Raw genomic sequence first — 115,343 nt, 5'->3', positions numbered from 1 at the left:
CGCCGAGCGCGGCCTGGCCGCTGTACACCAGCCGATCGACGCCGGCGGCGCACAGCCCTTCGATAGCCGCTGTGTCGCCCTGCATCAGATTGAGCACGCCGGCCGGCCACTCGGCGCGCCCGGACAGTTCGCACAGGGCATAGGCAGCCGACGGCGCCTTCGGGCTCGGCTTGACGACTACCGTCGCCCCGGCCATGAGGGCTGGCGCGATGGCTTCGGCCAAGCCAGCCAGCGGCCGCGAGGCATCGAGAACCAAGCCGAAAACCCCGGTTTCGCCAACCATCGCACCACTCAAAGCAGCGACAGCCTCGGCAACTTCGGCTGTGGCCCGCGCTTCATCGAAACCGCAATCCTGCATGAGCAGTTTGGCAAAGTGTCCGGCATAGCGATCAAGCGCATCGCCCAGGCCGGCCAGACAAAGACGCCGTGCCGGCATGCCCATCATCGCCCAGGCCGGCTGTGCTACCTGCGCCACAGCGACGGCCTCGGCCGCCTCGCTGGCCCCGCACAGCGGGACGCGACGAATCGCCTCGCCCGTCGCTGGATTGGTCACGTCAAAAAAAGCATCGGTCACGGTCAAAAAAGCGTGACCGTTGATCCACAGGGGGATGGCTTTCGGGCCTTCGGCGGCAAATTCCATGTTCAGGGTTTCTTTCTTGCTGAGTAAAGTTCGTGAAATGTCCGGCCGGAGGATACCGGCAGATCGCGTCCTGCGGTCCACTCCGGCGCCAGGCCAAAAATACGGATGCGGCCACTACCGTCGGCCAGCCAGTTGAGGTAGCGCGCGGCACGCCGGGCAAACCAGCGATAAAGCACCGGCTTGCCGGCCAGCCAGGCCCAGGCCGTGAGCGCGAGGCGCTCGGACCACGGGCGCAGGCCGCGCTCGTTCTGCTCTTCGCGCAGGCGATGCATGAGGGCAGGCAACGGAATGTCGACCGGGCAGACGGCGCCGCACTGGTTGCAGCCGGTCGAGGCGTGCGGCAGGTCAAGGGCATTCTCGATGCCGGTGTACAGCGGCGTCAGCACCGAGCCCATGGGGCCGGGATAGACCCAGCCGTAGGCGTGGCCGCCGAGCGAGAAATAAACCGGGCAATGGTTCATGCAGGCGCCGCAGCGAATGCAGCGCAGCATGTCCTGGTAGTCGGAGCCGAGCAGATTGGCCCGGCCGTTATCGACGAGGATGAAGACAGTTTTCTCCGGACCATCGTGGTCGCCGTCGCGCTTCGTGCCGGTGAGCAGCGAGACGTAATTGGAGATGGCCTGGCCGGTAGCCGAGCGCGGCAGCAGGCGCATGAGCGTGGCGAAATCTTCGAGCGTCGGGACGATTTTCTCGATGCCAGTGATGACGACATGGACCTTGGGTAGCGTCGTCACCATGCGGCCATTGCCTTCGTTGGTGACGAGCGCCGCGCTGCCGGTTTCGGCAATCAGGAAATTGGCGCCGGAAATGCCCATCTCGGCGCTCAGGAAATGCTGGCGCAGCACGGCGCGGGCCTCTTTGGCCATGGCGGGAATATCCGCCGAGGTGCGGGTTTCGAGCGGTCGTCCGTGCTCTTTGGCGAACAGCGCTTCGACCTCGCCTATCGTTTTGTGCACGGCCGGCGCGATGATGTGCGACGGCGTTTCGCCAGCCAGTTGCACGATGTACTCGCCAAGGTCAGTTTCGACCGGGCGGATGCCGGCGGCAGCCAGCGCCTCGTTGAGCTGCGCCTCCTCGGAGAGCATGGACTTCGACTTGACCACCTTGCTCACACCATGGCGGTGGGCGATGTCGACGACCAGCTGACTAACTTCCGCACCATCGCGCGCCCAGAAGACTTCGGCACCGGTCGCCGTAGCCCGCTCCTCGAAGATATCGAGCCAGACATCGAGGTCAGCGAGATTTTGATTTCGGATGTTTTTTCCGGTTGACCGTAGCGATGCGAAATCGAGGCCATCTTCGGCCAGGGAGGCGATGCCCTTGGCGCGCTTGCCGACAAATAGCGGCTTCGCCTTCTGCAAAGCGCGTTGCAGCATGGCATTCCGAATCTTTTCCCCGGCCCGGGCGTGGAAGTGCATGGCTTGTGAGCGCCCCCCCGCCGACATCAGCAATCGCCCCAGCCGGCCAGCAGTTCGGCGATGTGCAGAACGCGCGTCGTCTCGTCGCCGCGCCGGCGCAAACGGCCTTCGATGTTGATCAGGCAGCCGAGGTCGCCACCGACCACCGCATCGGCGCCGACGGCCGCAATCGAGTCGCACTTGCGGTCGACGATCTGCGTCGACACCTCGCCAAATTTGACCGAAAACGCGCCACCAAAACCGCAGCATTCCTCGCAATCGGGCATTTCCTTGAGGCTCAGCCCACGTACATTGAGCAGCAATTCGCGTGGCTGGCGCTTGATGCCCAGGCCGCGCAGCCCCTTGCAGGAGTCGTGGTAGGTGACGCTGCCATCAAAGTCGGGCGCAACGAGATCATGCTTCGCCACATCGGCCAGAAAAGTCGTCAATTCAAAAGTACGGGCGGCGAGCGCACGCGCCCTCGGCCCCCATTGCGAATCGTCGGCCAGCAATTGCGGATAGACATTGCGCACCTGATCCGCGCACGAACCCGATGGAATCACCACGGTCTCGTAAGCCTCCAGTTCAGCAATCGCCTTCTTCGCCAGATCGATGGCGAGCGGACGATTTCCGGCGCTCCAGGCCGGTTGACCGCAGCAAGTCTGACCTTCCGGCACGAATACCTCGGCACCGGTCGCTTCGAGCAGACGCAATGCAGCAAAGCCGACCGATGGACGCATCAGATCGACCAGGCAGGTGACGTAGAGGGCTAAGCGCATGCTAATATTGCGGCGCACAAGAAAATGAAGTGGCTAATGCTACTCAAAGCACACCAATAAAGGAATCCAGTTGTCCGAAGCTGCCAGCGGGCCGGCCAAAACGCCAGGCACCATCCAGGTCATCGAGCGCATGATGTCGCTGCTCGATGCCCTTGCCGCGTCCCCTGACGCAGCAAGTCTCAAACAACTGGCCCAGGCCACCGAACTCCATCCGTCGACAGCGCACCGCATTCTGGCCGCCATGAGCGCCGCGCGCTTTGTCGAACGTCAGGATGCCGGCACCTATCGTCTCGGCATCCGCCTGCTCGAACTCGGCGGCATCGTCAAATCGCGCATCAACATGCGTGAAGTCGCCCTGCCCTTCATGCAGGAACTGCACGAAAAAATCGGCGAGGCGATCAATCTGGGCGCCCGTCACGAAGACGAAATTGTCTATCTCGAGCGTACCTCGTCTGGTCGCGCCCTGGTCCGTGTGGTGTACCTGGTTGGTGGCCGCGCGCCGCTACACCTGACCTCGCTCGGCAAACTCTTTCTCGCCGCCGAAACCTCGCAAAAAGTGCGCGATTACGCCAAGCGTACCGGCCTGCCCGGCAAGACGCCGCATTCGCTGACCACCCTTGTCGCGCTGGAGAAGGAACTCGACAAGGTGCGCCGCCACGGCGTCGCCTACGATGATGAAGAAGCCGAACTCGGCCTCAAGTGCGTTGCCGCCCCCATCCATGACGATGAAGGCAACGTCGTAGCCGCGCTCTCAGTTTCCGCCCCGGCCGACCGCCACGATCCCGACTGGGCCCGCCTGGTCAAGCAGACAGCTGACGCCGTCTCGCACACACTCGGCTACGCCGGCCCAAAAAAATAAAGGCCGCACTCGGCGGCCTTTGACACACAAGTCAGGCGGTCAGACCCGAGGGCGCTCCACCGCCAGGCTGGCACTTTCCATCCAGCGCTTGATCCGGTTTGCATCGCCAACCCGCGTCATCTTGCCCTGCGAATCGAGCAGCACGATGACCACCGGCCGGTCTGCCACCCGCGCCTGCATGACCAGGCAGCGACCCGCCTCGGAAATGTAGCCTGTCTTCGAAACGCCGATTTCCCAATTGTCGTTGCGCACCAGGGCGTTGGTATTGTGGAAATCGCGGATCCGTCCGTTCAGCTCGACCTTGGCTTCCGCCGTCGTCGAGTAATTACGGATTTCCGGGTACCGCGCTGCCGCCGCCACCATGCGGGCCAGATCATGTGCGGTCGACACGTTATTGCTGGAAAGTCCGGTCGGCTCTTCAAAGCGACTGTTGTACATGCCGAGTGCGTGGGCCTTTCTGTTCATTGCTTGCACAAAGGCATGCATGCCGCCCGGATAGTGCCGACCCAGCGCGTGCGCTGCGCGGTTTTCCGAAGACATCAGGGCCAGCAGCATGGCAGCTTCCCGCGTCATGGTCGTGCCAACCGGCAAGCGGGAACGCGTGCCTTTCAGGCCATCCACATCTTCGTCGCCGATGGCGATAATTTCCTGCAGATCGAGCTTGGCATCGAGAACCACCATCGCCGTCATGAGTTTGGAGATCGAGGCAATCGGCACCACCATGTCCGGCTGCTTCTCCAGCATCACCTGGCCATTGCTTTGATCGATAACGAGAGCAGAAGCCGAGTAGAGTGCCAGACGTCCCGTATCCATGTCGGCCAGCGCGGCGTGGCGCACGTGCTTTCTCGGCGACTCGTGGGCCAGTTGCGACTTTCTGGCCACACCGGATGACGCGTTCTTGGTCGGCGCTGACTTCCCGGCCACCGCCCTTGACGACTTCGCCGCGGCGGATTTGCCAGCTGATTTTCCGCTTGCCGTTTTGGTGGCCTTGGCCGTTTTTGCGGTTTTTCCCTGCGCTTTCTGAGTCGCCGCCGGCTCGGCCTTCTTGGTCGTAGCAGCCGATAGTGGCGCCTGAGCCCCCATGGCCAGCAAGGCAGCAAGCAGCAAGGCAGCCTTCAATTTATGCTTCATTCATGATCTCCTGCCAACATCGGATGCATTTTATCCTAGTTTAGCAGGAGGCCGTGAAATATCAATAAAAATACATAGATACAACAACAACTTAAGAAAAACCCTTACCCAGCATCAACCACCGTCAGCGCCGTCATATTCACAATTCGGCGAACCGTAGCCGTCGGTGTCAAAATATTCACCGGCTTGGCTGCACCGAGCAGGATGGGACCGATGGTCAGATTGTCTCCGGCCGCCACTTTCAGCAGGTTGAACGAGATGTTGGCGGCGTCGAGCGTCGGCATGACCAGCAGGTTGGCCTGCCCCTTGAGGCGGGAGTTCGGGAAGGTGCTTTGGCGAATGCGTTCATCGAGCGCCGCGTCACCATGCATTTCACCCTCCACCTCGAGATCGGGCGCGCGCTGATTTAGGATGGCCAGCACCTCACGCATTTTGAGCGAGGTCGGGGTATTTTCCGTCCCGAAGGTTGAGTGCGAGAGCAGAGCCACCTTGGGCTGAATACCAAAATTACGGATTTCCTGAGCGGCGAGCAGGGTCATGTCAGCCAGTTGCTCGGCGGTCGGATCGTAATTGACGTAGGTATCGCCAATGAACACCGTACGCCCTGGCAGCATCAGCAGGTTCATGGCATAGCAACGATCCAGGCCCGGCTGCTTGCCGATGACGCTCTCGACATAGTCACGGTGCGTTTCATGGCGACCGAAGGTGCCGCAGATCAGGCCGTCGGCGTAACCGAGATGAACCATCAGTGCCCCATAAAGGGTGGCACGGCGACGCACTTCCCGGCGTGCGTAGTCGGGAGAGACGCCCTTGCGCTCCATCAACCCATGATAAGTCTTCGAGAACTCCTCGAAATGCTCGTCGAAAAAGGCGCAGTTGTCGGCATGAATAACCTCGAAATCTTCGCCCTCGCGAATGCGCAGACCCGCCGTTTCGATACGACGATTGATTTCACTGTTCCGCCCGATCAGCACCGGCTTGGCGATGCCTTCATCGCGAATCACCTGCACCGCACGCAGCACGCGCTCATCCTCGCCCTCGGCAAAGACGATGCGCTTGGGCGCCATCTTGGCCTGCGAGAAGACCGGCTTCATGATCATGCCGGAGTGGTAAACAAATTCGTTCAGGCCCTGGATGTAGGCGTCCCAATCCTTGATCGGCCGTGTCGCGACACCGGAATCCATACCGGCCCTCGCGACAGCCGGTGCGATCTTGACGATCAGGCGCGGGTCAAACGGATTCGGGATCAGGTACTCGGGACCAAAGCTGGCGACCTTTTCACCGTAGGCACGCGCCGCAACTTCGGACTGTTCGGCGCGAGCCAGCTCGGCGATGGCCTTGACGGCAGCCATCTTCATTTCTTCGGTAATCGTCGTCGCGCCGACATCGAGCGCGCCGCGGAAAATGAAGGGGAAGCACAGGACGTTGTTGACCTGGTTCGGGTAGTCCGACCGGCCGGTGCAAATAATGGCGTCGTTACGGACGCTCTTGACCAGTTCCGGTGTAATTTCCGGCGTCGGATTGGCCAGCGCCATGATCAGCGGGTTGGCCGCCATTTTGGCGACCATTTCCGGTTTCAGCACGCCACCGGCCGACAGGCCGAGGAAGACATCGGCATCGGCGATCACTTCGCCGAGGGTCCGTGCATCGGTGACCTTGGCGTAGCGGGCCTTGATTTCATCCATCTCTTCGATCCGGCCTTCATAAACCAGCCCCTTGATATCGGTCACCCAGATATTGCTCGGCGGTGCGCCAAGCATGACCAGCAGGTCGAGGCAGGCCAGCGCAGCAGCGCCCGCGCCGGAAGTGACGATCTTGACCTTGGTGAGATCCTTGCCGATCAGGTGCAGGCCATTGAGGATGGCGGCGCCGACAACAATTGCCGTGCCGTGCTGGTCGTCATGGAAGACGGGTATCTTCATGCGCTCGCGCAGCTTCTTCTCGATGTAAAAGCATTCGGGCGCCTTGATGTCTTCGAGATTGATGCCGCCGAAGGTCGGCTCGAGCGAGGCGATGGTGTCGATCAATTTGTCCGGGTCGCGCTCTTCGATTTCGATATCGAAGACGTCGATGTTGGCGAACTTCTTGAAGAGGACGCCCTTGCCTTCCATGACCGGCTTGGCGGCAAGCGGACCAATGGCGCCGAGACCGAGAACGGCCGTGCCGTTGGTGATGACACCAACCAGATTGGCCCGCGAAGTCAGCGTGCTGGCTTCGCGCGGATCGGCAACGATTTCCTCGCAGGCAAAGGCCACGCCCGGCGAGTAGGCCATCGACAGATCGTACTGATTGGTGAGTTGTTTGATCGGGGTGACCGCGATCTTGCCCGGCTTGGGCTCGCGGTGATAGTAGAGCGCTGCTTCACGTAGTTGGCGAGAATCCATTTTTGTCTCCATTTTGTATTGTGAAATGCAATTTCAAATCGCGGAACATAATACCATGCAAGATCAGCGCTTTCACCCGTGGAAATCACGTAGCTTGATTAAGTCAAGTGGATGTTTACCCTACTTTGATGCATAATTACGGGCTTCCCAGCCGACGGCCTCAGCGCCGCTCGAAGTCTTGGCAGCAGCTCCCGGCGACTGGCGTGAAACTTATCTAATATCAGTCACTTGGAGAGAGACACCGCCATGACCGCACCGCTGAATGCACCCGATTACGTCAAACACGAAGGACTGAAGAAATGGGTCGCCGAGATCGCCACCCTGACCCAGCCTGACCGTATCCACTGGGCCGACGGGTCGCAGGAAGAGTATGACCGCCTGTGCGCCGAAATGGTAGAGGCCGGGACCTTCATCAAGCTCAACGAAGCCAAGCGTCCGAATTCCTATCTCGCCTTCTCGGACCCCTCCGACGTCGCCCGTGTCGAAGACCGTACCTACATCTGCTCAGAGAAGAAGGAAGACGCCGGCCCGACCAACAACTGGGAAGAGCCCGCCGTCATGCGCGAAAAGCTCAACGGTATCTTCAAGGGCTGCATGAAGGGTCGCACGATGTATGTGATCCCGTTCAGCATGGGTCCGCTCGGTTCGCCGATCGCCCACATCGGTTTTGAAATCACCGACTCGGCCTACGTCGTCACCAACATGCGCACCATGACCCGCATGGGCAAGAAGGTATTCGACGTGCTTGGCAGCGATGGCGAATTCGTTCCCTGCATCCATACTGTCGGCGCCCCGCTCGAGCCGGGCCAGCAGGATGCCAAGTGGCCGTGCAACCCGACCGTCAAGTACATCGTGCACTACCCGGAAACCCGTGAAATCTGGTCCTACGGTTCCGGTTACGGCGGCAACGCCCTGCTCGGCAAGAAGTGTTTCGCCCTGCGTATCGCCTCCAACATGGCCCGCGATCAGGGCTGGCTGGCCGAACACATGCTCATCCTCGGCGTCGAATCGCCGGAAGGTGAGAAGTCCTACGTCGCAGCCGCTTTCCCGTCGGCCTGTGGCAAGACCAACTTCGCCATGCTGATCCCGCCGAAGACCCTCGATGGCTGGAAGATCACCACCATCGGCGACGATATCGCCTGGATCAAGCCGCGCGTCGATAAGGACGGCACCACCCGTTTCTACGCCATCAATCCGGAAGCCGGTTTCTTCGGCGTCGCTCCGGGCACCTCGGAAAAGACCAACTTCAACGCGCTGGCCACGTTGAAGGAAAACATCATTTTCACCAACGTCGCGCTGACCGACGACGGCGATGTGTGGTGGGAAGGCCTGACCAAGCAGGCACCGGATCACCTGATCGACTGGCAAGGCAACGACTGGACGCCGGAAGATGGCAAGGCCGGCAAGAAGGCTGCTCACGCCAATTCCCGCTTCACCGCCCCGGCCAGCCAGTGCCCGTCCGTTGATGCCGCTTGGGAAGACCCGGCCGGCGTACCGATTTCCGCTTTCATCTTCGGCGGTCGTCGTGCTACCACCGTGCCGCTGGTGTACGAAGCCTTCAACTGGAACTACGGCGTCTACATGGCCGCCACCCTCGGCTCGGAAACCACTGCTGCAGCCTTCGGCCAGCAAGGTGTTGTCCGCCGCGACCCGTTCGCCATGCTGCCGTTCTGCGGCTACCACATGGGCGACTACTTCAACCACTGGTTGAAGATGGGCAAGACCGTCGATGCCGCTCCGAAGATCTTCTGCGTGAACTGGTTCCGCATGAACGAGAAGGGCGAATTCATGTGGCCGGGCTTCGGCGACAACATGCGCGTCCTGAAGTGGATCGTTCAACGTTGCAAGGGTAAGGTTGCCGCCAAGGAAACCGCACTGGGCTGGATGCCGAAGTTCGAAGACATCGACTGGACCGGTCTGGACATCACCAAGGTTGAGTTCGAAGGCCTCACCAACATCGACGCCGATGCCTGGAAATCCGAACTGGCCGGCCACAAGGAGTGGTTCGACAAGATGGGCGAAAAGCTGCCGCGCGAATTCACCCTGAAGCGCGAACTGTTCGAAATGGCGCTGTTCAAGAGCGCAGCCTGATCTAAGCTTGAGCTTTGATGAACGGCCACCGGGGTTCAAAAACCCGGTGGCCGTTCTGTTTTGGAGAGCCGCATGTATCGCCCCGCCCAACGCCTTGCCGACATCGAACCATTCCATGTCGTTGAACTGCTGACCCGCGCTCGCCAGCTCGAAGCCGAGGGGCGCGACATCATTCACATGGAAGTTGGTGAGCCGGACTTCCCGACACCGGAGCCGATCGCGAATGCTGCGGTCAACGCGATAAATAGCGGAAAAACGAAATACACCCAGGCACTCGGCTTGCCAGAGTTGCGCCAAGCGATCAGCGCCTTTTACCGCCAGCGTTATGGCGTCAACGTACCAGCCAGCCGGATTGCCGTGACCAACGGCGCCTCCGGCGCCCTGAACCTGGCCTTTGCCTGCCTGGCCGATCCTGGCGACGAGTGGCTTCTGACCGATCCGGGCTACCCCTGCAATCGTCACATTTTGCGGGCTTTTGACGGTCGACCGCAGAACATCCCGGTCGGCCCCGGGACCAACTTTCAGCCGACGCCGGAATTGCTTCGTCTGCACTGGAAGCCGAGCACAGCCGGTCTGCTCGTCGCCTCCCCGGCCAACCCGACCGGCACGCTGCTGACGCTGGCCGAGATCGAAGCGCTAGCCTCGGTCTGTCGTGAGAACGACGGCCATTTTCTGGTCGATGAGATCTACCACGGGCTGACCTACGAGATTGAGGCGCCAACCGCCTGCACGGCCGGCGATGACATCTGGGTTTTGAACAGTTTTTCCAAGTATTTTCAGATGACGGGCTGGCGACTGGGCTGGATGGTTATTCCTGAGCCCTATGTCCGCGACGTCGAAAAGCTGGCGCAGAACCTGACACTCTGCCCCTCGACGCCCGCCCAGTACGGCGCGCTGGCAGCCTTCGAGCCGGAAACCATCGCCCTCCTCGAAACCCGACGTGCCGAGTTTCGTCGTCGCCGCGACTTTCTCGCCCCGGCGCTGGAGCAGATCGGCTTTCGGGTTACCGCCCGGCCCGAAGGCGCCTTCTATCTTTACTGCGACAGCTCGGCATTGGCTGAGGACAGTTTCGCGCTGGCCAAGGACTTGCTCGAAAAAACGGGGGTTGCCGCGACGCCCGGCCTTGATTTCGGCAGCAATGAGCCGGAAAAACATATCCGTTTCGCCTACACGACGGACGTAGCCCGGCTGGCCGAAGCCGTGGAACGCCTAAGCCGATACTTCGGCCGGTAAGTCCAGGCCCGGATAGCGCGCCTGCAGCGCCGCCCAGTCAAAATATGGCCCGGGGTCGGTCTTGCGCCCCGGCGCGATGTGGCAATGACCGGCGATGGCGGCAATCGGATAGCGCGCGCGCAAGGCATCAAGCACGCCCCACAGGGCAGCGTACTGCTCGTCCGTGAACGGTTGCGTATCCGAGCCTTCCAGCTCGATGCCGACCGAGTAGTCATTGCAGTTGTCACGCTCGCACCAGCACGACTGGCCGGCATGCCAGGCGCGCTGGTCACAGCCGACAAACTGGACGACCCGGCCATCGCGTCGAACGTAGAAATGGGCCGAGACCTGCAATTTGAAAATTGTCGAAAAATACCGGTTGACCGTGGGATCGAGCCGATTGAGGAAAAAATCCTCGACCCAGTCGCCACCGAACTCGTCAGGCGGCAGGCTGATGTTGTGGATGACCACCAGCGACACCGGCTCACCGGCCGGCCGCTCGCCAAAGTTCGGCGAGGGCAGCCAGCGCACGCCCTCCAGCCAGCCGTCAGCCTGCCACGACATCACTCGATGCCCAGGCGCTCGAGACGATAGCGCATGGAACGAAAGGTGACGCCGAGCAGACGGGCCGCCGCCGTCCGGTTGCCTTCGGACTTCTGTAGGGCTTCGAGAATGGCCTGACGCTCGAGGCGATTAAGATATTCATCGAGCGTTTCACTGCCCCGCCCTTGTTCCTCGCTACCGGCCATTTCTTCCGGACCGAGATGTAAATCCTCGACCTCGATCAGGTCACCGGAACACAGCGCGGTTGCCCGCTCGAGAATATTTTCCAATTCGCGGACATTGCCCGGGAAGGAGTAAAGCGACAGCGCCTTGACTGCACCACTCGACAGCTTGGGCGGCGAATCGCCAAAAACCCGGTGCAGGATGGCCTCGACCAGTGGCACAATGTCCTCCATCCGTTCGCGCAAAGGCGGCATACGCAACTCGATGACATTGAGCCGGTAATACAAGTCCTGACGGAAGGCCCCCCGGTCGACAAGATCCCGCAAATTCTTGTGCGTGGCGCAGATGATCCGGACATCGACCGGCTCCTCGGCCACGCTCCCCACCTTGCGTACGCGCTTTTCCTGAATGGCACGCAGGAGCTTGACCTGCATGGCCAGCGGCAGATCGGCCACTTCGTCGAGGAACAGGGTGCCCCCGTGAGCAGCCTGGAAAAATCCCTCACGTTCGCTATCGGCACCGGTAAAGGCGCCTTTCCGATAGCCGAAAAACTCGCTTTCCATGAGGTTTTCAGGAATCGCCCCGCAGTTCACCGGGACGAAGGTGCCAGCCGCCCGCGCACTTCGGCCATGGATCAGCCTCGCCGCCAACTCCTTGCCGCTACCCGACTCGCCGGAGATATAAATAGGTGCCTGGCTACGCGCCAGCTTTTCAATCATCGCCCGCACCTGCTGCATGCTCGGCGAATCGCCAAGCAAGGATTGCAGCGGATTCTCGCTATCCTGCCCGCCACCCGGCAGGCGCAGGGCCGACTTGACGAGGCTGCGCAATTGCTCAAGGCCCACCGGCTTGGCCAGGTAATCGAAGGCGCCGGCTTTGAGGGCAGCCACGGCATTTTCGGCGCTGCCGTAGGCGGTGATCACGGCAATCGGCGTCTGCGGATGGTGCTCGGCAATATATCGGACGATCTCCAGACCATCGCCATCCGGCAGGCGCATATCGGTCAGGCAAAGCTGAAACAAATCACTATCGAGCGCCGCCCTTGCCTCGGCCACCGAGCCGACGCACTCTGTCGCCAGCCCCATGCGGACGAGCGTCAAATCGATCAGTTCGCGGATATCGGCCTCGTCGTCAATGACGAGGACCCGGCTCATTTCGCCGCGCGGGCGCCGTTCGGTTCTGGCAACAGACACGTGTCGTTTCTCCCTGCAACAATGAAATGCGCCCCGGCGGCGGAAACCGCCAGCTCCAGGCTCGCCCCGTTGGTCGCACACAATTCACGTGCAATGAACAGGCCCAGTCCCGTCCCCTGCGTATGCGTCGTGAAGAATGGCTCGAAAATCTGCTCACGAACGGTTTCCGGAACCCCTGGACCGTCGTCGATCACATGCAATTCTACCCGGCCGTCGCCATGGGTGCTGCCCAGTTCGATGCGTACGGCCCCGGGGCCGCGACTCGAATGGCGCAGGGCATTGCTGACCAGGTTCCACAGCACCTGATGCAAATGGGAGCGATCAAAGCAGAGATTAAGTGGCGACACTCCCTCAAGCACGACGACGCCAGGTGACAGGCTTTCTGTCGCGTTGAAATGCTCGACAAAACTCGCACAAAACTCGTCGGCACGCAGTAACTCAGGTTCGGCGCGGCTCTGGCGGCCCAGCTCGAGAATATCGCCGACAATCCGATCGAGCCGGATCACGTTGTCGTGGAGAATGCGCAAAAGGCGCTCCTGCATCTCCCCGCGCCGCTCCTCACGCAACAATTCCCCAGCATGGCCAATGGCCGACAAGGGATTTCGAATTTCGTGGGCTATGCTTGCGGTCAAGCGGCCCAAAGAGGCCAATTTCAACTGCTGTGCGCGCTCCTTGATCCGCCCGATATCGTCAAGAAAAACCAGCACCTCGCCATCAGAACTTGCCGTCCGCTCGAACCGCGCCCGCAAATCACGTCCGTCCGCACCGCAAAAATGTAACCCGTCATCGCCACCATCCAGTTCCCAGGCCTGCAGCGCAGTTGCCAGGATTGGAGCCTGCGCGGCCAACTCAGCCTGCCCGTCCTCACCAGACAGCCCAAGCATTGCCCTCGCCACCGGATTGCAATGACTCACCATCCCACCCTTGGCAACGATCAACACACCGTCCTGCATGCGCTCAACGACGCGCTGGCTGATCAGAATCTGGTTATCAAGCGCCTCGCCCCGTCGGCGAGCCAGATCCTCGTTGACCATCGCCCGCTGCCCGAGCAGACGGGCAAGAATTGCGGTGGCAAAGAAACCTGCGGAGATAAAGCCGGCCTGAACGATCGACGATTCTTCGAAGCCATTCGCAACAATTCCATATATTTGGCTCAACAAGATTGCCAGCGTGGCCAGCGCCGCATAGAACAAGACCAGGCGCCCGCGCCCGACCAGGCTGGCTGCCGCCAGTGACACCAGCAACAGCACGCTCAATCCGCTGCCAACACCGCCCGCCATATACATCAGCGAACTGACGATGCCCACATCGACCACCATCTGGGTCGACAACTGCCGGTTGAATCCGTGCTGCCAATGTGTTGCCAACAGCAAGCCACCCACCGTGGCCGCCATGTAGCCCCCCGTCAGCCCGAACATCAACGGCGACGGCAACAGGTTCAAGCGTGCCGTCCATTCGTGTGGAGATACGATGGCCAGAAAGAACAGCGCAGCCAACACCAGCCGGTACAGGTTGAAATACTGGAAAGAACGCCAATTGGCCTCCCAGGTCGATGAAAGCCAATTCTGCATCAGCACTCCGCGTCGCTAGCCGCCAAACGATGCGCTTCGCTGCAATAAATCCGATCCCCCACTGCGATCCCCTCACTCTCGGGCAGGTGGACACCACAATGCGCGCAAGCCACCATTTTCTCGGGGGCTGGATCCTGCTGCTGCGAAGCATCAGCCCCTCCCGTCGCCTGGCGCTTGGACCACAACCACCAGACCACCGCCAGGAAGGCAAACAAAAGCAGGTATTTCATTGTTTATCCCGGAAACAAAAAAGCTTACAAAAATCCGTAATTTTTTACTTTTTACCACACTTCAATACCCTCCCCGCCGCATCCATTTGTGGACCAGCGCCAGAACTGCCAGTCTCGACCAAGCAGTGGGGTATGAAACTTGTCACCTTGCTGTCACCCGAACGCCCCCAGAGAACCAAACAGGAGGATTGAGGGCGTAAAAAACTGAATACACAAAGCAAAAAGCCACCCCGAAGGATGGCTAGGTGCTTTTTCTTTGCAGTGTTTTGGTCGGAGTGACAGGATTCGAACTTGCGACCCCTGCGTCCCGAACCCGTTTTGGCCGCCTTTAGCCATACGGTACAAAAATAAAAACGACGTAAATTCAGTGACCTATTGTGCAGCAACGTGCAACTACATGCAACAAAATGCACGATTTTTCTGGAGCATTGGCACACGATTGGAGCACAAAATCGCACAAAAATAGAACGTTGGCATTTTTGCCTTTTGGTTGGCTGTTATGTTCATGTACTCCCTATACTGAGTTTTGGATGCTCAGCATGGATACCCTCCAACCTCAAAAATTGGTCACAAAGGAAGCCGCCGCGGAACTGCTCTCCGTCTCAAAACGTACTATCGATAATTGGATTGCCGACGGGACACTGCCACCGCCCACGAGTATCGGGCGAAGGGTGTATTGGCACCCAGAAGCATTTCGCTCTTGGCAGGACAACCTGTTTGGCGTTCAGCAATGCCGCCAACCAGAAAACACGCTGCCACGCCGGGGCAGACCCCGAGCATTCCTGGCCAACTGAAGGCTCGGAAGTTTGCCACGGGCAACTAGCCCGTACAGCGATCAAGCTCAAACTCGCTTCCAACAATTGAAAACAAATATTCAGCCTTCGTTGATGTCAGCGATTTTCGTTCGCACGAAATCTAACAAAGTCGGCCCAACCCACATCATAGTCGGTTTTACCACGATGATTTGATAGTCGGCCTTGCTCACCAACCGCCAGACGGATTTCCGCCACCAGCTGAACAACCTTCGGGAGGTCATTACGCTTAAGCGCCGCTTTCAATTCGTATTTCCGGCTTATGAAGAAACACACCCGATCAACCCCGAGCCGCTTGGTTTCGGCATTGATAGCCTCGGGATCGGAATACGCCAATAAGGCTTCGGCCATTGCCCGAACGGTTGGTGGGTCGATGGTCTCGCCAAACGTCAGGCGAACGGCCTCCGCGATCTCGATTTCCCGTCTAACTTTCGATTCCACTTCAGCATGTGCGTTTGCCAGCTTGGCTTTACCTTGGGCAGTCCGGAGCAACCCATTCATCGATTCGAAGAATTCAACTATATCGCGCAGGAAACTCTGTTCGGTATTAGGAATATTGGCTTTGTGATCCAGCATACGGAGAATCTCACGCGCCGTACCGGCTGCCTTAGCGGCATTGGCACCTAATCGCTTGGCGGACTCCTCGCCGCCGTAGGCGCCAAAGTTATCCTGCAGTACCGCAAATAGCCTAGATGCTTGCGCCTTGGTCTTGCCCCCCCCTACCCGCTCGGGAACGGGCACCTCGATCACTTTCTCTACTACTTTCTCGATCACAACAGGCTCGGCTGGTTGCTGCGCCTGTGCAATCAACTCCTTTTGCCGTTGCCTCCAAGCGCTAGCGCGCTCAGCTGCACTGGCATAAGTTGCCGGTCGGCCACGACGCTTGGGCATTTCAAGATCAGCCATACTCCCTCAGCAATTTCGTTCGTACGAAATCATTGTAGCCTCAAAAAAACAAACTCAATATCGTTCGAACGAAATTGAATGGAGAAAATGGGCGAATGTGTGTAGGCAGCAGTTCGGCCAAAGCCGACCTTGACGCTCCGAACAGATACCGGCAGCAATGAGCGCTTACCTGCATATCGGGATATGTTCCACTTCACCAAATCCATGTCCACTTTCGGCCGGTTTGGCTGGGGAGTGCTGCTGGTTGGTGACCGACTCATAGCAACTTGCAGGCGATGATCGCTGTGATCTAAGACTGGCCTGTCTGACACCTCAATCATTCAGGGTTGAAGAATGGCTGCTTTTGCGGAGCCTAAGCACACGTCCAAGTGGCTTGCCCAATGCACTTGACGGGATGTTGCGGCGAGAGATTAATTCGACGGGAGGTGTCATGCAAAACCTCCAACACCGAGACCTAGTGGAGTTCGTATTCTCGCTGGGCGATATTGGCGCTGATGCTCTCATTGACCACTTGAATGCGACTGGACAGCTGCAAATCATCTGGAGGGATGGCCGGTACGACTGCGGCCGCCAGTCCAGGGAGCGCATACCAAGTTGCCGGCCCGCCAAATCGCTTCTGGATGCTACCCACCGCAACCATCCGGGACAGGTGATAATTGACCGTCGAGCGCCGTTGTAATGGCTTCTGGGGAGCTCTCCGCCTGGCCGGCGGCCAGCTGTTGGCCTAGGTACTCGAGGATTTCGGAGGGGAGTTTGCGGCGGGAGGAGGTCATCTTCTAACTACCTTCTAAACAACTTGAAAGATGGGCTATCTTACAGCCTCCCTCCAAGCCAAAGTGAGAGGTTGGGGAATACCTTCCAAGCCATCTCCTAACTTCTAAGAACCTTCCAAGCTCTTAGAAGAAAGACCGGGGAACGCATTGCATCCCCCCAACCGTCTAAAGCCACACCCGTCGCTCATCGTGCGAGTGCTGTACGGCAGCTCAGGCCGAGATGCTGCTTGTTGCTGCTGGCATGAGGCCGTATATCGGCCTTAGCGGTCAGTGGGCTTCTCAACACAAATGGCTGGTTCTTATGGCAGACAGGTCATTTCATGCGGCAACTGGCAAAATCAACGATGGCGTGTAGCTGCCACCATGGAATCCTTCGAAATCGAATTCATAAAGGGTAATCTTGCCAAGTCTGGGCTGATACTGCCCTAGGAAAAACGTAAAGGCATTCGGCCCAGCAATAAAAAGATGGATTGGCTGGCGAACCACCACCTGCTCAGCTGCAATTTGCTGGGCGAGTGTCTCGGCCAAAATCATCGCGTGCTGCCCACTGGCGATGGACCAACGGCCGACGCCAGTCGAAGGACGCGCGACCAGTATCCGCGCCGCATTGGGCAATGCCTGAGCTAGGTAGCGTTTCACGTCGGCTTCGATGTCATGTGTTAAGGCGACTACGACTACTTGCCCTACGCCCTCTGTACGAAGTTCCTCTCGTTCAAAAAACCAATTGGCCCACGACGGCTCAGGCGTACTGTCACCTGCTTTCCAGATACTTCGGCCGACAGTACGTTGTTCCAGTTCGATCTCGCAGCCCGATTTGACGTTAAGTACCGAACCGGCGGCAAAAGCCAAGGTTATATGCGCATCCAGGGCGAGTCGCAGGTTGTTGCTTTTCCTTGCTGCAGACAGCAGAAAGCTGCGCAAAGCCGGGTAGAGCGTTGCAGACCAGGCGGCGTCATCGTGTATCAAGCGCTCATTAAAATTGGGTACGAAATCGAGGACTTCGACACAGCGATCGCTGAGCTGATCGATCGGATGCTCAAAGGATTTAACACCGTACACGATCGGCCGACCTTGCCCTGATTGCAGCAGGCCCTCCTGCGCGCATGCGTCGCGGAACGAGGCACGGTCAAATTCCTGCCGGCCTTGCGCCATCCAATTGAAGACAATCTCATCGTAGGGAAACGCGACTTGATCGCCATACACGCAACGCAGGCCGACGCCCCGGAACAGATCATTCAAGCTCTCTTGCACCGCATCGAGAGAGTCGACCGACTCACTAAATGCCAGCGTACGCAAAAATATACGCAGCTCGCTTTCATCGATCCCCAGGTGGTCGCACCACGCCTTGCGTATCTTCCCCGTTTCACTGCGGTCGGTTTTGGTGGCAAAGAAGTCATCGAGTCGCAGCGTGCTGGAGCGCTGGATAACAAGTTTGCGTAGAGGGTCTGCGACGCGCCAGTTTGTCAGCAGCCGAAAGCGGGAGCCGATGCCGTCAGGTGCATGTACCAATTGCGCTTGGCGAGCCTTTTGCAGCAGCGAATGCTTTTCAGCATTGATGAACCCTGGATCGATCAGATGCATATGGCCGTAGGTATCCGGCCTCACATGCCATTTGCACTGGATGTGCTCACGCTGCAAGGGATGCCCGTGCTGATCCTGGCGGCAGCGCGCCGGATCATATTCGACCCAAAGATCGTCGAAGCTCTTCGGTCCACACTCGAATCCGACCTTAATGATGGGACAGTCCGGATCAAGCAGGCGTGCAGCCTTCTGCCAGAACATCCTAGCCTGAAAAACATCGCCTTCACGCCTTACCGAAACAGCCTGAGTCATCGTCTCACCTGCTTAGTTCACGCCGTCGCGAAAAGGCGGCGTGGGTTGCATATCGTGAGCAATCGCAATCGCCCGCGTGCCATCAACTGGATTCGAGGGGTAGGCGTCAAGTACGATCGTCGGAATCAGGCGTTGCGTCAGATCGGAAAAAGTGAAGCCGGTATCATGGCCGTTCTTTGCACCCGTCGCACGAACCAGTGCGTCGATATGCTGCGTACCGAGGCCTAACGGAGCAAGGCGATGGTGGAGAACATGGCGGCGCTGTTCTTCGTTCGGACGGGAAAAACTCAACACTTCCGCAGCACGGCGACGTACAGCCGGATCCAGGGCACTCAAGCGGTTAGTGCACATGATGACCGCCGCTGGCAGATGGGCGTTGGCAATCCGGTCTATCCCGCGGATAAAGGCGTTAACCCCGGCACGATCCTCATGGTGCATCTGCGCGTTCTCACGCGACTGGGCTAGTGCATCCGCTTCATCGACCAGCAGAATGACCGCACCACGCGAAGGACCACTTCCAGCACCCTTGAGTTTCTTCGCCTCATCCACTGTATGGTCGAAGGCAGCGGAAACGAGCTGCGTCATTTCACCAACACGCCCCTGGCCGCGCGTCGCCAGGCTCAAGGGAAACAGGGTGATGTTGATGCGCTGCGCGCGTGCGACGGCATCGCCGATCGTCTCGGCCAGTTCAGTCTTACCGGAGCCGACGTCGCCGGCGAGGACAACCAGCGGCGGACGGCGCAGCACTGTATCGAGCAACGCTTTCGCCGCCTGACCGGGATGATGCTCCTTGGCCCACGTATCCAGAGCCACCGGATTCACTAGTAGGCCTAGGATCTTGCCAAGCCGGGCCTTTTGGTCGTCCAAACCGACCAGCTTGGCCAGTCGCTCCTGTGGCTCGAAATCGGGATAGGTGATACGACGTTCAAACAGTTCGTCAATTGTGGGTTTGTTCATCATCAAAAGCTCCTTACGCTGGACCGGGAAAGGGAGCGGCCGCCGGCCGAATAAGTCTTATCGTTGAGCATGTAGCCCCTGATCGTCGGTTCGGAACCGGTACCCCGGCTAAACGGAAGCCGTCCCTTGAATGAATCTTTTTCGGCTTGGCTCGCATTGCTCCACTTGCTGCTATAGGTGAGATAGCTGGTGAAACGAGCGCCGATGACGTCTGCGCCAGGCCGCACCTTGCCGGGATCGTCGTCACTGACGTCGTAGCCATTCAGTTCGCGTGCCGTATAGCGCAGCGTGGGCTCGATCCACTGATCGTTGATCTGGAAGCCGTAAGTCACGGTGTCGACGTAGCCGGCTTTGATGTATTCGATCAACTCGGCTTCATATCCAGCGATCAACTCGTCGCTGATGCTGCCGTACAAGCGCTGAATGCGCTTCAAGTCTGCGGCGACTTTGGCGCCCATGTGGCGGGCATGGGTGATTGTAAAAGTAGCAGAATCGGTGATGGTAAAGGAGGACATAGGCACCTCAGACCTGGAATGACGAGCCGAAGACCTTCTGCCAGTAGTAGGTGGTCAGCTGCTTGGTGGGCGCGGCAAGCGCCGCATCGATCGCGTCGCCGGCGTCGAGAGCGGCATCGACGATGGCATCGAGATTGGTTCGGGTATACAGGCGCGCGACGTTGTTCGTGGCATTGACCGGATCGATGATCTGGATCAGGTCATTCGATGCAGGCACATCCGATGCCAGATAGTTGTCCTCGAACACAATGCGCTTTTGGAGACCGTTGTTCGCGATGAAGGTAAAGAACGACTGCAGCGCCTCAGGATAATCCGAGAAATCCACGCCCGTATCCGAAAGCTTCGCGAGGATCATCTCGATCATGAAAGACTTGAAACGGAAATTTTCCGGGTTTGCCGCCTTCTGCAGGGAAGCCCAATACTTCACCAGCCGAACAACCTGGGCGAAGTGCGGCGTCTGCGCCCGTTTCCGCTTGCGTGCGAACTCGAGGTGCAGCGGGATGCTGGTTTCCAGGAGGGAACCATCGTCCTGGCTAACCAGGTTGCCGCGCCACTGCGGCTTGCCCGAATACAATATTGGCACCACGTCGACATCAAGGCCGCTACCTTTGAACGAGACCGTGACCGAATAGGTCTGCGGCTTCACCTGATCCGGACTAAAGTTCGGGAAGGCTTTGCGCAACCGCTCGGTCAGGTAGCCCAGCAAGGCTCTCACGTCATGCGGTGCATCGGCACCCTGGATGTAAACTGCCACATCGATATCGTTCAGCGAACGCAGCGCAGTGCCTTTGGCCAGGCTGCCCGACAGAAGCATGCGCTTCAGCGTAAAGTCGGGGTGCTCGTCCAGATAGCGCTCCAGCTTGTCCTGAAGGCGCTGGGCTTGATCGCGATATTCGTCGGCCTTATCTTTGGGCAGATTGACCCTCTCTTCAGCGAAGCTGGCCAACTCCGCGTGCCCAACATGCTCCTTCGACATCCATATTCCTTTCGTTTTTTATTGCTTCAGACCGAGCGACTGGGTTTCCTTGAATACCAATATATACTAACTAAATGTTCGGAATAGCGAACTTTTGCCAGATGCTACACCTCTCGAATTGAAAAAGCCATAGAAAAAGTTCGGAATCGTGCTACTATTAAATAAGATGTTGTAAACACGGAGAAAAAAGTGGCAACTCGACTCGGCGAAAAGCTGAAATCACTTCGCAAAGACAAAGGACTGACTCTGGAAAAGCTCGCCGAACTCTCTGGACTCAGCAAAAGCTATATTTGGGAACTTGAAAACAGGGAGTCGCAGCGACCATCGGCCGAGAAGCTAAATGCACTAGGGAAAGTGCTCGGTGTTGACTCGGTTTTCTTCATTGAGGATGACATTCGCGCGCCAGAACAAAGACACCTCGATGCAGCGTTCTATCGCGACTACCAAGATCTGGAAGCCGAAGACAAGGAACGTCTGCGCAAGATAATGGAAACCTTCAAGAAGAGCTGATGAGCGACAATCAGACGCCCCAGAAGGCAGCCAACCGCCTCAGCAAAATTCTGGATGCCATTCCAGCAGAATTCCAAAAACGGTTCCCAGTAGATGTGCCATTGATGGCCATGGAAACGGCCAATATCTTCAAATGGTCGGACCCAATCACGGAAATTGAGGGGGTTGCTATCAAGAAGTTTGACGGCATGCTGTTCCCGAATGAGAGCAAGACGGCCTGGAAGCTGCTTTACAACTCAAAAGTCACCTCGGAAGGCCGTACACGCTTCACTCAAGCTCACGAGCTAGGTCACTACATTCTGCACCGAACAATGCAGAATGAATTCATGTGCACCGAGGAGGATATGCGCAATTGGTCTGCAGACTCAAACAATATCGAAGCCCAAGCCGATCTGTTTGCATCTCACTTACTCATGCCGCTGAACGACTACCGTAAGCAACTCAATGCCGAAGTCGATTTTGACCTGCTCGGGCACTGCGCCGATCGCTATGGTGTCTCTTTGACAGCCGCGACCTTGAGATGGCTTGAGCATACAGACGACAGTGCTGTGCTGGTCGTCTCGAAAGACGGGTATATGGACTGGGCCTGGTCCAGCAATAGAGCCTTCAATGCCGGCGCCTTTTTCAAGACCAGTCAAAGCGCCATCGAAATTCCAAGCGCCTCATTGGCGGCAAATGCGACAGTTACCCATGATCGCCACGGGGTCGAAATGGCCGCGCAAGTTTGGTTTCCTCATGCTGACAAGAACAGCATTCTCAAGGAAATGAAGATCGTCTCTGAGCAATACGACTGTGTCTTTACTATCCTTAAACTACCTCGTTCCGAAAAGGTATGGGGCCCGTGGAAATACTAGGACGAAAGCAAAGCCAAAGAAGCCGGCTAGCACACCCCGTTACTCCAAGACTCCAAAGGCAAAATGGCTGCTCCCTGACTAGATTTGGCCAGTTGGGAGTTTCCGACTACCAGTAGCCGGGCCTGTGCACATAGAATATTAAAATTTAGTATCTACCAACCAATCCCTTTAGCATTTCCTGGAGAAGCCGGTCAATGGCGAACGGTGACGATACAATCGAATGGAGATTCGATGGAGCATTGTGAGCACAACAAATTGGAGCTATCTCTCGACAGATGGCAGGAATGCCACTGGCACCTACACCAGATGGAAGCCAATTATCACGAGCCCGAGCCGTTCCGATATTCGCTGAATTCCTTCATCCGTGCCATCAAGGAGGTGCCGCTAAAGCTTCAAAACGATCTGCAGCTACATCCGGAGGCCAGGGCAAAGATCAAACCGCTGCAGGATACCGTTTTCAAAAACGACTTGTTCAAGATACTTGGGAAACAGCGTGATTTCATCGTTCACCATGGCGCGCTGAACCTAAAAAGTCAGGGCCAAGTCGGAACGACTGAGGGAAGGAAGATCAAACTGTCTTTCCCATTTGCCGTCCGTCCCTGGGAAACGTCAGACGAAGCTTATGAGAGGTACAAAGAAATATGCCGGACAGACAAGTTTCTGCGCGGTCTCGGACCGGATTGTGATTCTGCGCCTGCTCTATGGCGCACGTGGATGATCCCGCAATTTCCCGACAGAGATTTACTTGATGTCGCATTCGAGGCATGGAAGCTGCTCGGCGAACTTCTATCCGGTGCCATTGAGGCATTTGGCGGGGAAAAGCTCGACCTCAGCATGCCATGTAGGCACGATCCCGACCTTGTCCACATCAAACGCTTTAGCCAGAAAGAATATTTCATGAGCGTGGACGGCATCGACATCGAGGCGGAAGAACGGAAATGGCGGGAGCGAAAAGCTAGTGATTGAGAGCGATGCCATGAACCGCGACATTTTCCTTGAGCACCTGACTACGGCGCTCTGTGCTATCACTACCCCCCGTTTCTACGAGACCGAACGGGGATTTCAAGGCGAGCTGCTGGTCAGATTGCAGCGAATTATCCCGGAGGGCTTTTTGCCAGATCAAGCCATAATCGAACAGGAGTACCAGAAACGGCTCCGCGTACACGGGCTCACAATCAGGCCCGATATCATCATTCACGAACCCTTTGACCCGAACAGGCACCTCTCACGCCGGGACGGAAATGTTGCGGTCATTGAACTGAAGCGTGCAGCGACAGTTGAACGCGCCGCCGCTGATATCGAGAGCTTGGTCCAAATGATGGAGATTCTCGACTATCCGCTAGCGATCTTTCTTAATATCGCCTCCGACGTAACCCACGCGGATGTCGTACCGGTCGAGTGGCGGGAGCGGATTATCTGTTTTGCCGTGAGCCTGCGGAATGGTAAGGCTCACGTAGTCAGATCCGGCTGATCTAAATAGGTATCGCTTTTTTGAGGTACTCAAGGTAACAGGTCAGCTTCAGGTAGCAAAGCCGTCGCACTTCTGATCACCACTGAACGTCTTCTTTGGCCGAGCAGCGGAAATTGGGCACCCTCCCCCGCCCTAATTCGTTTGACATTACCCCCGTGTGTTAGGAATACGGTGCAGTCATTCATAGCTCGACTATTCGAAATTATTCAGAACCATTCTGTGGCTTCAAGAGCGCCTTGATCGCCTCTTCTCCGAGATCTGGACAGACCTTCTCAATGAACGCATGGACATAGCTGCGCAAGTACGTACCACGGCGAACGGCAATGCGTGTCGTATTGGCCGGAAACAGATCGGGAACGGGGATGAGCACCAGGTTGCGGTCTTGTTCGGCATCGTAGGCGACCGATGCGACGATACCGACCCCCAGACCCAGATTGACATAGGTCTTGATCACGTCGGCATCGATTGCCGAGAGAACAATATCCGGAACAATGCCCGCATCGGCAAATCCCTTGTCTACGTGTCCGCGCCCGGTAAAACCGTCGTGATAAGTGATGATGGGATAGTCGCCCAATGCTTCGAGCGTCACATTCTCGAGGGCAAGCAGCGGGTGGCCTTCCGGCACGATCACCGCGTGGTGCCATGAATAAAATGGAAACGAGGCCAGTTCGGGAACCTTGTCGAGCGACTCGGTGGCAATGCCCACGTCGGCCTGTCCCGTTTCAACCAGTTCGGCGATTTCACGCGGGCTGCCCTGCAACAAGGTCAGATGGACCTTGGGGTAATCGGCCTTGAACCACTGGATGATCTTCGGTAGCGCGTAGCGTGCCTGGGTATGGGTGGTCGCCACGACGAAATGGCCGGTTTCCCGGCTGGCAAACTGGTCGGCGATACGGCGCAGGTTCTGCGTATCGAGCAGGATGCGCTCGACTACGCTGACCAGTTCCTTGCCCGGCTCGGTCAAGCCGAGCAAACGCTTGCCGCGGCGGATGAAGACTTCGATGCCGAGTTCGTCTTCAAGATCCTTAATGTGCTTGCTGACCCCGGGTTGTGATGTGTAGAGGGCGTTGGCCACCTCGGTCAGGTTGAAATCCTGGCGCACTGTCTCGCGGACGATCCTGAGTTGCTGGAAATTCATTGTTTTCTCCCTGTCGCGGCCGTCAGGCGGCTATTTTTTCGTTGTTCTGGAAAACACGGATGTGGCGTGGCCGCACGGACACTTCGTCGCCTTCACGCAAGCCAAGCGCAGCAAGCGTATCGCGTAGCACTGAAACTTCCAGCAACTCGCCGTTCTGGCGCGTCAGCTCGACCTGGGCCAGCGGACCGATGGCGATGACGCGCAGGATCTTCGCCGGCAGGCCGGTTCCCGGCGCGTTGGCCGGCAGCAGGTCGAATTCGTGCGGCCGGACAAAACCGATGGCCGAATCGGTCGCATTGTGTTCGCTGCCGACGGCCAGCGCGTGCTCGCCAACATGCAGGTGGCCATCCTCAACTCGTCCGTGGAACAGATTGACCGACCCCAGGAAACTCGCGACAAAAGGCGTGGCGGGATGGTCGTAGACCACGTCCGGAGCCCCAATCTGCTCAACCTTGCCCTTGTTCATCAGCACGACGCGGTCGGAGACTTCCAAAGCCTCTTCCTGGTCGTGCGTGACAAAAACGCTGGTCACGTGGATTTCGTCGTGCAACTGGCGCAACCAGCGACGGAGTTCCTTGCGTACCTTTGCATCGAGCGCACCGAACGGCTCGTCCAGCAACAGCACCTTCGGCTCGACGGCCAGGGCTCGCGCCAGGGCGATACGCTGACGTTGGCCACCGGACAGTTGCGATGGAAAGCGATCGGCCAACCAGCCAAGTTGAACAAGATCAAGAAGGCGCGTCACACGCTTGCGGATTTCCGCTTCGTTTGGACGGAACTTGCGCGGCTTGACGCGCAGACCAAAAGCCACGTTATCGAACACCGTCATGTGCCGGAACAGCGCGTAATGCTGGAAGACGAAGCCGACCTCACGTTCGCGGACATGGCGATCCGAAGCGTCGTCCCCTTCGAGCAGGATTTGTCCCTGATCGGCGAACTCCAGGCCGGCGATGATGCGTAGCAACGTCGTTTTGCCGCAACCCGACGGGCCAAGCAAGGCAACCAGTTCGCCGGAAGGAATGTCGATGGATACGTCGTTCAGCGCATGAAAGGCACCGAAGTGCTTGCTGATGTTACGGACGGCGATACTCATTGCGATCTCCAATACATTTTGTCTGTGCCTGCTGCAACGCAGCATCGATGACTCAGTGTATTGAAGCGGCCTTATAAGAAGAAATACTTAATTCTAAAAAGCTAATGCAAATATTGAATAAGCAATTTTTTACGTAGCGCAGGGGCTGCCGAACCTGAGCCGAGCCTGAAGGCTCAAGCCGCGCCCTTGTTCTGAGGAAAATCGTCTGTCTCCTGCTGTACGACGTAGCCATGCGTTCGCAACAAGCGCATCGCCGATTCGATATTGCGGCGCATTCTTTTCGGCAGAGGCGGCTTCGGATGGCCTGAAAACTCAGGTGGCTTCAATTCGAAGCCGTGCAATCCCAACCAGTCGGTGATTGCCGCCAACCCCTTGTTGCCGATGCCTTCCGCCTGCTGCAGGCGACGGTAGCCGAGCGTGGCCACTTCCTCCGGCGTGAATTCATGCCGATCGAAAATCTTCCTGAGCGCGTTGCGCTGCAATGTCGGCAGTTCATTCGCCGCTGAAGGAGCGACGGATACAGATTGCCCGTCGCCCGACGCTTCGGACGCGTTGGTTGCCGGGCAATCACTCATGTCATCGGCCATGGGAGTCGTATGGAATATTCATTTACCGGCAAGCTTAGGGTGACAAACCTTTCAACAGAACGACAAAATTTACATATCGATATGCCCGAGAAAGCGGGCAACGAGAGCCTCCATATCGTTTTGACGTCTTAACTTATGCGAAAAAATTCGTTGGGTTCAGCACTCCGTTCAAGCACATTGCGAACCGTCAAAACTACGGTCTGAAGACCATTGCGGCCCAAACAACAGACTGGCTGCAAGAATCAGGAGCCTTCATGAAAACAGTCCTGCCGCTGGTCGGCTTATTGCTGTGCCCGCTTGCCGGTATCGCGGCCGACGCATCCTCCCCTGCCCGCCCCTATTTCGCCGCCAACTGCTTCAACTGCCATGGCTCCGAAGGCAAGGCAGTGTCGGCCATTCCGACCATCGCCGGGCGCGACAAGGGCTATCTGGAAGAAACCCTGAAAGCCTTCAAGGCCGGCACCAAGCAGGCGACGATCATGACCCAGTTGGCGAAGGGTTATACCGATGAGGAGTTAGCCATCCTCGCCGATTATTTCTCACGTCAACGTTAAGGAAACCAGGCCATGACCCGATTCAATGAAAATCGTCGCCGCCTGATGCAAGGCCTTGGCGTATCAGCAACACTGGCCGGTAGCGGCCTGCTGCCGACGGAAGTATTCGCCGCGCCGAAGAAAAGCAAAACTATCGGCCGCGTCGTCGTCATTGGCGGCGGCTTTGGCGGTGCCACCGCGGCGAAATACCTGCGCAAGTGGAGCAACGGCGCCATCGAAGTGGTGCTCATCGAGCGCAACAAGGAATTCATTTCCTGCCCGACCTCGAATGAAGTCCTGGCCGGCAATCGCGAGTTCTCGTCGATCGTCCATTCGTACGAAGGCCTGAAGAAGAACTGGGGCGTCAAGGTGGTTCATGCCACTGTTACCACGGTCAACTCGGAAAAACGCCGAATTTCAACAGACCATGCCGGCGAGTTTTCCTATGACCGCCTGATCGTTTCGCCGGGCGTCGATTTCCTGTTCGGCGCCGTCGCCGGTTACGACGAAGCGGCCCAGAAGAAAATCCTGCACGCCTGGAAAGCCGGCCCGCAGACCATCGCGCTGCGCCAGCAACTGGTCGACCTGCCAGATGGCGGCGTTTACGTGCAGACCATCCCGAAGGCGCCCTACCGCTGCCCGCCCGGACCGTACGAGCGCGTCAGTCAGATTGCCCATTACTTCAAGACAGAGAAGCCGAAGTCAAAAATCATTGTGCTCGATGCCAATGACCAGATCATTTCCAAGGGCAAGCTGTTCAAGGGCGTCTGGGACGACGATTACGCCGGCATCATTGAATACCGCCCGAACTGGAACGTCACCGAGATCGATGCGGCGACGAAGATTGTGACCAACGAAATCGGCGACAAGGAACGCGGCGACGTCATCAACCTGGTGCCGCCGCAGCACGCCGGCAAGATCGCCCACGACGCCGGCCTGGTCAATGCCAACAAGCGCTGGGTCAATATCGACTGGATCACGCTGGAATCGACGGCCGTCAAGAATATCCACGTCCTCGGCGATGCCACGCTGTCGGCGCCGCTCATGCCGAAATCCGGGCACATGGCCAACCAGCATGGCAAGGCTGCTGCTGCCGCGATTGTCGAAATCCTTTCCGGCCGCGAGCCGCAGCCGACCTTGATGGCCAACACCTGCTACTCGCTGATCGACAACCGACGCGCCATTCACGTCGATTCGGTGCATCGCTACGACCCGGAAAAGAAGACGCCGATCGTCGTTCCCGGCTCGGGCGGCGTATCGACCGCACCATCGGTAGAGGAAGGCCTGTTCACCCGGGCCTGGGCGAACAACATCTGGGCCGACATCCTGACCTGATTCTGACGGATTCGTCCCCTGTAGCCGTGGCACCGGGCCAACCGGAACCACGGCTTTTTTACTTCAAGGAACCCCATGTCCGGCAAAACCTTCGTCGACGCCAATTACCGTTTCATCGCCGCCTACCAGGAGGTCAATGCGCGCATCGTCCAGCGCCAGCAAGCTCTGGCGCTCTTCGTTACGCTGACCGCCACCCTGCTCGCCGGCCTGCTTGCTCTCCATCCGGGCGGCAACGGACGCCAATTGCCGGTCGAGTGGCTGGTCTTCGGTTTTCCGGTAACCAGCCTCTGCCTGGCTTTCCTCAACTACAAGGCGGAACGCGCCATTACCAACCTGCGCTCATTTCTTTCTGCACTGGAAAAACTCGACTCCGCGCACGAACGTCTGCCCAGCTACAACACCGACCCGCGCTGGGCACATGGCGTCAACAAGGTGCGCCGCTTCCACGACATCGCGGCGGCCATCCTGGCCACGGGTGCCAACGGAATTGGCATCGGCGTCGTCCTGCAACTGTACCCGGAGCGCCTGGCCGACAAGCCGTTCGTTCTCTATCTGCTGGTTCTCGGCGCCATCTTGTCCGTACTCGCCCTGCTAATCATCCCGCGCTGGAGTTATCGCCCGCTCGAAGACTGATGCCATCCGCAGGATGGTTCTGTATGTCATATCAGGAAACTCTATTCATCAAAGCTGTGAGCAACAAAAGATATAACAAGAAAGTCCTTCGCAGGCCCAGAGGCAGGAAATATTCTGGCTACTCGCTGCACCGCAGCAATATTCAAAATAGCCTTTCATAACCTTACTGCAAGGAGCTTTCCCATGAGCCTGACCCCTTACCTCGAACAGTTCTCCACATTCCAGGATGCCGCCATCGATGACCTGAATGCCGCCATTGAAGCCTCGCTGAGCGGCGTCGGCAAATTGTCCAGACATCATCTTGACCACCTGCGCAGTCTGCTCTCGGCCAAGGAGCTTTACGACATCAGCCGTATCCAGTCGAACATCGCCCAACCGGTCATTGACCGAAACATCGCTTACTTCCGCGGGCTATACGACATTTCGTCGGAAACCTTGGGTGCCTTCACGGCGCTGGGCGAACAGCAGCAGGATCGCGTCCATGGCTCGATCGGCGCCTTGCTTGATACCTATACCAAGAGCAACAGCCATCACGAAGTCGCCATTGCTGCGGTACGTTCTGCTGTTTCCGCCGCCAATACGGTATTTTCAAACGCCAACAAGGCGGCCCGTCAGGTTGTTGAAATTGCCGATGCCGGCATCAATGCAACGACCTCGGCAACCGTGCGCGCCGCTTCCGCTGCCGTCAATCAGCCACGGAAAAAAGCGGCTTGACCCAAAAGAGGCACGGGGTGTTCTCGCGGGAACACCCCGGTTAAAACGGATAAGCTCATAACAATCACTTCGTTCCCTCTGCAACCTCCCGGAACAAGAATGGCGTTGAAGACCGGGCATATGATTCGTCCGGTATAAACCCAACAACGAAATTCCGGAAGTAGAAATGGCCAAGACCCTTATCGTACCGGGGCTGCGCAACAGCGGCCCAGCCCACTGGCAAACCTGGTTCGAAACCCAGCTGCCCGATACTCATCGCGTCGAGCAGGAAAACTGGGAACGTACTTGTCTTTCGGACTGGGCGGCACGCGTTCGGGATGAAATTGATGCCATCGGCGAAAAAGTGTGGATCGTCGCCCACAGTTTCGGCTGCCTGGCCACCGTCACCGCCGCCTTTGAGCGCCAGGATCGCATACTGGGTGCCTTGCTCGTTGCCCCGGCCGACCCGCACCGCTTCGGCGAACCGACCGCCCTGCTCGAAGAAAAATTGCAGTTCCCCAGTCTGGTTGTCGCCAGCACCAACGATCCCTGGGTCAAGGCCAGCGCCGCTGAATACTGGGCAGGGCAATGGGGAAGCGCGCATCTCAACATCGGTGAAGCTGGCCATATCAACGTCGACTCGGGGCATGGCCCCTGGCCTGAAGGCCTGCGTCTGTTCGAGCGGTTGCGGGCCGACAAAATCGTATAGATGAAAATCTGATAAGCATCGAAGAATTCATTCTTTTTGATTGTTAATCAACTCCCTAAACTGGCCACATCGATCCCCTCTTCCGGAGTTTCCGCATGTTCAAATTTGGCCTTTTTTTCGGGTTGACCGTAGCAATCGGCCTGGGCAGCGCTTTTGGCCAGACGACGCTGCTTAACGTCTCCTATGACCCGACACGCGAGCTGTACAAGGACTTCAACGCCGCCTTCAACAAGCACTGGCAGGAAAAGACTGGTCAGGCCGTGCAAGTCCGCCAGTCGCATGGCGGTTCCGGCAAGCAGGCGCGCTCGGTGGCCGATGGTCTGGAAGCCGATGTCGTGACGCTGGCCCTGGGTTACGACATCGATGCGCTGGCTGAGCGCAAACTGATTCCGGCCGACTGGCAAAAACGCTTCCCGAACAATTCATCGCCCTATACCTCGACCATCGTTTTCCTCGTCCGCAAGGGTAATCCGAAGGCGATCAAGGATTGGGGTGATCTGGCCAAGCCGGGTATCGCTGTCATCACGCCGAATCCGAAGACGTCCGGCGGCGCCCGCTGGAACTATCTGGCGGCCTGGGCCTGGGCATTGAAGCAGCCGGGCGGCAACGAGCAGAAGGCCAAGGAGCTGGTCACCGGCATCTTCAGGAACGTGCCGGTGCTCGACTCCGGTGCCCGAGGTTCGACCACAACCTTTGTCGAACGCGGTATCGGCGACGTGCTGATCGCTTGGGAAAACGAAGCCATCCTGGCGGTCACTGAACTGGGCAAGGACAAGTTCGAGATCGTCGCCCCCAGCCTGTCGATCCTCGCCGAACCGCCGGTGGCCGTGGTCGACAAGGTGGTCGAGAAGCGTGGCACGCGACTGACGGCGCAGGCCTATCTGGATTACTTGTATTCGGAGGAGGGCCAGAACATTGCGGCCCGGCACTACTATCGGCCGAGCAATGCCAAGGTCGCCGCCAAATACGCGGCCAGCTTCCCGAAAATGAAGCTGGTGACCATCGACGACAGCTTTGGCGGCTGGCCGAAAGCGCAGAAAGCGCACTTCGCGGATGGCGGCACTTTCGACCAGATCTACCTGAAGAAATAAGATGGCCAACAACTGGAGCGAAAAGGAAATCGAGCTGACTGCCCACCGCTTCAAGGCGGTCGCTCACCCGATCCGTCTCGGCATCGTCTGCCTGCTCGGGCAAGGCGAGCGGACGGTCGGCGATATCTGCAACGAACTGGGCACCACACAGCCCAATATCTCGCAGCACCTCACCCAGCTCCATAACCAGAACCTGCTCAAATCGCGCAAGGACGCCAACCGCGTTTACTACGCCATCGCTGATCAGCGGCTCAGCGAGATCATTGGGATGTTGCAGGAAATCTACTGCAGCTGAGCGTACTGCCCGTTTATTGGGCAAACGATGTAAATCGTTTCTGCAACAGCGCGTTAGAGCATCAACCCCTCACCTGCCCCCAAGCTTATCCACAGGAAAAGGGGATAAGCCCAGGCTGGCGGGATGCCCGCTTAGTGAGAGATCGGCTTGAAATCCGGATCGGCAAAATAGTGGGCGTATTTTTCCAGTGCGCCGATCACTTTCACGGCACCGTCGATGCGCTTGGCCTTTCTGACCTTGCCGCTCATCTGTTCGGCCCCGTCAAGCAATTCGGCAACGATCAGGTGCAGTTGGGCATCCGCCTCGGGTGCCAGCTTGCAATTGCGGACGATGGTGGCGACCTCTTTCTCGACCAAGCGCGCCAACTTGCCATAGCCGGCAGTCGACAATTTGCCCTCATGGATATCGTGTAGTGAAGCATCGACGGACTGGCGAATATTCGCCATCGATTGCCGCAAGGGCGCATCGGTTTGCCACTTACTCCCGTTATTCAACTGCAGCGTCGCCGGGCTGCTGTGATGGTGCCCGTGGCTATCGTGGGCCGGGGTGGCCGGGGTGGCCGCGCTGAGCGAACCAGCGCTCAGGCCGAGGAGCAGAATCAGCGCACCTGCAGTCGTTACCCGTTTTTTCGTCATGAGCTCTCTCCGTTTTCTGCGTAGTACAACGCAATGGCGGGAGCTTAACGATGGCGCTATCTGCCAACCATGATCCAGAACAAAATTGGCTCCCTATCCTGCCGAAAAGGGACGAAAAAAAAGCCGACGTCTCCGTCGGCATTTTTTGGGGCTGGAAACAGCTTACGCTGCAACCTTGCCCTTGCCCCGCGCCAGACGGCGCACGACGGCCAGCATCCGGTCGATTTCTTCGCAGGTGTTGTAGAACGCCAGCGAAGGACGCACGGTGGCTTCGACGCCGAAGCGACGCAGAATCGGCTGGGCACAATGGTGGCCGGAGCGCACCGCGATGCCTTCCTCGTTCAACGCCTTGCCAACCTCTTCCGTCGTATAACCAGCCAGGACGAAAGAAGCCACGCTCGCCTTGTCCGCCGCCGTGCCGATCAGGCGCACTCCGGGGATCGAGGACAGGCCACGCGTGGCATAGACCAGCAGATCGTGCTCGTAGCGAGCGATGTTCTCGAGGCCGATACGGTCGACATAGTCCAAAGCCGCACCCAGCCCCACAGCGTCGGCGATGTTGCCGGTACCGGCTTCGAATTTGTTCGGCGCCGGCTGGAACAGCGTCTTCTCGAAGGTGACGTCGGCAATCATGTTGCCGCCGCCTTGCCAGGGCGGCATCTGCTCGAGCAGCGCTTTCTTGCCGTAGACCACGCCGATGCCGGTCGGACCGAAGATCTTGTGGCCCGAGAACACGAAGAAATCGGCATCGAGCGCCTGCACATTGACCCGCAGATGGGAAACCGATTGCGCGCCATCGACCAGCACTTTGGCGCCGGCCGCGTGAGCCATGTCGATCACCTGCTTGATCGGCGTCACCGTCCCCAGCGCGTTCGAGACTTGCGTCACCGAAACGAGCTTGGTTTTCGGGTTGAGCAGTTTCTGCAACTCATCGAGCTTGAGCTGGCCGCTGTCGTCGACGGGGATGACGCGAATCTTCGCCCCGGTTTGCTGGGCCAACTGCTGCCACGGCACGATGTTGGCGTGGTGTTCGAGCAGCGAGACAACGATTTCATCGCCTTCGCCGATGTTCTGGACACCCCAGGTCTTGGCGACCAGGTTGATGGCTTCCGTCGCACCACGCACGAAGATGATCTCGTCGGCCGAACCGGCGCCGAGGAAACGCTGCACCTTCTGCCGCGCTGCCTCGTAGGCATCAGTCGCCCGCGCCGCCAGCTCATGCGCCGCCCGGTGAATATTGGAATTCTCGTGGGCGTAGAAGTAAGCGAGGCGGTCAATCACCGACTGCGGCTTTTGTGTCGTCGCAGCGTTGTCGAACCAGACCAGCGGCTTGCCGTTCACCCGTTCGTTGAGGATCGGGAAATCGCGGCGCACGGCATTGACGTCGAAGGCCGGGCGAGCCGTCGGGCCGGTTTCCGGCACCTTGGCCGAATCGAGAAAATAGAAATTGGCCGTTTTTTCCGGTTGACCGTGGGATTTGGGTGCTTGGCGATCAGAGGAGATTTCAGCCAGCAAGGACTTCAACTCGCCTTCGCCGGGCAGGCCGAAAGGCTGCGCGACGACGCGGTTTTCCGGCTTGGCCGGGACACCGCCCGATTGGGTGTAGGGACTGGCCTCACCGAGGAAGTAGTACGGCGAAGTTGACGCAAATACCGGTGGGGAAACCGGCGCCTGATCGGCAAACTGGCTCGGCGGCTGCGGCGGGGTAATCGCTGGCAGCGAGGCAGCATAAGCCTCCGGAACGCCGAACTCGGCACCACCGCTGCCGGCCGGGTCAACCGGGTCCGGCGCGATGGGCACCGGCGCGACGCTCGGGCCGGACTGGATCAGGCTCGGCTCCGGGGCCGGCGCACTGCCTGCGCCTAGCGAAGTCGGCTGGTTGCTAAACCCATCCCCACCCCGGCCCTCCCCTTGAAGGGGAGGGAGAGATTGGCCTGGCAACCGCCGGAAGAATTCCGAGGCAAGCCGTCCAAGCGTGGCCTCGTCAGGGAGTCCTGGCGCCGATGAAGCGCCCAGCCCCTCGACGCCATTACTTGTAGGTGTCGGGATATTCATGGTACTTGCCGATCTCCACATCTTCGAGGACTGCAATCGCATCCGGCACCAGCACGGCCAGGGAGCAATACAGCGAAATAAGGTAGGACGCGATGGCGTTGCGGTTGATGCCCATGAAGCGCACCGACAGGCCCGGGCTTTGTTCGCCGGCCAGACCTGGCTGGAACAGGCCGACGACGCCCTGGCGCTTTTCGCCAACGCGCAACAGGATGATGCTGGTCTTGCCGCCATCAACCGGCAGCTTGTCCGACGGGATCAGGGGAATGCCGCGCCAGGTCAGGAACTGGGCGCCAAACAGGGAAACGGTCGGCGGCGGCACGCCACGCCGGGTGCATTCACGGCCGAAGGCGGCGATGGCCAGCGGGTGGGCCAGGAAGAAGGCCGGCTCTTTCCAGACCTTTGTCAGCAGGTCGTCGAGATCGTCCGGGGTCGGGGCGCCGGTCAGTGTCGAAATGCGCTGTTCGTCGGCCACATTGGCCAACAGGCCGTAATCCGGATTGTTGATCAGCTCTGATTCCTGACGCTCCTTGATGGTTTCGATGGTCAGGCGGAGCTGTTCCTTGATCTGGTCGTGCGGGCTGCTGTACAGATCGGAAATGCGGGTATGCACGTCAAGAATGGTGGTGACGGCGTTGAGGAAGAATTCGCGCGGCTGCTCGTCGTAATCGACGTAGGTCTGCGGCAATTCGGATTCGTCACGCTGCGAGCAAGCGACGCGGACGTCACGCGGATTTTTGACGGTATTCAGGCGGTAGATACCGGCCTCGACCGGCAGCCATTGCAACAGGTGCACCAGCCAACGCGGGCTGATGGTCGACAGTTGTGCCGTGGTCTTGGTCGCATTGGCTAGTTGCCGGGCGGCGACGTCGCTCAGGGCGGTCGCTTCGGGGTGTTGGGCCATGGTGAGCTCTCCTTAGATCAAAAATGAAAATGCTTATAAGAAAATCAGTCGGTCATTGTCGAAAGACGGAGCCCCCGCTTCAACATGCTATAGCCATCAAAAAGGACTTCAGGCCGCGCGTTGCTCGCAGTGGAAGAACAGGCGCGACATGCTGATGCCCAGCGCCCCGGCCAGTTTTCCCGCCGTTTCAAGGGAGGGAATGACCTGCCCTCGCTCAACTTCGCCCAGATAGGAGCGATTGAGGTCGGCTTTTTCCGCCAGCAACTCCTGCGACCAGCCGCGCAGTTCCCGGAAATGCCGAACAGCCCGGCCAAAGCTGTTGATCAGGTCGTTCACTGGACAACCTTCCCGGCACCACCCGTTTCGTGTTGCAAGCTGGCCTGCGAGACGTGGCTGCCGGCCGGCACGCTGCGCGTCAGCCAGACGTTGCCACCGATACTGGAGCCACGACCGATGGTAATGCGCCCAAGAATGGTGGCGCCGGCATAGACCACCACCTCGTCTTCGAGAATCGGATGGCGTGGCGCGCCCTTCTCCAGCGCCCCGCTTTCGTCCTGCGTAAAGCGCTTGGCACCGAGCGTGACGGCCTGATACACGCGAACGTTCCGGCCGATAACGGTCGTTTCGCCGATGACAACACCCGTTCCGTGGTCGATGAAGAAACCGGCACCGATCTGCGCCCCGGGATGAATGTCGATACCGGTGATCGAGTGGGCGATTTCCGAAATAATGCGGGCGACCAGCGGCACGCCCAGCGCGTACAAGGCATGGGCCAGCCGGTAATGGATAACGGCCAGGATACCCGGATAGCAAAGCAGCACTTCATCGACGCTGCGCGCGGCCGGATCACCCGAATAGGCAGCTTCAACATCGGCATCGAGCAAGCCGCGCAAGGCCGGTAGCTGCCGGGCAAAATCCTTGACGATCTCGGCCGCCAGAGCCTCGACATCGTTCTTTTCCTCGCAGGCCAGACGGCGGTTGTAACCCAGTTCAAGCTGAACCTGCTGGAACAGGGCGTTCAGCGCCTTGTCCAGCGTGTGGCCGACGTAGAAATCCTCGCCTTCCTGATGCAGATCGGCCGGCCCGAGGCGCATCGGGAACAGCACCCCGCACAGCGATTCAGCGATTTCCTTGAGTGCCTCGCGGGACGGGAATTCGCGCACGGCGAACTCCAGGCTCCGCTGCTGCGCCGCCCGCCACGCATCGCGAGCTGCATGCAATTCGCTGACGATTTCCTTGACGCCCCAGCCGCCAACCTGCTCGTAGGCCAGGGAGGAGTTGGCGACCGGGTGTCTCATGCGGCCAGCCCGGCTTCGTTGAACAGGCCTTCGAAGAGGATGGAGCTCAGGTAACGCTCGCCGGAATCGGGCAGGATGACGACGATGGTCTTGCCGGCGTTCTCCGGTTTCTCGGCCAGACGCGCTGCCACCGCGACGGCAGCACCGCTGGAAATTCCGGAGATGATGCCCTCTTCCTTGGCCAGGCGACGGGCGTAAAGCACGGCATCCTCATTGGACACCTGCTCGACGGCATCGACCAGCGACAGGTCGAGCACGCCCGGCACGAAACCGGCGCCGATACCCTGAATCTTGTGCGGGCCGGGCTTGATCGGCTCACCGGCGCGGGCCTGGGTCAGCACCGGGCTGGCGGTCGGTTCGACCGCCACCGACTGAATAGCCTTGCCCTTGGTGTTCTTGATGTAGCGCGAAACGCCGGTAATCGTTCCGCCAGTGCCGACACCGGACACCAGGATGTCGATGGCACCATCAGTGTCTTCCCAGATTTCCGGGCCGGTCGTCAGTTCATGGATGGCCGGATTGGCCGGGTTCTTGAACTGCTGCAACAGCACGTACTTGGGGTCGGAAGCTGCGATTTCCTCGGCCTTGGCAATGGCGCCGCCCATCCCCTTGGCGCCTTCGGTCAGCACCAGTTTCGCGCCAAACGCCGTGAGCAGTTTGCGCCGCTCGATACTCATCGTTTCCGGCATGGTCAGGGTCAGCGGAATGCCCTTGGCGGCGGCAACGAAGGCCAGCGCGATACCGGTGTTGCCGGAAGTCGGCTCGACCAGCTCCTTGCCCGGATGGAGCAAGCCACGTTGTTCGGCATCGTTGATCAGCGCCGCACCGATCCGGCACTTGACCGAATAAGCCGGGTTGCGGCCTTCGATCTTGGCAAGCACGGTGGCCTTGGCGCCGTCGATGACGCGATTGAGCTTGATCAGCGGCGTGCGGCCGATCGACTGCGAGTTATCTGCAAACCATTTGGACATGCTGTTTTCTCCCTGAAAATTTTTGAATCAGTCCTGAATCCACGGCAGGCCGGCGTTACGCCAGCCATTGAAGGCACCGCGTCGCTGCTGTTCGTCGAGATCGCCCTCGAACCCTTCGAGGATGTTGAAAACGTTCTTGAGTCCGCCTTTGGCCGCCGCTTCGGCCGCTGCTGCCGAACGCTTGCCGCTACGACAGAGCAGCAGCACAACATCGTCCTTGCCAGCCTTGCTTTCCAGTTCCTTGATGAAACGCGGGTTGCGCGACAGCGACAGCCCGGTCATCCAGGCGACGTGTTTCGTTTCCGGCACATGGCCGACGAATTTGCGCTCTTCGGCGGTTCGTACGTCGATCAACACCGCTTCGCCGGATTGGAACAGCGCCCAGGCATCCTGCGGCGTCACGCTGCCGGCATAGGGAAGATTGTCGGCAGCTGCCTGCTGGCGCGCCTGCTCAAGAATCGGCGAAGCGCCACCGGCGTTGCCACCTTCGGCAAACGAGGGCGACACCTGGGCAGACGATTGAGTGTCGGTAACTGCGTCGATAACTGCATCGGTCATGGCGATTCCTTTCGCTTTCGGCCAGCCGGAACAACCGGCCGCATGGGTATTTGGGGTCACTGAAAATGACTCAGTGATGTCTGTAGCCACCAATTTATTCCCCGCCGCTCATGCCCAGAACGAATAAAAATGCAGATCGATATAACGATCGCCGTAATAAGGATGTTGGCCAAAACCACCCGACGAGGGACTTGCCGGGAGTCACCGACGGCATATCGAAATAGCCAGAAATTCTTTGTCGACCGTGGGAATTCGCCGCAGAATTGCCCTGCACCGCCGGATTTAATCGATAACTTGCCAGGGCGGACGACAAATACTGGCTAAAGCGTCGCTCGCTCCAGCACTCTCCGGGAGCCGGCCTCGCCGGACACACCGGAGAGCAAGGAGCAACAAAATGGTTTTGACCCTCGAACTGCCGACCCGCCCGGCCACCAGCGATCTCTTCAACAACCTGTTCGCCAGCTACGAAAGCCGCTTCGGCGCCCTGCCGGCATGGCTCGACGAACTTTCCCGCAGCGATGCCAAATCCCTGTTGCGCCAGGCCTTGCGCCGCGGCGCCCCGCTCGCCCCGGCCGACTTGCCGTACTGAGCGAGGTGAAGGCGCTCCGGATTGCAACGGGGCGCCTTGTCCTTCCTTTTAGGCGAGGCCAGCCAACCCGCTGCTCAGTTGCCCGAGGCTGCGTTTGCTGAACACCACCGGCACCGCCATGTCGTCAGCCACCCGACGAATCTTGCGCACCAGCCCGTGGTTGATCTGATCGACCATCACCACGATGACCCGTGTATCGACCGGAATGGTGCGATGGCACTCCCCCGGCTTGCGCCCGCTCCAATGGCGAACCGGCTCATAGCCCTGCCCGGCCAGAAAGTCGCGGAACGAATCGACGCGATCACCCCCAACGATCAATGCAGCCATGACGCACCTCCTGTCTGTTCACAGCATCAATCTATCCAGAGCGGAACAGGTACGGAACGACGCAGTTGTTAACTGCTAATCCAGCGTCGACGTATAAGCATTAGCTCGAATCAGCACACTCGCGCCAGCCGAAAAAATGGCCCGCTACCGACAGGTAGCAGGCCTAAACGCAAGCGCGTGATGGAGAGAGAGATGAGTCGCACGAGACGAATGCAACTGCAGGACAGAAGATACGGCAGCCGAACTGCTACGAAAACGAATTAGATTGAATAAGCAAACAAGCGCGGCAGCGTGATCTTATTTACTGATCTCGGCGCCGGAGGGGTCACCTTTGCGCTGGTTACGGCCACAAGCTGAAGTTCGACTGCATAAGATAGCTGACGGTCAACCGACTGCTTGGCACGAAAACTTGCCGGATAGGCAACGGAAGCAACTGGCCGAGACGGCCGTTTGAGGGACTGGCTGATTTGGCCAGCAATGCGTCAACAAGCCGCCCTTCGACTATCAATCAGGTTGAATGGCTAATTCTCAGTCTTGCGAACTCAAACCTTGTGCCCATTGATATCATTCGCTATCCAACGGTAGCAACGACAGATTTCTGGGTGGACGCATCAACGCTTAAGGCGTCGCCGCGGTATCCTGTGGCGAATCCCAGCATTTGGAGTTCGCCGATCCAGACTCAAAGCCATCTCTGCTGCTGTCAACACATTGAACTCCAACAAGCGCTCAAATAACTCAACGCCGCGCAAGCTGATCTCACCTGGCATATCCTGCAAACGAAGGGCTACGGAAATAAGGGAGTCACAGTGGAATGCCCATCCGCTAGCTGTATCAGCAAGATGAGCCCCCACCGTATCAATTAATACGTGAGCCAAACTGGCTACTCGTATCGGCTGGTACTCAACAAGCTCTTCAAGAATTGCCGGGAAATGTTCGGCACGCCCATCCAGGAACAAGGCAGGATTTTCGGCAAGCGCATCCATTAACTCCCAGGTCAATCGATCTGGCGGCCATGCAGATCGGAGACGGAAAATTTCGCCCAATGCATCGCGAACCGGTTTTTCGTCGCTGGGCAGCAAACGTAACAAATAGCCATGCGCCAATGAACGAAAAGATGGCTCTTCCCACATGCGAATCACCGTGTGGGCTACTCCGGCTTTTTGCAAGGGTGCCTCCGGGGCAACGGAAACCAGCAGTTCCTCCAGTGTGTCGCTCAACCAAACTTCATTCTGGCGCCAAGCACGCCGCAGCATCAGCACCTCACCGCTCCCCTGAAGGCCTCTCTCCCCCTGTTTTGCCATCACAGCCAGCCAGCGCTTGGCGTAATCGGGAGAAATCCACCTTTGTAGTTCGGCCATTAAGCGAACGTCTCTTACCTCGCCAAAAATGGAGGGAAAAATCGCAAAAAGGCGATCAAGAAAAATCTGGGCACGCTCATGGTCAGCTTGATGCAAGTAGAAAAAATCATGGCTGGCAAAAGCTGACCACACCTGAGGTGCCTCACTGCGATTGAGGTGTTTCTCCAGAATATCCAGCCAACGATCTAATGCAGGCGGTGATGCAGAAAGGCAAACTTTCGACAGTGCCGCCAAAATCGGAAAATTCCCTCCCGGCAAAGCGGCAAGCCCTCCAAATCCCCATAGCACGCTGTTGTGAGGATCGTTTTTATCCTCTCGCTCAACAGTTTCAGATGCAGGATCGACGGATTCCAACCATCCCTCCAAGCTGTTCACTAGCGCCTGCGGAATCTTATTGGAGGAAGAAGCCAAAGACTTGATCGCGTAAGCAGCCGAATGTTTGAAGTGCTTACTGGAGAATCCTTTCTGGATCAGCTCCCCAATCAACGACAGGGTTTCATCGACAGAGAGCTTGGCCTTTGAAATATCACGAATTACATCGCTAACAGGGAGTTCGTTTCGGCCGGGTGTTAGCTGGCGAACTACTTCGATAACTTTTGCCGGATCGAATTCCAACATCCTTGCCAACGCCCCTCCCGCCTGGATCGCCCCTCCTTCCATGGAATAGCGAGGATGATCCCATCCTGTATCGTCAGTCAGTTCATCAAACAAGGCGAGAATGTCCGCGACCGGCGCTTTGGCCATTTGCTCCGCGCTGACCCGACTACCGATACAAGAAATTCCGGTGAATCGAATATCTTGATCTTCAGTATTCGGGAACGCACGCTCCTCCTCTCGAAGAAGCTGACGCCCTTTGGCGCTAAGTTTTTCTTCAGGGATGGAGCGCAACAAACGGTAGCGATGCTGCCGACAAGTTCTGAGGCGACGTAGTCGAATACTCGCATCGTCTTCGGGAAAATGGCCCTTGTAGTACTGCCATCCGATGATGGCCTCTTCCAATCGCGCCAGTTGTCCATCGTTCAGATGAGGAACCAGAGCACTGATCAGTGCTCTGCTCTCTTGATGGTGATCAGAATATGGTCCCAATACCAGTCGTCGGGAATCGGCACAAACATAGTCCAGCGCAAAATCAGCGTAGCTTTCCACGCACTCTGCCAATCCCATGACAAGAAGACGCTGGATGGGTAGCAAATCGACATCCTGATATTTCGCCATGAATTCGCAAAAGGCTGCTGGCTCTTTTTTTGCCCAACCGCGAACACCAACGGCAAAAGACTCCAGCAATGGCTGTTCATGACGCCAAGCTTCATCCGCCCAAGGATCGAGAAGCCCACCACATTGACGATAACCAATCAGAATCTGATGCTCTTGGGCTGCGGACTTCCCAAACAAGCTCAGCAGCATGGGCCAGACCCCACGGATGAAAGCTGTGGGCGCCGCTTCGGCAACAGCGGGAAGATCTCTCAAACTCTCTGACTCCAGGAGTTTCCTAACCGCTTCGGTACTATCACCTTCTTTCTGAACAGCCTGCCAGCGGCGCTGCAACCAAGCCACCAACAACCTTGGCGCCTCATCCGGGAAAAGCGCACTGACCATGCTGATAGCTTCATTGATGTGCCATTTCGCAACTTCGGTACGGCCAATGATCGTTTCCAACCTTGCCACCCAAGCCAAGTCCGCTGGAACGACATCGCTCTGTACCAGCAAAGTCCAACTTTGGGTGTCCAGCGCAGGATTAGGCAACCAGTAGCGGTCCACCAATGCCAAAACAGCTTCAGGCGCTAGTGCCAACGCCCGATCAAGAAGGTTCCTTACCTGATTACATTCATCCACAGGGCGTTGCATCAATAGCGGCAAGTACCCCGCCTCCATCTCTTTAAACCAGCCCAAACTTCCCGTCATGGCGCCTAGAAAGCGAGGCTGAAACCAGGGATCATCGAAATTGCCCCAGGCCAGTTGGACTTCACATGGCAGAGGAGCCTGTTGCATCCCCATGAATTCAACTAGCAGCATGCGCAAATGAGGGCGCAGCTCCGACTGCCATAACCGGCTCAACTCCTCCCCGTAGAGCCCCGGATCGGTGCGGCGCATATAGATCAAGGCATGCCAGAGTTGAGGACGTATACGCAAGCGGCTCTGCCCGGCCAACACCGCTTCTGTAAGCCGCCCACCCTGTTCCAAGAAACTGCGGGCACGCAAAAACTCATACCAAGTCTGATGCCGAAAACTAACTTTACCCTCGCTCTCCGGCTTGATTAGCAGTCCTTCCCTTTCCAGGTCCTGCAATTCCTGCTGGAGGTGTTCGAAACGCGCAGTCGGCAACCATAGGCTTTCCCGTTCCGCCATGCTCTCGGCCAGAGCAAGCATCAGTTCGCGCCGTCGTCCGCTGGGGTCGGCACGGATAACCCGCTCATCCCACAATTGCTGGAGCAAGCCTTGCAATCCTTGCGCCAAGTCAGGCTCATGGGTTCCCTGCAACAAGGACAAAAAAGCATTGAGAGCATGGGGTGAGCGAAGGGTCTCTCGCACTGCCTCTGCCCACGCTCCGGCATTCACACCGCGTTCACGCAACACCGCCTCGACTACACTCCATTCTGGCAAAGCCAGGGTAAGCGTATCCAGCTCAAAACGGCGTAGGGCTGGGTCATGGCGCTGCTCGAAAATCCGGCAGGAAGCAACCACATGGACCCGCTCAATACCGCGCAAATCGCGGATCAGATCGAGCAGCACCCGCAGACGCTCCGGCCGCTGGACAACCAACTCCGCCAAGGCATCGAGTTGATCGATCAAAACTACGACCGGCTGCTCCTGGGCAATACGCCGTACCATCGCTTCGACAGTTTGGGGAAGGCGCAACGCTTTTGCCAATTCACCAGCATTGGTAACTTCGCAGGGTAAGCAATCAGCCTTGATCCCGAGCACTGCCACCCCCTGAGCTAGCAGTTCATTGCCCCAGTGGGCCAACAGCGCCGATTTACCGCAGCCCGGCTCGCCCAGCAACAGCGTCACTGAATGTGTTTGGTTAGCAAAGATGCCCCGCAATTCATCTAGCTCGGGTGGCGCTAACCATTGGCCGCCCGGCAAAGTACTGGGCCATTGGAACAAATCAGCGGACGCCTGACACAAGCTAGCGACCAGACCGCACAATGGAAGAGCCAAGCCGAGCTTGGCGAGTTCTGCATCCACCGACTGCCCAAGTTTTTCGAGCAACTCTTCGGTATCCCCAAACAAACCAGGCCGGACAAGAGCATTGATTTCTTGATGAAATGCCACCACATCAGACATTTCTTCCTGATTGAACAAACTAGAATGCTCTGCGTCCGGCCGCGTAGTCCGCAAGGCAATTACCGGTATTTCATGTGCCCGTGCCTGTCGAAATTCCAGATGGGTGATTGAAAGCTGCTCTGGATTGTCATCTGTTGGAACAAAGCCTCGTCGATAGCCCTGTATCAATGTGACTAGCTGGCAGGCTGCTACATTGGCCAGACAACTCTTCAGCACGGGGTCGCTATCCGGCGCGTAACTATCAACCGGCTCATGCCCATTTCTAGCGAGCCAGTCCTTTACCGCCTGCCGTTCCCGGAAAAGGTCGTCCTTGGTGGAAGATATATAGATTCTGGCCATGCTGAATAAATACAACAAAAGAAGATCAGGGCGGCAATCTAACATGTACGAAGAACATCGCGGGCAGACGTGGCACGCGACGTGCCGAAGATCGGCATTGGGCACTTTGGTGTCGGCAACTCCAATCCCACGGCGAATCAAATCATCGCAAAATCAGCCTTGCGGGCACACCGGTCGAGACTTCCACGGTCAACCGGAAAAAAGCCCTAAAAATGAAATACTGAGCGGCCTGGGTTGCTTAGCCGGGATAGGCCACCACCTCGTTTTCGCCCAGCCGCAGCACCGTAGCCACCTCGTCGCCACCGTCCGGCCCTTCCGATTTGCCAGAGGCCAGCAGCCCGAAGCGCTTGAGTTGGGCGCGCAGGATGTTGCGTGAGATGCCGAGCAGGCGGGCGGTGCGTACCTGGTTGTTGTCGCAATGCTCGAAGGCGAGGCGGACCAGTGTTTCCTCGACCTGCTCGAACAGGTTGTCGCGGTTCTCGTCGAACATTTCTGTCAGTGCCTTGGACAATCGGCAACCGTCGTCCTCCTCGACCACGCTGGCCGGCCGCGAGCTGTTGAGCACCGGCACGCGCTCCTTGATGCGCAGGTCAGCCGAACGGATCACGCCATCGCGGCAGACGATCAGCGCGTAGTGGATGACATTTTCGAGTTCGCGGATATTGCCGGCCCAGCCGTAGCTGATCAGCGCCTGACGGGCGTTCGATGAAAACTCGATGGGTCCGAGGTGGAGCTTGGCCCGGTAGCTGTCCACGAAATGGCGGGCTAGCGGAATGATGTCGCCCGGCCGCTCGCGCAGTGGCGGCAGGTTGATCGTCGCAATATTGAGACGGTAATAAAGGTCGGCTCGGAAGTGCCCGGCCTCGACGGCGCTGACCAGATCGACGTTGGTCGCCGCGACCAGTCGGACATCGATATCGATCGGCTTGCGCGAACCAAGGCGGACGACCTGGCGTTCCTGCAGCACGCGCAGCAATTTGACCTGCATCGGCAGCGGCAGATCGCCGATTTCATCGAGGAACAAGGTGCCGTGCTGGGCCGCTTCGAACCAGCCCTGACGCTGGCCCTGGGCGCCGGTAAAAGCGCCGGCTTCATGGCCGAACAGTTCGGCTTCGATGAGGTTTTCGCTGAAGGCGCCACAATTCACTGCCACGAACGGGCCCGTGCGGCCGCTCTGGTTGTGCACATGGCGGGCGATCAGTTCCTTGCCGGTCCCGGTATCGCCGATGATCAGCACGGTCGCCTCGCTCGGCGCGATCAGCTCGGTGGTATTCAGGATATCGAGCGACACCGGATCGTTGAAAACCAGCGCCTTGGCGCGGATGGATAGCGGATGCGCCTGCGAATCCGGAAACGTCAGTACTTTGTTCATGATTGATACCCGATGGCGGCACGGTGAAAACCGCGCCTACCCCTTTCACTGAAAGGACACCTCCGACGGATTTCCGGCCTTGTGCCGAAAACCAGCCCCCTGTTCGCTCTACTGCGCCAACCTCGTGCTCCGGTCCGCCGCCTGACTGTCTGCGGTCTGGACTCGGCTCTTGCCTGATACCTAAACCAGCCGCCTTACAGCTTGGCGATGGAGACTTCGGTCGACTTGACCAGGGCCAGCACATCGGTACCGATCTGCAGATCGAGATCCTTGACCGAACGCGTGGTGATGACGGAGGTCACGATACCGAACGGCGTATCGACTTCGACTTCGGAAACCACCGGGCCCAGGATGATGTCCTTGACGGTGCCCTTGAACTGGTTGCGGGCGTTGATCAACTGGATGGTCATGCTCTTGTTCCTTTCGACTGTTGGGATACTTTCGGTTTCTGCCCTGCGTGCTGGCCAAAGCGCCCGTGAAACGTGCCATCAGGACTTTCCGGAGCCAGACCAGCAGTCATGGCGTAAATGGAGGTTAAGACCGATAACGCAGTGCAGCAAAGACAGTTTTCCTATAAGCATTTTCAGCGGCCGATTCGAAGTGATTGCCGCCAGCCAGCAACTGTTTCTGACGCAACACCCGCGCCGTTTCAACTGTTGCCAGCGCAGCAGCCCGGCTCGCCGGGCAAGGCCGGCAGCGCTCGGCCGCAGACCGCCCTTATCAGAAAACTTTCTGATATTTCCGTGCCTTAGCAACATTCCTTCTGAGCAATATCGATTCGGGCATGGCTCCTGCTGCACCACAGCACATCGAGGATGGCGCTCGCCCTGCACCTCAAGGGAAAGCAGCGGCGCCATCACCCACCCGCTTTCGAGAATCAGTATCCATGAACTACGCACCCAGCTACGCCGAACAGCAACGTGACCCGCGCAAGCACCTGGTCGGGATCTCCACGGTTGTCGTCTTCCATTTCGTTCTTGTTTACGCCTTGGCCAATGGCTTGGGCCGCAAGGTCGTCGAAGTTTTCAAGGCGCCGCTCGACGTCAGCATCATCGAGGAGATCAAGACCCCGCCGCCCCCACCACCGCCCAAGATCGTCAAGGTGCAGACCAAGGTCAGTGCCCCGCCACCACCAGCTTACGTGCCGAGAACTGAAACCCAGGTCCAGGCGCCGACGCCGCCGATCACGACGACCGCGGAAGTCCGCCCCGAGCCACCGCCGGCCCCGCCCGCCCCGGCCCCGGAGCCTGCCAAGCCGGCCCAGGTCAATATCGCCGTGGCTTGCCCGAACCATCAGTCGGTCCCGGTCAACGTGCCCAAGCAGGCCATCCGCATGGGCCTGTCGGGTCAGGTGCTGGCCGAGTTCACGGTTGCCGCCAGCGGCGAGGTCAAGGATATCGGCATCGTCCAGACCTCCAATTCGGTTTTCAACCAGGCCGCCATTGGCGCCATTTCCAAATACCGCTGCGTCGGCCAGGGACGGGATGTGCGCGTCCGCGTTCCCTTCGTCTTCCGCAACGAATAAGTCGTCAAAACAAATCACCCCATTCGAAATTCACAGGAGAAGTCACCATGTCCCGCCTCACCAGCATCCGCAAATTCACTGCCGCCCTGTTCATCACGGTCGCCTCCCTCGCGGCCGGCAGCGTTCTCGCCCAGGCCTCCCCGGCACCGGCCACCGTCGAAATCACCAAGGCTGCCCCCGAAGCCAGCACTAAGGAAACCGTAGACAACCCCTATGGCATCGACGCCCTGTGGAAAGGTGGCGACGCGGTCGCCAAGGGCACGCTGGCCATCCTGCTCATCATGTCCTTCGGCAGCTGGCTGATCATTTTCACCAAGCTCTACGAGCAGCAAAAGCTGGTCAAGCAAGGCAAGAAGGCCAATGAAACCTTCTGGGCAGCCGGCGGCGTCGATCAGGCCATCGAATCGCTCGACACGAGCAGCGCCTACCACTTCATCGCCAAGAGCGGCTCGGATGCCACCGCCAACCACCGCGGCCTGCTCGGCTACATCGACCTCAACGACTGGATCCAGCTATCGATTCACCGCTCGATCGACAACGTCCAGAGCCGCCTGCAGGATGGCCTCGCCTTCCTCGCCACCGTCGGTTCGACGGCGCCCTTCGTCGGCCTGTTCGGCACCGTCTGGGGGATCTACCACGCGCTGACCGCCATCGGCATTGCCGGCCAGGCCTCCATCGACAAGGTGGCCGGCCCGGTTGGCGAAGCGCTGATCATGACCGCCATCGGCCTCGCCGTCGCCGTGCCGGCCGTGCTCGGCTACAACTGGCTGGTCCGCCGCAACAAGTCGGCGCTGGAAAGCGTCCGCACCTTCGGCGCCGAACTCCACGCCGTGCTGCTCGGGGCTGCCGCCGAACGCCGCAGCGAACGTTCGCCCAAATCCGTGAGCGCCATCCGCGCCATTTCAATCTAAGGAAACGCCATGGGAATGCATGTCGGAACAGCGGACGACGAGGACGAAATCCTGTCCGCCATCAACACCACGCCGCTGGTCGATGTGATGCTGGTTTTGCTGATCATTTTCCTGATCACCATCCCGGTCGTCACCCACACGGTTCCCGTCGAACTGCCCAAGGAGCGCAGCCAGCCGCGCATCACCAAGCCGGAGAACATCAACCTGTCGGTGGCCGGCAACGGCAAGGTGTACTGGAACGAGAAGGAAATCGCCGGCCAGGAAGCCCTGGTCAGCGAACTCAAGAAGGTCGCCGTGCTTGACCCGCAACCGGAAGTCCAGATTCGCGGTGACGGTGCCGCACCCTACGAATACGTCGGCAAGGTCGTTCTGGCCGGGCAGCGTGCCGGCATCGTCAAGCTTGGCTTCATCACCGAACCCCCGCCGCGCCAGTAAGCGCCGGCAAGAGAAGGAGCAACAAAATGGCTATGGCCGTAGGTTCAGGCAGTAAATCCGGCGAGCCGGAAATCATGGCGGAGATCAATACGACGCCGCTGATCGACGTCATGCTGGTGCTGCTCATCATGCTGATCATCACCATCCCGACCCAGCTTCACTCGGTGAATCTGAACATGCCGGTCGGCAACCCGCCGCCACCGAGCACGCCACCGGAGATCGTCAAGATCAACATCGAGCCGAGCGGCAACGTGTTGTGGAACGGCGAAACGCTGGCTGACTTCGGCACGCTCGAAAGCCGTCTGGCCCTGGCCTCGACCCAGGCCGTGCAGCCTGAACTGCACATTCGCCCGGACAAGAAGGTGCCCTATCGCCATGTTGCAGCAGTGATGTCGTCGGTGCAGCGCAAGGGATTGACCAAGGTGGGGTTGGTCGGCGCCGAACAGTTCCTTTGATCGGCCGCCCGTAGCGGGCAGCCAGCCGAAATCTCCGGCAGAGCGTGGGCATCCCCGCTCTGCCTTGTTGTGAATAGCCGGGGGAATCGCCCGGTTCAAATAGAAACCTGAAAGCAGATTCATGGGTATCACGGACAAACTGAAATTCAAGCTGAACCGCCGGGCCGGGATCATTGCCCTGCTCGGCTCGGTGCTGCTCATCGGAGGCGGCAGTGCGGCGGTCTATTACACGCAGGGCGGTGATGGCCAGAGCGCAACACCGGGCAGCGGACAACGCGGGCCGGGCGGCCGGCGGGGCGACCGCGCGGGCAATCGTCCGCAGCCGGTCAAGGCCAGCGAAGCGAAGCTTGGCGACCTCGATATCGTGGTCAGCGCGCTGGGTACCGTTACCGCATCCAACACCGCGACGGTCAAGCCACGCGTCGATGGGCAACTCATCCGTATCAATTTCCGCGAAGGCCAGCAGGTCAAATCCGGCGACCTGCTCGCCGAAATCGATCCGCGCCAGTACCAGATCCAGCTTGATCAGGTCAGCGGCCAGCTGACCAAGGACGAAGCCCTGCTCGCCGCCGCCAGGGTTGACCTTGAACGCTACCGCAACCTTCTGAGCAAGGACTCCATCGCCAAGCAGCAGGTCGATACCCAGGAAGCGCTGGTCCGCCAATACCGCGGGGTGGTCGAGGCCGACAAGGCGCAAGTCGACAACGCCCGCCTGCAACTCGGTTTTACCCGCGTCACCGCCCCGGCCGCCGGCCGCCTTGGGCTGCGCCAGGTCGATGTCGGCAACAACGTGCGCGCCGCGGATGCCACCGGCCTCGTCGTCATCACCCAGACCCAGCCGATCAACACCGTCTTCGCCATCCCGGCCGAAAGCGTCGGCAATGTGGTGAACAAGATCGGGAAGGGCGAGACGCTCGCTGTCGAAGCTTGGGACCGCGATGGCCGCACCCTGCTGACCACCGGCAAGCTGCTCAGTGTCGACAACCAGATCGATGTCGCCACCGGCACCGTCAAGCTAAAGGCCGAGTTCGCCAACAAGGACAACAGCCTTTTCCCCAACCAGTTCGTCAATATCAAGCTCAAGGTCGAAACCCGTGCCGCCAGCCTGCTGGTGAATACGGCGGCGGTCCAGCGCAATGCCGAGGGGACTTTCGTCTATGTCATCAACCGGGAAGAGCAGACCGTCGATCCGCGTCCGGTTCGGCTTGGTCCGACCAACGGCGAAGTCGTCGCCGTCGATAGCGGCCTGAAAGTGGGCGATCTGGTCGTTGTCGACGGGGCCGACCGCCTGCGTCCCGGTGGCAAGGTCGATGTCCTGAGCACCGATGGCAAGTCGAATGCCGATGAGCGTAAAACCGACACGGGCGAAGGCAATCAGGGTGGCGAACGCCGCCGGCGCCGCGACGCAGGCGAAGAAAAGGCATCTACCGCCAGCCCGGCACCTCAGGCTGGAGCAGAGCCCAGCGCAGCAGAAAACCCCGACCGCCCGCGTCGTGCTCGCGACGAGAGCAACGGCAATACAGCCGGCGGAGCCCCGACGCAGACCGCGCAAGCCGCACCGGAGGGCGAACGCCGCGGTCAACGCCGCTGCGCGCCCGAAAACATCGCCAACGACCCGGAGGCTGCCGCCCGTTGCGAACGTTTCCGCAAGATGCGCGAAGGCGGACGCCGTGGCGAATAAGGCAGGCCGATGAACCCCTCGCGCCTCTACATCCTGCGCCCGGTCGCCACCTCGCTGCTCATGGTGGCGATCCTGCTCGCCGGGCTGGTCGGCTACCGCCTGTTGCCGATTTCGGCACTGCCCGAAGTCGAATACCCGACCATCCAGATTTCGACGCTCTACCCGGGTGCCAGCCCCGAGGTCGTCGCCTCGTCGATCACCGCCCCGCTCGAACGCCAGCTCGGCCAGATTGCCGGGCTGAACCAGATGTCCTCGTCGAGTTCCGGCGGCGCTTCGGTCATCACCCTGCAGTTTTCGCTCGGCCTTGGCCTCGACACGGCGCAGCAGGAAGTCCAGGCGGCGATCAACGCCGCCAGCGCCTTCCTGCCCAACGACCTGCCGATGCCGCCGGTGTTCAACAAGGTCAATCCGGCCGATGCGCCGGTCATCACGCTGGCTATTTCGTCCAGCTCACTGCCGCTGCCCAAGGTCGAGGATCTGGTCAATACCCGTCTCGCCCAGAAAATCTCGCGCATTGCCGGTGTCGGTCTGGTCAGCATCGGCGGCGGCCAGCGCCCTGCCGTCCGCATCCAGGCCAATCCGCAGGCTCTTGCCTCTCAGGGCATCAATCTCGAAGACCTGCGTACTGCCATCGGCAATGCCAACGTCAACATGGCCAAGGGCGGCTTCGACGGGCCGATCCGCGCCTCGACCATCGATTCCAACAGCCAGCTCAAGTCGGCCGCCGAGTACCGCGACCTGATCATCGCCTGGAAAAACGGTGCCCCGGTCCGCCTCGGCGACGTCGCCGAACTGGTTGAAGGCGCCGAAAACAACCGCCTCGCTGCCTGGGCCGACCGCAAGCCGGCCATCATCCTGAACATCCAGCGCCAGCCCGGCGCCAATGTCATCGAGACGGTCGACCGGATAAAACAGCTATTACCGCAATTGCAGGCCTCGCTGCCGGCGACCGTCGAGCTGCGCCTGCTCACCGACCGCACGACGACCATCCGCGCCTCGGTGCACGACGTGCAGACCGAACTCTTCCTCGCCGTGGCGCTGGTCGTCATGGTCATCTTCGTTTTCCTGCGCAACGTGCCGGCGACCATCATTCCGAGCGTCGCCGTGCCGCTGTCGCTGGTCGGCACTTTCGGCGTGATGTACCTGGCCGGCTTCTCGATCAACAACCTGACCCTGATGGCGCTGACCATCGCCACCGGCTTCGTCGTCGACGATGCCATCGTGATGATCGAGAACATCGCCCGCTACATCGAGGAAGGCGATTCGCCGATGGAAGCGGCGCTCAAAGGCTCGGCGCAGATTGGCTTCACGATCATCTCGCTGACCATCTCGCTGATCGCCGTGCTCATTCCCCTGCTCTTCATGGGCGACGTGGTCGGCCGCCTGTTCCGCGAATTTGCCATCACGCTGGCCGCGTCCATCCTGATTTCGGCCGTCGTTTCGCTGACCCTGACGCCGATGATGTGCGCCCGCCTGCTCCACCATGTGCCGGAAGAAAAGCATGGCCACTTCTTCCGCATCACCGGCGCCTGCATCGACAACACCATCGCCCGCTACGCCGTGGCCCTGCGCTGGGTGCTGCAGCACCAGACGCTGACGCTGGCCGTCGCCATCGGCACGCTGGTGCTCACCGTCGTGCTCTACATCGCCATTCCCAAGGGTTTCTTCCCGGTGCAGGATACCGGGCTGATCCAGGGCATTACCGAAGCGACGCAGAGCGTCTCGTTTTCGGCCATGGCCAACCGCCAGCAGGGCGTCGTCGATACCATCCTCGAAGACCCGGCGGTGGACAGCGTGTCGTCGATCATCGGCGTCGATGGCGTCAACACCACGCTGAACAGTGGCCGTCTGCTGATCAGCCTCAAACCTTGGCACGAACGCGATGCCGATGCCTCGACCGTGATCCGCCGGCTGCAATCCCATCTGGTCGGCGTGGGCGGCATCACGACCTACATGCAGCCGGTGCAGGATCTGACCATCGAAAGCCGGGTCAGCCGCACGCAATACCAGTTCAGCGTCGAAGGTACCGACCCGGCCGAACTGGGGGCATCGCTGCATCGCCTGGTCAAACGCCTTAAAGAGGTGCCGGAACTGGCCGATGTCGCCAGCGACTGGCAGGACGAAGGCCGCCAGGCCTATGTCGAGATCGACCGCGACAACGCCGGCCGGCTCGGCATCACCACCGCCGCCATCGACAACGCGCTGTACAACGCCTTCGGTCAACGCCTGATTTCAACCATTTTCACGCAGTCGAACCTGTACCGCGTCGTGCTCGAAGTGAAACCGGAATTCAAGCGCGGGCTGGAAGGTCTGAACAGCCTTTACCTCGTCGGCGCCAATGGCGCCCAGGTGCCGCTTGCCTCGGTCGCCCGCATCAGCGAACGGCCGGCCCTGCTCTCGATCAACCACATCGGCCAGTTCCCGGCGGCTACGGTGTCCTTCAACCTGGCGCCGGGCACTTCGCTCGGCGAGGCGGTGACGGCCATTCGCGGCGTCCAGGCCGAACTCGATCTGCCGCCCAGCATCGGCCTGCGCTTCCAGGGCGCCGCCCAGGCTTTCCAGGCCTCGCAGTCGAGCACGCTGTGGCTGATCGTCGCCGCCATCATCACCATGTACATCGTGCTCGGCGTACTCTACGAGAGCTACATCCACCCGATCACCATCCTCTCCACACTGCCCTCGGCCGGCGTCGGGGCGCTGCTCGCCCTGTTCATCTGCCGGACCGACCTCGGCATCATCGGCATCATCGGCATCATCCTGCTGATCGGCATCGTCAAGAAAAACGCCATCATGATGATCGACTTCGCCCTCGAAGCCGAACGTGAACAGGGCAAGTCGGCCGACGAGGCGATCTATGAAGCCTGTCTGCTGCGCTTCCGCCCCATCCTGATGACGACGCTGGCCGCCCTGCTCGGCGCTCTACCGCTCATGCTCGGTACCGGCGTCGGCTCCGAACTGCGCCAGCCGCTGGGCATCACCATGGTCGGCGGACTGATCGTCTCGCAGGTGCTGACGCTGTTCACGACGCCGGTCATCTATCTTGCCTTTGACCGCCTGGCCAAGCGCATCGAGGCCTGGCGTCTGGAGAGGAAAACCGCATGAGCTTTTCTGCCAGGTTCGTCCACCGCCCGGTCGCCACCACGCTGCTGACGCTGGGCATCGCCCTGCTCGGTGTCGCGGCCTTTTTCCAGTTGCCGGCGGCCCTGCTGCCGCAGGTCGAATTCCCGACCATTTCGGTGCGCGCTTCGTTGCCCGGGGCCAGCCCGGAAACGATGGCGGCGACGGTGGCGACGCCGCTCGAACGGGCGCTGGGTTCGATTGCCGGGGTCAATGAGATCACCTCGAACAGTTCGCAGGGTGCCGTCGATGTCACGTTGCAATTCGACCTGAGCCGCAGCATCAACGGTGCGGCCAAGGACATGCAGGCCGCCATCAATGCCTCGCGTGCCCAGTTGCCGAGCGGCATGACGGGCAACCCTTCCCTGCGCAAGGTGAATCCCAATGATTCGCCAGTCATGGTTCTTTCGCTGACCTCCGACGTGCTGTCGCGTTCCCAGGTTTATGACGCTGCAGTCACCATCCTTGGACAGAAACTTTCGCAAATCGAAGGCGTCGGGCAGGTCAATGTCGGCGGCAGTTCCCTGCCTGCCGTGCGCATCGAACTGAATCCGCAGGCCCTGGCCCGCGCCGGCATCAGCCCGGAAACCGTGCGCACGGCCGTCGCCAACACCAATGTCAATCGGCCGAAAGGCCTGCTCGACGACGGCCAGCACAACTGGCAGATCGGTGCCAACGACCAGGCGACACGCGCCGCCGATTACGTTCCGACCATCATTTCGTGGAAGGACGGCGCCGCCATCCGCCTCGGCGATGTCGCCGAAGTGCGCGACGGCGCACAGGACATTCGCAACGCCGGGCTGACCAACGGCAAGCCGTCCGTCCTGCTCATGGTCAGTCGCCAGCCCGGCGCCAACATCATCGCCACCGTCGACCGCGTGCGCGCCCGACTGCCGCAGTTACAGGCGGCGATCCACCAGGACATCAAGCTCGAAGTCGCCCAGGACCGCAGTGTGACCATCCGCGCCTCGCTGCGCGATGTCGGCGCCAGCCTGGCCATTTCGGTCGGCCTCGTCATCATGGTTGTCATGCTCTTCCTGCGCGACCGCCGCGCCGCACTGATCCCGGCCGTTGCCGTGCCGGTGTCGCTGATCGGCACGCTGTCGGTCATGTACATGGCCGGCTTCAGTTTGAATAATCTGTCTTTAATGGCGTTGACCGTAGCAACCGGCTTCGTCGTCGACGACGCGGTGGTCGTCCTCGAGAACATCACCCGCCATATCGAGAAGGGGCTGTCGCCGCTCGAAGCGGCGCTCAAGGGCGTGCGCGAAGTGGCTTTCACGGTTGTTTCGATGACCCTGTCGCTGATCGCCGCCTTCATCCCCATTCTGTTCATGGGTGGCATCGTCGGCCGCCTGTTCCGCGAATTTGCCGTGACCCTGGCCGCGGCCGTCCTCGTTTCGCTGGTCGTTTCGCTGGCCACCACGCCGATGATGTGCTCGCGCCTGCTCCGTTCGCGCGACGATTTCCAGGAAGGCCGCCTGTCCATAATGGTCAGTCGCGGCATCGCTGCCTTGCAGGCCGGCTACCGGCGCAGCCTGGCCTGGTCGCTCGATCACGGGCTGGTGATGATGGCGGTTCTGGCTTCGGCCGTGGCGCTCAACGTATATCTCTACAACATCGTGCCCAAGGGATTCTTCCCGCAACAGGACACTGGGCGGCTGAGCGGCCAGGTGCAGGCCGACCAGAGCAGTTCCTTCCAGTCCATGCAGGAGAAGCTGGCCGATTTCATCGACATCGTGCGCAAGGACCCGGCGGTGGCCAATGTCGCCGGCTTCACCGGCGGCGGCCGGCGCAATTCGGCGCAGCTTTTCATCTCGCTGAAACCATTGAACGAACGCGGCGTTTCTGCCGAGCAGGTCATCGAACGCCTGCGCCGGCCGCTGTCGCAAGTCGCCGGCGCCAGCCTCTTCCTGCAGTCGGTGCAGGAAATCCGCATCGGCGGCCGGCAAAGCAATTCGCAGTACCAATACACCCTGCTCTCCGACGATCTGGAAGGGCTGCGCAACTGGGAACCGAAAATCCGCAAGGCGCTCTCCGAACTGCCGGAACTGGCCGACGTGAACACCGACCGCCAAGACAAGGGCCTGCAAACCACCCTGTCCGTCGACCGCGAACTGGCCGCCCGCCTTGGCCTGACTCAGCGCAGCATCGATACCGTGCTCAACGATTTCTTCGGTCAGCGCCTGATCTCGACCATCTACAACCCGCTCAACCAGTACCGCGTCGTCATGGAAGCGGCTCCGCGCTACTGGCAGAGCCCGGAAGCGTTGTCCGACATCATCCTGGTCACGCCGACCGGCAGCCAGGTGCCGCTGTCGGCCATCGCCCGCTGGGAGCAGACCTTCGCGCCGCTGTCCATCGCCCACCAGAGCCAGTTCGCCGCCTCGACGATCAGCTTCGCGCTGCCCGTCGGCGTCTCGCTAGGCGATGCGACGCTGGCGATCAACGACGCCATGGCCCAGCTTGGCGTCCCCAACTCGATCTACGGTTCGTTCGAGGGCGCGGCCAAGGCCTTCCAGGCCTCAATGGCCAGCCAGCCGCTGCTCATACTCGGCGCCATCATCGCCGTCTATCTGGTGCTCGGCATCCTCTACGAAAGCCTGATTCACCCGCTGACCATCCTGTCCACACTGCCCTCGGCCGGCATCGGTGCCCTGCTCGCCCTGCTCCTGTTCAAGACCGAATTCTCGGTCATCGCGCTGATCGGCGTCATCCTGCTCATCGGCATCGTCAAGAAGAACGCCATCATCATGGTGGACTTCGCGCTGCAGGCCGAACGCGAGGGCAATCTGAGCCCGCGCCAAGCCATCTTCGAAGCCTGCCAGCTGCGCTTCCGGCCGATCATGATGACCACGCTGGCCGCCCTTTTTGGCGCCATTCCGCTCGCCCTGGGCAGTGGCGACGGCGCCGAACTGCGCCAGCCGCTCGGCATCGCCATCGTTGGCGGCCTGATCATCAGCCAGCTATTGACGCTGTACACGACGCCGGTCGTCTATCTCTACCTTGATCGTTTCCGCCTGTGGGCGCACGCCCTGAAAAAGCGGCGCGCCGCCTCCGTCGCGGCCGAAGCCCTGTAACCCAATGCCAATGACTCATTTCATTTTTCGCCCTTTTTTCCGGTTGACCGTGGCAAGCAGCTTTTTCCTGAGCGGCTGCGCCCTCGGCCCCGATTTCATCCGCCCCAAGGTGGAAACCCCGGCCGCTTTCCGCGAAGCACCGAAGAACTGGAAAATCGCCGAACCGCGCGATCTCGAAGCCCAGACCGCGTGGTGGACAATTTTCGGCGATCCGCAACTCGACAAGCTGGCCCAGGACGCAACGGCGTCCAACCAGACCATTCAGGCCGCCGAAGCCAGCTACAGGCAGGCTCTGGCCGTCATCGGCAGTTCGCGCGCCGCGCTGTTTCCCAACCTCGGCAGCAGCGTTTCGAGCAGTCGTGGCCAGAGCGCCAGCACCAACGGCACTGCTGCCGGCGCCCGCACCACGGATCGCATCGGCCTGAGCAGCCTGTGGGAACTGGACATCTGGGGCCGTCTGCGCCGCACCCTGGAAGCCAGCACGAGCACCGCCGAGGCGAGCGCCGGCGATCTCGCCGCCGCCCGCCTCAGCGTCCAGGCCACGCTGGTCCAGAGCTATATGCAACTGCGCATCAACGATGCCCAGCAAAGCCTGCTCGAACGCACGCTAACCATCTACCGCCGCTCGCACGAAATCACCCGCAACCGCTACGAGGCCGGCGTCGCCAGCCAGGCCGATGTGGCGCAGGCGGAAACCCAGTTGCTGAGCACCGAAGCCCAGCTCGTCGACCTTGGCATCCAGCGGGCGCAACTCGAACACGCCATCGCCGCGCTGACTGGAAAGCTGCCGAGCGACCTGCGGCTGGCCCGCAGCGATCTCGTACCGAGCCTGCCCGATGTTCCGCTCGCCCTTCCCTCAACGCTACTCGAACGCCGTCCCGACATCGCTGCAGCCGAACGCCGGGTCGCCGCCGCCAACGCCCAGATCGGCGTCGCCCAGGCCGCCTTCTTCCCGAGCCTGACGCTCAGCGCCAGCGGCGGCTACCAGAACAGCAGCTTCGCCGACATTCTGAGCGCCCCCTACCGTTTCTGGTCGGTCGGCCCCGCTCTCGCCCTGACCCTGTTCGACGCCGGCGCCCGCTCGGCCGCCAAGGAACAGGCCATCGCCGGCTACGACCGCAGCGTCGCCACCTACCGGCAAACCGTGCTGACCGCCTTCCAGGAAGTCGAAGACAACCTCGCTGCGCTGCGCATCCTGGCCGCCGAAAAGGAAATCCAGAAAAACGCCACGCGCGCTGCCAACGAGTTCCAAACCCTGACCAACAACCAGTACCTGGCCGGCACGGTCAGCTTCCTCAACGTCGCCACCGCCCAGGCCGCCGCGCTCAACGCCGAACGCAGCAGGCTCGACATCCTGAACCGCCAGCTCGTCGCCACCGTCGGCCTGGTCAAGGCACTCGGCGGCGAACCATTGAAATAGCGATGCGCGGCCAAATAAGAATGATCCGGCTGGCCGCCCTTCTTGTGTTCGCCGGCCTCGCCGGCTGCGGATCGCTCGACGCGCTGCAAAGCCGCCTGATTTTCCAGCCGAGCAGCCAGCAACGGCCGGGACAGGCTGAAGACAGTGCCGAACTTTCCGAAATTTGGCTGAATTTCCGGTCCACCGTGGCAGGCGCCCCGGTGCGCCTGCACGGACTCTGGCTACCCGCAGCCGATGAGGCGCAGGCGTCCGTCGCCCTCTACCTGCACGGTGCGCGTTGGAATGTCGCTGGTTCCGCATTCCGCATCCGCCAGTTGCAGGCGATGGGCTTCTCGGTGCTCGGCATCGATTACCGCGGCTTCGGCAAGAGCGATCCGTCGCTGCCCAGCGAAACCTACGCCTACGAAGATGCCGAAGCGGCCTGGCGCTGGCTGGCCGAACGCTATCCCGAGCGCCGGCGTTTCATCTATGGCCACTCGCTTGGCGGCGCCATCGCCATCGAACTGGCCAGCCGCGTCAATGACGAAAGCGGCGTCATGGTCGAAGGCACCTTCACCTCGATTCCCGATGTCTTCGCCAGCCTGCGTTTCGGCTGGCTGCCGCTCGACCCGCTGATTACCCAGCGCTTCGCCGCCATCGACAAGGTGGCCCTGATCGGCTCCCCCCTGCTCGTCATCCACGGCAGCAACGACCGCGTCGTCCCCACCGAACTCGGTCAGCAACTCTACGCCGCCGCCCGGCCACCCAAACGTTTCATACTGGTCGACGAAGGGACGCATCGCAACGCCCAAGCAAAGGGAATGCGCGCCATAGGCACAAACATGGCCGAACTTTTTGCGCTGGATGCCGATGCCGCCCAACCGCTCCGGCCGGTGCTCCCTGTTGCCACAAGAGATGACTAAACGATTGGCTGGCATGTTTTGCTGAAACAGGTAAGCAGCTTAGATAGTTGGTTGGCTCGAAATCGGCCTGAGCTACCGTACAGCCGTTGCCAGATGAGTGACAGGTGTTGTGCAGTCAACGGACCTTCAGGCGAACGCGGCAAAAAAATAACGTTTGGTGTTTAATCACGGGATGAAATCCATCGTCATGTTATTGCTCTCGCTGTTGTCGGGTTCTGTCGTCGCCGATAATCCTTACGCGGTCGAATCTGCAATTTATAAGGTTGTTGTTCCGGTCGGCAATTCAACCTATCTCGGTACTGGCGTGCTGTTGTCACCCGACAAGATTTTGACGAATTGTCATATTGTCCAGGGTAAGGGAGGATGGCCGAAGGTAATGCAGCGCAAAACAGGTGATTGGTTCGGTGTGACAAAGTACTACCAGCTCGGAAAACTTGACGCCTGTATTCTCGTCGGGGGTTTCGAAGGTCGGCCGGTTGCGCTCAGTGCGAATATCGTAGAAGGGGAAAACATCTGGTTGTATGGCTACCCGTCGGAAATTCCGGTGATAGGTCAAGGGGCCGTCCTTGGGTATGCCGATGGTGGTAAAACCTTGAGGCTCGGGGCTTTTTGCTCGGGTGGCTCGTCGGGGGGACCGGTATTGAATGCTCATGGCGAGTTAATTGGCCTTAATTTTGCGGTGTATCGCCACCAAAATTCCTGTCTCGCTATACCGGTTAGCGAACTGAGGCAGTATCTCTAAAGCCACAAGGCGAAATAATCGTTCACAGTCGGTGGAAGGTATGGGGCGATTGTTCTCGTTTGGCTGATAGGGAAGCTGTCGTTCTCAACTTCCAGGCTTAACGGCAGATAAGCATCGGTTTACTGACCGATTCGGCGCGATAGGCCAATAGCCGGATTGGCCGAACTCCGGTCCTCGGCCATAGCGGAAATCCACCTACGTGACCAGAGGGGGCTGCTTGTAGTCGGTAACCGGATCCCGTTCTCTTATCCGATATGCGCAGCAATAAGCTGACCTACAGCATCAAGAAACTTCTCACATTTGGTCCTGTCAAGGCTATTGTGGTGTCCTAAATGAAGCATTTTGTTACGCACGTCGAGCAGAGCATGAATATCCGACATGATTGCTTTCGGTGGCACTGGTTGACCGCATCTCTCAAGTGTTTCCGGGAATACCTTGGTCATTACCGGGCGGATATTTGCTTCATCAATTAGCTCTCGAAGTTTGTCGCCCAGTTCCCCAGGAAGGTCATTTCGGATGACCATCCGGATATATGTCTCAGCAGCTACTGCGGCATCAACCACAGCACGTCGTAAATCTCCCGCTGTGAAATGCATCATTGCATCGAAAAGAAGATCAACAAAAACGGGAGGTTCTAGGCCTTTTCTAAGCGACGCTTCGATTTCGGTCCACTGATCCAATGTAATGGGGTCACTTCTGAGGATTACGATTGTTTCGTGTTGCACCCAAACCCGTTTGTTTGCTTTCGAGTCTACGAGGGCCGTACCCCAACCAGTTTCGAGGCCTTCCGAAATCTCACGTCCGACCATAGGCCTACCGGTCTTCCAGCGTACCGTGCGTAACCAGCGATCAAGCGCCAGATAGGCCACGGCATGTTGTGACGAAGCCAAAGACATAAGGACTCCTTCATCTTGGCGACTGAGGATGTCAATTGCGTTTGGAGCCTTTTCTAACACCCCCGCCGGTAGAGCATGGATGCCTGGAACTGAGACGTTGAGGTCAACGTCAAGCACTCGGTATTCGAGAGGAAATCTTTGCCCGTCCATTTCACGCCAGACATTGAGGTCTAGCCGGTCTTCGCTATCTGCAGCCCTCGGGTCTGGAAGGGTGATAGTGACGTTGTGTTCTCCGAGAGAGAACATAAGAGATCGACCAGCAAGTTCTGCTGTTACCGACAATCGCGGGGTCTTAAACCGATTAAAGGACAGTAGAGAACAGTGAGCCTTTTCAGTCATAGCTGATTCGCAGTATCAATCTGAAGAGCTTGCCGACATTGGCACTACTCCCCTAGCCATCAATCATTACTGGGATGGCAGTTTGAGCGGCGATTTTGGCGGCAATGGGGGTATAAAGATCTACTGTTGTTGCAGGAGTACGAATGGAAACTATAAGGCTATAGCGTGCCGGCAAGTTGTAGCGCTCCAATGCAGGGCGAGTTCGCCACCAGCCTTTGGCCGGATACACAGCAATAAAACCTCGGTTAGCTAACTCAGCAGCAGTACCGCGCCAAACGTCTTGGTGAAGCGATCCACGATGCCGCTGGCGATCACCCAAAATCCAGTCAGGGTCCTTGGGGTCTACCGGATCACCGTCATCTTCACATTCAGCGGCAGCATTAATACGTGCAACGAAGTCCTCCGTAGTCGCGTCCAAAGGTCGTTGCACGTCGAATCTCAGGCGATGTGACGGGTAGTGAAATTTTGAAGATGTGCCTCGCGCTGATGGGTTTGGCTCAACGAAGTAGGACAAAGTAATACGCAGTTCAACTTTGGTTTCAGGGGGTAGGGACTGCAGTTCCTCTTTGGGCCAAGGAAGCGAATGCAGATTCATATCGCGACTAAGAATGCCCTTGCCCGTAACCTTTTTGTACGGATTCACCGAATCTTCGACAATCAGGGTCAAGGAATTTCCCGCACTCCACAAAGCCCGATCAAGATTCGGTACGCCCCAGCCGCAGTGACGGATCAATTTAACGTAATCAGTTTTGGTACCCGGCCAGCCGGCTGGCAAGTAAGTAGAACGCATCGCGTCGGTCCATTCAGCAGAATGGACAATTAAGCCGCGTATGGTTTCCGGGCGAAATACCGGATAGGCAGCCATTAGTTGACCGGCCATGCGGGCTCCGAGGGCTGAGGCCGCACTGGTAGCATTCGTCGTTGTGAAAAGCCTTTCGAGCGGTCGATGATTCGTAGTCAGCAGTTGGAGGCTAGTAATACCAACAGAACCTAAACCATCCTTGCCGACATTCCCGCCTTCAAAGACGACATCAGGTTTCAAAGGCCAAGCAGGCTGCCAGCTTGCCGATGTGCGGGTGTACGGACTTAACCCACCATCTGGTGCAACAGCGGCTAGCCCGTGTGCGTCATCTTCGCTGATATCGACCTTGCCTGTATACGCCCCCACTGTAAGTGCATTCCAGGATTGACCGGGGTCTCGTATGCCACTCGTACTGAGGCTTGCAGGATAAGTGCTCCATGATTGCTCGTCTTCTGTGTTGCCTGCACACAATACGAATAGTCTCGGAAACTGACCGTTGCCGTCGTAATCGGAAGCAAGCCGATCAACAGTAGATGACCACGCTGAGGGGCGCCCTCGATCTCTGGAATCGTTTGATGTCACAGCAGACGTAAAAACACGTTGGCGTGTCGGGGCAGAGATTTCAGGGCGGCCAACTGCTTCAGCAAAGAGGTAACCATGGTGTTTCGAGTCACCATCATTCGTGCCTTGTGCTGGTGTCAGTTTTACTGACTCTAGCCGATGCGCAACCACTATCGGAGCATCAGTCTCTAGGATATCGGAGAGGTCGCCTAGTGCAGCGAGGCCAGCTAGACCAGAACCATGATTCGCTGTGTCATCTACACCCCAAGCAGGATCTACTGTATGCAAATCGCTATCGGATAGAAACGGCGTCAATAGCGGGTGACCGCGATTGACGCCGGAATCCAACAGGCAAACACGGGGTACCGACTCATCATCTGGAGGTGCAGTTAACCGGCCAAGTGCTTCTTCTACCCATTCCAACTGCTCAACAGGGGACATACCATCGAAAAAGGAGGCAGTTTCTTTAGCCCGCCGGAGTTCTGCAACGCTATTCAGCAACAAAACTGAATTTGAAAGGCGTTGCCGATTAGCAAACATGAGGACGACAGTGCGTTCAGGGAAGTTGATTTGGTGGTCGCTGATCGGGCACAGGACAAGTCCGGCCAATTTGCGGAAGTCACCAACCACAGCATTGCGATCTCCTCTGATAGGAAGCCAGACTTCCCACCAAAATTCCTCGGTCACATCTTCTGGAAATAATTCTAGATCGTCAGTCCACAGCGCACGGATTTCAGCGCGACGAATTGATGAGATGGTATTCAGAAGTGCATGGTGGTCGTTGGCATCGCCATTGGCTTTCTTACGCTCGGCTAGATAATCTTCGACATACTGCTCGAAATGCGCCAGTTTCCCATCTGGGACAAAAACGTTCGCGTGGGTAACTCCATCAGCAGTCGCAACGCTCAAGACCTCGATTTTTTTCTGAGCGTCATTCCCACGTTCACTGCCCAGGCTTTCAAAAGCGAGAGCAACATCCTGAATACCAACAAACTGTATCTGTAGCCCTAAGCCCCCTTCAAGCTCCTGTCCCCGCTGGGCTTCGATAACCTCTTCCGCGGCTGGTTTTAGGGCCTGAAGTTGCGCTCTGAGTGCTGCGCCATGCTGAGCACGATTCAGCTGCGGAGGTTCAGCTGCACCGCCACCACCGCTAGATGGTGCTGTAAAGGCCTGAGGGGTCGCTGTATTGGCCGGTACAAGGTGAGGCCGTTTATCTTGGGTGTGTTCCGCCATCGCCGTTCGGTTGCTTATTATTTTTGGCTAGCTTTGCACTGATAGAGCGGCGCTCATCCAAAGATTGCTCTAATTGAGCGGGTTGAACCTTGGCAAGGTCGTGCATGATGGCGTCTTTAATTGATTCATCTACGGCACGACAAATTTCGGCGTAGCTCAACCCCTGAGTACGCTCGGCAAGCCCAGCTTTTTTGAAAGGCTTTGGTGAAAATCCCCCTAACCTCGACCGGATCAGATCGAGGGCTTGCTCTTGTGTGGGTAAGCGGTATTCGACTACGTCGTCAAAACGTCTGAAAAGGGCGTTATCAAGAATTTCAGGGTGGTTTGTGGCAGCGACGATCAGGCTGTTTGACTGATCGTTTTCAATCATCTGAAGGAAGCTGTTCAGGACACGTCGAATTTCCCCTACGTCGTTCCCGCTTGCCCGTTGTGAACCGATGGCGTCGAACTCATCGAAGAAATAAACGCCGCGAATGTCTGCAATGGCATCAAAAACCTGTCGCAGCTTGACAGCGGTTTCACCCATAAATTTCGTGATCAGTGAGTCCAGCCGAACCAGAAACAGAGGAATGCCCAATTCTCCTGCCAATACCGACGCGGTCATGGTTTTCCCAGTTCCCGGAGGACCAACCAGCAGTAGCTTCCTGCGGGGGGAAAGCCCGTACTCTTTAATCTTGGAGAGCATCCGCTGTTCTTTGACGATCCTGGCCAACTGAGCGGCTACGGAGTCATCCAAAACCATATCCACCATTCGACTTGATGGGTGAGTCACACTCAATAGGTTTGCCAATTCGCCGCGAGGTTTGGCGGCATTGTTGAGTGCGCCAGCGATGGGGACGAGCTTGCCGGAAGAGTCTTGGCTCAAACGCGTTTTGGCGGCGTCTATCAGGTCCCGTAACTCTTCTGCGAATTTTCCGTGGCCGAGCTTGGCTTCGTGCGCCGCAACCTGCATAGCGACGGAAAAAAAGTGCCCGTCATCACGACTGATGTGTGACTTGATGAGGGCTTTGAGTTGATCTGCACTGGCCATCTTCGCATTTTGAACCAATTCGGCAGTCTTATATAGGAGATTACGTCAGTGAATTGCAAAATGCATAGTTGGTCGGCGACATGAAAGCCACTCCTTGGGAGAAAGTATATCCATTGCTCAATGGAAGCTAGTAGCAAGCCACCGGCAGCAACCAGCCGCATTGCTGACGTTGCACGGCAGGTGTCTCTACGTCAGCAATGGCCGATGAAAAACTATCCGCCAACCAAATTCACACCGACTTTAACCAACTCGCTCTACACCTTCCGATCTGAAGGTTAGCGTCGCTTTCGCCGATCCTCAGCGGTTTCTCGCCACTTTTTCAGATCTGCCAATGTCGGCTCGCCAAACCGGCCACCAGCCTCGTTGAGCATGTAAATCACCGCCCGCGCCAACTCTAAATCGCTGAGCGCCGGGTTGGCGCCCATTCTGGGCATTCTGCCCGTCCCGTTCATGGCCGCGGGTACCAGATCGTCCAGCCCGCGCGCCGCACGTGCTTGCCAATGCACCGCATTCCCGAACTGCGGCGCATCGTGCTTGCCCATCCCATGGCAGATGATGCAAACGCCTTGATAGATTTCGGCTCCGGGGCGTTCCTGCCCATACGCCGTGGCGCAGGCCATGACCGACAACTGGGCTAGCCGGCGCCCGGTCAAAAGAAAATTCATGCTTGTCCTCATCTCGGCACACAGCAAAAAACCTGCCGTGCCGACACAGAAATGCCGGGACAGCAGGCCACGCGTTTCCCCTGCGGGGTTAGCGAAAGGTCAGATCAGCGGACGCCACCGTTGCCGTGGCCGCCGTTATTCTCGGTACAAATCTGCTCGTAGCGTTCCAGGATCTTTTCCTTGCCGGCATGCTTGGCCGGGAAGAGGATGTTGTTCCAGTTGTCGTGAGCAAATTTCTCGACCCGGCGAACGGGAATGGTGACCGTGAACGGACGGGTGAATACCGTCGGATCGTCGTAGGTCGCGTGGTAGAGGAACTTCTGCTGGTCGCTGTCGAAGACGTAGCGCTCGGTGATTTTGGCGTTTTCGCTGAAGAACTCGCCGGAGCGGCCGAATCGCCCCTTGCCGTTGCTGTTGCCGACATTGACGACCAGCGTGTTGCCTTCCCAGTGCCCGCGCGAGTCGCCGTTCCAGAGTTTGACCTTCTGATGCAGCTGCGGCTTGTTGTCGAGATGGATCACCCGCGTCCCGGAATCGAAGAGGAAGACGACGTAATCCTTGTACTGGCGGATATCGAAGCCGTGCCACATGAAGGATTTGGACGGACCGGCCGGAGCGCAACGGGCCAGCGGCTCGATGTATTCCGGTTTGACCGGGTCGAGCAGATGCTTGGCGAACTCTTCTGCCTTGGCTCTTGCCCAGGGCTGGAAAGGCACCTGGCCATCGGCCGGATCGCTGATCCGGCTCGGCGGCCTGACCACTTCCCGCGCTGGCGCTTCACCTTCGCGGCGATTGCGCTCGACGTAGGTTGGCGACTGCGTCAGATTGGAGTGGTTGCCGATGGTATTCGACCACGCGCCCTGCACATCGGGCTGACCATCGGCCAGGCGCTGACCTTTCCACTTGCCTTCCTCAACCTTGAAGACGGTCTTTTCACGCTGGAACTTGGGCAACGGCTCCTCGGCGGCGCTGGCCACAACCGGCGCGGCGATGAAGAGGGCAGAGAGCAGCGCAGGAATCCGCAAACTCCGGAAATTGACTGTTTTTTTCATGGCTTTTTCACCTGTTCGAAAGTGTCCAACTGTCATTGCTCGACAGGCACCGGATAGTATTTGTCGTAGTCCAGCGTGTAGCAGTAGTTCTCGACCAGCTGGAAGTTCTTCTCGCGATGGCGATGCAGGATCACCGAGAGTTCCCACGGGCGGCTGAAGACGTTCTTGTCTTCGATGGTGGCCTTGTATTCGATGGTGTTGGGGTCGAGATACTTCCAGCGTTCGACCACATGCAGCGCATCGCTGTGGAAGTTGCCGGCACGGTCGAGCCAGGTCTGGTCGTTGAAGTGCTTGACGTCGACGACCAGCGTATCGCCCTCCCATTTGCCGCGGGAGTCGCCCAGCCACCAGTCGTTCGGGTCAGCCGGATGCTCGGTGTTGTTGGTATGGACCGTACGCACCGAATGACCGAACTGATGATGGATGGTCAGATCGCGGGCGCGCTGGAAGATCTGGAACGGCTCGGGGTAATAGACGCTGCGCGGCACGCTGAGCGTGTAGCACCTGTTGCGCGGATCGGCGCTTTCCCGCTCGGCAAAGTTCTTTTTCTTCTGCTCAAGCGCCTTGGGCAGATAAGGAATTTCGCCGCCTTCGACGACGCCCGGCCCGGTCGGCACCGGCTGGCCACCATCGCGGCGTGCCGAATGCGGTTCGAGGTCGTAATCGGCGGCGCTGGTCGTCTGCCAGATGCCGGAGAAGTCAGGCTTGCCGTTGGCCAGACGGGGAATCTTCCCGGCTGGCGCTGCAATCGCCTCGCTCCCCGTGACAACGGACAAGGTGGCAAATCCGGCGACCAGCATCACGCTCAACAAGCGCTGTTGCCAGGAGGCTCGGGATTTACCACCCGGTTTTGCAATGTGGCCACGGGGGGCCAGATGGATAGTGTTCAAGGCTTGGTTCTCCACATATTTTCCGGTTGGACGGCTACTGCAATCAAGCACCCGGCGCGTCCTGAGCACCACCCGTCTTGAAGACCTTGCCGTCAGCCGTCTTGATCGTCACGGCATAGGCATAGGGTTTGCCGCTCTTCGAACGGAAACCGCTGACGGTGACTTCAACGCCCGGTTGCAGGACGCTCTTGTCGAGACCACGTTGTTGCAGCGCATACGGCGAACCGAATTCGAAGCCCCAGTTGGTCACCGTGCCATCGGGATTCTTGACGTCGACGTACAGCCAGCTATGCGGATTGACCCACTGCCCCTTGGTCACATTGCCCTTGACCTCAACCGGCGCGGCGCCGTCGAACTCTGCAGCGAAGGCGTGATGAGCCTGAACGGCAGTGCCTCCGGCAAAGACACCACCGGCGAGCACAGCAAGAATGGCGAGTTGTTTTTTCATGGTATTTCTCCCAGTCGTTAAATTGCTTGGATTGATGTTCATTGCCTGAGCTGTCGCGGCTTGTCTCAAACAACCTCACGCTCTAATTGCAATCGGTATGCCAAGTTCCGACTCGCCTTCTCATCGACCCACGCAAGTAACGCAATCAATTGAATTTATTGAAAAATATTTCGACCAAAGGAATCCCCGGCTGTTGCCGGGATGGATTAGCCGGCCACTCCACTGGTGCCAGCGAAGCAGGCCACACAACGCCCTGCTTCTCCCCGAACACCTCGACTGCCACGGTGAACCGGAAAAATGGCCCAAAAATGAAAAGCCCCGGCAGTCCAGATAGGACGGCCGGGGCTGGCACGAAACGACGCTCGATTTAGTCCTTGGCCTTGAAATCGTCGTGACAGGCCTTGCAGGCCTTGCCCAGGTTACCGAACTGCGCCTTGACCGCGGCGGCATCGCCGGTAGCGGCGACCTTGGCCAGTTCGTTGGCTTCCCGATTGAAATTGCCAGCCAGCTCGCCGACCTTTTGAGGGTTCTTGAAGAATTCCGGCTTGGTTGCCGTCTCCTTCCAGCCCTTGCCGGTTTCGGTGCCCGGCCCGAACAGGCTGCCGATGCCGCTGTTGGCCAGTGCCGCGATGGCGTTGGCAGCACGAACAACCTCGTCCTTGTTGTACTGGCCATCGACATTGGCCTTGATGCGGCCGCTGTTCCAGCCCAGCACCTGGTAAACCGACTGGCGCCACTTGATCTGCTGCTCGGGCTTGGCACCGGCTTGCTGGGCAAAGGCACCGGCGGAACAGGACAACAACAAGGCTGCGAGCAGCGAACTGATACCGAACTTCATGAAAACTCCTTGGTTTGAATGGAAAGGTGACCGGAAAAGGCCTCGAAAGGCCAAATCCCCTAGCCGCGCAGGTGTGTATTGAAAAACGCGACGGTCCGCTGCCAGGCCAGTTTGGCCGCCGCCTCGTCGAAGCGTGGCGTGGTGTCGTTGTTGAAGCCGTGCTGGACGCCCGGGTATATGTGCGCTTCGTACTTGACCCCGGCAGCCTTCAACGCCTCTTCGTATTTCGGCCAGCCGGCATTGATACGGGTGTCTTCACCGGCGTAGTGGATGAGCAGCGGCGCCTTGATTTTCGCGGCATCCTCGGCGGCTGGCTGGGCGCCGTAGAACGGCACGGCAGCGCCGAGTTCGGGGATCTTGGTAGCCAGCACGTTGGCGATGCTGCCGCCGTAACAGAAGCCGACGACACCCACCTTGCCGTTGCCTTCGGGCAGCTTCTTGAGGTGCCCGACCGCCGCGACGAAATCCTCACGGGACTTGGCCTGCTCCAGTTTCGGGAACAATTCGCGGGCCTTGTCTTCGTCACCGGGATAGCCGCCGAGCGGGAACAGGCCGTCCGGCGCGAAGGCGATGAAGTTGTCGAGCGCCAGGCGGCGGGCGATGTCCTCGATGTGTGGATTGAGACCACGGTTTTCATGCACGACGAGGACAACCGGCAGCTTGCCCCTGGCCTGCGCCGGCTGCACCAGATAACCACGTAGCGTGCCGTAACCTTGCGGCGACGGGTACTCGACGTAGGTTCCCTTGATCCGGGCATCGCTCGGCTTGACCTGTTGCGCCTCGGCGAAACGCGGAGTCAGGGCATTGAGCAGGCCTTCGGCAGTGAGGCCGGCGACGGCATATTTGCCAGCCGACTTGAGGAATTCACGGCGGGGAATGAGGCCGTGCACGAATTGATCGAAAAGATTGAGGACTTCGGGGTGGAAATCCTTGGCAGTCTGGCGAGGCATGAATGAATCTCCTGGGTTATGTCGAGATGGATTATTTGGCGCGACCGGCAAAGCCCGGTGTCAGCAGCGCAATCTTGTAGGCCGAGCCGCGACCGACGACGTACAGCGTCTTCTTGTCCTGGCCGGCGAAGGCGATGTTCTGCGGCTTTTTGGGAATCGGAATGACGCCGAGCGGATCGCCCTTGGCGCTGAACACCTCGACCCCAGCGTTGGAAGTCACGTAGAGCCGACCCTTTTCATCAACGGCCAGACCATCGGCACCGCTCGAATAGTTGCCGTTGTCGCCCTTGGCATAGCCGGCCAGCTTGGCGAAATTGCGCTTCCCGCCGAGGCTGCCGTCACTGCCGATGTCGTAGGCGATGACGTGTTCGCCCGGCGTATTGGCGACGTAGAGCACCTTTTCATCCGGGCTGAGCTGGATGCCGTTGGGTCGTTCGATGTCATTGGCGACGCGTTTGAGTTCGCCTTTCGGTGTGATCTGGTAAACCGCCGGCTTGCCGACTGGCGGCTGATCCGGCTTCTGGGCAGCGCCCGAATCGGTGAAGAAGATGCCGACGCGCTTGCCGACGACGATGTCGTTCGGCCGGCCGAAAGCCAGGCCCTCGAAATTGTCTGCCAGCGTCCGCACCTTGTCGGCCGGGGCAATGACGCCAACCCGGGTCGGCTGGTGCTGCACCGAAACCAGCTCGCCGCCGGCCGTGAAGCCGAGGCCGTTCGAGTTATGGGTATTTTCGAGATAGGTCGAAATGCTGTTGTCGGCCGCAATGCGGGTGATCCGCGCCTCCTGGGTTTCGGTGAAAGCGACGCTGCCATCCGGCAGTTGGACCGGGCCTTCGGTGCCCTTGAAACCATCGCGGATGAATTCGATTTTCGTCCCGGCGGCCACGACATCGGAAATGGCCGTCGGTACGACTTCCTGTGCCTGCGCGATACCGGCGCTGAACAACAGGGCAATCATCAAGCTTCTGGCGCGTCTGGGCTGAATCCCACGGTCAACCGGAATTTTTGCCTGATTTTGAAATTTCATGAAAAGTGCCTTCCTAAAATAGCCGCCGTCAGGCGAGCGAAAAACGAAACGCTGGCGAGGATTTCCGGACAACAAACATCCGTATCCCCGCCAGCACGCTCCCCGATCCTTGATCGGGGAGAAGCCACTTAGTACTTGGCCTTGAAGATCAGCTGGACGTTACGCGGCGCACCCCAAACGGCAGTGCCGGCACCGGTGCTGGTCCATGTACTGGCCGTGGTGTTGTATTCCGTGTCGAACAGGTTGCGGACGAGAATCGAGGCCTCCCAGTTGCGGTTCAGGGCCCCAAGGCCGAGGCCCAGATTGGTGACGGTGTAAGCCTTCTGGAAGGTGTTTTCGGCGTGGTTGTCGTTCAGATAGACGCTGGAACGATAGATGTTGGACAGGGTCACCCGACCGAGATAACCAGCCAGCGGAGCCTGATAGTGCAAGCCATAGCTGACCGTGGTCTTCGGCACGTTGGCCAGTTGCTGACCCTTGGCATCGAAGTAAGCCGTGTTGGACACTTCCGGCACCTGGACCAGCCACTGCGTCTCGTATTCGGCCTTGTTGTAGGCCCCGTTGAGGTTCAGGGTCAAATGATTCGTGACCTGATACGCCGTCTGCAACTCGACACCCTTGGCGCCGATCTTCTCGACATTGCCCCAGCCATTGGCGAAACCGGATACCTGGGTGGCATCTTCACGCCGCCAGGAGGCTTGGTAGTCCTTGATCTTGGTCAGGTAGAAATTGACATTAAGCTGCAGCTTGCGATCGAGCAACAGGCTCTTGACGCCCAGTTCGAAGTCGAGCGTCTTTTCCGGCTTGATCGTGCTTTGCGTCGCGGCGTTACCGGTATCGAAGTAAATGAAGCCGGACTTGACGCCCTTGCCAACCGACGAATAGAGCAGCACGTCGTCGTTGAGCTTGTAGCTTGGCCCGACGTTCCACGCCGTCAGGCTGGCGTCGATCGGATCGCCCTCGCGGAAACCGAAGGGTGTTTGCACCAGCGCATTGCGCGTGGCTTGAGCGGCGGCGAGTTCGCCAGCGCTGGCCCCCAGCGTCGTGGCGAGCGCCGTCAGATCCTCGCCCGGACGGTCAAGCTGCTGCGAAACGGCGTTCTGCTTCTTCTCCTGGGTCTGACGCAAACCGAAGGTCAGCGTCGCCTTTTCGGTCAGGTGCCAGTCGGTCTGCCCGTAGGCGGCCAGGCTTTGGACGCGGGCATCGGTGACACGCGATTGATAGACGCCGTTCAAGGAGGCGCGCATCAACTCGCGCCCCGCCGCACTGCCCATCAGGGTGGCGTAGTTGGCGTTGCTGGCGTTCCACGCCCCGGCATCCGGGCCGTAGTAGGACGGATCGTCGCTATACACCTGGGCATCCAGGTAATAGAGGCCGACCTGATAGTCGAGTACCTTGTCCGGCGCCGGCGTCGAGGTCAAACGGAGTTCCTGGCTGACCTGCTTGTTCCACAATTGCTGGCCGCTGTTGCCGATGTAGAACTGGCCATTCTGGCCACCGTTCTTGATGTCGAAATCCTGATAGCGGTAGGCCGAGATCGAGGTCAGGGTGTGGTTGAAGACGCGCCAGTCGATCTGCGCCGAGATGCCGTGCTGGTTGGTGACCTGCGGGCGCGCTTCGGAGTTCTCGATGTCCGTCGTGTTGAAGCGGGGCTGATAGACGGTGCCATTGGCGTTGTGGAACCAGCCGGCACGCGAGGTGAACTTGCCGAGGAAACCGTAATTCACACCGCCGGTGTAGCCCGCATCGGCCGCCGACAAGGGTGCCACGACGCGGCTGGTCACCGCACCGGTCACGCTGTTGCGCCAGGTGCTCGGGCCGTTATCGATGAACACACTGCCGGTATTGACCCGCTCGTCGGAACGGGTCTTGTCGAGAATGACGCGGGCCGTCAGATCTTCACTCGGCGTCAGCAGAAACTGCAGGCGACCGGCCAGCTTGTTGCTCTCGCGCCAGGTTTCCTTGGATTTGCCCTGCGACTGGTAGGTATTGAGATAGAGGCCATCGCCGCGATCGACGACGAAGGTGCCGCGATAGGCGAGCAGGCCGTCGATCAGCGGGCCGGTCGAGGAGAACTTGCCGTTCAGGGTGTTGAGCTGGCCGGTCGACACCTCGAAGGTGGACGACGGCGTAAAGCTCGGCGCCTTGGTGATGATGTTGATGGCGCCGAGCGAGGTGTTCTTGCCCATCAACGTGCCCTGCGGGCCATTAAGGACTTCGATGCGGTCGAGGTCGACGTAGTCGTTCCACGCCTGACCGGAGTAGTAGAGGGTCACGCCATCGACGATTACGCCGACGCTCTGCTCCATCGAGTCATTGGCGCCGCCACGGCCGAGGCCGCGAATCGACGGGCTGACCTTGCGGGCGTTTTCACCGCGCTCGTTGAGCTGCAGGTTGGGCACTTGCGCCGGCAGGTCGTAGATCGACTTGATGTCTTCGCGGTCAAGACGTTCGCCACCGAGCACGGTGACGGGCAACGGCACGTCCTGGGCAATTTCCTCGCGGTTGCGGGAAGTGACGATCACCTTGTCGAAGGCGACCACGCCATCGTTGCCCGCGGCGACCGGCGCGCTGGGTGCGGCAACGGGTGCGCTCGGCGTCACTGTCTGGGTCGTGGCAGCAGCGCCCGCCCCCTTGGACTGCTGTTTCAGCGCCTCGATTTCCTTCTTGAGGCGAAGGTTTTCGGCCTGCAACTCGCTCAATGCCTTGTCATCGTCGGCGGCATGGACATGCCCCGAGGCCATGATCGCCGTTGCCGTCAATATGGCTGCCACGCTGGCGCGCAGCTTGAAGCTCGGCTGAGTTTCCCCTGAATTCCCTGCCCGCTGTCTGGAAGACGGCGAGATGGATGATTTTGTTATTGGCATTACCAGTCCTCTCTGAAGGTTGCGAAAAATATGTGTGCCACCCTCTTTTGCAACGACTGTGCCTGTCCGGAAAATCACTTTTCAAAAAGGCAAAAAACTCAGAGAACAAAACCCAACAGACTGATTTATTTACAATTTTTTTCATGCGCAAAGCCAGAAATTCTGGCCACAGCCGTGCATTCGCACGGCCCCGACCACAAGGTTTCTGCTGCGCCAGCGACAGCGCTTTGCGCCTCGTGCTGCACTGGAAACACCTGCCCGCCACGCCTCAAACAGCAAAGAAAATGGCCCGCCCTTCGAAACAATCTCGAAGTGCGGGCCATGAACAAACCACCGGCTGGCTGAACGGGAGCAGCTAGGTTTCGTCTGCCTTGTCTTCCTTTGATTCCCTGCCCGCCCGCCACTCGATGAAGCTCTTGATGACCAGCGTGAGCAGCGCCAGGATGGCGAGCAGCGAGGCGACAGCGAAGGCAGCGGCAAACTTGTATTCGCTGTAGATGATTTCGACATGCAGCGGCATGGTGTTGGTCTCGCCGCGAATGTGACCGGAGACCACCGATACGGCGCCGAACTCGCCCATCGCCCGGGCGTTACAGAGAATCACGCCATAGAGCAGACCCCACTTCACATTGGGAATGGTGACGTGCCAGAAGGTTTGCCAGCCCGAGGCGCCGAGGACCGTCGATGCCTCTTCCTCATCCCTGCCCTGCGCTTCCATGAGGGGGATCAGCTCGCGGGCGACAAAGGGAAAGGTGACGAAGATGGTCGCCAGCACGATACCCGGGACGGCGAAAACGACCTTCATGTCGTTGTCGATGAACCACGAACCGAGCCAACCGGTGCGCCCGAAAACGAGAACGAAAATAAGCCCGGCGACAACCGGCGACACCGAGAACGGCAGGTCGATCAGCGTGATCAGGAAGGACTTGCCCGGGAAATCGAACTTGGCTATGGCCCAGGCGGCGGCCACGCCGAATACCAGATTGAGCGGCACCGAGATAAGCGCTGCGATCAGGGTCAGGCGAACCGCGCTCAGCGCATCCGGTTCGATCAGCGCGACCAGATATGCCTGCCAGCCCTTGCGCAAGGCCTCGTAGAAAACGACGATCAGCGGCAGCAGCAGGAACAAGGCAAAGAAGGTCAGCGAAATGCCGAGGATGGTCCATTTGACCCAGTTGCTCTCTCGGGTTGCTGGATTGTTCTCGTAACGTTCGGCATGCGCCGGCGTGAGATGGAGGGATATTGCGCCAGCCATTATTTCGACCTTCCTGTACGTTTGGCCGTCCATGCCTGGAGGCTGTTGATAGTGATGAGCAGGATGAAGGAGACGATGAGCATGACGGCGGCAATGGCTGTCGCACCGCGGTAGTCATACTGTTCGAGCTTGGTGATGATCATCAGTGGCGTAATTTCGGACACCATCGGAATGTTGCCGGCGATGAAGATGACCGAGCCGTACTCGCCGACTGCCCGGGCGAAGGCGAGCGCGAAGCCGGTCAACAGCGCCGGGAAAAGCGTCGGGAAAATCACCTTGCGGATGGTCTGCCAGCGATTGGCGCCCAGGCTGGTGGCGGCTTCCTCAAGCTCGATTTCGAGATCTTCGAGCACCGGCTGCACGGTACGCACGACGAAGGGCAGGCCGATGAAGACCAGCGCCAGCAGAACCCCGAGCGGCGTAAAAGCGACCTTGATGCCAAGCGGCTCGATGATGCTGCCGATCCAGCCGTTGCCAGCCCACAGGGCGGTCAGCGCAATGCCGGCAACGGCCGTCGGCAGTGCGAAAGGCAGATCGACCAGCGAATCGACGATCTTCTTGCCGGGGAAGGTGTAGCGCACCAGGCTCCAGGCGAGCAGCAGGCCGAACACGGCGTTGATCGCCGCAGCCGCCAGCGAGGCGCCGAAGGTCAGCTTGTATGAGGCCATGACGCGCGGCGTCGTGACGACGAACCAGAACTGCTCGAGCGTCAGCTCGGCTGTCTTGATGAATACCGCCGCGAGCGGAATGAGGACGATCAGCGACAGCCAGGTCAGCGTATAGCCGAGCGAAAGATTGAAACCAGGCAAGGCATTGCGATTACTCATCGCACCACCTCGCTGAACGGACTATTACCGTGAAACCCTGAAAACATGAGAACTCCAAAACGCTTCTGACAGGCCCGAAGCTTAGAGAGCGCCCTGCAAATCCATAACCAATTTATTCGTCTTTGCTTATTCGGATTGCTGCAATAAGCGACGAAAACCGGACAGCCGAGGATTTCAAATTTGGCTGTTTTTTCCGGTTTACCGTGGGATCAGAAACTGGCGCGTAACCCAAACCTAAAAGTCCGCGGTTCAAGCGGATGCACCAGCCGGCCGTCGATGCCACCGCCGCAAGTCCCACCCAGCGTCTCGCTGCGCGTACACGCGCCGCCCCAGTATTCGATGTCGTTGGCTTTTTTGTCGAACAGGTTGAGCACGTCGAAGCTCAGCTGCAGGTTCGGACTGATCCGGTAGCCGGCTTTCAGATTGGCCATCCAGAAAGCCGTCGATTTGTGCGTCGCGGTTTCTTCCAGCGCGTAGGCACCGAGGTAGCGCAGGCGCAGGCCACCAAACCAGGCTCCACCGTTGTCTGCCGTAACGCCCAGCGAGGCGGTCAGCGGGATGGCATTCGGAACATGGCGGCCGCCGTTGTCCGGAGTGGATTCGTTGAAGCGGGCTTGCGACCAGGCGAGGTCGGCATCGACGATCCAGCCATCGGCCGGCGTGATGTAGTTCGACCATTCGACACCGTGGCGGCGCGAGGCGCCCTTCGGTTCGGTGACGCCTTCGTCGCCGATGAAGACCAGCTCCGAAGCCAGTTCCATCTGCCACAGCGCCAGGCTGCTGTTCCACCCGGGCAGCGGCGCCGCGCGCAAGCCGATCTCGCTGCCCTTGGCCTTGACGATCAGCGGCACAGGCGTCGCTGCGCTGCCATCCTGCGGATTGGTCACGGCCGTCGCACCGCGCACATCGTTGCTGTGGAAGCCATGCCCCCAATTGGCGTAGAACTCGGTCTTGCCGAGCAGGTCGAAGGGGCCGAGGGTGACGGCCAGCTTGGGGCTGGTCTGGCTGGCGCTGACATCGCCGCCGTTGCCCGTATTGAACTGGCCACCCAGCGCAGTTGCCGTGGCCGAAATCTGGTCATGGCGCAGTCCGAGGCTGCTGCGCAACCATTTCGTCCATTGCGTGCGCCCCTCGAACAGCGCGGCGATGGCGGTTTCCTCGATGCGGTCCTCGCGGACTGTGCCGGTGCGTTGACGACCTTCCGTGGTGTACAGCCCAACCTTGCAGATACGGTCATGGCGCAACTGCAAGCCAGCCAGCAGTTCGCTGTCCTTCCATTCCGGGCCGAGGAACCAGGTGTGACTGCCCTGCCCGCCCCAGACGGTGCGCTGATCGGCCTGTTCATGCTGGTCGCCCTGCAGCCCGTTGATGTAGCCAGACGGCGCCGAATACAGGTTGAGCGCGTAGTCGATCACATACAGATTCGCTTTGCTGGCGCCTTCATCTGTGGTTTTGGCCCAGTCGCCGGACAGGCTGTAACGATGTGTCTTGCCGCCATCGGCAGCGGAAAGTGCTCCGTAGCGGCTGATTTCACCGCTGGCAATAGCGCGTTCCGGGACGTGTTCGGTAGCTGTCCAGTCGGCTTGATAAGCCATGCCGGTCAGCGCAAATCCGTTGCTGGCAGTGCCAGAACTGAGGCGCAGCACGATGTTGTTCTTGTCGAGCTTTTCCGGTTGATCCCAGGGGCCATCGTTGCCAGCCACTTCGACGGCACCCAACAGGTTGAGATCGCCAATCTGGTGGCTGCCGGCCGCCACTAAGCGACGGTAATTATGCTGGCCCAGGCCAAGATCGACGAAGCTCTTGTCGAGTTTGCGCAGGTAATCGATACGGCCGCTGCCGGTGACGGCCAGACCGCCATCCTCGGCGGCGTAGACGCCCTTACGGTATTTGACGCTGCCAACCAGCTCGGGAATCAGGAAATTGAGATCCATGTAACCCTGGCCGTGGGCATGGCTGACCATATTGACCGGCATGCCCATCAGATGCGTCGAGAAGTCGCTGCCGTGGTCGAGATTGAAGCCGCGCAGGAAATACTGGTTAGCCTTGCCGTCCCCAGAGTGCTGGGTAACGATCATGCCGGGGACGGCTTCGAGGACTTCGGCCGGGCGCAGCAAGGGGCGATTGGCCAACTGCTTGGCGGTGATGGAGCCTTCGCTGGCTGAATCGGCGACCCCGGTCAGGCTCTGGCCAACCGTGCTGACGCTGACTTCCTGCAGCGTCGGGATACCCGCCGCCATGACCGGCGCGGCAATCGCCGAGAGGATAGCGAGAAACAGAGGCTTGAATCGAATGATTTTCATGTGATCAACTTCAAAAAACGAAACCCCGGCGCGACCACAGAATGGCCACCCGGGGCTCCCCGGACAGCGCCCCCAAGCGCGTCCGTCCCGCAACAAAACTTACTTGATGTAGATCTGGTCGAAGACGCCACCATCGTCGAAGTGGTCCTTCTGCACCTTGGTCCAGCCACCGAATTCCTTGTCGATGGTGACCAGCTTGAGCTTGGCAAACTGCTTGGCGTACTTGGCAGCAGCCTTGGCATCGGTCGGGCGGTAGAAATTCTTGCCGGCGATGTCCTGACCTTCGGCGGAATACAGGTAGTTCAGGTATTCGGTCGCCACTTTGCGGGTGCCCTTCTTGTCTACAATCTTGTCGACCACGGCTACCGGCGGCTCAGCCAGGATGGAGACGGACGGCGTGACGATTTCGAACTTGTCCGGACCGAGTTCCTTGAGCGACAGGTAGGCTTCGTTTTCCCAGGCGATCAGCACGTCACCGATGCCGCGTTCGACGAAGGTGGTCGTCGAGCCGCGGGCACCGGTGTCGAGTACTTTGACGTTGCCGTAGATCTTCTTGACGAACTCCTTGGCCGTGGCGTCGCTGCCACCCGGCAGTTGCTTGGCATAGGCCCAGGCTGCCAGGTAGTTCCAGCGGGCGCCGCCGGAGGTCTTCGGGTTCGGGGTGATGACTTCGACGCCCGGCTTGACCAGGTCGCCCCAGTCCTTGATGCTCTTCGGGTTGCCCTTGCGGACGAGCAGGACGATGGTGGAGGTGTACGGCGAGGCGTTGAGCGGCAGCTTTTTCTGCCAGTCCGGGACCAGCAGGCCGGCCTTGGCAACGGCGTCGATGTCGGCGGCCAGGGCCAGGGTCACGACATCACCATCCAGGCCATCGATCACTGCGCGGGCCTGCTTGGCAGAACCGCCGTGGGCAGCCTTGATGGTCACCGTTTCGCCGGTCTTGGCCTTCCAGTGCTTGGCGAAGGCAGCGTTATATTCCTGATACAGCTCGCGCGTCGGGTCGTAGGAGACGTTGAGCAGGCTGACGTCAGCGAAGGCGTTGCCACCGAAGGCAAGGCCAAGGGCCAGAGCGATCAGGCCGCGGCGGGTGTTGTTGAACTGCATTTGCGTAATCCCTGTTGTGTTGTGGAAGCTTCAATTTACGGAAGGCCAACCGACAGGAGAACGACGTAATTTTTATTTCCTTATGCGTTACCGGGCTTATATCGATCAAAACCATTGGCCGCGATGAGGAATGGCGGCCATCCAGGCGCAGCCTTCGTTTCCGGTGCCCCACAAAGAAAACGGACACCCGCAGGTGTCCGTCTGAATGCCTTGCGTCCGGATCAATCGGCGTACTTGATCGAGCAACCGTAGGGCTGGGTACTGGCCTGCGCGATCTTCTTGCCGCCGGCCAGATCGTTGAGCGCCAGCTTGACGTAGTTGTCGGCCTTGGCGATGTCATCCCTCTTGTTCGACTGGATGCTGTCGATGCCGCCCTTGTACACGAGCTTGCCATCCGGATTGACGATGAAGATGTGCGGCGTCGTCACGGCTTCGTACTGCCTGGCGATCTTGCCCTCCGGATCGAGAACGGTGCCGGTCGGTGCAGCGCCGCGCTCGGCGTTGAGCTTGAGCGCTTCCGCCGCATCAACATGACCCTGCTTGCCCGGCGCCGAAGAAATGACCTGCAGCCAGACGATGCCCTTGCCGGTCGCCGCCTTCTGCAAGCTCGGAATGTTGCCGCTCTCGTAGTGCTTCTTGACGTAAGGACACTGGTGGTTGGTCCATTCCAGCACCACGGTCTTGCCGCGATACTGATCAAGGCTGATCGTCCCACCGCTCGCCGCAGCGGCCTTGAAGGCCGGGGCCGGCTGGTCGAGATTGGCCACGGCGCAGGCGGAACCAGCAGCCAGAGCCAGCGCGGCACTTGCTACGGTCAACCGGAAAAAAGGGCTAAATTTGAAATTCATAAGGACTCCTTCGGGATCGTTGGGGATGAAATGAGGGAAACGGGAACGAGGTTTTGCCGAACGATATCCGGCGTCAGCAACTGCGGCAGCACGACCGGCGCGCTGTCGGCGCCCGGCGGGTAATAAACGTAGAGCGGCACGCCGCTGCGCCCGAACTCGGCGAGATAGGCCGTGATCTGCTTATCCTGGTTGGTCCAGTCGCCTTTCAGATAGGCGATGCCGCTGGCCTTGAAAGCGTCGACAACCGACACATCGCTGAGCGCCACACGCTCATTGACCAGACAACTGATGCACCAGGCCGCCGTCATGTTCACAAACACCGGCTGGCCGGCCTGACGCAATTCGCGCAGCCGTTCGGTTGAATAGGCTTGCCAGTGCTTTTCTGTGGCATTGCCGCTGGCTTGAGCACCACTCGGCACGGCGACGGCATCGACACCGACACTGCCGCCGATCAGCGCGACGACCACCGCCAGCGCGGCAAACCCGGCTCCGCCACGGCGCGCCCACGGAGTTCCCTGACGCGTCACCGCATAGAGCCAGCCGGCCAGCGCGATGAGCACCATGCCGCCAAGCGCGACCAGCACGGCATTCGGCCCGCCCTGCTGGGCCAGCACCCAGACCAGCCAGACGGCAGCCGCGTACATCGGAAAGGCCAGCCCCTCCTTGACCCGCTCCATCCACAAGCCCGGCCTGGGCAGCAGGCGCTGCAGGCGTGGCCAGGCGGTCAGCAGCAAATACGGAAAGGCCAGGCCCAGCCCGAGACTCAGGAAGATTGCCAGCAGCGCCGGCGCCGACTGGCCCAGCGCGTAGCCGATGGCGGCGCCCATGAAAGGCGCCGTGCACGGCGTGGCGACGATGGTCGCCAGCACACCGGTAAAGAAGCTGCCGCTGTAACCGCTGCGCGCCACCAGAGACGAGCCGACGCCAACCGCCGACGCGCCGACGGTGAACAGGCCGGACAGGTTGAGCCCGACGGCAAACATCAGGTAGGCGACGATGACGACGAAGATCGGCGACTGATACTGGAAACCCCAGCCTATCGCCTGCCCGCCGGCCTTGAGCAGGATCAGCACGCCAGCCAGAAGCGCGAAGCTGAGCAGTACGCCCGTCGTATAGGACAAGCCCTGCAGCTTTTTCTGCAAGGGCGAATATTCGGCATGCTTGAGCAAGGACAGCGCCTTGATCGAGAGAACCGGAAAGACGCAGGGCATCAGATTGAGTACGATACCGCCGAGGAAAGCGAGCAGCATGGCTGCCGCCACACCAAGTTCTGCCGTTCCGGATTTCGAAGCTCCGGCAGCGGGCGCCTTCGGCGCGGCCAGCTCAAAGCCGATCAGCTGCTCGCCATCTGTCGTCGCCTCGCCAATGACCAGCACGCCACGCGGACCCTCGCCATCGGCTGGCGGCGTACTGCCCGCCGGCAAATCAACTTTGAGCACGCGCCCGTCCAGCGCAAAGCTCTGCGCTGCGCTGTGATTGATCTTCCCCCACTGCTCGGGATAGAACCAGGCGCTGCTGATTTTCGCCTTCTCGAAACGCTCACTCTCCAGGCGGAGTTGCAAGCCACCATCCGCGGCTCGGACCAGACTGCTCTTGCCCGGCGCTGCCAGCGGCAAGCGGGCAACGGCCCGACCGATCGCCGGGTTGCCCGACCCGGTTTGCGCATCAGCGGCCACCACCGGCAATTCGAAGCCGAGTTCGACCTCCTCCGGAATGCACTCTTCGTGGCAAACCAGCCAGCTCACCGCGGCGCGTACGGCAAAACGTCCACCGACCGGCGTGTCGGCGGGAACCTTGACCGGGCTGAGCAGCGTGACCTCACCTTCGTAACCGTAGTTGGTCACTGGCCCCATCGAAATGCGGCTCGGCACCGGCCATTGAATCGCCCCGGCTTCGGCACCTGTCGGCAACTTCCAGTCGATCCGCGTCGCCACCCCGGAATCCCCCGGGTTGCGCCAATAGGTATGCCAGTGCGGAATGATCTGCTGCTGGATGCCGAGCAGGATTTCGGCACCGGGACGAACGACATCGACCGAAGCGACCAGCGTTGCCCTGACGTACGGCGTCGCCGTCGAAGCGGGCGGCAAGGCCTCGGCTGCCAGGGCATTCATGGCCAGCCCGGCCAGTGCCAGCCAGGCACTACCGAAGCGCAAGCCTCTAGCTCGCGGCCGACCGGCTTTTGAAACAGATCGAGTCATGCCGAACATCGTTCCTCGCCCAATTGAAACAGCGGCATCGATCAACGCAGGCGCGACTGGATTTTCTGCACACCGACCAGACCGCACTCTTCGTCGACATTGCTGCCACGCGCACCACCGACGCCGACGGCGCCGATGATCTCGCCATTCACTGCCAGCAGGACGCCACCGGCCCGTGCGTTGTAATTGGTATTGGCAGCAATTTTGTCGGCCAGTTCCTTGTCAGTCTTGATGGTTTCGGCCAACTGGCTGGTTGGCGCCTTGAAGGTCAGGGCCGTCACTGCCTTGCTCGTGCTCGAACTGACGCCGCGTGGCGAAGCACCATCGCTGGCGAGCAGGACGCGGACGACACCGGCCGAGTCGACGACGCTGACGGCCGCCTTCTGGTCACGGGCCTTGCATGAGTCAATCGCCGCCTGGGCGGCTTCCAGCGCCAGATCGAGTCCCGGACCACGGGCCGACGGGACAGGCGTAGCGGGCGGCGTCTGGGCCAGGGCCGTCGAGGCTGCGCCCAGGGCGATGGCACAGGCAATCGTTGTTTGCTTCAGGTTCATGTTTTCTCCGGGTTGATTCGTTGATTTGTTGGGGTGCCGTCAGCGCGGCGGTTTCTGGGCATTCGGATACCAGAATTTCACATGGCAGTTTTCACACGCCTGCTGAATCCGGCTTCCCGCCTCGAGCAGCCCGCCCACGTTCCTGGCATCGACGGCCGTCAAGGCCTGTGCAGCCGCTTCGTGAAAACCTTCTGCCGCCTTGTTGAAACCGGCCTGGTCGTCGTGTATGGCCTTCTGAGCTTCCGCGGGCGAAAGAATGCCCGGCACATGCGCGTCTTCAAGCTTGCCGCCGGCTGCGACCACCGACCGGCCGGGAATTTGCAGCAGATTGGCCGATTCGACCAGGATGATTGCCTGCTGGCGGACAGCCAGCCACTCCTCGTCGGTGCGCGGCTGTTTTTCGACCAGACCATCCTTGCTCAACTCGGTCGCCACCGACGCCCACAGCAAATCGGCTGCGGGGTCGACAACGGCCACCATGAGATCCTGGATCGTCGCGGTCGTCTTGAATGACGGGCCGGCCGACGGCGCTGCCGGCTTGTCGCAAGCTGCCAGCGCCGCCAGCAGGATGACCGGGAGCAGCCAGGCCTTGAGCGATGAATTCATCCCCGTATTCCTAGATGAAGCCGATGGCACGACCGGTGACGCCGACGCCGAACCACAGGAAAATGGATAGCCCGATGCTCAGTTTGGCCAGCAGCGGACTCGGTGCTTCGCGGGTCGTCACGTGACGATAGAGCGTGACCTGCAGGATGACGGCAGCGGCCAGTAGCCAGATTTTCGCGATGAAAGCCGGGTTGCTGAAGTAGAGCAGCGGCGCCGAGAGGAACATGAGAATCCCGCTGACGACGGCGAAAACAAGTCCGGCCCAGATCAGGCGCGTTGGCTCCTTGGCGACCTGCGGAATCGACTGGCCATTCAGTGCCAGCCCGCTCAGGCGCAGGTTGATCAGAATGACTGAAGCGAGCAGGAAGACAAAACCCAGGACGTGAAAAACCTGGGCAGCTGCCCCGACCAGATGGTCCGACTTGCCGATGGCGTCCCCCAGCGGACTGTTCTGCAGCGCGGTAAGCACTTCTACGGTAGACATGATTTTTTCCCCAAAAATGAAATGCTATTCAAGGCAGGTAAGGAATGAGGCGGCCGGCGATGATCACGACGCTCCACGAAAACAGCGAGGCCAGCCCGGCGTAGCGGACATTGGCTGGCAAGGTCGCATGGTTCTCGACCACCGGTTTCTGCTTGGCCAGCCTGAACTCGAAGTACAGGGCGTTGAGGCCGGCAATCGCGATGAACAGGAATTTCACCGGAAAGGCCGGGCTGACGATGACGGTTGCCGCCTCGGACCAGAACAACAGGATCCCGGAAACGAAAATCGCCGCGAAACCCCCGAGAACCAGCGGCCGCAACTGCCGGAGCAGATCGGTGACCGGAACGTTTTTGAGGAACACCCCGACCAAACGAAGGTCGATCAGGAAAATCAGGCCGACCGAGATGGACAGACCGATCAGGTGAACGGCCTCGATCAGCGGAAAAGCATAGGGCGACTCCGACAGCGCGACGCCGATCGACGACGCCTGAATGCTCTGGGCCAGTTCGTAAATAATGGACATGACTATTCTCCCCGGGCCGAGCGGATCCAGTCAGCCCGGCCGGCAACGTCTTGTTAAAGGCTTAGTTAGCAGCAGCCTGCTTCGGTTGGGGCGGCGCGATCTTGCTCAGCGTGCCACCTTCGGCTTCGTAATCCTGGGCACCGACGGCACCAGCCACCTTGAAACCCTTGCTGGCGAGAAGATCAGCCCCCGCCCCGGCACGACCGGCGTGATTGGAAACAGTCACGATGCTGCGATCCTTGGGAATGAAGGCCAGGTTCTTTTCGAGTTCTTTCGATTGAATGCTCAGGTAAACCGGAAAACCACCGTTCTTGGTCAGCTCGTCAGGGCGACGGAGATCGATGATGACCAGTTGATCCGGCTTGGCCAGCAGGGCATCGAATTGCGTCCGGTCGAGCTTGGGCGTCTTGGCCTTGTAAACCGGAGCCGCAGCGGGGGAACCGCCGGCCTGCTGGGCAGAAACCAGGGAACTGCTGGCCACCAGGGCCACGGCAGTCAGGAGATTGAGAAATGACTTCATGATGTCCTCGCTATTACAATTGGTTGACCTAGTCACCCGGCGCTAACCGCCGACCGGTATAACTTGAGTTTTGTCTGGCCATTGAAGCCAGCCTGCCAAGAGTGTTTGCAGCTACTGTGCCAACCTCGGCAAAACCCCGTTTCAGCAAACAAGCCTGAATCTGCAGGAACTCTTACGTGTATGATTTTTATATGTTTAGTGCCGAAATATCACGAATTAAATAGATGACTTATCGCGACCACTTATGTATTGCTACGAGGGGTTCAATGCTGAATTGGAAACAGTTGGAGACAAGCTAGTGTTTCGGCAGCAACAGCTACGAAAGTCCTGACCAGCATACTGGAGAGGAAAATGTCAGTGATGTGAAGGAAGCGACCTTGCAGGCGGCATGCCGCCTCAACGTCGGCGACCTGCGCAACACCCGCCGCTCAACTAGGTCAGCACCACCGGTGGCTTTGGCCGAACAACGGCCTCATGCAATTACAACAGACAGAAAATCGGCCTGTGCCGCCATTGCGGCCTATCGCATAGCCTCCAGCTTCTTGATGATAGCCCCCACATCGACCTCGGTAAGCCCAGTTTTGTAATCAGTCATGTGCAGGTTGAAGCAGGGGAGACCGTACCAATAAGCGATGTCATCCAATGCGATCCATGGGATGTCCTTTTTCCAAAAAGGAAACCGGGACTGATTGGCTTCAAGCCACTGGATGCATTCATCGCGGCGATGTCCTAAATCACCTTGTTCTCTCGATGCCTTGTCGACGACAGGATTCACCCCAATAAATCGGTGTGCCAAATCCTCGCCACCCCCCCGCGTAACAATGGCGACAAGCTGATCAAGGGAATGTGAGTTGCGCCAGGAGGTAGCGAAGACGACCTCCACCTCGGGTACCGCTCGGAGGATTCGCCAGAGGAGCGGCAGATGCTGAAAGTTGACTCGTGTTGAGAGCGTCGTTTCTGGGTGGAGCACGCCATCGAAATCGAGGAAAATGATCATTCAGGCAATCACCATCGTTTACTTGTTTCTTGCTGACCCATGTCTTTTTGAACGTGGGCACAGACATGAGCCGATCGACCTTGGAAATCATTGCCTTCTTGAAATAGTAATTCGACTTCACAGGCAGAAAGCAACCGGAGCAAATTCATTGCCGGTATCGTTTCCAAGTTCCAAGTGCTAATGAGCAATATTTCGGTGATCTCCGAACTCCCTTGGTGACCACATGTAGGGCAATACAGCGTTTTGTCGCTATAGCGCTCTGCGTTCCACGTTTCGAACCCATACCGTGTTCGACAATCGTCGCATCTTGCAGAGAGCTTGAAGAATTTTTGCCTGAAATTCATAGTCGAAATCACCAGTATGCTGTTCATAATAGAATATTAACAGCATACTGTGTGGATGCTCATGAAGGGAATCGTGACACTTCATGCATGAGCACCTCTCTCCCCTCACAACGTTTTGCAGTTCTTCTCCGCAAGCACCGCCGAGACCGAGGTTTGTCACAGGAAACCCTTGCCGAGCGTGCGGGATTGCACCGCAATTTCATTTCGTTGATCGAGCGTGGCGTGAATCAACCCTCTATCGATTCGCTATTCCAGTTGGCATTGGCCCTTGAGATCTCGCCAATCGATCTAGTACGAGAGATAGGGGAGATGGCCGAGTAAATTCGTCAAGACAGGCGCCCCGCAATAGCGAGGCGCCCGAAGTTTTTTAGATGACGTTCGGCAAAATTTGCCGACCCCCTAGTTACGCTCACATCGTCGCCAAACAATGTTGTCCCCGGAGTCGCCGCCAAGCGACCCCGGGGGCCAATACTACAACGGGCTGCCAAGCCCCATTTTTCCCCTCACGGGGAACACACGTTCGCAAACGCTCCAACCTTTCGGGATACGGTGCCACCCGTACCGCTGCCCTTGCAGCTCTTCTGTGCCTTCGGTCGTATCAGCAACAGAATCAAACCCTACTCAGTCAGTCTCCCCCTCCCTGCCTCATCCACCACGGTGCCACCCGTTGGCGTCGTCAGGGAGGTTCCCCATTTAGATTGCAGCTACTGCGAAATACAACGCCACTGTCTCAGTACCGTAACTAGCCTTCCAGCTTTCCGTAGATTTCCCCAGTCCGATGTTCCAGAGCGACTCAGGTACTCGTTACGTACGTCATCGACGACGAACCACAGCTCAATGCTTATGGCTTTGTATTTCTCCGCATAGCACCCTCCAGGGTGCCGTTACAGGTTTGAGCTATCCATTGACCCCAGATTTCTCTAGGTGCCAGTATCGCCAGCTTTCGCCTTGATACCCTCACGCCTTGCGACGTGCTCAAAAGCCATCCTGTGCGGCACGGGTTGCACTCTTCCGATATGCCCCCCGGGTCGGGCTTATCCGACTTTCACTTGCAACCAGGTCATCAGGCCATTTCCTGCCGGATGCCGTTTCATGGTCGCCCAACGTCGTTGTCCTATGGCCCCTGCTCTCGCTGGTCAGGTTATTGCAGCGAGCGGGGACGTGCGATTGGGTCGAACGGGGGAGTTGCACCCCCGAGCGCCCAGCGTAGCGCAGCGAGCCTGATTAGAGGCACTGCGCTTCAGCGTTTGCTTGACAGAGGACTGGCGATCCTCTGTCTGTCGGGTTGGCGACCCGACGTGGCCTTTCGGCCAGTGTGTTTGCAGTTGGCGTTCTGCCCGAAACATCCGCCCGGTCGGTCGGATGCTTTGGGCAGAACGCCGCAGCATGCGCACGCAGACGATCTTCATCGTCTGCCCGCTTGTGTCCAGTTTGGTATAGCGATTGCCGCCATTTTTGCGTGGAACATCAATATGTGTGACTACGTCACATCAAATCACACTGCATTGGTGCGGGATTCCTATACGGGGTATTAACCCCAAATAGGAATCCCGCACCAATGCCTGCCACGACGCCTGTCTCGCGTAATAAAACCGCCGCCCTGAGTCGCGTTCTGGATTTGGTCCCACGCGGCTACCAACGGTACACCTCAGGCACCATCAAGGCAGCCAAGGCTGAGCGCCTCGCCCACAAGTTCCACGCCCGCTACGCTATCGGCGCCACGCCGGCGCAGCGTTTGGTCAGAAAACATCGGGGGGACGCCAACGCCCTCCTGGTCCTGTACTGGCCGGAAAACGCCGAGATTGTGCATTGGCTATTGCTCGCCACGGAGGGCAACGGCCTGGAACAAGAAGACTGGCAATCTGTCACCAGCAAATCACGCTTGGTCTGGCTGGGCTACGAACTAGTGCGCTACCCAACTCGTGGCCGTACGAGCTGGACATGGCGCCGCCCCAAATCCGAGATGGCCGAACACTATCTGATGTTGGCCTCACTCACCGGCCAGCGCAACGAAACCGCCGTACAGGGTTGGCTGGAGCGACTTGCTCATCAGCCCGGATTCCACGGCGTGCGACAGCAAACCTGGAGCCTGTACCAGGAGGCTCACCGGAGAGGTTTCACGGGGGAACTGCCGGTCATCTACTACGTGCAGAAAATCAGTCACGGTGAGCCGATGCAACTCGCCGTGAGTTAAGCAACCGGAAAACATACTCAGCACAGTCCTCCGGGCGCCCCGCTGCCGTACCATTGGGCTTGGGGGCCCCCGCAATAAGGCAAGCTCCTCGGCTCTATCAGGAACCGAGAGTTTCTCAGGCTCGTCGTGCAGTACGAGTTTGCCGAAACGACTGCACGGGGCCCCCATCCGGTGCTTCGGGCCGTGTCCCAGGGGCAGTCGCCAGCCGAGGTACACTGGCGGCGGCACCACCGGGATGACGACTGCTGGGCCCCATGGCCTTCTCCACGAGAAAGCCGCACTCACCATGGTTGAATTGCCGGTTGCCCGCTCTCTCACCCCCTCGTTGACGGGGTGAGTCTTCCCCGCATGCGCCCTCTCACGCGCAGGATCACCCGAGCGGAACGGTGCGACCAGGCCTCACCTCCCGGGCAAACAAAAACATTGAGGCGATTCGCTATACAGGGCATCAACCCAGCAAGGAATCCCTGATGCCAGACAACCCACCCTTGATGCAACCGACGTCGGTTTCACTCAAAATTAATCGAACGAGTGCCATGCTCTATGCCAACCGGTACGTCCGCCTGCCTGACGGCAGTGGCGCATCGTCACAGTCGTATCTCGCCTCGTTTCCCATCACCGCCACCGAGCTACCCGCGGGCTTCGAATCATTGCTCAGAGCCGCGACCACAGGACGTCCGGAGCGCTACCAAGCACTCATGCAGCGCATCGAGACTGACGTTCTGATTCCCGCGCGCCAGCGCGAGGCCGATGAGCGCGACCGTCGAAACCGGCAGGCCATCGAGAACGGCCTACGTTGGGCCGCCCAGAATATCGAGGCCATCCCCAGCCTGCCGGCGTACAACGAACTTATCGACCGCCCGGAGCTCCAGCGACTCCTCGCCAACCTCATGGATGCCTCCGCAACGCTGGCATCCAGCATGCCGCCGGCCATGCCGGTTGATACGCCGACACCCTCCGCCGAACCCAATCCATTTCCGGAGGAACGGCTCCAGGCACTCATGACGAATCTGGAAAACACCTGCCTCGAGATCGGCGCACTGCTGCCGGAGTCAGCCCAGGTCTTCAAGCGAGGCCATATTTTCGAGCGCGAAACAGTCGCCCTGGTCAAACGCCTGTGGTTCAGAACATCCGATGTGATTGCCCGCCTCGGGAGCCGGGCCCAATTTCGGCGCCCGGCCGGATGGAGTGCACTACGTCCGTCTGTACTGGAAGAGGAGAACTAATTAACTGCCCCGGATTGCCCATAGCAGGCGGACATCAATAAGCCACCCGGCCTGGTCACCGGGTGCCTAGCCAATCAGGGGTTGCGCCGGGCTAATGCCCCGCCAAACAACGCTATGACGTTGCTGGGCTGGGACTGCGACACCGGCACGACTGGCGATGTCTTGGGTTGCACGTGAACCACCGACGTCACGGTATCTACCCGACGACGACGCCCATGGTGGAAATACTCCTTGCTGGTACGCTCCATGGCCACGCCATCCATCTTCTCAGCGAGGTTGCCACAGCAGAGGTGGGCGTAGCGCAGCAGCATGCGGGTATCCCGATGGCCTGAGATGGCCTGCAGCTCGATAAGTTGGAACTGCCCCGATTCAGCGAGGCGACTGATGGCTTCATGGCGCAAATCATGGAAATGAAGGTCTTCAATGCCAGAAGCCGGTACGACCCGCCTGAAAAAGGCAATCTTCAAGGCATTCGCCGTCAGTTTCAGGAGGGGCTCGTCATCGGCTCTGCACTCTGCCATCAGTGATTCGCACACCTGCATCGCACGGGTTGTCAGGGGCACCTTGCGGGGCTGACCATTTTTGGTGTCACGCAAGTAGGCGTAGCGTTCTTCGAGGAAGACGTCGCATTTCCGGATGGACAATAACTCTCCCCGTCGTGCCGCAGTTTCCAGCGCCAGAACGATAGCCGGCTCGACATAAGGATTCTCATCGGCCTGGGCGGCCTCGAGCAATCGCCACTCTTCGTCAGGCAGTAGGCGCCGGTCACGCTCATTGAAATACTTCGGCCGCCGTAGGCCGACAAAGGGGCTTTCGGCTGCAGCAATTTTCCAGACATCCGCCGCATAGCGGATCACCTGGGAAATCACGTCCAGGTCGCGGTCAACGGTGGCCGGCGCCACTTCAGTCAGTCGGTCAGTAATGAAATCCTGTAGGTCCTCGGTGCAAAGCGCCGCCATTTTCTTGTCGACGAACGCCTCGGTACGCAGGAGGCGGTTGATGCGGGTCCTCTCGACATCAGCGCCCTTGTGGCCGGGGACAACTTCGTCCCGATAGCGCTCCATAACGTCGCGCAGCGTCGTTTGGGCGGCGCTCGCGTAATCCCGAATAATGCTGACCGATAGCTCCGATTCAATTTTCAGCCGAGCCTGTTCGGCCTGTTCCCTCGTGTCAAACGTGATGACCTGGACGCGGGCCCCTTTGCGACGGACCCGCAACTGGAACGACGTCTCGAGCTGGACGAGCTGGGCTTTGATGCCTTGCGTGGTGAGCAACTCACGGTAGGCTTGTGCATCCGCCTTGCGATTGAAGGGGAAGCGCTGATTGCATTGCGGCTTGTTACGCGCCTCGACCTGCCAAGGGGAGCGGTTCTGAACATTGCTGCAGCGCGATGGCTGACGAGCCATGGTAACTCCTTTCGTAAGAGTTACCGTATAGCGATCTAGCGGCTTTTCCGAGGCGCAGAGCCGAAAGATTTCGGATCGTCAGCTCAGAACCACCCGGATTCGTTGGCACACGATTGGAGCATAGACAGAAACTTATGCTCCAATGGGACGCAGCAAACGAAAAAAGCCCTGAATAATCAGGGCTAATTCCGTCTTTACTTGGTCGGAGTGACAGGATTCGAACTTGCGACCCCTGCGTCCCGAAGACAGCGGACAACCAAGCAATACAAAGCCCTCAGAAGCCATACTATAATTGTTGGCACAGCGTTGGCACAATAGGTATGAAATGGCGACCATCAATAAGCGTGGAGACTTCCAATGGCGAGCTCAAGTTCGCCGGCAAGGCTACCCTGCCCAGAGCAAAACTTTTGAGACTCGTGAGGCTGCTGAAAAATGGGCTCGAGCCATAGAACGCGAACTGGATATTGGTCTCTATATTAACCGTGGGCCCGCCGAAAAAAATACGCTGGGCGACATTCTCAAGCGATATCTCGACGAAGTCGTTCCCACGCACAAAGGGGCCGATGTCGAAAAGATTCGGATCAATGCCATCCTCAAAGCCAAGGTCAGCCAACTGGCCATGATTGCCTTGACGCCAGCAGCTCTCGCTGAGTGGCGCGACGAGCGGCTAAAAGCGGTAGCCCCCGCCACTGTTCGTCGCGACCTGGACATCATTTCTGCCGCCATCAATACGGCTCGAAAGGATTGGGGAATCCATATGGACAATCCCATTCTGTCGATGCGCCGCCCCAAGCCATCAAAAGCCAGAGAGCGCCGCCTGATTCTCGATGAAGAACAACGCCTGCTAGCTGCCCTGGACAACGAGGAACGCGATGATCATGGACGCCTAGCTAGCGGCACGCGCAATCCATGGATCAAGCCATTGGTTCGCCTGGCCACGGAAACCGCAATGCGGCGAGGAGAACTGCTGTCGCTGACATGGGACAACATCGACTTGGGCGAGCAGACTGCTTACCTGCCAGACACGAAGAACGGCACATCGCGCTCTGTTCCTCTTTCAATGGCCGCAGTTGCCCTTCTGAGGGCTCTACCAAGGCATCTCAGCGGGCGCGTTTTCCCGATCACAGAGGACTCGGTTAAGAAGGCCTTCACTCGCGCCCTAACGCGCGCAAGAGATGCCTACGAGAAAGAATGCAACGAGACACTTACAAAACCCGATGGGCGCTTATTGGACTTGCACTTTCACGACCTGCGCCACGAAGCTACAAGCCGCATCGCAGAAAAGCTCGACAACATCCTTGAGCTATCCGCTGTCACAGGGCACAAGGATGTTCGGATGTTGAAACGGTATTACCACCCGAAAACATCCTTACTAGCAAAAAAACTAGGATAAAACTAATTTTTATCTTTTTTACTTAAACAAGGACTGTGTCCAATTTCACACAAAAATTTCTTAAAAGATCTAGAACTTATCGAGAGCTTATCAATATCTTGATGCGCGGCAATACGCGGAGGATCCATTGTTTTATGAAAACTTGTTTTAATTGCACAACTATCCAGAAGTTTCAATGGATCCTTAACCATATCTGCGCCACCACGTTTTATCGCATTCTCAATAGATTCAAATTTATTAAACCGCTTTTGCATCTTTCGCAATGCATCCGGATCTCCAATCATCCAATTTTCCAAACAGTGATGCTTTACAACTGGTGTAATCAGCAAATCAGGATGCGCCGAACAAAAGGCCTCTTTTAACTCACTCGCAAACCGAACTGGGCAAGGCCTATCTTCGAGATCAATAATAACAACAACCTTGGTAGCACCTCGCCTCCTTAATTGATTAATAACATTTCTTGCCGCAGCAACAATAACCTTTGGATTTGCCTTTGGCTGCAAATCTGCATATAACGGCCTACCAAAAATCTTGAGACTTTGATCAATCTTTGAAATATACGCTCTAACCGTCTCAATTTCACCAATCCCCTCCACCACAACCCCTATCATTGCTCTCCTCCAGGAAGGGGTACAGCTTCCACAATGCAACCAGTATCTAGCATATCGAAAAGCCGATCCACTCCACTCTCCCAATTCAACAAAAGATCAGGATCCAGCTCCACCAATGGCTTCACATGAGTTGCACCATTGCGCTTAAAGCAAACCAAGACTGATTTTGGATCGACAGCATTTAATATTAATGGCGAATGTGTCGTAACAATAATTTGCGAAGTTTTGCTTAATTTCCTCAAAACTGCAGCAATTTGCCGAACTATCCAGGGGTGAACTGAGTTTTCAGGCTCCTCTATGAACATTAATGAATTTCTAGGATCTGCCAACGCGGAAAGAATTGCCAACGTTTGAATTGTTCCGTCGGAAACGTCTTCAGCAGCCCACGCACGACCGAAACTAGATTCTTTAAAAAACAACCCTAGTTGTTTAGTATGAAGATACCCAACCGTTATCTCTTCTAAATCAGGAATGATATCCCTCATCGCCGACTCAACTGTAACCCAGGCATCTTTGTGCCTTCGTTGAAGCCAATCAACAAGAGACGGTAGATTCTGACCATATCCAGACAGCCTTGGATTTGGAGAAGGCGCACCAGAACCACGAGATATCTGGGGAGAAAATTGATGAACAGCAATTGCCCCCATCAATGCGGCCAACTGAGGGAACAGTTGTTTCGCAAAGAGCTCATACAGATCAGATTCCGCTTGAAAATCATTATATATCTCTAAAAACTTCTCGAGATTTTCCCTAAGCACTGCATGATTGGATGTTACCTTTATTAGGTTATCTTCCCGAATCAACTTACAAAGAACATAGTCATCACTCGGAGAAAATAGATCACTCTTAAAATCAACTCCTCGAAATACCATCTCTAAACTTTCAGACTCTAGGACATATTCAGCGCCAACTGATTGGCGAGCCGCCCTAAATTTGAAATGGTGATTCACCTCTAAGCGCGAACGCGGCCTTACTCCGGGAGTCATTCTCCGAAATGCCTGATGCGTAAAAAAGCGCCGGAGCAAACGTCCAACAACTATTGCCCGCACAAAAAATTCGACCGGGGATTTCGTCCGCCTAATCTTGCGAAAGGCAATATTCTCATAGCCCCCCTTCTTGGCGACAGCGTACTCCAGACCATTTTGATATACATCACCAATAAAATCAAAAGCTGACGCAATATTTGACTTACCGGATCCGTTTGGACCTATAAGAACAGTAAAATCGGAAGGCGAAATTTGAACATCACGTAATGATTTGTAGTTTTTTATACCCAAGAAGTCTATTTTCATTTTTCCCTCACAAAATCATCTATTGTTCAATAATCGGTTTTTTGTGCACCTGAGCCCCAGAAATTCTTTCCTGAGAAACTCCATCAACGATCTCGAACAAATCGTTTCTCCACTCGACGCCTTCGGCTATTTGCTCTTTATATATTTGCTGACCATCAAAATATCGTTGCCCACACCATGTAACACCAACGGCAGCCCCTGATCCCTTCCGATACAAACGAACTAACTGAGGAGCACCTCCAGATGCTTTGTCTGTATTTGATCGTATCGCGTCACATAATCCTGAAAAAACAACTCTCGACGTATTACCTTCACTAGTATTATTCCACTTCTCAATCCACTCCAATGCGACGGACTTTCCGGTACCAAGCCCCTCTAGTACGGAACTATTTTTCGCATTTGGACACAGCAGCAATTGCTCATGCCATTCCTGTTTTTTTGAAAAATAACTTAAAACACCAACATAAAATTCAGACTCCACACCTTCCCCAATCCGGAATCCGTGCATAAAATTCAAATCAACACTTTGTGGCCAAGGATAGCTATTCCAGTTTCGCTTTATTGCAAAAACAAACTTCCCAAACCTTGTCTTCGCACTATCTTTGTCATCGAAAAGCAGTCCGTGCTCAGCCAAACTGACAATTTGGGAAACCAATGTAACAGCCAATTCAACGTTACCTGCCAAAGCAAAAATGTCTGGCGTTGTTCGCGCCGCAAATACTTTTTTAATATGATCCCATGTAACAACTGATTTATCCTTTTGCTCCCAAGATATTCGGCTATCACTTGCAAAGTATAAAGATGCTGGTTTTTGACCTGTCCGCTTCGAGTCTGCACCAAACCACGAGATTACTGTTGTCATAGATATTTTTTCGGTTTCTTTATAGAATCGTTACCAGCAGCTGTCTGCAACGAGCAACTCCCCATGCCTCCCATTCAATGGAGGTGCGAGGTGCTAGCCGGGTAGGTGTCTTCCATCTACCCGGTGATTGGGGTTCAGGATAGCTGATGGCTTTGAACCATTGAGTAACCAATAAGTTATTTCTAAGCCCATTGCTCGCCAATAGCCTCAACTTGTCTTAGCACTAACTCAATAGCTGATTCCTGCATATCCGGTGGATATTTGTACTTGCGGAGGATGCGCTTAACCATGAGCCGCAGCTTCGCCCGAACACTCTCCCGAGCTGACCAATCCACCGTAATGTTCTGGCGCAAATTTTCGGTCAGTTCGTGGGCGATTTTCTTCAGCGTTTCGTCTGATAGCTCGCGCACTGCTGATTCGTTGTCGGCTAGGGCATCGTAAAAGCGCACCTCGTCATCATTCAGACCCAGTTCCTCGCCACGATTCGCTGCCGCCCGGAACTTCTTGGCCATCTCGATCAACTCTTCGATGACCTGGGCTGTTTCGATGGCGCGGTTTTGGTAGCGCTTGATGACGTTGCTCAATAGCTCGGAGAACTTCCGTTCCTGCACGACATTGGTGGCGAACTTGCTCTTGATCTCGCCTTCAAGAAGGCGTTCCAGCAGCTCAACTGCGAGATTCCGCTCGGGCAGATTGCGGACATCAGCCAGGAAGTCGTCATCGAGGATGCCGATGTTCGGCTTGTCCAGCCCGACCGCGTCGAAAACATCGACGACCTCTTCCGAAACCACTGCCGAACCAATGATCTGGCGGATCGCCAGTTCCTTTTCTTCGTCACTGCGCTTCTTCTGGCTCAGGTCGCGCTTGGTCAGAATCACCTTCACGGCTTGATGGAAAGCCACTTCCTCGCGCACGGCCTTCGCTTCATCCAGCGTGCAGCACAACGTGAAAGCCTTGCTCATCGCCAGTGCCGTATCGGCGAAGCGCTTCTTGCCGTCTTTCAGACCCAATACATGATTAGCGGCACCGGCCAGCCGTTTGTGGCCGGCGCACAGAAAATCGCTATAGTCGAAGCCATGCAGTAGGCCACGCAGGATGTCGAGCTTCTCTTCCAGCACGGCATAGGCTTCGGCAGCATCGACCGTCGGCCGGCCGCGTCCGTTGCTGTTGGTGTATTCCCGCAAGGCGCTTTTCAGTTCGTTGGCGATGCCGATGTAGTCCACTACCAGCCCGCCCTGCTTGTCCTTGAACACCCGATTGACCCGGGCAATGGCCTGCATCAGGTTGTGGCCCTTCATCGGCTTGTCGACATAGAGCGTATGGACGCAAGGCGCATCGAAGCCGGTCAGCCACATGTCACGCACGATAACGATCTGCAGCGGGTCGGCCGGGTCCTTGAAGCGCTTCTCCAGCCGTTTCTTGACCTGCCCGCTGTAGATGTGCGGCCGTAGCAGCGCCTTGTCGCTGGCCGAGCCGGTCATCACGATCTTGATGGCGCCCTTTTCCGGGTCGGCGTCGTGCTGCCATTCCGGCCGCAGCTTGACGATCTCGTTGAAGAGATGGACGCAGATCTCGCGGCTCATGGCGACCACCATCGCCTTGCCGCGCTGCGCCTTGTTGCGTTCCTCGAAGTGGGCAACCAGATCGTCGGCCACGCTGGCAATGCGCGGCTCGGCACCAACCACCTTTTCCAGCGCCGCCCATTTGCTTTTCAGCTGCGCCTTCTGGCTGTCTTCCTCGTCCTCGGCCAGCTCATCGACCTCGTCGTCGATCTGCGGCAACTCTTCCTGCTTCAGCGACAACTTGGCCAGGCGCGACTCGAAGTAGATGGCGACCGTTGCCCCGTCCTCTTTGGCCTGTTGCATGTCGTAGACGTGGATGTAATCACCGAACACGGCGCGGGTATCGCGGTCCTCCGACGAAACAGGCGTGCCGGTAAAAGCCACAAAGGTGGCATTCGGCAACGCATCGCGCAAATGCTGCGCGTAGCCGACCTGGAAGCTGGTTTGATACTCGGCGGCAGGCTCAGCCACCATGAAAACCTGCGCGTCGTTGGCTGCTACGGTCGACCGGAAATTTCGGCCAATTTTCAATTTGGCCTCGAAACCGTACTGCGTCCGGTGCGCCTCATCGGCAATCACCACGATGTTGCTGCGTTCGGACAAAACAGGGAAGGTATCTTCATCCTCGCCTGGCATGAATTTCTGGATAGTCGCGAAGACGATGCCGCCGGATGGCCGGTTGCCCAGCTTGGCGCGCAAGTCCTGCCGGGTATTGGCCTGCACCGGCTGCTCGCGCAACAAATCCTGCGCCAGCGAAAACACGCCGAACAACTGCCCATCCAGATCGTTGCGGTCGGTGATGACGACGATGGTCGGGTTCTCCATCGCCGTTTCCTGCATCACCCGCGCGGCAAAGCAGGTCATGGTGATGCTTTTGCCACTGCCCTGCGTGTGCCAGACGACGCCGCCCTTGTGCGTGCCGCCGGGGCGCGATGCCACCACTACCTGGTTGATCGCCGCCCGCACCGCATGGAACTGGTGATAGCCGGCAATCTTCTTGACCAGCGCGCCGTCATCCTCGAACAGCACAAAGAAGCGCAGATAGTCAAGCAGTTGCGACGGTGCCAGGACACCATGAATCAGCGTTTCCAGCTCGTTGAACTGGCCCAGCGGGTCGAGCGTCAGGCCATCAATCGTCCGCCACTGCATGAAGCGCTCGGCGTTGCTTGAGAGCGAGCCAAGCCGCGCCTCGCTGCCGTCCGAAATAACCAGTAGCTCATTGTACTGGAACACATCGGGGATCTGTTCCTTGTAGGTCTGAATCTGATCGTAGGCTTTCCAGATGTCGGCCTTCTCGTCGGCCGGATTCTTCAGCTCCAGCAGCACCAGCGGCAGACCGTTCACGAACAGGATCACATCCGGCCGGCGCGTGTGGTGCGGCCCTTTGATGGAGAACTGATTAACCGCCAGCCAGCGGTTCTTGGCAGGGTTGCTCCAGTCGATCAGGCGAACGAAATCTCCGCGCGTTTCGCCCTCTTTCTGGTATTCCACCGGCACACCGCCAACCAGCAATTTGTGGAAATGGCGATTGGCCGAAAGCAAAGCCGGGATGCCGAGATCAAGCACCTGCTTGAGCGCATCTTCCTTGGCTGCAGTCGGGATGTCCGGGTTCAGGCGGTGAATCGCCTCGCGCAAGCGAAAGGGCAATACCACCTGCAGGTAATCGGCGCGCTCGGGGTGCTCGCCGTCCGGGGCGATGTCCGGGCCAAACAGTGTCTCGTAGCCGGCCTCGGCCAGCCAGCCCAGCGCTTCCTGTTCGAGTTGGTCTTCAGTCATGGCAGCCCCGTTTCAACGCGTCATCAACTCGATGTAAGCCTGATAACTGTAGCTGCGGTTTTTCTTCTGACCGGTCAGTTCGCTGACGATGCCCAAATCCTCCAGCAGCTTGACCGCCGCATTCGCCGTGGGAAAGCTGGTGTTGAGAGCCTGGCGGGCCAATTCGACGGTAAAGCGCGGCATCATGGGCAGTGCTTCGAACAGGCGGTAACTCGCCGGGCCAGCCTTCGGCGAAGCCAGCAGTCGGCGACGGTCGGCCGCTATCAGGCTGGCGATGGCAACGATACTGCTTTCGGCCTCGCTGGCCGCAGCCGCTACGCCCTCCAGGAAGAAGCTGACCCAGCCTTCCCAATCACCTTGCGTGCGGATAGCAGACAATTGCTGGTAATACGCTGACTGGTGCTGCTTCAGATAACCGCTGAGATACATCAGCGGTTCGGGCAACAGGTGCCAATGCTCCATCAGCGCCGCAATCAACAAGCGCCCAATACGACCGTTACCATCGAGAAACGGGTGAATGGTTTCGAACTGGGCATGCACCAGGGCAATTTTTACCAGCGGCGGCAAGGCCGGGGCCGAGTCGTCATGAATGAAGCGCTCGACATCGGCCAGCAAATCCGCCACCCGCTCCGCCGGCGGCGGTACAAACGCGGCGTTGCCGGGCCGCGTGCCGCCAATCCAGTTTTGCGAACGACGCAACTCGCCCGGCTGCTTGCCGCTGCCGCGAACACCGTTGAGCAGCAAACGGTGGGCATCGCACAACAGTCGTACGCTGATCGGCAGCCCTGCCGGATCGCGCAGATTGTCCTGAACCAGCCGAAATGCACGCAGGTAATTGGTTACCTCTTCGACATCGTCAGTATTGCCGATGGCAAAACCGGCCTCTTCATCGAACAGATCGACCAGTGTCGCCTGCGTGCCCTCGATCTGGGAAGTCAGCAAAGCCTCCTTACGGACGGCGCTATAGAGCAGCCAATCCACCGAAGGCACCAGCCCCGACACCCCGGACAAGCGTGCTAAGGCCAGCTCCGCCGCCCGATTGCCAGCCTCGAAGCATGCAGGCGCCAATAGCGGCTCGCTCGGCGGCAACGGAAGCGGAACAAATGCCTGAACAGCTTCGCCCAACGTAGTGGAAGTGGCGTAAGTGCCGGTGCGGCGCATGGTATAAAAAGATTCTTTAAACGATGTTCAGGATATTAAAGCAATCGTTAATACAATGTCACGCAACGAAAGGATTCTTGAATATGGCTGTTGTAGTTCAAATAGCTACGACAATAGCCGAAGATGCTACAACGCTGCTTCGTCGCCGGTAGGCGCAACAGCCCCGAGATCAGGCGGTGGAGCAGAGTGTCGCGGATGGTGGCGAGAGTTTCTTGCTCAATTCTTTGGCTATAATCAGCTTTAAGTGGATTGGGGGTTCCCGGTCGGCGCTATAGCCTCGGTGGGTTCACCGGGGCTTTTCGCTTTATCCCTGGCAGGTTTTTCCAATACCCGCCGCCCAATCAGCGCTATCTCTAAATCAGAAAGATGAAGCCCAGATAACTTGGATCAAGCACCGATAGGTTGTGATCACCGGACACATCAAGAAACAAAAGCTTGACGTTAAAGCCTCGTCAAGAACAGCCTCGGCTTCGGCGGGCATAACTGGGTGAAGATTTACGAATGGCGTTCACATTCAACATACTCAACTCTCATCGCCCAAATCTTCGGTTGAGCCTTCTGACGCACGGTATGCCTGTTTCTCATGGGTTGGCTTGGTTGGGAAAGCTAGCAGCATTTCCCCTCCTCTGACCATCTTGCTCAAGTATTGCTGCCGCAAACCATCAGGATTTCGACTAACAAGCTCAGCCAAGACAGAAAGAGTCAAGAACTGGTCCCGGCACAAAGCCAGAAGGACCTGCTCCATGCGCTCAGAACTTAACCTTTCTTTTTGTCGCGGCTCTTCCGCCAGATGCTCTAGAAGTTCCCGGAAAACCTCATCCAGAACTTCCAAATTATCGATGATAGGCGCGTCCAGGTGAGGAGAGAGAAGCCTCCCTCGGCTATCACGCTCCCCATCCGTTGGCGGCGAGTACTCGGAGCTAGCGGCTGAATATTCGGAGCTGACCTCCGAATATTCGGAGCTGCTCCCCATATTGCCCATAGGCTCCCTTGAAAACGCCGGGCCAATAAACACTTGCTCGGGTGTCGGCAGACTGTCGCCGGGCAAAAAATACACCATGCCCCGAGAACGACCATCCGACTCCAAAAGTCTTTGTTTGACCAAACGGGCAAGAAGGAGGCTCAAGTCATGGGAATGTGCGTCACAAATTTCCAGCAGTCGGTTATGGCTGACTACCCGCTCCATTGCCACTGTCGCCATAACCAGACGCCCTGTGTAGTCCAACTCATCGAACAGAACACCAAAACGTTCGCGCAATTGAAGCAGCACATTCTCGGGCAACAGGTCAGCCATCTGGAGCATTAACAGCGTTTGCTCCGGCTCATCTTTCTCCATCAGAGCAGGCGGACGCCAGTGCTGGCTTTTCCATCCGCCATAGATGCGGGGCATACCGGAGCCACCCCGTTCGCCCAAGCCAATAAGCAAGAACATCTGATGCAGGATACGGTTCCGGCAATCGCTTTCGCCGCCACGAATTACCTGTTCGATAGGCAGGCGTAGACCGCCGGGGTTACGGAAACCGAACATGTCCGGGCGCTTCACCACCAGCACGGAAACCCGCCCGGTGTAATCTGCATGCACGAGGGTGTTCACCAGCGCCTCGCGCAGTGCTTCGTGCACCGGAGTGTCGTCCTGGCGCTGCCCATCCTTCAGGGCAAATGGCACTTTCAGATCAGCGGTTAACTTGCGATAAACCCGCCGATAAAACTCAAAAAGGTTGCCAGTCCAACTGCCATCCGGCACCAGGCGATCAACCCAGCGCAACTCAGTTTTGGCCTCCGGGCGCTCCTGATAGTCCAGAAAATAATGCGGAACCGCATCCTGAATCGCAGCCCAATTGCCGAACATCAGCAAGCCACCCAGCGTCAGGCCGGATTCCCCTGTTTGCCGGTCTTGGCGCCAGCCGCGCAAGCTCTTCAGAAATTCAAAATCATTTTGCTCAAGGAATGGGTGTCCCGGCTTCTCGTCACGCAGCATTTGCCGATAGATGCGCAAACTCTCGGGATCAATATCTTCCATGCTGTAGCCGGTGAGAATCCGCGCATCTCGCTCATCCTCAATCTGCTCGGCCAACATGCGTTTGACCATTTCCTCATCGCAATGCCGATCTCCATCGTTCAAACGACGGTAGGTATTCCCCAATGGCTGACCATTCAAGAACACCGGCTTCTGCTTGCGCGTCGCAGCCGGAATGCTGATCACCAGAATGGTCAGACCATCAATGCGCGCCTCGACCACATCGGCATCCGTCAGCAGATTAGTGCTGACCTTGCCCCGGTTGTTCAGCGTATTGAACAAGTCGCCGCGAACCTTGGCCGAATTCTCGATGCCCGCAATGCTGAACACGCCATTTTTCTCGCGCACGCCCAGCAACACCACCCCACCATGCGCATTGGCCATGGCCGAATAAGTGGGCCAAAAATCCCTGGGAACCTCGCCTTTGCCATCGTGGCCATGGGCGAGCTTGCATTCCAGTTCGGCCGTTTCGGCCAACAAGTGCAAGTCGTCAAGCGTATGCAGATCGAACATCAGGCAATCTCCTCTATGGGAGCCTCGGCCTCCGGCAGGCGCAACTGGCCAGAGATCAGGCGGGGGAGCAGGGTGTCGCGGAGGGTGGCGAGGGTTTGGGCCTGCCTCTCATTTTCGACGAGACGGCCGAATAAAGCACCAGCGACACCGATATAGGCATCAAGCACTGGCTCTGGCGGTACGAGTGCAGGAATCGGCCGAAAGGCTTTCTTGCTGATTTCCATGAAGGTCGAGCCGTTGGCCCGGCCTTTAATGACCTCCATGTTGTGCTGGCACCAGAACAACATATACAGCGGTGGCAATTGGCTGCTGGGTAGCATGGCGATATAGCCCTGATTGATCGCCAGCGGCGCCTGCGCAATGGCCAGATAGCCAATCGGAGCACGGGAGGACATCAACAGCGTTCCTGCGGGCAACAAGCCGGAACTCACCTTGGCCAAGCCTTGAGCAGAAAGCTTGCGTTCAGTAGCCAGCAATACCGGGGCATGAATGCCTGACAAGTCCTTGGGGGTTGTCCAGCAATGCTCGCCAGGCTCCCAGTAAGCATGCTCCTTGGTGTCGGGTGTGCCGCCGCCGACGCTTTCCACTACATCGCCGACTGGTGCAACCCGCCACCCCTGCGGCACCAAGCCCAGTTCCGATTCCTCGAAGCTATCGGGAAAGAGCGCGGCGGTGGCTTCGTCCATGCCTTCCGGGGCGCGGCCTTGTTGTTTGGCGTGAACGGGGTCGAAATCGACAAACCACGACTTGAACAGCGCCTGCGCGATGGCTTCGAGCGTGGTGTTGGTTTCGCGCAGGAGGGTAATGCGATCATCCAATGACTGAAGCACCTCAACGATTGAACGTTGCGTCTTGATGCTCGGAAGGCATATGTGAAAAGCCTTTGCTTCAGGAAAATAAATAGTCTGATGGGTAGTACCGCTAGCAAAACGCAACATCGAGTCGTGCTCTACCAAAAAAACATATTTGAGAAAGCGATAGTCAATTGCGTCAGTACAAACCCAATTTATGAAATCTTGACTGGTGGCCATCGGCCTACCCATTACGACAACATATCCAACGGAGGCCGTTCTTGATAGGCACACAGTATTGGTGGGCAAAACTCTAGCCGATGAATTGGCAATCCCCAGAGGATTGGTTCGTTGCTGCGTGTCATGGATCGTTTGCCCATGATTAGCAGTAGCGTCACGAATACCCACCCAAGGAATATCTCCACCCCAATATTCGGGATGTTTTCTACTTGGCGTATGCCCAGATTCCAAGCGAGCAACTGTAGATAGCGGAGTCCACCACCACCCACTTGGCGGCCTAACCGGAGGCATGCCTACCGACAACGCGTACTTTCCGAGAATTACCCCCTCTGTCGCAGCACGACCGCCGGTACGGGTTTCTTTACCAATCAGCGGCTCAGAACTCATATCCCAGCCCACCCAATTTCTGCCGGATCAATGTGTCAAGTTCGGCCCCTTTCGCCATCTGCTCGCCCAACTGCTCGGCGAGTTTCTGCATCTTGTCGGCAAAGGCTTCGTCGTCGTCTTCGACCTCTTCGGCGCCGACATAGCGGCCCGGAGTCAGGACATGGCCATGTTCGGCTATTTCCGCCTGTTTGACACTACGGCAGTAACCAGGGATATCAGCGTAATCGCCAGCGCCGAGTTGACCGCGCCAGGCGGCAACGGTGCCAGCAATACGCTCGATCACTTCGTCGGTGAGTTCGGCCTGCACACGGCTGATCATGCTGCCGAGTTTGCGAGTATCAATAAACAGCACTTCACCTTGGCGGGTTTGCTTCTGCCTAGTGAGAAACCATAGACAGGCGGGGATCTGGGTATTGAAAAAGAGTTGGCCAGGCAAGGCGATCATTACTTCGACCACATCGGCATCGACCATGGCACGGCGAATGTCGCCTTCGCCGCGTTGCGGAGAACTCATCGAGCCATTGGCCAGCACGATGCCGGCGCGGCCGCTGGGCTTGAGGTGGTAGAGCATATGCTGCAGCCAGGCGTAGTTGGCGTTGCCGGCCGGCGGCTGGCCGTATTCCCAGCGCGGGTCGCCAGTCAGGCTGGCGTGCCACCAGTCGCTGATATTGAACGGGGGGTTGGCCAGGATGAAGTCGGCGCGCAGATCCGGGTGTTGGTTGCGGGTGAAGGTGTCGCCCGGTTCGCGGCCGAGGTTGAAGTCGATGCCGCGAATGGCCAGGTTCATGGCGGCGAGACGCCAGGTAGTCGGGTTGGATTCCTGACCGTAGATGGAAACGTCGCCGATCTTGCCGCCGTGCGCTTCGATGAATTTCTCGGATTGCACGAACATGCCGCCGGAGCCGCAACAGGGGTCATAAACCTTGCCGTGGTGCGGCGCGAGGACGGCAACCAGCGTCTTGACGATACTTGCCGGCGTGTAGAACTGGCCGCCCTTCTTTCCTTCGGCGCTGGCGAACTGGCCGAGGAAGTATTCATAGACCTGGCCGAGCACGTCGCGCGCCTTGCCGGGGTCATCACCGAAACCAATGGTGGACACCAGATCGACCAGTTCGCCGAGCTTGCCATCCGGCAGTTGGGCGCGACCGTAGCGCTTGTCGAGGATGCCCTTGAGCTTGGGGTTCTCGACTTCGATGATGGTCAACGCGTCGTCAATGCGCGTGCCGATGTTGGTCTGCTTGGCGGCGGCGCGGATAGCTTCCCAGCGAGCCGACTCCGGCACCCAGAAAACATTGACCTCGCGGTAGTAGTCGCGGTCTTCGAGTTCAGCGGCGAGCAATTCGTCGTCGCAATCGTGCAGGAAATAGTCGTCGGACTCATCGGCAAAGCGCCGGGTCAGTTCGGCCCGGCGGGCGGCGAAGGTGTCGGAAACGTATTTGACGAAGATCAGGCCGAGAACCAGGTGCTTGTATTCGGCCGCGTCCATGTTGGCGCGCAGCTTGTCGGCAGTGGCCCAGAGGGTCTTCTTGATGTCATCCAGCATTGAGTGGGCTATGTCTTTGAGGCTAGTAGGCCGGCATTATGAATTGGCACCGACCAAACCACCAATCTCGCTCCGCCAGGAGTCGTCGCCCCGCAAGACCGGCAACCTGGAAACAGAACAGATTTTCGCGCCCGCGAAAATTGATATGCGAGCCTCAAATTTGACGACACTTCCGAATATCAATTGCGGTGGCATCCTAGCCGTAGGTCATCCGTCACGCCGAACGACGATAGCAACTAGGGGCATGTACCAAATAGCCGCATCAATACCTACCCTGCCCTCTAATTTCCTAGACATTTTCGCGCCCGCGAAAATCATGCAGAACGACATGACCACTAGTGGATTCTGAGGGGAATCATGCGAAATGACGTGATGAAACACGAAAGATAGGTTTAGGCCCACGAGCAAACAAAACCATTTTATTAGAATGGTTTTGTACCACGAAAGCTGGCGCTTGCGCGTATCCTGCCCTAGCGATACACCCCTGTTTCCCTCCGCGCTCGAATTTTCGCGTCCGCGAAAATCAACATCAATTCACGGGAATTACACGTCAATTTCCATCACTTCACGTGAATTCCATCACTTCACGTTGAATTCACATGGATTCACGTGTTTCCACATAGATACACATCAGCTGTCTGTAAAAATGGGCTGCGCTATCATCACGGCATATTCATGACAGGGTCTGTACCGTGACTTCGCGCCACCTGATTTGTCTGGCTTGCTGGCTTCTAAGCCTTGCCTGCTCTGCCGGCCAGAACGACAACTATCCGTTCTCAATCGACTCCGAAAAAACGCCGGACGGTCACCGCCTGGTTGCCCGCAACGCCGGCCCTGCCCCGGTATCGGTCAAGGTGTCGATCATCAACGGGCAATACATCGCAACGGATCGGCAATTCCCGCTTTACGTGGTTGTTCCGCCTGGCGGTGGAACCCTCTACCTCGGCAACATCCGTGCAGCCATGTCTGGTGTGGGCTATACCTTCCAGACCCAATCCACTTGGACGCTCGGCGACTTCAATGCCAATCAATCACCAGATGCTGTCTATCGACTGCCCTTCAGGGATGGCATGGCATTCCGTATCGGCCAAGCACCCGGCGGACCGACCACGACGCATCACAGTCCGGATAGTCAATACGCCGTCGACATTCCCATGCCCGAGGGAACCCCTGTGCTGGCTGCCCGCGAAGGTACCGTCATCTACACGGAAGCAAATCAGACTTACGGCGCCCAGATTCCTGACATGCTGAGCAAAGCAAACGAGGTCCGCATCCAGCACATCGACGGAACGATTGGAATCTACGCACACCTCGCTCACGGCGGCGTTTATGTTTATCCGGGGCAACGGGTTACCTCGGGCCAACAAATCGGCCTAGCGGGCTCTACAGGCTATTCCTCGGGGCCTCATTTGCACTTCGCTGTGCAGGCAGTTCGCAGAAATGGCGAAAAGCTGGAAACGGTATCGTTGCCCTTCAATTTCTACGTCGGCAATCCGCCGGTTGCCTTCGCTCCTCAATTCGGCATGCTGGCAAAAGCGGATTACGTGTCACCAGGCATCATTCCTGGTAGCCAGCCAACGATTCAGGTTGCCAGCCAGGCTCAGCCATCTCCTGCACAAGCCCATGGTTCGTCGGCAGGGAACACAGATGTTCTGATTGGGTTCGAGGTGCCGCCAGAGATCCGAGCCGCATTGCTAAAAATTCGTATGTGGCAATGGCTGACCGGCATGCTCGGCTTGCTGCTTCTCTACCTCTGGTTCGATAAACGGCGAGACGTCCGGCGACGGGAAGGTTTGCGCATTGTGCGAGAACCCACCTTCAGATCACGCCCTGCAGAAGAACCAATTTTTCATGGGCTGACTGCCAAGGACAAACTCATCATTGCCTGCCAAGGGGATCGGCAGAAGGCTGAGCGGCTGATGGAATTCGAATACCGGCGTGCCCCATCAATCAACGATGACGAAGCGGCCAGGAGAGCTTGGGAGCAACTGCAGCGCGATCGGAGCTAGGAGGAGCCAGGCCCTCAGTTTTGCCTCAATCTATTCATGCAAAATGCATAGCAGACTGACTTACGCACAGATGATCTGTACCGAATAGCGGCGCCGGCACCTATCCTGCCCTCGACTTCCAACAGCTCAAAAGGTCGGTTGTAATACGATAGCGGCCGCAAAGCCTATCCTGCCCTAGATTCCCGCCCTAGATTCCCGAAACATTTTCGCGCCCGCGAAAATGATGCAGATCGATGCAACAGCATGTGGAATCGAAGTGGATTAAGAGTGGAATCATGTGGAGCGATGCGAAACCACGTGGAACGACGTGAAGAGACACGAATACACGAGGATCAACCTCAATCAACACCAAGGACACGCTCCGATTCAGGTTGCAAGGCCGATCAACAGCGAATATACCTCGGGCATCGAGATTCCGGCCATACCCTTGGGCGGGATACGGAGTTGAACCCGCTAAAGCGCGTTCAAGGGCTACCGCCCCGGCTCCTACCGCCCAACCCAAGGCCATGCCTTGGGCAAGGGGCACATGGCCGTCTGGCCATTCTTCTTTAATCAATCTCAGGCTGTGTCTATAGAGTAGGCATCCGCACAGACGAGCTCACACCTCGAAAGGCTGCCAACGTTCACGGCTTGGGCGCAAATACCGCAACTCTTGCTGCCCCGCTCCTCTGAACTCAACGACGATCACCCCGCCGGCCCGCATTCGATACTTGGCCTCCGGCCCCAAGACGTGCTGCCAGTTCTTGTTCCGCAATTCGGCAGCGGCTTCATCATCGCGTTTAAAAAATTCCCAGAGGGATATCTGTCTTGGCTTTCTGGTTTCGCCCTTGGATGGCCGAGTCGAGTGGCGTTGCCAATGGTCAATTGAATAGGCGCCAAAGCTGACGTTGTCGATAATTCCGACTGCGCGGCTATTGGGCTCATTGAGGAGCCACTCCCCCAGGTTCCATGCCTGCCGGGTAGACTCATAAACGGCAGTTGCCCAATCTGACTGCCTGAGCGGATGCTCGCGAATCGCGTTGTGAATCGGGAAAACGAAAACCCGACCAGGCAATTCAGGATTGACGTTTGCGGCCCCCATTGCCAAAACCTCTGCCGGATGACGCCACCCGTGATCTTCTTTTCCCTGGCCATCAATATCATTATCCGGACGGCCATTCGAGCTGAGCGCCAATGCATCGATGATCGCCGCTTCTGCATGGAAGGCCTCATCAACGCTTCTCAGCGCGCAGCGTAGTATCTGCCACTCAACGTCCAATCCATCCGCCCAGATCTCGCGGATGGTCAGCACCTTTTTTGACTGATTACGTTGGTTCTCAGCCTCGAAGAAATGGCTAAACAGGCGGGAGTTACCACTTCCATCGAGGTTGCCACCGCCCTTGCCAACATAAAACACGCGCCGTGTCCGCGGGTCGATCAACGCATAAACGTAAATCAGCAACTTGCGCGTAACAAGGCCATCGAAAGCACGGAGGCTATTTCTCGTACTGGTCATTTTTCACTTTGTTGAACCACTCAGGGGTTGTGCCTAGACCTGCCGGCAGCATAGCTTTCGGCTTCACGCCTACAACTTGATGAGTCGGACTTTATTCGGCTTCCCTGCTGGCCTTAGTTCAAAGTGCTCAGGAAATTTCTTAAACAGTTTCGTTGACGTCGCACTCTTTGCGAGAAGCTTTTTGTCGTGAAGTATCTTGGCAACGTCGGACAACTCCAACCACTGCCCTGCCTGCAAATTGGGAAACGCTGAAACAATGGTTTGGGGCGAAGTAACAACTTCTATTGCTTTCCCTGGGCTCTTCTTGGCTACCTTCTTTACCGCTGCTTTTTTTGTCGCTACCGCTGGGGGTTTGGGCACAGCCGGCTTTACAGGTGCTACTTTGGCTACGGATTTCTTAGGGGCAGGGCGAACCACCTCCACCACAAGTGGCAATATTTCTGGTTTTTCCGGAGCGGGCACAACTACCTGATCCGCTCCAACATAGATGACCTGATCGTAGGCCGGGATAGCATCCTGAGACAATTTGGCTCGCTCGCTTATACAGACGACTCTGATACCTCGTTCCCGAAGCCGAACGACCAAAGGGACAAAATCCAAATCCCCCGATGCAATAGCGATTAGCTTCGGTCGCGGGGTCAAGCAGGCCAGCTCCATCGCATCCACGGCCAATGACATATCCGTAGTGTTTTTGGGAAGAGGGAGATTGACGAATGGGCGAATGGCACGCGTTCGCAACACATCAGCCAGCCCCTTCATGTTTTCAGCAGAGCCATAGGCGCGACGAATGGCAATAACACCGTCCTCTAGTTCAAGCTTTTCTACAGCCTCATCAACCCATGCAGGCGACGAAAGGTTATCGGCATCAATCAGCAGTGCAATCATTTGTTGGTTTACCTATGGCACGTTCAACGGTCTGAAAACCACTGTTCCAGTTGCCGAGGAAGGGAATCATATCGCATACCAATTGACGGCCTATCGCCAGCTTGCTGGCCAAGGCAACCACACCACAAAACCTTCGTTTTTGGCACCGAGACTCATTAGAACTCAGAGTTATCCACAGCCCCTCCTGGTAGACATAAGGTAGAAGAAAGGTAGACGTCGAAATTGCCCTCCGAAACGATTGCGGCACAAGGATCTCGAGAGGTGGGGAGGAACGCTATGCCGATAAAGCGGAACGCTATGCCGATAAAGCGGAACGCTATGCCGACAAAGCGGAACGCTATGCCGATGACCCCGGAACGCTATGCCGATGAATCTAGCTTTATCCACACCGCTTGCTCGGTTCCCCTTTTACTCATTTCAATACGACCGCCAGCTATCAATTCAAGCCTTTCAAGTTCCCGCATGGCTGCGAGCAATGCCTCCCTGAATTTGCGAATTGGGCTGCCATAACCCAGCTTTGCCTTGAGCCAATCAAGCCCATGGCGCTGGACTGAATCTGATGATGCCGCAATCAGCCGCTGTAGTGCCTTGGCCATATCCTGCCCTCTCCCGAACTGCATGCGCTTGCCCCAATCAATCAGGGCAAACTCCCTGTTGCTAAACATCTGCTTCCATCTGGGATCAATTCGTAGCGAGTAGGTTTCTGCACGAGGGTCGAAATCAAAGCCATCGACCAAATGCAGGGCACGAACCTGGCCAATTGCCAGCTTATGTTTGCCAGCCTGCTTTACTTCGATGACAAGCATCGCGAATGAGAGTGCCTGCATCGTCCTGTGCAACCACTCGTATTGGGACTTGCCAGTATCACGACCTATGCCTCGCAGGAACGAGGCGCGGGTGACTACTACAGGCTCCCCCAGCGGCACCCCAGTCGCCTCATAGATTGCCTGCATCCAGACATCCGCTTGCGCTTCGTCTAATTGCTCACCCCAGAACTTGATCTCCGCATCCCCCCTGCTGACCAAAATAGATCCAGCGTGTATCTTCTTTGGACCACGTGCTACCGGTGAGAAGAGACTGGATCTAGCAATGTGATTTGGCATGGCGCGAAGAAACTCTTCCATTCCCGGCAAAAACATTTGCACTGGGGTTTCGGCAGCTTTCAGCTCTCGATGTCGTTTAGCCTGCAGCGCCTTCTGGCTCGCCCATGCAATTTGGCCAGCAAGCAGATCTGGCGGCTGTTCAGGGCTTAGCAAATCACGCATATCTTCACTGAGCTAACGGTCTGCCCCAGTAGATTTTTGCGTCGATTGATTGCGCCAGGAAATATTTGCCAGATCACTGTCGCGCTCCCGCAACTGCACCTTGGCGGAGCTCGTAAACAGTCACTCCCCGACGAGCGGCTTCGCGTTGCTCAACCTTGGTTGGCCGCCCCAAACGCTTTGAGCGATTCCCTGCCAACGGTTTTTCAGCCGAAATTGGGATTGGAGCCGACTGTAGGGCCGACGCATTCCAAACCTCAATCTCGGCCAGTTTGAAATACTTGCGGCGCGTCCCTGGCAAGAAATGCAGCGATGGGAAATCATTTGGATTCTGGTCCAGCTTTTTAAACAAGCTACTGGGCCGCTTCAAGCCTAGGGCAAGGGCAAAGAGGTCGGTTGCTACAAATCCCAAGCTCAAGGGACCAGCAAGGTCAGGCCGCCCCATCGATTGGGCAAGCGCAAAGAAAATATCGGAATTCATGGTCACTCCCGCGACCCAATACACCGCCTAGGGGGTATTTAAGTCGCCAACGTCAGATAGCGCCCGTTGCCGGGCAGTCAAATCAAACGAGGGAGTAGTTAGCTGGCGCCAGAGGCTGCGGCAGGAGCGCTTTCCTGACCGGATCGCTATCAGGGAGGAGAGTCTGGTCCAGTAGGTGCCTGTAAGCAGTACAGACTAGCCTCTGGAGCGTTTCAACGATGCCAATGGGAGCATATGCCAGCGCGCCGATTCGGTCGGCCAACAGCACAACGGATTTAAGCACCCCAAAGATTGCAGCGAGTGCGAACGAAGCCACACTAAAAAACGCATCTTCCTTGCCATTCAGGCTCTCCAGGAAAGCAGCCAACAGGCACAGAACTACTGCGGCTAGTGCCAAAGCCTTGTGCTTATCCCAAAGCAACTTGGCTTTGCGACCCACTGACTGGAAGAGATCATAGGAAGATAACTGCATGCGGCCCATGCTATCAAATCTAGATTATGCAAATCAAGAGTATTTCTACAACTTTCCAATTATTTTCAAGACCTTATAAAACAACTAGACGGTCATAGAAACACTCAGAAAGCCTAGGAAACTTCAGGAAGCAATTCATCCGTGAAAAGGCATCCGCAAGAAAATTTCTGGCTCACACAACCAAGACAAGCGTGGCACACTCTTGGCACAACGGAGGAGAAAAAAGTAGAAGAACTCAGAAAGTCTTCGAAAGCCAGAAAAGAAAAAAGCCCTGAATAATCAGGGCTTCGTTCTCTCTTTGATTGGTCGGAGTGACAGGATTCGAACTTGCGACCCCTGCGTCCCGAACGCAGTGCTCTACCAGGCTGAGCTACACTCCGACATGAGAAAGAAGCCTAATGGTTTCTCTCAACTGCAAAGAGCGTCAATTGTAGCAGAGCTTTTTTATAATTTGAATCCCCCAGGCACTGAATTGATGCTCTGGCGAGCTCGGCCTCGCGAACTGCACGCTCCCGCGCATGATCCAGAGCACCACTGCTCCTGATGGCATCGAGCACAGCAGGGAAATCATCGCGGCCTCCCTCTTCGATTGCCTTCCGCACGCATGCTGCCTGCTCGGCAGTTCCATGCTGCATGACGTAGATCAACGGCAATGTCGGCTTTCCCTCGGCCAGATCATCGCCAATGTGCTTGCCGGTATCAGCCTCTTGGCCTGAATAATCGAGCACGTCATCGATTAGCTGGAAGGCTGTGCCCAGATGCATGCCATACGCAGCCAAAGCGGTTTCGATTTCTGGCGATGCCTGACCGAGAATTGCACCCAACTGAGCGGCTGCCTCGAAAAGCTTGGCCGTCTTGTAGTGAATAACCTGCATGTAACGCGCCTCGTCGACGTCTGCGTCGTGGCAGTTCATCAACTGTAGAACCTCCCCTTCGGCGATGATATTCGTCGCATTGGAAAGGACCTGCATCACGCGCATGTTATCGACCATAACCATCATCTGAAAGGCACGTGAATAAAGGAAATCGCCCACCAATACGCTGGCCGCATTGCCGAACATGGCGTTAGCCGTATCGTGCCCACGCCGCAATGCGGACTCATCGACAACGTCGTCGTGCAGCAAGGTCGCCGTGTGGATAAATTCGACAACCGCCGCCATCTCCTGATGACGAACTCCCTGATAGCCAAGCGCCCCGGCAGCCAGCAACACGAGTGCCGGACGCATGCGCTTACCACCACTACCAATGATGTATTCAGCAACCTGCCTGACCAGAACTACGTCGGAATGTAGGCGGTCGCGGATGACCGCGTCAACGGCCTTCATGTCGGGCCCGATCAGGGCGTAGAGCTGTTCCAGAGTCACGTAAGGTAATTCCTTGATGAAGCGCGGAATCTTAGGTGGCGAAGGTTGCACAGTCAAGGCCGAGCAATCAAGGACCCACGCTGTTTTGCTCGACACTTTGTTAAACTCTTCAGATTAATAGAATTAACAGGAGAGGGCATGGACATTCGTTCGATCATCGCACCAGCGATTCAAGATCGCGAAGCGCTGGAAGAGTTCGCCGAGGTTCTGACTGATCGGGCACCGGAGATCGAACGTGAGGTTGCCCACCTGAGGAAAAGGCCGGTCGACCGGGAGATTATTGCCAGCCTTTTTCGCGCCGTTCACAACATCAAGGGCGATGCATCGCTCTGCAAGTTTGACCTGGGGGTGGCCATTGCACACCCCATTGAAACCATGATGGCTCGTTTCCGAGAAGGTGAAATACCTTTCTCAGAGTTGCTGGCCGAAATGATCCTGCTTGCCGTTGACCGCCTGGAATTGGCGACCACAGCCTTGCTAGCAAATAAATCGCTGGATAAGCTCCAACTTGCTATCCTAGTACAAGGCCTTGATGCCCTCGCGCAGGAGTCACCAGAACAAATAGATTCCGCTTGCGCTGACCTGATTGAAGCGGTTAGCGGTTTTCCGCCGGTAATTCCCGACATTTCAAGCCGCGCACCACGATCCTCTGCTCCAAGTCCTGAGCAAAAAAATGCCAGCGCAGATCTGCAGTTTTTCCGCTCACTTGCACTCCAGTTCGAAAGCCGCTCCCCCCTGTTCAAGGGACGCACCATGCGCATCCTTCGCCTGGCACTGGAAACAAACAAGGCTGGCAAAAACCCTGTTGACCCCGTTCAGCTGGAAGCAGCAGTCTATCTACACGATCTTGGGATGATGCTTCTACCAGAGTCAATCTGGCTAAAAGTCGGCAAAATGACCTCAGAAGACAAACTCACACTAAAAAATCACCCTAGTTTCGCGGCAGGTCTTTTACAAAGAATTCCCGGCTGGGAGGGCGCCGCAGAAATGGTGGCCCAACACCATGAAATGCCGGATGGTGGCGGCTATCCAAACAAACTGCATCATGCGGACATATGCACAGGCGCCAAGATCATAGCCATTGTTGACGCCTTTGAGGCCGTGATGCTCAAGCACATCCACCGCGGAAAAAATCGCTCAGTATTGCGCGCCATTGCCGAAATCAATGCCTGTGACAACCAGTTCTCACCCGATTGGATTTCACCGTTCAATTCAGTCATCCGTAAGACGATTGAAAGTTAATGTCGATAATTGATCACGAACGTCGTTTCGGTGGCGTCAGCCGCCTGTATGGCACCGTTGGTGCCGAACGTTTGCGGCAGGCAAATGTTTGCATTGTTGGCATTGGCGGCGTCGGCTCCTGGAGTGCAGAAGCTCTCGCTCGCACAGGGGTTGGCCGCATTGCCGTGGTGGACCTCGACATGGTGGCCGAATCGAATACCAACCGGCAAATCCATGCTCTAGGCGAGATCTATGGCAAAGCCAAAGTCGATGCCATCGCCGAACGTATACGGGCCATCAATCCCGATTGCGAAGTCTCTTGTGTTGAGGATTTTGTCAGTCCAGAGAACGTGAGCAGCATACTTGACCACAACTATTCAGTGGTAATCGACGCAATTGACCAGGTACGCGCCAAAGTAGCAATGATCACCTTCTGCCGCAGGATAAAGACGCCGATCATCGTTGCCGGGGCAGCCGGAGGACAAATGGACCCAACCCAGGTCCGTATTACCGACCTGAGCCAAACAGTGCAAGACCCGCTGCTTGCCAAAGTCCGCTCGCTGCTGCGCCGTGAACACGGCTTCCCACGCGACACAAAAAAGAAATTTGGTGTTTCTGCGGTTTTTTCTACCGAGCAGTTGCGCTACCCCGAGGCTGATACAGCCTGCAATACGGACCGCGGTCCAGCAGGGCTCAATTGTGCCGGGTTTGGTTCATCTATTTGCGTCACCTCGGCATTCGGGATGGCGGCGGCCGCACAGGCGATCAAGCAGATCGTCAACTCGTAAAACCCGAACTCCCCCGATTCTCGGTGGATAAATTTTTTTCGAATTAATGTAGCAGCTTCAGCAAAAGCAAAAACCCCGTTAGCTTTTGCTAACGGGGTTTTTCATGGGGGGTCTGGCGTTGACCTACTTTCGCGAGCGGAAGCTCACTATCATTGGCGCTCATCTGTTTCACGGTCCTGTTCGGGAAGGGAAGGGGTGGTACCAGAAGGCTATTGACGCCAGACGTAACTTGTATGCTTGTCGCGGGTGACCGCGCCAAGCGCAAAATGGGGACAGAAGGTTGTTTGTTGTGACTGCGAATATGAGTTACTGCAGATTACAAGGTTATAGGATCAAGCCACACGGGCA

General features: G+C 58.1%; 101 protein-coding genes, 1 tRNA gene and 2 rRNA genes (2 of these 104 only partly in view). 35 read left to right on the top strand and 69 right to left on the bottom strand.

The genetic code is table 11. The features are described from left to right. The 3 genes from KI610_RS06205 to KI610_RS06195 form a co-directional block, all read right to left on the bottom strand. Positions 1 to 640, bottom strand: partial view of an aldehyde dehydrogenase family protein gene (locus KI610_RS06205; protein WP_226497790.1) — the 5' portion only. Its footprint begins 59 nt before the window's first position; 640 of the gene's 699 nt are visible here — the first part of the coding sequence; its start codon is at positions 638 to 640; its stop codon lies off the left edge, out of view. Between the two features lie 2 nt (positions 641 to 642). Continuing rightward, entirely contained in the window at positions 643 to 2,016 is a 1,374-nt protein-coding gene (locus tag KI610_RS06200) for a lactate utilization protein B (RefSeq protein ID WP_319004213.1), read from the bottom strand. 68 nt (positions 2,017 to 2,084) lie between these two features. After that, positions 2,085 to 2,816, bottom strand: a complete 732-nt coding sequence (locus KI610_RS06195; RefSeq protein WP_226497788.1) for a (Fe-S)-binding protein — start codon at positions 2,814 to 2,816, stop codon at positions 2,085 to 2,087. 64 nt (positions 2,817 to 2,880) lie between these two features. Between KI610_RS06195 and KI610_RS06190 the strand changes: the two genes are divergently transcribed. After that, a complete protein-coding gene (locus KI610_RS06190) occupies positions 2,881 to 3,675 on the top strand; it encodes an IclR family transcriptional regulator (protein WP_404827499.1) in 795 nt (264 codons plus the stop codon). Between the two features lie 39 nt (positions 3,676 to 3,714). Here the strand turns inward: KI610_RS06190 and pbpG are convergent, their stop codons facing one another. Further along, the gene (pbpG, locus tag KI610_RS06185; RefSeq protein ID WP_226497787.1) at positions 3,715 to 4,806 is read right to left on the bottom strand and encodes a D-alanyl-D-alanine endopeptidase; all 1,092 of its coding nucleotides are present in this window, start codon (positions 4,804 to 4,806) and stop codon (positions 3,715 to 3,717) included. 104 nt (positions 4,807 to 4,910) lie between these two features. Next, complete coding sequence (locus KI610_RS06180) at positions 4,911 to 7,190, bottom strand: NADP-dependent malic enzyme (protein WP_226497786.1); 2,280 nt, start codon at positions 7,188 to 7,190, stop codon at positions 4,911 to 4,913. A gap of 246 nt (positions 7,191 to 7,436) precedes the next feature. Between KI610_RS06180 and KI610_RS06175 the strand changes: the two genes are divergently transcribed. Next, positions 7,437 to 9,281: a phosphoenolpyruvate carboxykinase (GTP) gene (locus KI610_RS06175; protein ID WP_226497785.1), complete on the top strand. Its 1,845-nt coding sequence runs from the start codon at positions 7,437 to 7,439 to the stop codon at positions 9,279 to 9,281. Positions 9,282 to 9,353: 72 nt separating this feature from the next. After that, positions 9,354 to 10,514, top strand: a complete 1,161-nt coding sequence (locus tag KI610_RS06170) for a pyridoxal phosphate-dependent aminotransferase (protein ID WP_226497784.1) — start codon at positions 9,354 to 9,356, stop codon at positions 10,512 to 10,514. Here the strand turns inward: KI610_RS06170 and ampD are convergent. From ampD to KI610_RS20020, 4 genes are read right to left on the bottom strand one after another with little or no spacing between them, the layout of a single operon-like run. Then, entirely contained in the window at positions 10,491 to 11,057 is a 567-nt protein-coding gene (ampD, locus tag KI610_RS06165; protein ID WP_226497783.1) for a 1,6-anhydro-N-acetylmuramyl-L-alanine amidase AmpD, read from the bottom strand. The genes KI610_RS06170 and ampD overlap by 24 nt on opposite strands. Beyond that, the gene (locus KI610_RS06160; RefSeq protein ID WP_319004212.1) at positions 11,057 to 12,412 is read right to left on the bottom strand and encodes a sigma-54-dependent transcriptional regulator; all 1,356 of its coding nucleotides are present in this window, start codon (positions 12,410 to 12,412) and stop codon (positions 11,057 to 11,059) included. The genes ampD and KI610_RS06160 overlap by 1 nt, the downstream gene beginning before the upstream one ends. Then, positions 12,370 to 13,983 (bottom strand): sensor histidine kinase, encoded by a 1,614-nt coding sequence (locus tag KI610_RS06155; RefSeq protein WP_226497782.1) that lies wholly within the window; start codon positions 13,981 to 13,983, stop codon positions 12,370 to 12,372. Before KI610_RS06155 ends, KI610_RS06160 begins: the two co-directional genes overlap by 43 nt. After that, positions 13,983 to 14,168, bottom strand: coding sequence for a PP0621 family protein (locus tag KI610_RS20020; protein WP_264179235.1), 186 nt, complete (start codon positions 14,166 to 14,168; stop codon positions 13,983 to 13,985). The genes KI610_RS06155 and KI610_RS20020 overlap by 1 nt, the downstream gene beginning before the upstream one ends. Here KI610_RS20020 and KI610_RS06150 point away from each other — a divergent pair. Continuing rightward, positions 14,082 to 14,405, top strand: coding sequence for a hypothetical protein (locus KI610_RS06150; protein ID WP_226497781.1), 324 nt, complete (start codon positions 14,082 to 14,084; stop codon positions 14,403 to 14,405). The genes KI610_RS20020 and KI610_RS06150 overlap by 87 nt on opposite strands. Before the next feature lie 215 nt (positions 14,406 to 14,620). Next, the gene (locus tag KI610_RS20125; RefSeq protein ID WP_404827477.1) at positions 14,621 to 15,007 is read left to right on the top strand and encodes a helix-turn-helix transcriptional regulator; all 387 of its coding nucleotides are present in this window, start codon (positions 14,621 to 14,623) and stop codon (positions 15,005 to 15,007) included. Positions 15,008 to 15,103: 96 nt separating this feature from the next. Here the strand turns inward: KI610_RS20125 and KI610_RS06140 are convergent, their stop codons facing one another. The 5 genes from KI610_RS06140 to KI610_RS06120 all read right to left on the bottom strand — a co-directional run bounded on the left by KI610_RS06140 (position 15,104) and on the right by KI610_RS06120 (position 20,985). Beyond that, entirely contained in the window at positions 15,104 to 15,931 is an 828-nt protein-coding gene (locus KI610_RS06140) for a hypothetical protein (protein WP_226497779.1), read from the bottom strand. A 1,091-nt stretch (positions 15,932 to 17,022) separates the two neighbouring features. Then, complete coding sequence (locus KI610_RS06135; protein WP_226497778.1) at positions 17,023 to 18,537, bottom strand: SAVED domain-containing protein; 1,515 nt, start codon at positions 18,535 to 18,537, stop codon at positions 17,023 to 17,025. Between the two features lie 12 nt (positions 18,538 to 18,549). Then, positions 18,550 to 19,497: an AAA family ATPase gene (locus KI610_RS06130; protein WP_226497777.1), complete on the bottom strand. Its 948-nt coding sequence runs from the start codon at positions 19,495 to 19,497 to the stop codon at positions 18,550 to 18,552. Next, positions 19,497 to 20,009: an HORMA-1 domain-containing protein gene (locus tag KI610_RS06125; RefSeq protein ID WP_226497776.1), complete on the bottom strand. Its 513-nt coding sequence runs from the start codon at positions 20,007 to 20,009 to the stop codon at positions 19,497 to 19,499. Before KI610_RS06125 ends, KI610_RS06130 begins: the two co-directional genes overlap by 1 nt. 7 nt (positions 20,010 to 20,016) lie before the next feature. Beyond that, positions 20,017 to 20,985 carry a CBASS oligonucleotide cyclase gene (locus KI610_RS06120; RefSeq protein ID WP_226497775.1) on the bottom strand — a complete coding sequence of 323 codons (969 nt, stop codon included), beginning with the start codon at positions 20,983 to 20,985 and terminating at the stop codon, positions 20,017 to 20,019. A gap of 189 nt (positions 20,986 to 21,174) precedes the next feature. On the opposite strand from KI610_RS06120, the gene KI610_RS06115 reads away from it, so the two are divergent. From KI610_RS06115 to KI610_RS06100, 4 genes are all read left to right on the top strand, one after another. Further along, positions 21,175 to 21,495, top strand: a complete 321-nt coding sequence (locus tag KI610_RS06115) for a helix-turn-helix domain-containing protein (protein WP_226497774.1) — start codon at positions 21,175 to 21,177, stop codon at positions 21,493 to 21,495. After that, entirely contained in the window at positions 21,495 to 22,349 is an 855-nt protein-coding gene (locus tag KI610_RS06110) for an ImmA/IrrE family metallo-endopeptidase (RefSeq protein ID WP_226497773.1), read from the top strand. Before KI610_RS06115 ends, KI610_RS06110 begins: the two co-directional genes overlap by 1 nt. Positions 22,350 to 22,655: 306 nt before the next feature. Next, on the top strand, positions 22,656 to 23,315 hold the full coding sequence (locus KI610_RS06105; protein WP_226497772.1) for a hypothetical protein: 660 nt from the start codon (positions 22,656 to 22,658) through the stop codon (positions 23,313 to 23,315). A 10-nt stretch (positions 23,316 to 23,325) separates the two neighbouring features. Continuing rightward, positions 23,326 to 23,820, top strand: a complete 495-nt coding sequence (locus KI610_RS06100) for a hypothetical protein (RefSeq protein WP_226497771.1) — start codon at positions 23,326 to 23,328, stop codon at positions 23,818 to 23,820. Positions 23,821 to 24,022: 202 nt separating this feature from the next. Here the strand turns inward: KI610_RS06100 and KI610_RS06095 are convergent, their stop codons facing one another. From KI610_RS06095 to KI610_RS06085, 3 genes are all read right to left on the bottom strand, one after another. Beyond that, positions 24,023 to 24,958: a CysB family HTH-type transcriptional regulator gene (locus KI610_RS06095; protein ID WP_226497770.1), complete on the bottom strand. Its 936-nt coding sequence runs from the start codon at positions 24,956 to 24,958 to the stop codon at positions 24,023 to 24,025. A gap of 22 nt (positions 24,959 to 24,980) precedes the next feature. Continuing rightward, positions 24,981 to 26,051, bottom strand: coding sequence for a sulfate/molybdate ABC transporter ATP-binding protein (locus tag KI610_RS06090; RefSeq protein ID WP_226497769.1), 1,071 nt, complete (start codon positions 26,049 to 26,051; stop codon positions 24,981 to 24,983). 173 nt (positions 26,052 to 26,224) lie between these two features. After that, the gene (locus tag KI610_RS06085; RefSeq protein ID WP_226497768.1) at positions 26,225 to 26,638 is read right to left on the bottom strand and encodes a hypothetical protein; all 414 of its coding nucleotides are present in this window, start codon (positions 26,636 to 26,638) and stop codon (positions 26,225 to 26,227) included. Between the two features lie 254 nt (positions 26,639 to 26,892). On the opposite strand from KI610_RS06085, the gene KI610_RS06080 reads away from it, so the two are divergent. The 7 genes from KI610_RS06080 (at position 26,893) to KI610_RS06050 (ending at position 31,927) form a co-directional block, all read left to right on the top strand. Next, the gene (locus tag KI610_RS06080; protein WP_226497767.1) at positions 26,893 to 27,192 is read left to right on the top strand and encodes a c-type cytochrome; all 300 of its coding nucleotides are present in this window, start codon (positions 26,893 to 26,895) and stop codon (positions 27,190 to 27,192) included. Positions 27,193 to 27,204: 12 nt separating this feature from the next. Further along, entirely contained in the window at positions 27,205 to 28,506 is a 1,302-nt protein-coding gene (locus KI610_RS06075) for an NAD(P)/FAD-dependent oxidoreductase (RefSeq protein ID WP_226497766.1), read from the top strand. A gap of 75 nt (positions 28,507 to 28,581) precedes the next feature. Next, entirely contained in the window at positions 28,582 to 29,139 is a 558-nt protein-coding gene (locus KI610_RS06070) for a hypothetical protein (RefSeq protein ID WP_226497765.1), read from the top strand. Positions 29,140 to 29,322: 183 nt separating this feature from the next. Further along, the gene (locus KI610_RS06065; protein WP_226497764.1) at positions 29,323 to 29,853 is read left to right on the top strand and encodes a phasin family protein; all 531 of its coding nucleotides are present in this window, start codon (positions 29,323 to 29,325) and stop codon (positions 29,851 to 29,853) included. Positions 29,854 to 30,019: 166 nt separating this feature from the next. Further along, positions 30,020 to 30,541: an RBBP9/YdeN family alpha/beta hydrolase gene (locus tag KI610_RS06060; protein ID WP_226497763.1), complete on the top strand. Its 522-nt coding sequence runs from the start codon at positions 30,020 to 30,022 to the stop codon at positions 30,539 to 30,541. 95 nt (positions 30,542 to 30,636) lie between these two features. Then, on the top strand, positions 30,637 to 31,632 hold the full coding sequence (locus tag KI610_RS06055) for a sulfate ABC transporter substrate-binding protein (RefSeq protein ID WP_226497762.1): 996 nt from the start codon (positions 30,637 to 30,639) through the stop codon (positions 31,630 to 31,632). Position 31,633: 1 nt separating this feature from the next. Next, the gene (locus tag KI610_RS06050; protein WP_226497761.1) at positions 31,634 to 31,927 is read left to right on the top strand and encodes an ArsR/SmtB family transcription factor; all 294 of its coding nucleotides are present in this window, start codon (positions 31,634 to 31,636) and stop codon (positions 31,925 to 31,927) included. Positions 31,928 to 32,058: 131 nt separating this feature from the next. On the opposite strand, the gene KI610_RS06045 is transcribed toward KI610_RS06050, so the two are convergent. The 7 genes from KI610_RS06045 to KI610_RS06015 all read right to left on the bottom strand — a co-directional run bounded on the left by KI610_RS06045 (position 32,059) and on the right by KI610_RS06015 (position 38,345). Next, on the bottom strand, positions 32,059 to 32,562 hold the full coding sequence (locus KI610_RS06045; RefSeq protein WP_226497760.1) for a hypothetical protein: 504 nt from the start codon (positions 32,560 to 32,562) through the stop codon (positions 32,059 to 32,061). 162 nt (positions 32,563 to 32,724) lie between these two features. Continuing rightward, a complete protein-coding gene (locus tag KI610_RS06040) occupies positions 32,725 to 34,617 on the bottom strand; it encodes a family 2A encapsulin nanocompartment cargo protein cysteine desulfurase (protein WP_264179195.1) in 1,893 nt (630 codons plus the stop codon). Further along, positions 34,592 to 35,518: a family 2A encapsulin nanocompartment shell protein gene (locus KI610_RS06035; RefSeq protein ID WP_226497758.1), complete on the bottom strand. Its 927-nt coding sequence runs from the start codon at positions 35,516 to 35,518 to the stop codon at positions 34,592 to 34,594. Before KI610_RS06035 ends, KI610_RS06040 begins: the two co-directional genes overlap by 26 nt. A gap of 108 nt (positions 35,519 to 35,626) precedes the next feature. Then, complete coding sequence (locus KI610_RS06030; RefSeq protein WP_226497757.1) at positions 35,627 to 35,854, bottom strand: helix-turn-helix domain-containing protein; 228 nt, start codon at positions 35,852 to 35,854, stop codon at positions 35,627 to 35,629. Further along, on the bottom strand, positions 35,851 to 36,816 hold the full coding sequence (epsC, locus tag KI610_RS06025; RefSeq protein WP_226497756.1) for a serine O-acetyltransferase EpsC: 966 nt from the start codon (positions 36,814 to 36,816) through the stop codon (positions 35,851 to 35,853). The genes KI610_RS06030 and epsC overlap by 4 nt, the downstream gene beginning before the upstream one ends. Then, positions 36,813 to 37,787 (bottom strand): cysteine synthase A, encoded by a 975-nt coding sequence (gene cysK, locus KI610_RS06020; RefSeq protein WP_226497755.1) that lies wholly within the window; start codon positions 37,785 to 37,787, stop codon positions 36,813 to 36,815. Before cysK ends, epsC begins: the two co-directional genes overlap by 4 nt. Before the next feature lie 27 nt (positions 37,788 to 37,814). Beyond that, positions 37,815 to 38,345 (bottom strand): rhodanese-like domain-containing protein, encoded by a 531-nt coding sequence (locus KI610_RS06015; RefSeq protein ID WP_226497754.1) that lies wholly within the window; start codon positions 38,343 to 38,345, stop codon positions 37,815 to 37,817. 394 nt (positions 38,346 to 38,739) lie between these two features. Between KI610_RS06015 and KI610_RS06010 the strand changes: the two genes are divergently transcribed. Next, positions 38,740 to 38,934, top strand: a complete 195-nt coding sequence (locus KI610_RS06010; protein ID WP_226497753.1) for a hypothetical protein — start codon at positions 38,740 to 38,742, stop codon at positions 38,932 to 38,934. Between the two features lie 48 nt (positions 38,935 to 38,982). On the opposite strand, the gene KI610_RS06005 is transcribed toward KI610_RS06010, so the two are convergent. The 4 genes from KI610_RS06005 to KI610_RS05990 all read right to left on the bottom strand — a co-directional run bounded on the left by KI610_RS06005 (position 38,983) and on the right by KI610_RS05990 (position 46,025). Next, on the bottom strand, positions 38,983 to 39,261 hold the full coding sequence (locus KI610_RS06005) for a DUF2325 domain-containing protein (RefSeq protein ID WP_226497752.1): 279 nt from the start codon (positions 39,259 to 39,261) through the stop codon (positions 38,983 to 38,985). A gap of 611 nt (positions 39,262 to 39,872) precedes the next feature. Continuing rightward, complete coding sequence (locus KI610_RS06000) at positions 39,873 to 44,243, bottom strand: DUF4062 domain-containing protein (RefSeq protein WP_226497751.1); 4,371 nt, start codon at positions 44,241 to 44,243, stop codon at positions 39,873 to 39,875. Between the two features lie 238 nt (positions 44,244 to 44,481). After that, positions 44,482 to 45,615 carry a sigma-54 interaction domain-containing protein gene (locus tag KI610_RS05995; protein ID WP_226497750.1) on the bottom strand — a complete coding sequence of 378 codons (1,134 nt, stop codon included), beginning with the start codon at positions 45,613 to 45,615 and terminating at the stop codon, positions 44,482 to 44,484. A 194-nt stretch (positions 45,616 to 45,809) separates the two neighbouring features. Continuing rightward, positions 45,810 to 46,025: a TOBE domain-containing protein gene (locus tag KI610_RS05990; protein ID WP_226497749.1), complete on the bottom strand. Its 216-nt coding sequence runs from the start codon at positions 46,023 to 46,025 to the stop codon at positions 45,810 to 45,812. A 476-nt stretch (positions 46,026 to 46,501) separates the two neighbouring features. On the opposite strand from KI610_RS05990, the gene KI610_RS20015 reads away from it, so the two are divergent. From KI610_RS20015 to KI610_RS05935, 10 genes are all read left to right on the top strand, one after another. Continuing rightward, entirely contained in the window at positions 46,502 to 47,140 is a 639-nt protein-coding gene (locus KI610_RS20015) for a TonB family protein (protein WP_264179194.1), read from the top strand. A gap of 47 nt (positions 47,141 to 47,187) precedes the next feature. Then, positions 47,188 to 48,051 (top strand): MotA/TolQ/ExbB proton channel family protein, encoded by an 864-nt coding sequence (locus tag KI610_RS05975; protein WP_226497748.1) that lies wholly within the window; start codon positions 47,188 to 47,190, stop codon positions 48,049 to 48,051. 9 nt (positions 48,052 to 48,060) lie between these two features. Then, complete coding sequence (locus tag KI610_RS05970; RefSeq protein ID WP_226497747.1) at positions 48,061 to 48,486, top strand: ExbD/TolR family protein; 426 nt, start codon at positions 48,061 to 48,063, stop codon at positions 48,484 to 48,486. 26 nt (positions 48,487 to 48,512) lie between these two features. After that, positions 48,513 to 48,941: an ExbD/TolR family protein gene (locus KI610_RS05965; RefSeq protein WP_226497746.1), complete on the top strand. Its 429-nt coding sequence runs from the start codon at positions 48,513 to 48,515 to the stop codon at positions 48,939 to 48,941. 121 nt (positions 48,942 to 49,062) lie between these two features. Next, the gene (locus tag KI610_RS05960) at positions 49,063 to 50,622 is read left to right on the top strand and encodes an MdtA/MuxA family multidrug efflux RND transporter periplasmic adaptor subunit (RefSeq protein WP_226497745.1); all 1,560 of its coding nucleotides are present in this window, start codon (positions 49,063 to 49,065) and stop codon (positions 50,620 to 50,622) included. Between the two features lie 9 nt (positions 50,623 to 50,631). Next, positions 50,632 to 53,724, top strand: coding sequence for an MdtB/MuxB family multidrug efflux RND transporter permease subunit (locus KI610_RS05955; RefSeq protein ID WP_226497744.1), 3,093 nt, complete (start codon positions 50,632 to 50,634; stop codon positions 53,722 to 53,724). After that, positions 53,721 to 56,819, top strand: coding sequence for a multidrug efflux RND transporter permease subunit (locus KI610_RS05950; protein WP_226497743.1), 3,099 nt, complete (start codon positions 53,721 to 53,723; stop codon positions 56,817 to 56,819). Before KI610_RS05955 ends, KI610_RS05950 begins: the two co-directional genes overlap by 4 nt. 10 nt (positions 56,820 to 56,829) lie before the next feature. Further along, a complete protein-coding gene (locus KI610_RS05945) occupies positions 56,830 to 58,239 on the top strand; it encodes an efflux transporter outer membrane subunit (RefSeq protein WP_226497742.1) in 1,410 nt (469 codons plus the stop codon). Positions 58,240 to 58,241: 2 nt separating this feature from the next. Next, the gene (locus KI610_RS05940) at positions 58,242 to 59,141 is read left to right on the top strand and encodes an alpha/beta hydrolase (protein ID WP_226497741.1); all 900 of its coding nucleotides are present in this window, start codon (positions 58,242 to 58,244) and stop codon (positions 59,139 to 59,141) included. Between the two features lie 172 nt (positions 59,142 to 59,313). Continuing rightward, on the top strand, positions 59,314 to 59,883 hold the full coding sequence (locus tag KI610_RS05935; RefSeq protein ID WP_226497740.1) for a S1 family peptidase: 570 nt from the start codon (positions 59,314 to 59,316) through the stop codon (positions 59,881 to 59,883). Positions 59,884 to 60,128: 245 nt separating this feature from the next. On the opposite strand, the gene KI610_RS05930 is transcribed toward KI610_RS05935, so the two are convergent. From KI610_RS05930 to KI610_RS05880, 11 genes are all read right to left on the bottom strand, one after another. Beyond that, positions 60,129 to 61,118: a hypothetical protein gene (locus tag KI610_RS05930; RefSeq protein ID WP_226497739.1), complete on the bottom strand. Its 990-nt coding sequence runs from the start codon at positions 61,116 to 61,118 to the stop codon at positions 60,129 to 60,131. A gap of 52 nt (positions 61,119 to 61,170) precedes the next feature. Then, entirely contained in the window at positions 61,171 to 63,714 is a 2,544-nt protein-coding gene (locus KI610_RS05925; protein WP_226497738.1) for a S8 family peptidase, read from the bottom strand. Then, positions 63,692 to 64,744, bottom strand: coding sequence for an AAA family ATPase (locus KI610_RS05920; protein WP_226497737.1), 1,053 nt, complete (start codon positions 64,742 to 64,744; stop codon positions 63,692 to 63,694). The genes KI610_RS05925 and KI610_RS05920 overlap by 23 nt, the downstream gene beginning before the upstream one ends. A 275-nt stretch (positions 64,745 to 65,019) precedes the next feature. Then, complete coding sequence (locus KI610_RS05915) at positions 65,020 to 65,409, bottom strand: c-type cytochrome (protein WP_226497736.1); 390 nt, start codon at positions 65,407 to 65,409, stop codon at positions 65,020 to 65,022. Between the two features lie 104 nt (positions 65,410 to 65,513). Further along, complete coding sequence (locus KI610_RS05910; protein WP_226497735.1) at positions 65,514 to 66,461, bottom strand: hypothetical protein; 948 nt, start codon at positions 66,459 to 66,461, stop codon at positions 65,514 to 65,516. A gap of 32 nt (positions 66,462 to 66,493) precedes the next feature. Then, positions 66,494 to 67,351, bottom strand: coding sequence for a hypothetical protein (locus tag KI610_RS05905; protein WP_226497734.1), 858 nt, complete (start codon positions 67,349 to 67,351; stop codon positions 66,494 to 66,496). Positions 67,352 to 67,394: 43 nt separating this feature from the next. Beyond that, the gene (locus KI610_RS05900) at positions 67,395 to 67,799 is read right to left on the bottom strand and encodes a DUF6152 family protein (protein ID WP_226497733.1); all 405 of its coding nucleotides are present in this window, start codon (positions 67,797 to 67,799) and stop codon (positions 67,395 to 67,397) included. A gap of 367 nt (positions 67,800 to 68,166) precedes the next feature. Further along, positions 68,167 to 68,637 (bottom strand): c-type cytochrome, encoded by a 471-nt coding sequence (locus tag KI610_RS05895; protein WP_226497732.1) that lies wholly within the window; start codon positions 68,635 to 68,637, stop codon positions 68,167 to 68,169. A 59-nt stretch (positions 68,638 to 68,696) separates the two neighbouring features. Beyond that, positions 68,697 to 69,587 (bottom strand): dienelactone hydrolase family protein, encoded by an 891-nt coding sequence (locus KI610_RS05890; protein ID WP_226497731.1) that lies wholly within the window; start codon positions 69,585 to 69,587, stop codon positions 68,697 to 68,699. Positions 69,588 to 69,618: 31 nt separating this feature from the next. Beyond that, complete coding sequence (locus tag KI610_RS05885; RefSeq protein WP_226497730.1) at positions 69,619 to 70,545, bottom strand: SMP-30/gluconolactonase/LRE family protein; 927 nt, start codon at positions 70,543 to 70,545, stop codon at positions 69,619 to 69,621. Positions 70,546 to 70,742: 197 nt separating this feature from the next. Further along, positions 70,743 to 73,388 carry a TonB-dependent receptor gene (locus KI610_RS05880; protein ID WP_226497729.1) on the bottom strand — a complete coding sequence of 882 codons (2,646 nt, stop codon included), beginning with the start codon at positions 73,386 to 73,388 and terminating at the stop codon, positions 70,743 to 70,745. A 74-nt stretch (positions 73,389 to 73,462) separates the two neighbouring features. Here KI610_RS05880 and KI610_RS05875 point away from each other — a divergent pair, with 74 nt between their 5' ends. After that, complete coding sequence (locus KI610_RS05875) at positions 73,463 to 73,840, top strand: hypothetical protein (RefSeq protein ID WP_226497728.1); 378 nt, start codon at positions 73,463 to 73,465, stop codon at positions 73,838 to 73,840. On the opposite strand, the gene cysW is transcribed toward KI610_RS05875, so the two are convergent. From cysW to KI610_RS05815, 12 genes are all read right to left on the bottom strand, one after another. Further along, a complete protein-coding gene (cysW, locus tag KI610_RS05870) occupies positions 73,837 to 74,736 on the bottom strand; it encodes a sulfate ABC transporter permease subunit CysW (RefSeq protein WP_226497727.1) in 900 nt (299 codons plus the stop codon). The two genes, KI610_RS05875 and cysW, sit on opposite strands and share 4 nt — an antisense overlap. Then, the gene (gene cysT / locus KI610_RS05865) at positions 74,736 to 75,563 is read right to left on the bottom strand and encodes a sulfate ABC transporter permease subunit CysT (protein WP_226497726.1); all 828 of its coding nucleotides are present in this window, start codon (positions 75,561 to 75,563) and stop codon (positions 74,736 to 74,738) included. Before cysT ends, cysW begins: the two co-directional genes overlap by 1 nt. Before the next feature lie 209 nt (positions 75,564 to 75,772). After that, the gene (locus KI610_RS05860; protein ID WP_226497725.1) at positions 75,773 to 77,866 is read right to left on the bottom strand and encodes a TonB-dependent receptor; all 2,094 of its coding nucleotides are present in this window, start codon (positions 77,864 to 77,866) and stop codon (positions 75,773 to 75,775) included. Between the two features lie 99 nt (positions 77,867 to 77,965). Further along, the gene (locus tag KI610_RS05855) at positions 77,966 to 78,970 is read right to left on the bottom strand and encodes a sulfate ABC transporter substrate-binding protein (RefSeq protein ID WP_226497724.1); all 1,005 of its coding nucleotides are present in this window, start codon (positions 78,968 to 78,970) and stop codon (positions 77,966 to 77,968) included. Between the two features lie 221 nt (positions 78,971 to 79,191). Continuing rightward, positions 79,192 to 79,818, bottom strand: a complete 627-nt coding sequence (locus KI610_RS05850) for a redoxin domain-containing protein (protein ID WP_226497723.1) — start codon at positions 79,816 to 79,818, stop codon at positions 79,192 to 79,194. After that, on the bottom strand, positions 79,815 to 81,971 hold the full coding sequence (locus tag KI610_RS05845) for a protein-disulfide reductase DsbD family protein (protein WP_226497722.1): 2,157 nt from the start codon (positions 81,969 to 81,971) through the stop codon (positions 79,815 to 79,817). The genes KI610_RS05850 and KI610_RS05845 overlap by 4 nt, the downstream gene beginning before the upstream one ends. 86 nt (positions 81,972 to 82,057) lie before the next feature. Further along, on the bottom strand, positions 82,058 to 82,570 hold the full coding sequence (locus KI610_RS05840; RefSeq protein WP_226497721.1) for a heme-binding protein: 513 nt from the start codon (positions 82,568 to 82,570) through the stop codon (positions 82,058 to 82,060). 39 nt (positions 82,571 to 82,609) lie between these two features. Beyond that, on the bottom strand, positions 82,610 to 83,176 hold the full coding sequence (locus tag KI610_RS05835; protein WP_226497720.1) for a cytochrome c: 567 nt from the start codon (positions 83,174 to 83,176) through the stop codon (positions 82,610 to 82,612). Positions 83,177 to 83,186: 10 nt separating this feature from the next. Continuing rightward, positions 83,187 to 83,660: a DUF6644 family protein gene (locus KI610_RS05830; protein ID WP_226497719.1), complete on the bottom strand. Its 474-nt coding sequence runs from the start codon at positions 83,658 to 83,660 to the stop codon at positions 83,187 to 83,189. Between the two features lie 28 nt (positions 83,661 to 83,688). Further along, a complete protein-coding gene (locus KI610_RS05825; protein WP_226497718.1) occupies positions 83,689 to 84,183 on the bottom strand; it encodes a DUF6644 family protein in 495 nt (164 codons plus the stop codon). Positions 84,184 to 84,244: 61 nt separating this feature from the next. Next, entirely contained in the window at positions 84,245 to 84,703 is a 459-nt protein-coding gene (locus KI610_RS05820; RefSeq protein ID WP_226497717.1) for a rhodanese-like domain-containing protein, read from the bottom strand. Positions 84,704 to 85,223: 520 nt separating this feature from the next. Next, a complete protein-coding gene (locus KI610_RS05815; RefSeq protein WP_226497716.1) occupies positions 85,224 to 85,700 on the bottom strand; it encodes an HAD domain-containing protein in 477 nt (158 codons plus the stop codon). Positions 85,701 to 86,131: 431 nt separating this feature from the next. Here KI610_RS05815 and KI610_RS20120 point away from each other — a divergent pair, with 431 nt between their 5' ends. From KI610_RS20120 to KI610_RS05800, 3 genes are all read left to right on the top strand, one after another. After that, complete coding sequence (locus KI610_RS20120; protein WP_226497715.1) at positions 86,132 to 86,365, top strand: helix-turn-helix domain-containing protein; 234 nt, start codon at positions 86,132 to 86,134, stop codon at positions 86,363 to 86,365. Between the two features lie 1,237 nt (positions 86,366 to 87,602). Next, positions 87,603 to 88,238, top strand: coding sequence for a hypothetical protein (locus KI610_RS05805; protein ID WP_226497714.1), 636 nt, complete (start codon positions 87,603 to 87,605; stop codon positions 88,236 to 88,238). A gap of 470 nt (positions 88,239 to 88,708) precedes the next feature. Next, entirely contained in the window at positions 88,709 to 89,464 is a 756-nt protein-coding gene (locus KI610_RS05800; RefSeq protein ID WP_226497713.1) for a hypothetical protein, read from the top strand. A gap of 74 nt (positions 89,465 to 89,538) precedes the next feature. Here KI610_RS05800 and KI610_RS05795 read toward each other — a convergent pair whose 3' ends face one another. Next, positions 89,539 to 90,870: a site-specific integrase gene (locus KI610_RS05795; RefSeq protein ID WP_226497712.1), complete on the bottom strand. Its 1,332-nt coding sequence runs from the start codon at positions 90,868 to 90,870 to the stop codon at positions 89,539 to 89,541. 325 nt (positions 90,871 to 91,195) lie between these two features. Between KI610_RS05795 and KI610_RS05790 the strand changes: the two genes are divergently transcribed. After that, on the top strand, positions 91,196 to 92,263 hold the full coding sequence (locus tag KI610_RS05790; RefSeq protein WP_226497711.1) for a site-specific integrase: 1,068 nt from the start codon (positions 91,196 to 91,198) through the stop codon (positions 92,261 to 92,263). 2 nt (positions 92,264 to 92,265) lie between these two features. On the opposite strand, the gene KI610_RS05785 is transcribed toward KI610_RS05790, so the two are convergent. From KI610_RS05785 to KI610_RS05750, 8 genes are all read right to left on the bottom strand, one after another. After that, positions 92,266 to 92,874: a DUF4276 family protein gene (locus KI610_RS05785; RefSeq protein ID WP_226497710.1), complete on the bottom strand. Its 609-nt coding sequence runs from the start codon at positions 92,872 to 92,874 to the stop codon at positions 92,266 to 92,268. Beyond that, positions 92,871 to 94,166, bottom strand: coding sequence for an AAA family ATPase (locus KI610_RS05780; protein WP_226497709.1), 1,296 nt, complete (start codon positions 94,164 to 94,166; stop codon positions 92,871 to 92,873). Before KI610_RS05780 ends, KI610_RS05785 begins: the two co-directional genes overlap by 4 nt. Before the next feature lie 19 nt (positions 94,167 to 94,185). Continuing rightward, positions 94,186 to 95,028, bottom strand: a complete 843-nt coding sequence (locus KI610_RS05775; RefSeq protein ID WP_226497708.1) for a hypothetical protein — start codon at positions 95,026 to 95,028, stop codon at positions 94,186 to 94,188. A 182-nt stretch (positions 95,029 to 95,210) separates the two neighbouring features. Next, a complete protein-coding gene (locus KI610_RS05770; protein ID WP_226497707.1) occupies positions 95,211 to 98,366 on the bottom strand; it encodes a type I restriction endonuclease subunit R in 3,156 nt (1,051 codons plus the stop codon). Between the two features lie 12 nt (positions 98,367 to 98,378). Next, positions 98,379 to 99,347, bottom strand: coding sequence for a Fic family protein (locus KI610_RS05765; RefSeq protein ID WP_404827475.1), 969 nt, complete (start codon positions 99,345 to 99,347; stop codon positions 98,379 to 98,381). Positions 99,348 to 100,050: 703 nt separating this feature from the next. After that, a complete protein-coding gene (locus KI610_RS05760; protein WP_226497705.1) occupies positions 100,051 to 102,057 on the bottom strand; it encodes an RNA-binding domain-containing protein in 2,007 nt (668 codons plus the stop codon). Next, positions 102,057 to 103,379 carry a restriction endonuclease subunit S gene (locus KI610_RS05755; RefSeq protein WP_226498513.1) on the bottom strand — a complete coding sequence of 441 codons (1,323 nt, stop codon included), beginning with the start codon at positions 103,377 to 103,379 and terminating at the stop codon, positions 102,057 to 102,059. Before KI610_RS05755 ends, KI610_RS05760 begins: the two co-directional genes overlap by 1 nt. A gap of 85 nt (positions 103,380 to 103,464) precedes the next feature. Next, positions 103,465 to 105,018: a class I SAM-dependent DNA methyltransferase gene (locus KI610_RS05750; RefSeq protein WP_226497704.1), complete on the bottom strand. Its 1,554-nt coding sequence runs from the start codon at positions 105,016 to 105,018 to the stop codon at positions 103,465 to 103,467. A 692-nt stretch (positions 105,019 to 105,710) separates the two neighbouring features. Here KI610_RS05750 and KI610_RS05745 point away from each other — a divergent pair. After that, entirely contained in the window at positions 105,711 to 107,027 is a 1,317-nt protein-coding gene (locus tag KI610_RS05745) for a M23 family metallopeptidase (RefSeq protein WP_226497703.1), read from the top strand. Positions 107,028 to 107,625: 598 nt separating this feature from the next. On the opposite strand, the gene KI610_RS05740 is transcribed toward KI610_RS05745, so the two are convergent. The 7 genes from KI610_RS05740 to ispB all read right to left on the bottom strand — a co-directional run bounded on the left by KI610_RS05740 (position 107,626) and on the right by ispB (position 112,947). After that, positions 107,626 to 108,522, bottom strand: a complete 897-nt coding sequence (locus KI610_RS05740; RefSeq protein WP_226497702.1) for a GIY-YIG nuclease family protein — start codon at positions 108,520 to 108,522, stop codon at positions 107,626 to 107,628. Between the two features lie 69 nt (positions 108,523 to 108,591). Beyond that, the gene (locus tag KI610_RS05735; protein WP_226497701.1) at positions 108,592 to 109,407 is read right to left on the bottom strand and encodes an NYN domain-containing protein; all 816 of its coding nucleotides are present in this window, start codon (positions 109,405 to 109,407) and stop codon (positions 108,592 to 108,594) included. A gap of 359 nt (positions 109,408 to 109,766) precedes the next feature. After that, a complete protein-coding gene (gene trfA / locus KI610_RS05730) occupies positions 109,767 to 110,672 on the bottom strand; it encodes a plasmid replication initiator TrfA (RefSeq protein WP_226497700.1) in 906 nt (301 codons plus the stop codon). A 73-nt stretch (positions 110,673 to 110,745) separates the two neighbouring features. Further along, positions 110,746 to 111,150: a hypothetical protein gene (locus KI610_RS05725; protein ID WP_226497699.1), complete on the bottom strand. Its 405-nt coding sequence runs from the start codon at positions 111,148 to 111,150 to the stop codon at positions 110,746 to 110,748. Positions 111,151 to 111,232: 82 nt separating this feature from the next. After that, on the bottom strand, positions 111,233 to 111,631 hold the full coding sequence (locus KI610_RS05720) for a hypothetical protein (RefSeq protein ID WP_226497698.1): 399 nt from the start codon (positions 111,629 to 111,631) through the stop codon (positions 111,233 to 111,235). Between the two features lie 294 nt (positions 111,632 to 111,925). Continuing rightward, a tRNA-Pro gene (locus KI610_RS05715) sits at positions 111,926 to 112,002 on the bottom strand. Positions 112,003 to 112,017: 15 nt separating this feature from the next. Beyond that, positions 112,018 to 112,947, bottom strand: coding sequence for an octaprenyl diphosphate synthase (ispB, locus tag KI610_RS05710; RefSeq protein ID WP_449757745.1), 930 nt, complete (start codon positions 112,945 to 112,947; stop codon positions 112,018 to 112,020). A 177-nt stretch (positions 112,948 to 113,124) separates the two neighbouring features. On the opposite strand from ispB, the gene KI610_RS05705 reads away from it, so the two are divergent. Together KI610_RS05705 and tcdA are read left to right on the top strand one after the other, a co-directional pair. Continuing rightward, the gene (locus KI610_RS05705; protein WP_226497696.1) at positions 113,125 to 114,228 is read left to right on the top strand and encodes an HD domain-containing phosphohydrolase; all 1,104 of its coding nucleotides are present in this window, start codon (positions 113,125 to 113,127) and stop codon (positions 114,226 to 114,228) included. After that, positions 114,228 to 114,995, top strand: coding sequence for a tRNA cyclic N6-threonylcarbamoyladenosine(37) synthase TcdA (tcdA, locus tag KI610_RS05700; protein WP_226497695.1), 768 nt, complete (start codon positions 114,228 to 114,230; stop codon positions 114,993 to 114,995). Before KI610_RS05705 ends, tcdA begins: the two co-directional genes overlap by 1 nt. Positions 114,996 to 115,105: 110 nt before the next feature. On the opposite strand, the gene rrf is transcribed toward tcdA, so the two are convergent. After that, positions 115,106 to 115,218 (bottom strand): 5S ribosomal RNA (gene rrf, locus KI610_RS05695). Positions 115,219 to 115,323: 105 nt separating this feature from the next. Further along, a 23S ribosomal RNA gene (locus KI610_RS05690) occupies positions 115,324 to 115,343 on the bottom strand (it continues 2,862 nt past the right edge of the window).

This window comes from Ferribacterium limneticum, from assembly GCF_020510565.1.
Classification (GTDB): domain Bacteria; phylum Pseudomonadota; class Gammaproteobacteria; order Burkholderiales; family Rhodocyclaceae; genus Azonexus; species Azonexus limneticus_B.
The sequence above is the reverse complement of the archived record's forward strand: the minus strand, read 5'-3'. Positions and strand labels throughout refer to the sequence as shown.

Excerpts from the sequence above, each read along its gene's own strand:
- KI610_RS06040 (WP_264179195.1), bottom strand. The coding sequence starts at position 34,617 with ATGAATATCCCGACACCTACAAGTAATGGCGTCGAGGGGCTGGGCGCT.
- KI610_RS20125 (WP_404827477.1), top strand. The coding sequence starts at position 14,621 with ATGCACGATTTTTCTGGAGCATTGGCACACGATTGGAGCACAAAATCG.
- KI610_RS05935 (WP_226497740.1), top strand. The coding sequence starts at position 59,314 with ATGAAATCCATCGTCATGTTATTGCTCTCGCTGTTGTCGGGTTCTGTC.
- epsC (WP_226497756.1), bottom strand. The coding sequence starts at position 36,816 with ATGAGACACCCGGTCGCCAACTCCTCCCTGGCCTACGAGCAGGTTGGC.
- KI610_RS05835 (WP_226497720.1), bottom strand. The coding sequence starts at position 83,176 with ATGAATTCATCGCTCAAGGCCTGGCTGCTCCCGGTCATCCTGCTGGCG.
- KI610_RS05965 (WP_226497746.1), top strand. The coding sequence starts at position 48,513 with ATGGCTATGGCCGTAGGTTCAGGCAGTAAATCCGGCGAGCCGGAAATC.
- KI610_RS06110 (WP_226497773.1), top strand. The coding sequence starts at position 21,495 with ATGAGCGACAATCAGACGCCCCAGAAGGCAGCCAACCGCCTCAGCAAA.
- KI610_RS06085 (WP_226497768.1), bottom strand. The coding sequence starts at position 26,638 with ATGGCCGATGACATGAGTGATTGCCCGGCAACCAACGCGTCCGAAGCG.
- KI610_RS20015 (WP_264179194.1), top strand. The coding sequence starts at position 46,502 with ATGAACTACGCACCCAGCTACGCCGAACAGCAACGTGACCCGCGCAAG.
- KI610_RS05755 (WP_226498513.1), bottom strand. The coding sequence starts at position 103,379 with ATGCCTCCGGTTAGGCCGCCAAGTGGGTGGTGGTGGACTCCGCTATCT.
- KI610_RS06045 (WP_226497760.1), bottom strand. The coding sequence starts at position 32,562 with ATGACGAAAAAACGGGTAACGACTGCAGGTGCGCTGATTCTGCTCCTC.
- KI610_RS05815 (WP_226497716.1), bottom strand. The coding sequence starts at position 85,700 with ATGATCATTTTCCTCGATTTCGATGGCGTGCTCCACCCAGAAACGACG.
- KI610_RS06175 (WP_226497785.1), top strand. The coding sequence starts at position 7,437 with ATGACCGCACCGCTGAATGCACCCGATTACGTCAAACACGAAGGACTG.
- KI610_RS06075 (WP_226497766.1), top strand. The coding sequence starts at position 27,205 with ATGACCCGATTCAATGAAAATCGTCGCCGCCTGATGCAAGGCCTTGGC.
- KI610_RS05885 (WP_226497730.1), bottom strand. The coding sequence starts at position 70,545 with ATGATTGCCCTGTTGTTCAGCGCCGGTATCGCGCAGGCACAGGAAGTC.
- KI610_RS05720 (WP_226497698.1), bottom strand. The coding sequence starts at position 111,631 with ATGGGCCGCATGCAGTTATCTTCCTATGATCTCTTCCAGTCAGTGGGT.
- KI610_RS05740 (WP_226497702.1), bottom strand. The coding sequence starts at position 108,522 with ATGACCAGTACGAGAAATAGCCTCCGTGCTTTCGATGGCCTTGTTACG.
- KI610_RS05760 (WP_226497705.1), bottom strand. The coding sequence starts at position 102,057 with ATGTTCGATCTGCATACGCTTGACGACTTGCACTTGTTGGCCGAAACG.
- KI610_RS05780 (WP_226497709.1), bottom strand. The coding sequence starts at position 94,166 with ATGAAAATAGACTTCTTGGGTATAAAAAACTACAAATCATTACGTGAT.
- KI610_RS05770 (WP_226497707.1), bottom strand. The coding sequence starts at position 98,366 with ATGACTGAAGACCAACTCGAACAGGAAGCGCTGGGCTGGCTGGCCGAG.
- tcdA (WP_226497695.1), top strand. The coding sequence starts at position 114,228 with ATGTCGATAATTGATCACGAACGTCGTTTCGGTGGCGTCAGCCGCCTG.
- KI610_RS05995 (WP_226497750.1), bottom strand. The coding sequence starts at position 45,615 with ATGAACAAAGTACTGACGTTTCCGGATTCGCAGGCGCATCCGCTATCC.
- KI610_RS05920 (WP_226497737.1), bottom strand. The coding sequence starts at position 64,744 with ATGGCCAGTGCAGATCAACTCAAAGCCCTCATCAAGTCACACATCAGT.
- KI610_RS05725 (WP_226497699.1), bottom strand. The coding sequence starts at position 111,150 with ATGAATTCCGATATTTTCTTTGCGCTTGCCCAATCGATGGGGCGGCCT.
- KI610_RS06015 (WP_226497754.1), bottom strand. The coding sequence starts at position 38,345 with ATGACCGATGCAGTTATCGACGCAGTTACCGACACTCAATCGTCTGCC.
- KI610_RS06090 (WP_226497769.1), bottom strand. The coding sequence starts at position 26,051 with ATGAGTATCGCCGTCCGTAACATCAGCAAGCACTTCGGTGCCTTTCAT.
- KI610_RS05900 (WP_226497733.1), bottom strand. The coding sequence starts at position 67,799 with ATGAAAAAACAACTCGCCATTCTTGCTGTGCTCGCCGGTGGTGTCTTT.
- ispB (WP_449757745.1), bottom strand. The coding sequence starts at position 112,947 with ATGAAGGCCGTTGACGCGGTCATCCGCGACCGCCTACATTCCGACGTA.
- trfA (WP_226497700.1), bottom strand. The coding sequence starts at position 110,672 with ATGCGTGATTTGCTAAGCCCTGAACAGCCGCCAGATCTGCTTGCTGGC.
- KI610_RS05915 (WP_226497736.1), bottom strand. The coding sequence starts at position 65,409 with ATGAATTTTCTTTTGACCGGGCGCCGGCTAGCCCAGTTGTCGGTCATG.
- KI610_RS05830 (WP_226497719.1), bottom strand. The coding sequence starts at position 83,660 with ATGTCTACCGTAGAAGTGCTTACCGCGCTGCAGAACAGTCCGCTGGGG.
- KI610_RS06070 (WP_226497765.1), top strand. The coding sequence starts at position 28,582 with ATGTCCGGCAAAACCTTCGTCGACGCCAATTACCGTTTCATCGCCGCC.
- KI610_RS06010 (WP_226497753.1), top strand. The coding sequence starts at position 38,740 with ATGGTTTTGACCCTCGAACTGCCGACCCGCCCGGCCACCAGCGATCTC.
- KI610_RS06200 (WP_319004213.1), bottom strand. The coding sequence starts at position 2,016 with ATGCTGCAACGCGCTTTGCAGAAGGCGAAGCCGCTATTTGTCGGCAAG.
- KI610_RS05800 (WP_226497713.1), top strand. The coding sequence starts at position 88,709 with ATGCCAGACAACCCACCCTTGATGCAACCGACGTCGGTTTCACTCAAA.
- KI610_RS05825 (WP_226497718.1), bottom strand. The coding sequence starts at position 84,183 with ATGTCCATTATTTACGAACTGGCCCAGAGCATTCAGGCGTCGTCGATC.
- KI610_RS05735 (WP_226497701.1), bottom strand. The coding sequence starts at position 109,407 with ATGATTGCACTGCTGATTGATGCCGATAACCTTTCGTCGCCTGCATGG.
- KI610_RS05975 (WP_226497748.1), top strand. The coding sequence starts at position 47,188 with ATGTCCCGCCTCACCAGCATCCGCAAATTCACTGCCGCCCTGTTCATC.
- KI610_RS06125 (WP_226497776.1), bottom strand. The coding sequence starts at position 20,009 with ATGTCCTCCTTTACCATCACCGATTCTGCTACTTTTACAATCACCCAT.
- KI610_RS05910 (WP_226497735.1), bottom strand. The coding sequence starts at position 66,461 with ATGAAAAAAACAGTCAATTTCCGGAGTTTGCGGATTCCTGCGCTGCTC.
- KI610_RS06035 (WP_226497758.1), bottom strand. The coding sequence starts at position 35,518 with ATGGCCCAACACCCCGAAGCGACCGCCCTGAGCGACGTCGCCGCCCGG.
- KI610_RS05895 (WP_226497732.1), bottom strand. The coding sequence starts at position 68,637 with ATGAAGTTCGGTATCAGTTCGCTGCTCGCAGCCTTGTTGTTGTCCTGT.
- KI610_RS05805 (WP_226497714.1), top strand. The coding sequence starts at position 87,603 with ATGCCTGCCACGACGCCTGTCTCGCGTAATAAAACCGCCGCCCTGAGT.
- KI610_RS06050 (WP_226497761.1), top strand. The coding sequence starts at position 31,634 with ATGGCCAACAACTGGAGCGAAAAGGAAATCGAGCTGACTGCCCACCGC.
- cysT (WP_226497726.1), bottom strand. The coding sequence starts at position 75,563 with ATGAGTAATCGCAATGCCTTGCCTGGTTTCAATCTTTCGCTCGGCTAT.
- KI610_RS05855 (WP_226497724.1), bottom strand. The coding sequence starts at position 78,970 with ATGCAGTTCAACAACACCCGCCGCGGCCTGATCGCTCTGGCCCTTGGC.
- KI610_RS06065 (WP_226497764.1), top strand. The coding sequence starts at position 29,323 with ATGAGCCTGACCCCTTACCTCGAACAGTTCTCCACATTCCAGGATGCC.
- KI610_RS05860 (WP_226497725.1), bottom strand. The coding sequence starts at position 77,866 with ATGAAAATCATTCGATTCAAGCCTCTGTTTCTCGCTATCCTCTCGGCG.
- KI610_RS05875 (WP_226497728.1), top strand. The coding sequence starts at position 73,463 with ATGATTTTGTTATTGGCATTACCAGTCCTCTCTGAAGGTTGCGAAAAA.
- KI610_RS06095 (WP_226497770.1), bottom strand. The coding sequence starts at position 24,958 with ATGAATTTCCAGCAACTCAGGATCGTCCGCGAGACAGTGCGCCAGGAT.
- pbpG (WP_226497787.1), bottom strand. The coding sequence starts at position 4,806 with ATGAAGCATAAATTGAAGGCTGCCTTGCTGCTTGCTGCCTTGCTGGCC.
- KI610_RS06005 (WP_226497752.1), bottom strand. The coding sequence starts at position 39,261 with ATGGCTGCATTGATCGTTGGGGGTGATCGCGTCGATTCGTTCCGCGAC.
- ampD (WP_226497783.1), bottom strand. The coding sequence starts at position 11,057 with ATGTCGTGGCAGGCTGACGGCTGGCTGGAGGGCGTGCGCTGGCTGCCC.
- KI610_RS05890 (WP_226497731.1), bottom strand. The coding sequence starts at position 69,587 with ATGCCTCGCCAGACTGCCAAGGATTTCCACCCCGAAGTCCTCAATCTT.
- cysK (WP_226497755.1), bottom strand. The coding sequence starts at position 37,787 with ATGTCCAAATGGTTTGCAGATAACTCGCAGTCGATCGGCCGCACGCCG.
- KI610_RS06100 (WP_226497771.1), top strand. The coding sequence starts at position 23,326 with ATGAACCGCGACATTTTCCTTGAGCACCTGACTACGGCGCTCTGTGCT.
- KI610_RS05795 (WP_226497712.1), bottom strand. The coding sequence starts at position 90,870 with ATGGCTCGTCAGCCATCGCGCTGCAGCAATGTTCAGAACCGCTCCCCT.
- KI610_RS05705 (WP_226497696.1), top strand. The coding sequence starts at position 113,125 with ATGGACATTCGTTCGATCATCGCACCAGCGATTCAAGATCGCGAAGCG.
- KI610_RS06055 (WP_226497762.1), top strand. The coding sequence starts at position 30,637 with ATGTTCAAATTTGGCCTTTTTTTCGGGTTGACCGTAGCAATCGGCCTG.
- KI610_RS20120 (WP_226497715.1), top strand. The coding sequence starts at position 86,132 with ATGAGCACCTCTCTCCCCTCACAACGTTTTGCAGTTCTTCTCCGCAAG.
- KI610_RS05945 (WP_226497742.1), top strand. The coding sequence starts at position 56,830 with ATGACTCATTTCATTTTTCGCCCTTTTTTCCGGTTGACCGTGGCAAGC.
- KI610_RS06170 (WP_226497784.1), top strand. The coding sequence starts at position 9,354 with ATGTATCGCCCCGCCCAACGCCTTGCCGACATCGAACCATTCCATGTC.
- KI610_RS05785 (WP_226497710.1), bottom strand. The coding sequence starts at position 92,874 with ATGATAGGGGTTGTGGTGGAGGGGATTGGTGAAATTGAGACGGTTAGA.
- KI610_RS06080 (WP_226497767.1), top strand. The coding sequence starts at position 26,893 with ATGAAAACAGTCCTGCCGCTGGTCGGCTTATTGCTGTGCCCGCTTGCC.
- KI610_RS05960 (WP_226497745.1), top strand. The coding sequence starts at position 49,063 with ATGGGTATCACGGACAAACTGAAATTCAAGCTGAACCGCCGGGCCGGG.
- KI610_RS05990 (WP_226497749.1), bottom strand. The coding sequence starts at position 46,025 with ATGACCATCCAGTTGATCAACGCCCGCAACCAGTTCAAGGGCACCGTC.
- KI610_RS06000 (WP_226497751.1), bottom strand. The coding sequence starts at position 44,243 with ATGGCCAGAATCTATATATCTTCCACCAAGGACGACCTTTTCCGGGAA.
- KI610_RS05840 (WP_226497721.1), bottom strand. The coding sequence starts at position 82,570 with ATGAACCTGAAGCAAACAACGATTGCCTGTGCCATCGCCCTGGGCGCA.
- KI610_RS05955 (WP_226497744.1), top strand. The coding sequence starts at position 50,632 with ATGAACCCCTCGCGCCTCTACATCCTGCGCCCGGTCGCCACCTCGCTG.
- KI610_RS05790 (WP_226497711.1), top strand. The coding sequence starts at position 91,196 with ATGGCGACCATCAATAAGCGTGGAGACTTCCAATGGCGAGCTCAAGTT.
- KI610_RS06150 (WP_226497781.1), top strand. The coding sequence starts at position 14,082 with ATGCGCGCAAGCCACCATTTTCTCGGGGGCTGGATCCTGCTGCTGCGA.
- KI610_RS06155 (WP_226497782.1), bottom strand. The coding sequence starts at position 13,983 with ATGCAGAATTGGCTTTCATCGACCTGGGAGGCCAATTGGCGTTCTTTC.
- KI610_RS05820 (WP_226497717.1), bottom strand. The coding sequence starts at position 84,703 with ATGAAGTCATTTCTCAATCTCCTGACTGCCGTGGCCCTGGTGGCCAGC.
- KI610_RS05850 (WP_226497723.1), bottom strand. The coding sequence starts at position 79,818 with ATGAATTTCAAATTTAGCCCTTTTTTCCGGTTGACCGTAGCAAGTGCC.
- KI610_RS06180 (WP_226497786.1), bottom strand. The coding sequence starts at position 7,190 with ATGGATTCTCGCCAACTACGTGAAGCAGCGCTCTACTATCACCGCGAG.
- KI610_RS05775 (WP_226497708.1), bottom strand. The coding sequence starts at position 95,028 with ATGACAACAGTAATCTCGTGGTTTGGTGCAGACTCGAAGCGGACAGGT.
- KI610_RS05970 (WP_226497747.1), top strand. The coding sequence starts at position 48,061 with ATGGGAATGCATGTCGGAACAGCGGACGACGAGGACGAAATCCTGTCC.
- KI610_RS06105 (WP_226497772.1), top strand. The coding sequence starts at position 22,656 with ATGGAAGCCAATTATCACGAGCCCGAGCCGTTCCGATATTCGCTGAAT.
- KI610_RS05930 (WP_226497739.1), bottom strand. The coding sequence starts at position 61,118 with ATGACTGAAAAGGCTCACTGTTCTCTACTGTCCTTTAATCGGTTTAAG.
- KI610_RS05940 (WP_226497741.1), top strand. The coding sequence starts at position 58,242 with ATGCGCGGCCAAATAAGAATGATCCGGCTGGCCGCCCTTCTTGTGTTC.
- KI610_RS06135 (WP_226497778.1), bottom strand. The coding sequence starts at position 18,537 with ATGACTCAGGCTGTTTCGGTAAGGCGTGAAGGCGATGTTTTTCAGGCT.
- KI610_RS05950 (WP_226497743.1), top strand. The coding sequence starts at position 53,721 with ATGAGCTTTTCTGCCAGGTTCGTCCACCGCCCGGTCGCCACCACGCTG.
- KI610_RS05750 (WP_226497704.1), bottom strand. The coding sequence starts at position 105,018 with ATGCTGGATGACATCAAGAAGACCCTCTGGGCCACTGCCGACAAGCTG.
- KI610_RS06120 (WP_226497775.1), bottom strand. The coding sequence starts at position 20,985 with ATGTCGAAGGAGCATGTTGGGCACGCGGAGTTGGCCAGCTTCGCTGAA.
- KI610_RS06060 (WP_226497763.1), top strand. The coding sequence starts at position 30,020 with ATGGCCAAGACCCTTATCGTACCGGGGCTGCGCAACAGCGGCCCAGCC.
- cysW (WP_226497727.1), bottom strand. The coding sequence starts at position 74,736 with ATGGCTGGCGCAATATCCCTCCATCTCACGCCGGCGCATGCCGAACGT.
- KI610_RS06130 (WP_226497777.1), bottom strand. The coding sequence starts at position 19,497 with ATGATGAACAAACCCACAATTGACGAACTGTTTGAACGTCGTATCACC.
- KI610_RS06195 (WP_226497788.1), bottom strand. The coding sequence starts at position 2,816 with ATGCGCTTAGCCCTCTACGTCACCTGCCTGGTCGATCTGATGCGTCCA.
- KI610_RS06140 (WP_226497779.1), bottom strand. The coding sequence starts at position 15,931 with ATGGCTGATCTTGAAATGCCCAAGCGTCGTGGCCGACCGGCAACTTAT.
- KI610_RS05925 (WP_226497738.1), bottom strand. The coding sequence starts at position 63,714 with ATGGCGGAACACACCCAAGATAAACGGCCTCACCTTGTACCGGCCAAT.